This is a genomic window from Dickeya dadantii NCPPB 898, assembly GCF_000406145.1.
GTDB classification, from domain to species: domain Bacteria; phylum Pseudomonadota; class Gammaproteobacteria; order Enterobacterales; family Enterobacteriaceae; genus Dickeya; species Dickeya dadantii.
In genome coordinates this window covers 2,501,067-2,587,396 of the sequence record NZ_CM001976.1, presented here as the reverse complement: position 1 = coordinate 2,587,396, position 86,330 = coordinate 2,501,067, and the positions used below count along the sequence as shown (strand labels likewise).

The window sequence follows — 86,330 nt, the reverse complement described above, 5'->3', positions numbered from 1 at the left end:
ATTGTCCGTACCGAAGGCGAAATCCGCGCGGTGCGGGCGGCGGTAACCTGCAGCAGGCGCTGGCCGGGGCGTCGGCGCCGTATCTGGCGCAGCTGGTGAAAGGCGTGACGATGCCGGCGGACGAGAGTAAAGCCACGGCATCGGACATCGCGGCCAACGCGATGGGGCATGCGCTGATGGGCGCGGTGGTGGCGCAACTGTCCGGCAAGGATGCGGTGGCGGGCGCAGTGGGCGCAGCAGGCGGCGAACTGACGGCGCGGCTGCTGATCATGAAGGAGCTGTACTCAGGGCGGGACACCAGCGACCTGACTGAAGCGGAAAAACAGTCGGTAAGCGCGCTGGCTTCGCTGGCGGCCGGTCTGGCATCGGGGATTGCGTCGGGTAACACCACCGGTGCGGCGACAGGTGCGCAGGCCGGGCGTAATGCGGTGGAGAATAACTATCTCAGCGCCACAGAAGCTCAGACGAAGGCCGATCTGGAGCGTAAGGAGAAAGCCGGAACACTGACGGCGGACGAAGCCAAAGAGCTGGCGGATACCCGCAAGCTGGACAAAGATCGCGATCAGGCTATCCACGATATCTGTACGCAGGGCAACAAATCAGGCGGGGCCTGCTCGGCACTGGTGGCAAAGGCGCAGCAGGCGCTGAATAGTTATGGCGAGAGTGCGGCGAGCTACCGTCTGATCTACAAAGACCTGTACCCGCAGGACGCGGCTAATGCAAGCGCCATCCTGAAAGGGCTGGATGAAGGCAGCATCACACGCGATGCAGCCATTACCGCCATAGCCAAATCAACCGGAAAAGGCTGGGATGAAGTGGCGTCGCAGTATGATACGGCGATGCAGTTGCAGGCGATCGCAATTGCTTTGGTTGGTATGAAAGGGATGCAGATAGAATCAGCAGTGAATAAAGGCTCTACTGCGAAACCAGGCAATAGTTCACTCTCAAGTTTTGATGCTAACGAAATTCGCTTTTCACAAAATACAGTTTCAAATAATAAAACAGATCGAGGTACAGGTGTGAAATACACTTATGATGATCTTGTTTCCAGCATGAGAAAAGATGGCTGGAAGGGGGATCCGGTTGATGTTGTGAAAATGCCTGATGGTAATATGACAAGTATGGATAATACTCGGATCAGCGCTGCCAGAGATGCGGGGATTAGAGTTGAAGCAAATGTTAGAAGCTATGATGATAAGTTAACATCTTCAGAGATTGAACGCTTTTCGGATAGAAAACGTGATTTCATTCCCCAAACTTGGGGGGAAGCAATAACTGGAAGAATTAATAAACAGTCAGGAGGATTTGGTGATAAGAATCCCTATGGTTCTTATGATGTACCTAGAGTAACTGGAAAAGGGAAGTAAGGAATGAATAGCTATTTATATAAAAAAGATGATCTTCCTGATGGATTTAAATATCCGGATCTTTATCTGGAGATAATGTCTTTAGATGTTATTCCTGATATAGAACCGTGGTCATTCATCTGTGAATTTAAAGAGTCTTCAGTGTTTTGGATGCATGAGGTTAAGGCGAAATATCCTAATAGGAAGCTAGTGCCTTTTGCCAAAATTAATTACTCAGATGATATTGTTTGTTTTGACGGCGAGGATACATCTGGTAATCCAAAGATATACTATGTTCATGCCTTTGCCGCCGCTGGTTGGGAAAACAGAGGTTACACAGATAATTTTTCTGAATGGTTGAAAATAGCTCATCTGGAATCTGCCCGTTATAAAGCTGAACGGGCAGATGATAATGAATAGTTATTCATCAATGTATTGATGGGGAGCAGAATCAGTTAGCCAGACGGCATTGTCTGCTTGATAAAACTTAAAGCCCTGTTCATACATAGTCAGGGCTTTTATTTTTAGTGCAATCGGTTTTCCATGCCGACTTCCAACTTGAATTGCTGTCTCTTTATCGGCAGATAGATGGACATATTGTCGATCTTTTGCATGTAATCCCTGAGCGCGAATTGATATTAGGAATCGTGTTGCAGTTCCATGATATAAAAACTCGGGAGGGATTTTTTCTTCATACGTTATATTTACCTGTTGCGATGAATGCCCTTGAGCTGCCCGGATACGTAATCCATCATCTGAAATCGTAAAGCGTTTTTTATCACTATTATCCACGATACTATGAATAAGACTATTATCGAGTGTATAGCCTTCTTTAACGGCGCAAAGGATAAGATCGCTTATAATAGCCCACCCTTCTTTGTCCAAAGATAAACCTATGACTTCAGGTTCATGGCGTAATATGTAACTTAAAAACTTACTGATATCTGTGTTTTTTTTGCTCATGATAATAATCTCAACTGAATCCAGTCTCTCAGCCAACGGCCCTTCAGCATGAACTGTGGCGGCGATTTGTCCTTGCTCTGCTACCGTCAGGGACGTAACCGATAGCATAATTTTCCTTACTGTGGCTTCACACATAAACCCCATACCTTACCACCACTCCCCCAATCTTCACCTCCCTTGACGTGCGTCAAGGGGCGGCTTGTCAACAAGAATATGATTGATAATCGTTATTACTTGCTTTGATGGATTACCGCCAGTGGGTTGGCGGGATGCCGCACACTGTCAGTGAAGGATTGTCGTATGGCCCTGAGTCTTCAAACGCTGCTTGATCTCCCCCTTAACGTGAATGCCGTGGTGGCGCGAATTCGTTCGACAGGCGAATACCAGCAGCGGCTGACCGAGCTTGGCATCCGCGTCGGCGGGCAGGTGCGCGTGATTCAGCGCGACGCCAATCAGCCGTTGATGCTGGCCTCCGGCGACAGCCGGGTGGCGATCAACTGGGAGATGGGCAAGCAGGTGTGGGTGTCGCCGCAGCAATAATCAGCCTAACTATCGGTTTATAACCACAGGTTTATGACCATCATTTGATAACTACGGGTTCACGACAACGGTCGTTACTCTGACGCAACAGACGCAACAATAGGTATGAGGTCAACACAGCGATGACACTGGAAGCATTGGCGGTGGGCACACAGTGGCGTGTGCTGGGGTTTCAGAAAGGATCGGCGGATTACCGCAAGCGTCTGTTGGCGCTGGGGGTCACGCCGGGGGTGGAGTTTTCGGTGTCGCGCGTGGCGCCGTTGGGCGACCCGATTGAGCTGCGCCTGCGTGGCGCGGCGATCAGCGTGCGCAAAGGCGAAGCGCAGATTTTGATTCTGGAAAAATGTTAATCCGGGCAGGTAAGGATTTTTTATGAGTACGCAACCCGTAATTTGCGTGGTGGGCAACCCGAACTGTGGCAAAACGACGTTATTCAACGTCCTGACCGGCGGTAAGCAAACTGTCGGCAACTGGCCGGGCGTGACGGTGGAAAAGAAGGTCGGCAGCTACCGTTATCAGCAGCAACAGGTGACGCTGGTGGATCTGCCGGGGGTTTACTCGCTGAACCCCTCTTCCGAGAGTTCGGAAGATGAGCGGGTGGCGCGCGATTACATTCTGTCCGGTGAAGCCAATCTGGTGCTGAATATCGTCGATGCCTCCAACCTGGAACGTAATCTGTACCTCACTGCACAGTTGCTGGATATGCAGGTGCCGATGGTGGTGGCCGTCAACATGATGGATATCGCCACCGCCCGCAAACTGGATATTGATATCGCCGGTCTGCAGCAGCGATTGGGATGTCCGGTCATCCCGATTACCGCCAGCCAGAAAAAAGGCATCGAGATGCTGCACGAGGTGTGTCAGGCAGCACTGGCGCAGCCGGTGATTCCGCCGGTGTCGATTCCTTACGATGCGCCGCTGAGCCAGGCTGCGCAGGCGATTGCGGAACGGTTGCAGGGGCAGCCCGCCATTCGCAATCCGCATTGGCTGGCGATTCAGTTGCTGGAAGGCGATGTTACCGTGCGTAACCGGGTGACGGCTGACGCATTGGCGTTTGCCGATGCGCAGGTGACCCGGCTGGTGGCGGAATACGAAGATGAACTGGATATCTTCCTGGCGGACGCGCGTTATCAGTTTGTGGGGGCGGTGGCCCGCGAGGTGATTACCCGGCGCGGCGAAGTCTCCGCGACTCTGACCGACAAGATCGACCGCGTCGTGCTGCACCGTTTTTTTGGTATTCCGATCTTCCTGCTGGTGATGTACCTGATGTTTGTGTTCACCATCAATGTCGGCAGCGCGTTTATCGATTTCTTCGACAAGCTGTTCGGTGCGTTGCTGGTGGAGGGGTTCGGCGAACTGCTGCTGGCGTTGCACACCCCTGAATGGCTGAAAACCTTGCTGGCGGATGGCGTGGGCGGCGGCATTCAGACCGTGTCCACCTTTATTCCGGTGATCGGCTGTCTGTATCTGTTCCTGTCCTGGCTGGAAGACTCCGGTTATATGGCGCGGGCGGCGTTTGTGATGGACCGGTTTATGCGCAGCATCGGTTTGCCGGGTAAGGCGTTTGTGCCGCTGATTGTCGGCTTTGGCTGTAACGTGCCCGCCGTGATGGCGACCCGCACCATGGAGCGTCACAGCGACCGCGTGGTCACGGTGATGATGGCGCCGTTTATGTCCTGCGGCGCGCGGCTGCCGGTATACGTGCTGTTTGCCTCGGCGTTGTTTGTCGAAGGCGGACAGAATCTGGTGTTCGGGTTGTATCTGGTCGGGATCGCCGCCGCTATCGCCACCGGATTTCTGCTGAAAAACACCGCGCTGAAAGGTGATGCTTCCGCGTTTGTCATGGAGATTCCCCCTTACCATCTGCCCAGTCTGCGCAGCGTGCTGATCCGTACCTGGGAGCGTCTGAAAGGGTTCCTGCTACGCGCCGGGCGGCTGATTGTGGTGGTGGTGACGGTGTTGGGTTTCCTTAACTCGATGGGGACGGATGGTTCCTTCGGCAACCAGAATACCCAGAAATCGGTGCTGTCGGCCGTCGGGCAAGCCATCGTGCCGGTATTCAAACCGATGGGGATTCGGGAGGAGAACTGGCCGGCGGCGGTGGGAGTATTCACCGGAATCTTCGCCAAAGAGGCGGTGGTCGGTACGCTGGATTCGTTGTATGGCGCGATGGCGGCCTCGCAGAGCGGCGGCGCGAAGGAGGAAAAAACCTTCAGCCTGACCGGCGGTATTCACGACGCGCTGGCGACCATTCCGGAAAACCTGGGCAAGCTGGGCGATGCGCTGCTTAACCCGATGGGGATCAACGTCGGGGATTTGACCGATACCGACACCATCGCTAAAGACAACAAGTTTTCCGTGACCTCGCTGACCGTGATTAGTCAGATGTTTGATGGCCGGTTGGGCGCGTTCAGCTATTTGCTGATGGTGTTGTTGTACATCCCTTGCGTGGCGGCGGTGTCGGCCATCTGGCGTGAAGTGGGAACCGCCTGGACGCTGTTCTGCGCCGGGTGGACCATTCAGGTCGGGTATAGCACCGCGGTAGTGGTGTATCAGATCGGGCGTTTTGCCCAGCATCCGTTGTACTCGCTGTGCGCGTTGCTGGGGGTGGCGGCGATGCTGTGCGTCACGGTGATGCTGCTGCGCCGTAATGGCTTGCAACGTCAGCGTATGGCGGTAGGTGAAGCGAAGTAACCAGTCGGGCGGGCCAGCCGCCCGCCGGGGAGAACATGATGACGCTACTGGAATTGCGGGATTTTGTCCGCGAAAGAAAAAAGGTGTCGCTGCAGGACATTAGCACCGCTTTTAAGGCCGATCCCGGTGTGGTGGAAGGGATGCTGGCGGTGTGGGTGCAGAAGGGCAAAATCCGCTTTCACAGCGGCGAGGCCGCGCCCAAATGCGGTAGTTGCTGCGGCTGCGATAAAAGCCTGGGTCAGTATTACGAGTGGTTGTAACCTTCGCAGGCCGGCGGGCGTCAAGCCGTCGGCCCCTATTGTCTATAGAAAACCCCCAGCTAGGCTGGGGGTTCCATTCCTGCCTTGCCTTGTGGCGACTCGCTTCGCCAGTCTCTTCGTGTTGATAAATTGTTAATTAATTGCTGAGCCTGATGGGCGCGGTCGGCATGCCGGCGTGTTATCCGCCCTGCCGTACGGGCGTTCTGAGCGGTGGCGTCAGGGGGAAAACCAATAAAAACTGACCTGACGCAATATCTGACGCTGACACCCTCTACATAATGAAACACGTAATCCATCGGAGGGGGTGGTGATGGAAAAATTACTTGATCGTTTTTTAAATTATGTCGCGTTTGACACCCAGTCCAAAGCGGGTGTGCGGCAGGTGCCGAGTACCGAAGGGCAATTAAAACTGGCGCAGGCGTTGCAACAGGAATTGACCGAGCTGGGGTTTGAGCAGGTGTCCCTCAGCAAGCACGGCTGTGTGATGGCAACGTTACCGGGTAATGTGGCCTGGCCGGTGCCGGCGGTGGGGTTTATCGCGCATATGGATACCTCGCCGGATTTCAGCGGCAAGCACGTCAACCCGCAGATTGTGGAGAATTACCGCGGCGGTGATATCGCACTGGGCGTGGGCGACGAGGTGCTGTCGCCGGTGATGTTCCCGGTGTTGCATCATCTGCTGGGGCAGACGCTGATTACGACCGACGGCAAAACGCTGTTGGGCGCCGATGATAAGGCGGGGATCGCGGAGATCATCACCGCGCTGGTGCGGCTGAAAAAACGGCAGGTCCCACATGGTGATATTCGCGTCGCCTTTACGCCGGATGAGGAAGTGGGCAAGGGCGCGCAGCATTTCGATGTTGAGGCGTTCCGGGCCGAATGGGCTTACACGGTGGACGGCGGCGGCGTGGGCGAACTGGAGTATGAAAACTTCAATGCCGCCTCGGCGGTGGTGAAGATTGTCGGCAACAATGTGCATCCTGGCTGGGCCAAAGGGGTAATGGTTAATGCGCTGTCGCTGGCGACGCGTTTCCACCAACTGGTGCCGGCTAATGAAGTTCCGGAACAGACCGAAGGTTATCAGGGGTTCTATCATCTGCACAGCGCGAAAGGGACGGTGGAGCGGGCCGAACTGCACTACAGCATCCGGGATTTTGAGCGCGACGGTTTCGAACGGCGCAAGAAAACCCTGCTGGAGATTGCCGAAACGGTAGGTAAAGGGTTGCACCCGGATTGTTATATCGAGGTCACAATTACCGACAGCTACTACAACATGCGCGAGCAGGTGGAACAGTACCCGCATATCATCGCGCTGGCGCAGCAGGCGATGCGTGATTGCGACATTACGCCGCTGATGCAGCCGATTCGCGGCGGCACCGATGGTGCGCAGCTTTCCTTCCGGGGGTTGCCGTGCCCGAATCTGTTTACCGGCGGGTACAATGCTCACGGCAAGCACGAGTTTGTCACGCTGGAAGGGATGGAAAGCGCAGTGGCGGTGATCATGCGTATCGCCGAACTGACCGCGTTACGGGCCAAAACCCGGCACACCAGCAGCAAGAGTGTGTCGGTTAAAGCCTGACGGGTTGTAGGTTTTGGCAAAGTTTTGGAAAAAAAAGAGACGCCGCATGGCGTCTCTGGTGTTTTAGGTGATCGGGTGTCGCTAATCAGTCGACAAAATACCGTCAGTCAACAAAATACCAATAACCGCTGTTGACCAACGCGGTCAACTGGGCAAGGAACGAGGGATCGTCCAGCGCATCGCCAAGGCGTTTGGCATCCAATACGTCGTACTGCGCCAGCACGGCGATCGCTTGCGACTGGCGGCTGTCCAGATGCTCGCCGTTGACGAAGCAGTCCTCGCCGATACGCACCACCCGCAATCCGCCAAGACGGCGCAACGCTTCGCCCTGTTGCAGCAGGTCGTACATTTCGCCCGGCTGATAAGGCGGCTCCGGCGGCGCCAGATCCAGTTCATGACGCGACTGGGAGACAAATTCGCCGAACCACTGGCGGAACGCGTCTTTATGCTGCACCAGATCCAGCATCATGTGCTGTAGTTTATCCAGCTCCTGCGGCAGGATGTCCGCCGGGTGTGGACGCGCGGGAATGTCCGGGTCGCTGTAGCGCTGTCCGCCCAGTTCACGAGACAGCACGTAGTCGGCAAAACCGCTGACCAACTCACGGGAACTGGGCGCGCGGAAGCCTACCGAGTAGTTGAGCGAGTTTTCCAGCGAATAGCCTTCATGCGGGAAACTGGGCGGAATATAGAGAATGTCGCCGGGTTCCAGTTCCTCATCGATAATGGCGTCGAATGGGGCGACCTGCAACAGGTCAGGATGCGGGCAGTGCTGCTTCATCGGCACTTTGTCGCCCACGCGCCAGCGACGGCGGCCGGTGCCCTGAATGATAAACACGTCGTACTGATCCAGATGCGGACCGACGCCGCCGCCCGGCACCGAGAAGGAAATCATCAGGTCGTCAATGCGCCAGTCGGGCAACTGACGGAAAGGGCGCATCAGCGCGGCGGAAGGTTCATGCCAGTGGTCGACCGCCTGCACCAGCAAAGACCAGTTGCTTTCTCCCAGATGATCGTAGCTTTCGAATGGACCGTGGCTGACATCCCAGCGGCCGTCCTGATGGCTTACCAGTCGGCTGTCCACCTCGTTTTCCATGGCGAGCCCGGCTAATTCATCCGGGGTAATCGGATCGATGAAATGGCGGAAACCACCTTTGATGATTACCGGTTTTTTTTGCCAGTGGTGGGTCAGAAAATCCTGCCAGTCGAGATTAAGTTGGTAGTCCATAACGCATTTCCAGTAACAGGGAGCTGTCGGCGATTATAACGAAGTCGCCGTGATGGTGTCCCGTCCTTAATTCACGGACGAGGCGGAAGGGGTAAAAGGCCCTTAACCTTATCGACCGGCAGACGGTGGTTTTCCCTGTATTGTAGACGGTTAATGCCAGGCCTGATGGCGTCAGTTCTCATTCTGGCCAAGATGCTGGCGGCCGAAAATGGCTTCCACCTTGGCGCCGCCGAGCGCACTGGTACCGATCAGAATTTCGCCCTGATACTGCTCGATGATTTCCGCCGCGACCGACAGCCCGATGCCCTGACCGGGGCGCAAGGTGTCCGCCCGCTGCCCGCGCTGGAAAATCAGTTCCCGTTTGCTGTCGGGAATGCCGGGGCCATCGTCCTCAATCACCAGATGCAGCTTCTGGCCAGAGTAACGGGCACTGATTTCCACGAACTCCAGACAGTATTTACAGGCGTTGTCGAGAATGTTGCCCATCACCTCCATAAAATCGTTTTTCTCGCCGATGAAGGTCAGCTCCGGGGCGATGTCCATCGTCAGCACCACGCCTTTACGCTGGTACACTTTGTTCAGCGCAGAGCAGAGCGCGTCCAACTGCGCCGGAACGGAGTGCACTTCCCGCGTGATGGTCAGATGTTCCGTTCGCACGCTGGCGCGATGCAGGTAATAGCCGATTTGCTGCGAGATGCGGCTGATTTGCGTCAGCATGATCGGTTCGGCCTGCTCGATAGTCAGTTCTTTACCGGTACGCAGCGAACGCAGCGTGGTTTGCAACACGGCCAGCGGCGTTTTCAGGCTGTGGGTCAGGTCGGTGAGGGTAGTGCGGTATTTGTGATAGCGCTGGCGCTCATTGCTCAGCAACGTATTCAGGTTGCGCACCAGACTGTTCAATTCCCGCGGCGGATTTTCGTCCAGATGCTCGCGGGAGCCGTGTTCCAGCTCGCTGATCTGATGCACCAGATGTTTGATCGGCCGCAGGCTCCAGTGCGCCGCCAGCCACAGCAACGGCAATACCAGCACCAAATGGGCGATAAACACGTAGCGGAACCACTCCCAGACTACATCAGCCTGTTGTAGTTCCTGCGGCACCCGGTCTACTACCACAATCACCATCTTGGGCAGGCGCTCGGAGGCCGGGTAAACATTGACGGCGATAGAATGGGTGAACGGCGTTTTGTCTTCTGAACTGTAGGCGTGCAGTTTGTCCAGCATCTGCGGGTTGCTGCCTTGCAATACCGCGTTACTGGTGTTGGTGTCGGCGTCCAGCTCGTGATAGTCGGTTTTTTCCAGCCATTCCGGTTTGATCTGCGATTCCAGCTCTGGGACGGCGCGTTCCCGCCACAGCAGTTTGCCGTGCTTATCGTAGATAAACACCAGCGTCGGGTAATTGATGTCGATTTCAGGCGGCGTGGCGATGGTCAGTTGATTATCGTGCCATTGCGCCAGGCTGTAGAACAGGTTGCTTTCGCCGCGTAGCAGGCGAAATGAGGTTTTATCGAAACTGACGCTGTAGCCCACCACGGCGACGATACCGTAGGAGAGCGTCAGCGCCAGCACCACCGCGGCGGTCGCGATCAGAAAGCGAAATCGCAGCGAAAAAGGAGATTTTTTCAATATGTCGTCCAGAATGAAATAGGCCGTCCAGCATGATTAGATATCGAAGCGGTAACCCTGCCCGCGAACGGTGGTGATGACATCGTGGGAATTGGCGGTCTGCAATTTTTTGCGCAGTCGGCCCATCAGCACGTCGATGGTGTGGCTTTCCCGCAATTCGGCGTCCGGGTACAGTTGCAGCATCAGCGACTCCTTGCTGACTACCTTGCCATTGTTGCGGATCAAGGTTTCGATGATGGTGTATTCAAACGCCGTCAGCTTGACCGGGTCGCCATGTACCAGCAATTCCCGGCGCGACAGGTCGACCTCAAAGGGCGGCAGGCTGATGATTTGGGAAGCCAGACCGCTGTTGCGACGCATCAGCGCCTGCATGCGCGCCACCACTTCCTCGATGTGAAACGGTTTGGTGACGTAATCGTCGGCGCCGGCTTCCAGCACCGCCACTTTTTCCTGCCAGCTTTCCCGTGCGGTGAGGACCAGAATCGGTAATTTGACCTGATGCGCGCGCCAGCGGCGGATCAAACTGGTGCCGTCTTCCACCGGCAGGCCCAGGTCGACGATGGCGATATCCGGCGCGTGTTCCTGAAGGAAATAATCCGCTTCTTTCGCGTCCGCCGCCGCATCAACCTGGTGCCCCATTTCATTTAACTGGACATTCAGGTGATGGCGTAACAGAACATTATCTTCAACGACAAGAATGCGCATGACGTTTTCCTCGGTCATTTTCCTGATGGAGTCTATCCAAACTCAGTGAGCTATCGACGTAAACGTAGTGAACTATCAACGTGTTGTACAGACCTGGCGGCGTGCACCAGCACGTTTGCCTCAATCCAGGATAGCCCAGTCCGGGATAGCCCAGTCCAGTAGAGTCATAGATAGAAATACGCCATTGTCGGCGGGTTCGTCAGCATTATCCACAGTTGTGCTCAACTGAGGCTAAACAGGGAGGCAGGAAATGAGCCGGGCGGCGAGAGAATGCCGCCCGGAGTAGGGTCAGAAATAGGATCAGAGTTCGTCGACCAGTTTCACGGCGCGGCCGATGTAATTGGCCGGGGTCAGCGCTTTGAGACGGGTTTTTTCGTCTTCCGGCAGCGCCAGCCCGTCGATAAAGGCTTTCATGCCTTCGGCGTCCACGCGCTTGCCGCGGGTCAGTTCTTTGAGTTTTTCGTACGGCTTCTCAATGCCGTAACGGCGCATCACCGTCTGGATCGGCTCGGCCAGCACTTCCCAGTTGTGATCCAGTTCATCCAGCAGACGATCGCGGTTGACTTCCAGCTTGCTGATGCCTTTCAGGGACGCCTGATAAGCGATGACCGCATAGCCTACGCCCACGCCCAGGTTGCGCAGCACCGTGGAGTCGGTCAGATCGCGCTGCCAGCGGGATACCGGCAATTTGCTGGCGAGGTGGCCCATCACCGCGTTAGCCAGGCCGAGGTTGCCTTCGGAGTTTTCAAAGTCGATCGGGTTGACTTTGTGCGGCATGGTTGACGAGCCGATTTCGCCGGCGATGGTTTTCTGTTTGAAGTGGTTGAGGGCGACGTAGCCCCATACATCGCGGTCGAAGTCGATCAAAATGGTGTTGAAACGGGCGACGCAGTCGAACAGTTCGGCAATGTAGTCATGCGGTTCAATCTGCGTGGTGTAGGGGTTCCACTGGATGCCCAGCGAGGTGACGAAACTTTCGCTGAACTGGTGCCAGTCGACTGCCGGGTAAGCCACCATATGGGCGTTATAGTTCCCCACGGCGCCGTTGATTTTGCCCAGAATTTCCACCTGCTGCAGTTGACGGAACTGGCGCTCCATACGGTAGGCGACGTTGGCAAACTCTTTACCGATGGTGGACGGCGTAGCCGGCTGGCCGTGGGTGCGGGACAGCAGCGGAATGTCGCGATACTGCAGCGCCAGCTGTTTGATGGCGTCAATGATATTGCGCCAGAACGGCAACAGCACATCGCGGCGGGCGGCGTCCAGCATCAGGGCGTGGGACAGGTTATTGATATCCTCGGAGGTGCAGGCGAAATGGATAAATTCGTTCACGGCATGCAGCGCCGGGACCGCCGCCACTTTTTCCTTCAGGAAATACTCCACCGCTTTGACGTCATGGTTAGTGGTGCGTTCGATGGTTTTGATGCGCGCGGCGTCTTCTTCGCTGAATTCAGCGATGATTTTATCAAGGAAAGCGTTTGCGTCAGCATCAAATGCAGGAACTTCCCTGATTTCTGCACAGGCCGCCAGTTTTTGCAGCCAACGTACTTCAACCTGCACACGGAATTTCAGCAGACCGTATTCGCTGAAAATAGTGCGCAACATGCTGACTTTATCGCCGTAGCGTCCATCAATGGGGGAAACGGCGGTCAGTGAGGATAATTCCATCGCAAGCAACTCCTGGGATTGTTTTCAAATAAAGAACATTGGTTGTCGTCATCCTATCGCATGACGAATAGCATTTCATGGCGGATAGCATCTCATGCAGATAGCATCTTAGGTAGACAGTATCTTAGGCAGACAGTATCAGGCAGATAGTATCTTAATATCGATAGTATCTCATGGCGGCGGCCGAACCGGAATAAGCGGCCGCCGTCAATGCACGGATGCACGGGTTCCGGTCAGTCGTGGCAGCGGGCCAGGATCTCCTGCGCGTGGCGCACCAGCTTGCTGCGGGAGAACATCAATTGCAGCCGGCTGCCGCCCACCTGTTGCCAGAGTACGGCGGCGCGGATTCCGGCCAGCAGCGCTGCCCGCACCTTCGCCTGAATCTGCGGGTTCTTCAGCACTTCCTGCGCGCCTGTCACCTGAATGCGCGGGCCGAGTTTGCTGATCACGTCCACATAAATGCCGGCCAGCACATTAATGAAGGTGTCCGACAGCAAGTCGTAGTGCTCCAACTGCCGGTCCAACTGGCTGATGCGGCTACCCAGATCGTTCATCGCTTCGCGGTTATTGTGCAGGCGGCGTTCCAGCACCATCAGGCTGAAGGTATAGCGCGACAGCTCCGCGCCCAGCCCTTCGCGCGACGAATTGAGAATACCCAGCAGGGTTTCCAGCCCGATTTTTAGATTACGTTCCGTGTTGCCAAAAACATCCAGTGTGCTGGGCGGATTAATGTTCATGATGCTTTTCAGTGACGCTTTTAACGCATCCATATCACAACTGCCCTGATGAGCTAATTGCTGCACCAAATGAGCAGACTGGCAGATGCCTGCCATTGCCAGCGTAATGTCATGATAGTTTTTAGCCACAATTGCTCCTGTCAACATCATCTGGCCGGCGTGCGAGGTCGGAATACCTGTCTGTGTTTCCGGTTCGGTCCAGAGGAAAAAATAAACGCCGGCGAACATGCCCCGGCTTTTTCACCCATACAGCCGAAAAGGGCGGTGATCATGCCATAAAAATCAGCATGAACCCAGCATGAACCCAGTATGAACCCGGTAAAACCTTGTTCACGCTGAAAATCGTCAGACTCGATTGTCCGGCAATTCAAGTTTAGTGTCATGAAAACGGAAAAGGTGCCCGCACCGTGTTTTATTTGACGCAGCGCACTGATGCGATTGATTTCTCGTAGGGGATGTCAGAAACGCAAAGGGAACCGGTACGGTTCCCTTTGGCAGGTGCGGCGGCCGCTTATTGCGCCGAGCGCAGACGCTCTTCGATGATGCCGCCGCCAAGGCAGACTTCGCCCTGATAAAATACCGCGGACTGACCCGGCGTGACCGCGGCCACCGGCTCATCAAAACGGACTTCGATGCGGTCTGCGTCGAGCGGCGTCAGCAGGCAGGGAATATCGGCCTGACGATAGCGGGTTTTTACCGCGCAACGCAGCGGTTGAGTCAGCGGTTCACGATCGACCCAGTGCAGTTGCTGGGCAATCAGGCCGACAGACATCAGGCGCGGGTGTTCATGGCCCTGCGCGACATACAGCACGTTGTTGGCGACATCTTTGTCGACCACGTACCACGGGTCGTCGCCGCCTTCTTTTACGCCGCCAATGCCAAGCCCTTTGCGCTGCCCCAGCGTGTGGTACATCAGCCCCTGATGTTCGCCCATCACCTTGCCATCGTCGACGGACAGAATCGGGCCGGGCTGTGCGGGCAGGTAGCGCGCCAGAAAGTCGCGGAATTTGCGCTCGCCGATGAAGCAAATGCCGGTGGAATCTTTTTTCCGGGCGGTCGCCAGATCCAGTTGTTCCGCGATTTCGCGCACCTGCGGTTTTTCCAGCTCGCCGACCGGGAACAGGCTCTGCGCCAGTTGCTGATAGCTTAGGGTATACAGGAAGTAGCTCTGGTCCTTGTTGCCGTCCAGACCGCGCAGCAGGCGGCTTTTACCATCCACGTCCTTACGGCGCACGTAATGGCCGGTAGCGATGTAATCCGCCCCTAAATCCTCGGCGGCAAACTCCAGGAAGGCTTTGAACTTGATTTCCTTGTTGCACAAAATATCGGGATTGGGCGTGCGACCGGCGCGGTATTCCGCCAGAAAGTGCTCAAAAACGTTGTCCCAGTATTCGGCGGCGAAATTGACGGTGTGCAGTTCAATGCCCAGCTTGTCGCAGACAGCCTGCGCATCGGCCAAATCGGTGGCGGCGGAGCAATACTCCGTATCGTCATCTTCTTCCCAGTTCTTCATGAACAGGCCTTCTACCCGATACCCCTGCTGTTGCAGCAGGTAGGCGGATACCGATGAGTCAACACCGCCGGACATACCGACAATGACTTTTTTCTGGCTGTTATCTGACATGGACGTCTCGCGAACTCAATGATGTGGTGTAAAGCGTTAAAGCGAAAAACAGGCGCAACAGGTTAACACATTTATCTTGATCACACATTTCTCCTGATAACACATTCTTATCCTGATAACACCTTTACCCCGGAAACACATTTTCCGGGCGGAGATGACACGCAGTCTGAGAAACAGCGTGCCGGGCAGGCAGCATCAGGCCGGATCGGGAAACGGCCAGTTGAAGGCTTCCAGTATACTTAGCGGGTAGCGCTGGCCGCGCTGATAGCATACCAGGCTGGCGGCCACCAGCGGGGATCGCAGGCAATCAGCCTGGAGAATGACTTCCGGCTTCAGCCAGTGGCAGCAGGCGATATCGCTGTCGTGCGGGGTGGTGGGCAGCCGCTCGGGCAGGTCAAGCGTGAAACAAAAACGCAGAAAGGGCGTTTTGTCCGGCGCGATCCACTGATGCAGTTGCAGGAAGCTTTGCGGTGTGGCGCGGATGCCGGTTTCCTCAAACAGCTCTCGCTGTGCCGCCTGAATCAGCGTTTCGTCCGCTTCCAGATGACCGGCAGGCTGGTTCCACAGACGCCGGTGGTTAATTTCTTCTTCAACAACCAGAAAATGGCCTTCCGCCTGTACAACGCAGGCCACGGTCACATGCGGTTTAAACATGGTCAATCTCCCTCCATTCGCCGGGGTGCAATCCATCAAGAGTCTGGCCGGCCATACTGTAGCGAATCAAACGCAGCGTTGGGTAGCCGATATGCGCAGTCATACGTCGCACCTGACGGTTGCGACCTTCGTACAGCGTGATTTTCAGCCAGCTAACCGGGATAGTTTTACGTTCGCGGATCGGCGGCTGACGCGGCCACAACCAGGCCGGCTCCTCTACCTGCTCCACGCCGGCGGGCAGGGTCGGACCGTCACTCAGTATCAGACCGGTGCGAAACGCGTGCAAAGCCTCTTCGTCGGGAACGCCTTCTACCTGAGCGTAATAGATTTTGGGCGTTTTCTTGCCGGGCTGGGTCAGCCGCGCCTGCAGCTTGCCGTCGTTGGTCAGTATCATCAGGCCTTCGCTGTCACGGTCCAGTCGACCAGCAGAATAGATATCCCGCAACGGAACATAGTCTTTCAGCGTGGCGCGGCCGCCCTCGTCGGTAAACTGGGAAAGCACATCGAAAGGTTTATTGAACAACACGATATGCGTTTTCGTCACGGCGGTGGATTCATTTTTTACCGGCCGAGAGCTGAATCGTTTAAGTCGGTGATTTTTAACAGGGAATTTATTCATCTTATTACTGGCTGTGGATGGCAAAAACATTATACTCGAAATGGTTTGTGATTGGCTCAGGCTAAATATTCAAGTAGTATTGACACGCATCTTACAAGTCATTAACAAAATGGCGCTCGAAGGAGAGGTTAATGGAAAGTAAAGTAGTTGTACCGGCAGAAGGGCAGAAAATCACGGTTGACGCTCAGGGTAAACTGGTCGTGCCGGCTAATCCGATCATTCCGTTTATCGAAGGTGACGGTATCGGTGTCGATGTGACGCCAGCCATGATTAACGTTGTCGATGCCGCGGTGAACAAAGCTTACCAGGGCAAGCGCAAAATTTCCTGGATGGAAATTTACACCGGTGAGAAATCCACTCAGGTGTATGGTCAAGATGTTTGGCTGCCGGATGAAACGCTGGATCTGATCCGCGATTACCGTGTCGCCATTAAAGGGCCGCTGACTACGCCGGTAGGCGGTGGTATCCGTTCTCTGAACGTGGCGCTGCGTCAGCAACTGGATCTGTACGTTTGTCTGCGTCCGGTTCGCTATTACGAAGGCACGCCGAGCCCGGTTAAACAGCCCGAGCTGACCGACATGGTCATTTTCCGCGAAAACGCCGAAGACATTTATGCCGGTATCGAGTGGAAAGCCGGTACGCCGGAAGCGGACAAAGTAATCAAGTTCCTGCAAGACGAAATGGGCGTGAAGAAAATCCGTTTCCCGCAACAGTGCGGTATCGGTGTGAAGCCGTGTTCCGAAGCAGGGACCAAACGTCTGGTTCGTGCGGCAATCGAATACGCCATCACCAATGATCGCGACTCCGTGACGCTGGTGCACAAAGGCAACATCATGAAATTCACCGAAGGTGCGTTCAAAGACTGGGGTTACCAGTTAGCTCGCGAAGAGTTCGGCGGTGAGCTGATTGATGGCGGGCCGTGGGTGAAAATCAAGAACCCGAAAACCGGCAAAGACATCATCGTTAAAGATGTGATTGCCGACGCCTTCCTGCAGCAGATTCTGCTGCGTCCGGCAGAGTACGATGTCATCGCCTGTATGAACCTGAACGGCGACTATATTTCCGATGCGCTGGCGGCGCAGGTGGGCGGGATCGGCATCGCGCCGGGCGCCAATATCGGTGACGATTGTGCGCTGTTCGAAGCTACTCACGGCACGGCGCCGAAGTACGCCGGCCAGGATAAAGTGAACCCGGGTTCCGTGATCCTGTCCGCTGAAATGATGCTGCGTCACCTGCAGTGGTTTGAAGCGGCTGATCTTATCGTGAAAGGTATGGAAGGCGCGATCAAGAACAAGACCGTCACCTATGACTTTGAGCGACTGATGGAAGGCGCCACGCTGCGTAAATGTAGCGAGTTTGCGCAGGACATCATCAGCAATATGTAATCGACGATTGCATCAAACCTCACGGCGGTCCCGGCTTCCGTGAGGTTGTTCTCCAGCGATATTTGCCGTTTTTCTGATGTACTATTCCGCATTAATTGTGAGTCTTTGGGCTTGCCGCTCCGCATTTTTGTACTATCACTTTACTTTCTCTTCTCTTTTTTTAATGCATTTGCTCCAGGCGAACCGTCAGATTTTGTCCGGCATAAAGCGAGTGAGCGAATAGCAGCCTGTTTTTTCCGCTCATATCTACATCGGGACAGAATGAGATCGGCACGGATATAACGCCGGTAGATGTAATTGTTATTTCGGTTTTACGCGCCAATTTTCTTAAAGAGAAAGTCTTTTATCGGCATTTAACCGATCGGGAAAACGTATCCGCTGTTCTATCAGTTTTGAGAAGTCGTAAATAAGTACATTTTTATAGTAATAAGTTATCAACTTTGCATTGACGATTGGGAATAACGATCTATTAAGATAATTAACCACTCGTGTTTTCCTCTATTTTTATGGGAATCCAGGAATCTTAGAAAATCTTGGCGACAGGTCTTCCTCCGCGTCTGCATTTTGCTATTCTGTTGATGCTGCCCGATAATTTGCATGAAAGAGGCGAACCCTGGTGTGGGGAAGAGACTGAGCAAAGAGGGATAGTAGCCAGTTATCGTTTTAAATTTAATCGAAAGAGATCGATGGATTTTATTCATCGATGATTTTTTTTGCGTGAAAAGTTACGGTAAGCATCGTCGCGACAACAGGCTACAATTTTTTCTGAAAGAAAAAACAATGGATAATGTGAGGGGAACCCCCATGAGTCGAGCCCCAGCAAATAAAGATGAGAAAAGCCGACTTGAGGCATTGAGAGAGTACGGCATCAGTAAACCACTGTCTGATCCTGGTTTTGACAATTTGATCAATCTGGCGGCTAACGTTTTCAACGTCCCTATCGTATTGATTTCGCTGGTAGAGGAAGAACGACAACTGTTTGCCGCCAGCGTCGGCATGTCGGTGTGCGAAACGTCAAGGGACGAATCATTCTGTGCGCATGCGATTCTTAAAAAACGGATCATGGTGATCCCCGATACGCGCAAAGACCCTCGCTTCCATGATAATCCATTGGTAACCGGCGAGCCGCACATCCGTTTTTACGCTGGTATCCCATTGCGGACGCCGAGCGGTTTTCCTATCGGCGTGTTATGTATTATTGACAACAAACCCCGATCTTCTCTCAGCGCCCGCGATGCACATAATTTGCAGGATTTTGCCGCGCTGGTGATGGACAAACTAGAGATGCGGCGTTTGGATCTGGCGCGTCGTGCCAGCCAGGCCCGCTTTGAGAGCATCGCCGAATCCTCGCCGGACGCCATTCTCTGCGTCAACGACAGGGGCACTATCACTTTCTGGAACGAGTCGGCAGAAAAAATGCTGGAGTACAGCCGTGACCAGATTGTTGGCGAACACATCAGCATTATCGTGCCGGATATGTTCGTGGTGCAGTTGCATCATCTGGCGACGGACAAAACCGCGATATTCAAAGGTAGCTCGATCGAGCTGGAAACGCGCGCATTGCCCGGCACCCTGATTCCAACCGAGCTTACGGTGTCAATGTGGCATGTCAACAATCAGACGCGCTACGGCATCATTCTGCGCGATATCACCGAAAGGCAACGCTACGAAGAGCGGTTGTTCCTGCAGGCGCACCGCGATCCGCTGACCGGGCTGGCTAACCGCACATTACTGACTTCCACGCTGGAGCAGGTGCTGAAAAACGGCGAGCCGACCGCCATCATGATTATCGATCTGGATGGTTTTAAGGATATCAACGACAGTCTTGGCCATGCCAGCGGCGACGAGATTCTGTCCAGCGTCGCCAAACGATTACAGGATAATGTCTGTTCCGGCGATTTGGTGGCCCGCATGGGGGGCGATGAGTTCGCGATTCTGTTGCCGAAGCAGAATGACGAGTCGCAGGTGGCAAAACTGGCGGAAAAAATCATTTATGATATTTCGCAAGCCGTGCCGGTGGATGACAAGCAAATCAACACCAGCGCCAGCATCGGGCTGGTCATGTATCCGGCACATGGGACAACCGTGCAGGATCTGCTCACCAGCGCCGATCTGGCGTTATATCAGGCGAAGGCGGATGGGCGTAACTGCTATCGCTTCTTTACTCGCGAATTGAGAGAAGTGTTTCAGGCCCGGCATGCTTTCCAACTGGAATTCATCCGGGCGTATGAGCAGGAAGAGTTCGAGGTGTTTTATCAGCCTCAGGTCAGCCTGGTTAACAGTAAGGTAGTGGGTGCGGAAGCGTTGCTGCGCTGGCGTCATCCTTATAAAGGGCTGCTGGGGCCGGCTGCGTTTATGTCCGCGCTGGAGCGCGGCCCCTGGGCGGAGCGTATTGGCGACTGGGTCGTGCGGTCCGCTTGTCAGCAGGCATCTGACTGGTGCCGGTCCGGCGCGGGGAATTTCCGTATCAGCATCAACTTGTTCGCGGCCCAGTTCCGCTCCGGCATGCTGGCGCAGAAAATCAAGGAAGTCCTGACGCAAACGGGCCTTAAACCCGGTGCGCTGGAGTTGGAAATCACGGAGAACATCATATTGCGGCATGACGAGAATATGATGAAGCCCCTCAATGAGCTGCGTAGCAGCGGCGTCGGCATTGCGTTTGACGACTATGGCACAGGCTATGCGTCACTCAGCATGCTGAAGCATTACCCGGTCACGCGGCTTAAGATCGATCAAACCTTTGTGCGCGCTATGTGCGAGTCGGCGCCGGATGCGGCGATTGTTCGCGCGATTCTCTATCTGGGAAAAAGCTTCGGTCTGGATGTGATCGCCGAAGGCGTGGAAACGCAGGAGCAGTGTGAAAGATTGCTCAACAAGGGATGTGAGCAGGCGCAAGGCTATCTGTTTGGTCGGCCAATGCCGGCGGAGGAGTTCGAAAAATTGCTGGGTTTGGAGGATGCGCCTCTGGTCCAGTGATATCACTATGATGTGACTGGCATCTGTTAAGCCGCGAAAATGCGTATGGATACCACGATATTTTGAATCATTCGTGCGAGATGCGGCAAAGCGGATCTGGTTGCATCTCCTCTGCGCTACGGTTCTTTGCCACAGGTCAGGCTGACTGATGTTTTTCGCCATTTCAGGAAAAATATTACGCGAATTATATTTTATTACATCTAAACTTGCGTATATGCCAGGTTCTTTCATGATTTCCAACATAACTACATCAGATTCCTTGCTATTGGCTGTTTTGCAAACGGTCCGCTTGGTGTGGGCGACGCTCCGTGTTTTTCCCGGATCATTCCTCAATAAAAATGTAAAGTTATGTTAATTTGGTAACATAAAGGTTATGGGTGCTTGAAAATGGCGGCGTAACCCATACGATGTGGGTGTTGCAAACACTTTTGTTGCTTTTGCTGAAAGAGGAAATCTGAATCATATGATGCGTATCGCGCTTTTCCTGCTCACCAACCTGGCGGTGATGGTGGTATTCGGACTGGTGCTTAGTCTGACGGGCGTTCAGCACAACAGCATGGCGGGCTTGATTATCATGGCTGGCCTGTTCGGTTTCGGCGGGTCGATTATTTCGCTGCTGATGTCCAAATGGATGGCGTTGCGATCCGTTGGCGGCGAGGTGATCGAACAACCGCGTGACGAAACCGAGCGCTGGCTGCTGGACACGGTGCGCGCTCAGTCTCGGCAGGTGGGCATCGCCATGCCGCAGGTCGCCATCTACCATGCGCCCGATATTAATGCGTTCGCGACCGGCGCTCGCCGCGACAGTTCGCTGGTGGCGGTAAGCACCGGGCTGTTGCAGAACATGAGCCGTGATGAAGCCGAAGCGGTTATCGCTCACGAAATCAGCCACATTGCTAACGGCGACATGGTCACGATGACGCTGGTGCAAGGTGTTGTGAACACGTTCGTGATCTTTATTTCCCGCATCATCGCGCAAATCGTTACCGGTTTTCTTTCCGGCAATCGCGACGACAGCGAAGAGAGCAGTAATGGCAACCCGTTGGTTTACATGGCGGTTTCCATGGTGCTGGAACTGGTGTTCGGTATTCTGGCCAGCATCATTACCATGTGGTTCTCCCGTTACCGTGAGTTCCATGCCGATGCCGGTTCAGCGAAACTGGTCGGGCGTGAGAAGATGATTGCTGCATTGCAGCGGCTGAAAACCAGCTATGAGCCGCAGGAAGCGAGCAGCATGATGGCATTCTGCATCAATGGCAAATCCAAGTCCCTCAGCGAGTTGTTTATGTCGCACCCGCCGCTGGACAAACGTATCGAAGCGTTGCGTGCAGGCGAGTACCTCAAATAATCGCTGTGGTTGTCCTATTCGCAAAGGCCCTTCGGGGCCTTTGTTTTTTCTGACGTTTGGTCTGGCTGCTTATTGCCGAATCTGGATCAATATCAGGCAAAATAATCTTGCGTCAGCGCAAACAGTCAGTGAAAAATGAAAGAATGTTTTATAAAATAAAACCACGATCACGGAAAAATGAAACGTTGTTTCTACAATACCGGTATAACAAGGCGATTGGCCGGGATGACGGGTAATCTTTCACCTGGCGGCGTCTGATTTTTCACGATAAGCGCTAAGGATTTACGGATGGCCAAAGGTAAAAAGCTTTCTTTTTCGTTCCATACTTACCAGGATTCAGTCACCGGCACCGAAGTGGTGCGTCTCACTCCTCCCGATGTTATCTGCCACCGCAACTACTTCTATCAGAAGTGTTTTTCCAATGATGGCAGCAAGCTGCTTTTTGGTGGCGCCTTTGACGGGCCGTGGAACTACTATTTGCTGGATCTGAAAACTCAGCAGGCGACGCAACTGACCGAAGGTACCGGCGACAATACTTTTGGTGGTTTTCTGTCACCAGATGATGACGCGCTTTATTATGTAAAGAACGTTCGTAATTTGATGCGTGTTGACCTGAATACACTGGAAGAAACCAATATTTATCAGGTGCCGGACGACTGGGTCGGGTACGGTACCTGGGTTGCCAACTCCGACTGCACCAAAATGGTCGGTATCGAGATCAAGAAAGAGGATTGGAAACCACTGACCGACTGGAAAAAATTCCAGGAATTCTACTTTACCAATCCATGCTGCCGTTTGATTCGTATCGATCTGAAAACCGGCGAAGCCACCACCATTCTGAAGGAAAACCAATGGCTGGGTCATCCTATTTACCGTCCAGGTGACGATAATACGGTGGCCTTCTGCCATGAAGGTCCGCATGACCTGGTTGATGCGCGTATGTGGTTCATCAATGAAGATGGCTCCAATATGCGTAAGGTAAAAGAGCATGCGCCGGGCGAAAGCTGCACTCACGAATTCTGGGTGCCGAATGGTTCTGCGCTGGCCTACGTTTCCTATCTGAAAGGCAGTACTAACCGTTTCATTTGCAGCGTTGATCCGGTAACGCTGGAAAACCGTCAGTTGACTGAAATGCCGCCGTGTTCTCACCTGATGAGTAACTACGATGGTACGTTGATGGTGGGAGATGGGTGTAATGCGCCGGTGGATGTGAAAGATGACGGTGGCTACAAGATTGAAAACGATCCGTTCCTGTATGTGTTCAATATGAAGACCGGGAAACATTTCCAGGTCGCTCAACACAACACCTCTTGGGAAGTGCTGGAGGGCGATCGTCAGGTAACTCATCCACATCCGTCCTTTACGCCGGATGACAAGCACATTCTGTTTACGTCTGATGTCGATGGTAAACCGGCGTTATATCTGGCAAAAGTGCCTGATTCCGTCTGGCAATAACTGTACCTGCAACCGTGCCCGCCAGGGCACGGTTTTTTCGCTTTTACAATAAGATTATTAATTCGGCAGCGCTATTGTGATGGATGATATTTAATCAGTCTGTCACTTATAGTAATGCCCGATTGCCATATTCAAAGCGTTCCCTTTATACTAAAACACGTGTTCTATTTTTTTTAAAACAAAAAATACTGAGTAGGGTAACCACAAAAATGGCTATTGCAGATTTAGATAAACAACCCGATTCCGTGTCATCTGTCTTAAAGGTCTTTGGTATTTTGCAGGCGTTAGGCGAAGAGCGTGAGATTGGCATTACTGAACTTTCACAGCGCGTGATGATGTCTAAAAGTACTGTTTATCGTTTCCTGCAGACAATGAAATCTCTGGGATATGTTGCCCAGGAAGGTGAATCAGAGAAATACTCGCTGACGTTGAAATTGTTCGAGCTGGGCGCCAAAGCGTTGCAGAACGTTGATCTGATCCGCAGTGCGGATATTCAGATGCGCGAATTGTCGGCGTTAACGCGTGAAACCATCCACCTCGGTGCGTTAGATGAAGACAGCATTGTCTACATCCATAAAATCGATTCCATGTACAATTTGCGTATGTATTCCCGCATCGGTCGTCGGAATCCACTGCACAGCACGGCGATAGGCAAGGTGTTGCTGGCCTGGCGTGACCGCGAAGAGGTCAAAGAAATTCTGTCTCAGGTGGAATTCAAGCGCAGCACTGTGCATACCATCGGTAGTACGGAAGAGTTGTTGCCTCAGCTTGACCTGGTGCGTCAGCAGGGGTACGGCGAGGACAATGAAGAGCAGGAAGAAGGTCTGCGTTGCATCGCGGTTCCGGTATTTGATCGCTTTGGCGTGGTGATTGCCGGCCTGAGTATCTCTTTCCCGACGATTCGTTTCTCGGAAGATAATAAACACGAATATGTCGCCATGTTGCATACAGCGGCGCGCAATATCTCCGATCAAATGGGATACCACGATTATCCGTTCTGAAATCGTAAGATGTGCGACAATTTGACCAAGCCTGTCCCGGTGACAGGCTTTTTTATGGGTGAAACCCGGTCTTCCGCACCATGAATCGCGGCATGACTGTCGAATTGTCTGTCGGCACAGTGCTAGAATGCGCGCCTGAGTCAGGTTACGTAACAGGTTTTAGACATGAGTAGTTTTGCTTCAGACATGCTGGAAGTGGTTTTTGTCGCGCTGATTGTGCTACTGGTAATTCTGGTTTGGTTCTTTATCAATCGGGCCAGTGTGCGGGCTAATGAGCAGATCAAGCTTTTGCATGAAATTGTCGAGCAGCAGAAACAGCAAATCGCGCTGTTGCACGCGCTGTCGCCAGTGCCGACACAGGCGGAGGAGCCAGCTCCCGAGCAGTCGGTTGCCTTGCCGGAAATTAAGGAAAGTGAGATTGATCCGCTGTTTAAGGACATGATTCCTGAGCGCTGATTCTCCGCCTTCCGGCATGCTGCCGAGGGTATCAACGAGACCCGCAGTAATGACGGGTCTTTGCCCGTATCTCAATGATGCCAATTCGTATTTCCGCCGCCTGTTTTGACCGGATGGGTGGCATCCACGGGAGCATGGTGCTACTCTACGCCGTCGGGTTAAGGCATAGGCGCGCTATCCCGTTGAACTGTCACACTGTGACCATCGCCATGCCACAGGGCGGAACTGATTTAACAATTGTGGGTTAAATCCTTTTCCACCGACCACCTAAATCAAACGCAAATATCTTTTGCACGTGAGCTTTCGTGTGGCTCACCACTGCAGATAAGGGAATTTACATGCCTGTTATTACGCTTCCTGACGGCAGCCAGCGTCATTATGACCATGCCGTTTCTCCTCTTGATGTCGCATTGGATATCGGCCCGGGTCTGGCGAAAGCCTGTATCGCCGGTCGGGTCAATGGCGAACTGGTCGATGCAACCGATCTGATTGAATCTGATGCTCAGTTGTCCATTATTACCGCCAAGGATGAAGATGGTGTAGAAATCCTTCGTCATTCCTGCGCGCACCTGCTCGGTCATGCTATCAAGCAATTGTGGCCGGACACCAAAATGGCGATTGGCCCGGTTATCGACAACGGTTTCTATTATGACGTTGATCTGGACCGCACCCTGACTCAGGAAGATCTGGACCTGCTTGAAAAGCGGATGCATGAACTGGCGAGCAAAGACTACGACGTTATCAAGAAAAAAGTCAGCTGGCAGGAAGCGCGTGATACGTTTGCGGCGCGTGGCGAAAGCTACAAGGTGGCGATTCTGGATGAAAATATCAGCCATGATGACCGCCCTGGGCTGTATCACCACGAAGAATATATCGATATGTGCCGTGGGCCGCACGTACCGAACATGCGCTTCTGCCATCATTTTAAACTGCAGAAAACGTCGGGCGCTTACTGGCGCGGCGACAGCAAGAATAAAATGCTGCAGCGTATTTATGGTACCGCCTGGGCAGATAAGAAACAACTGAGCGCTTACCTGCAGCGTCTTGAAGAAGCCGCCAAGCGCGACCACCGTAAAATCGGCAAGCAGTTGGACCTGTATCACATGCAGGAAGAAGCACCGGGTATGGTGTTCTGGCATAACGATGGCTGGACGATTTTCCGCGAGCTGGAAGCCTTTGTGCGCATGAAGCTCAAAGAGTATCAATATCAGGAAGTAAAAGGTCCGTTCATGATGGACCGTGTGCTGTGGGAAAAAACCGGCCACTGGGAAAACTATAAAGAGGCCATGTTCACGACGTCGTCTGAAAACCGTGAATACTGCATCAAGCCGATGAACTGCCCTGGTCACGTACAGATCTTCAATCAGGGACTGAAATCTTACCGCGATCTGCCGCTGCGTATGGCGGAGTTCGGCAGTTGTCACCGTAACGAGCCATCAGGCTCCCTGCATGGCTTGATGCGTGTGCGCGGTTTTACGCAGGATGATGCCCACATCTTCTGTACCGAAGAGCAGGTGCGCGATGAAGTGAATAGCTGCATCAAGATGGTGTACGACATGTACAGCACCTTCGGTTTTGAAAAAATCGTGGTGAAACTGTCAACGCGTCCTGAAAAACGCATCGGCAGCGATGACATGTGGGATCGGGCGGAAGAGGATCTGGCGGCGGCGCTGACTGAAAACGGCATTCCGTTTGACTATCAGCCGGGTGAGGGCGCGTTTTACGGTCCGAAAATCGAGTTTACTTTGCATGACTGTCTGGATCGCGCCTGGCAGTGTGGTACGGTACAGCTTGACTTCTCGCTGCCGGGCCGCCTGAGTGCATCCTATGTCGGCGAAAACAACGAACGTCAGGTGCCGGTGATGATTCATCGGGCAATACTGGGGTCGATGGAGCGTTTTATCGGGATTCTGACCGAAGAGTTTGCCGGTTTCTTCCCAACCTGGTTGGCGCCGGTGCAGGCTGTGGTGATGAATATCACCGATACGCAGTCTGATTATGTCAGCGAATTGACAAGAAAATTGCAAGATGCTGGGATTCGCGTTAAAGCGGACTTGAGAAATGAGAAGATTGGCTTTAAAATCCGCGAGCACACTTTACGGCGTGTTCCCTATATGCTGGTTTGTGGCGACAAAGAGGTAGAGGCAGGCAAAGTAGCTGTCCGTACCCGCCGCGGCAAAGACTTGGGAAGTCTGGACGTCAGTGAAGTAATCACGAAGCTGCAGGAAGAGATTCGCAGCCGTAGTCTTCATCAGTTGGAGGAATAAGGTATTAAAGGCGGAAAACGAGTTCAACCGGCGCGTCCTAATCGCATCAACAGAGAAATTCGCGCACAAGAGGTACGTCTGACGGGCGTTGATGGCGAACAGCTTGGTATTGTCAGCCTGAATGAAGCGTTAGAGAAAGCTGAGGAAGCAGGTGTTGATTTAGTTGAAATCAGCCCGAACGCCGAGCCGCCGGTTTGCCGAATCATGGATTACGGCAAGTTCCTCTATGAGAAGAGTAAGGCCACTAAAGAACAGAAGAAGAAACAAAAAGTTATTCAGGTCAAGGAAATCAAATTCCGGCCTGGTACCGATGATGGCGACTATCAGGTCAAACTACGCAACCTGGTTCGCTTTCTGGAAGATGGTGACAAAGCTAAAATCACGCTGCGTTTCCGCGGCCGTGAAATGGCACACCAGCAGATCGGCATCGAAATGCTTAATCGCATTCGTGACGATCTGAATGAATTGTCTGTCGTTGAGTCGTTCCCTAGTAAGATCGAAGGGCGTCAGATGATTATGGTGCTGGCACCGAAGAAGAAACAGTAAGGCATTCAAGTAACACGTTCCGCGCTGCCTTCGTGTAGCGCGGTTTTTGTTCGCCTTATCTGATTCATTGTTTAACAATGCGAAGTGGAAATAACAATGCCAAAGATTAAAACTGTACGTGGCGCCGCTAAACGCTTCAAAAAAACCGCCAGCGGTGGTTTCAAGCGTAAGCATGCTAACCTGCGTCATATTCTGACCAAAAAAGCGACTAAACGTAAACGTCATCTGCGTCCGAAAGGCATGGTCTCCAAAGGAGATCTGGGCCTGGTTGCAGCATGTCTGCCTTACGCATAAGTAACCTTTTTTTAATTCAGAATAAGACTTTAGGAGAGAGCATATGGCTCGCGTAAAACGTGGTGTGGTTGCTCGCGCACGTCACAAAAAGATCCTGAAACAAGCGAAAGGTTACTACGGTGCCCGTTCGCGCGTTTATCGTGTTGCCTTCCAGGCAGTAATCAAAGCTGGTCAGTACGCTTACCGTGACCGTCGTCAGCGTAAACGTCAGTTCCGCCAGCTGTGGATTGCACGTATCAATGCAGCAGCACGCCAGAATGGCTTGTCTTACAGCAAATTCATCAATGGCCTGAAAAAAGCCTCTGTTGAAATTGATCGTAAGATTCTGGCTGACATCGCCGTATTCGACAAAGTGGCTTTCAGCGCACTGGTTGAAAAAGCGAAATCAGCTCTGGCGTAAGTCAGATGAAAGAGGGAGCTTGTCTCCCTCTTTTCGTCTTTGAGGCCGGTGAAAGCCGACAACGCTCCGCAATTGCCGACGAAAGACTTTCAGAACGAGCGAAATTGGTATATTGTCAACGAGTTAGATAACAATTAGCCATACAACAATTTATCCAAATAACAATCTATCCAGGTAACAATTAAGGTAACGCAAGTATGAACGCTGCTATTTTCCGTTTCTTTTTTTACTTTAGCGCCTGAACATCGGGGGCTTTGCGCGTAAGAACAGAAACGAAAAGTAGCGCCTAAGCCTCCTCTGTGGAGGCTTTTTTATTGGACTCGATTCCAAAATTCGTGAGTAGTGTTAACGTCCGGCGTACTGAAAATCGTATCTTTCCAATCATGATTGTCGGCCATACAGGCAGAAGAAGAGGAATGCAATGCAACATCTCGCAGAACTGGTTGCCAAAGCCAGAACAGCCATCGAACAGGCTGGAGACGTCGCCGCACTGGAAAATGTGCGTGTCGAGTTTCTGGGCAAAAAAGGTCACTTAACCCTTCAGATGACCTCGCTGCGCGAGCTGCCTGCTGAAGAACGTCCTGCCGCGGGTGCGGTTATCAACCAGGCGAAGCAGGAAGTGCAGGATGCGCTGAATGCGCGCAAACAGTCGCTGGAAGGCGCTGAGCTGAATGCGCGCCTGGCGGCGGAAACCATTGATGTGTCGCTGCCGGGGCGTACGATTGAAAACGGCGGTCTGCATCCGATCACCCGTACCATCGATCGTATCGAAACCTTCTTTGGCGAACTGGGGTTTGCGGTGGCGTCCGGCCCGGAAATCGAAGACGATTACCACAACTTCGATGCGCTGAATATTCCGGGGCATCACCCGGCGCGCGCCGATCATGACACCTTCTGGTTCGACGCCAAGCGTCTGCTGCGTACCCAGACTTCCGGGGTGCAGATCCGCACCATGCAAAAACAGCAGCCGCCGATTCGTATCATCGCGCCAGGCCGGGTTTATCGTAACGACTACGATCAGACGCATACTCCGATGTTCCATCAGATGGAAGGGCTGATCGTGGATAAAGACATCAGCTTCACCAACCTGAAGGGAACGCTGCATGATTTCCTGCTCAATTTCTTTGAGGAAGATTTACAGGTGCGTTTTCGTCCGTCCTATTTCCCGTTCACCGAACCCTCCGCCGAAGTGGATGTGATGGGCAAGAACGGCAAATGGCTTGAAGTGCTGGGATGCGGCATGGTGCACCCGAACGTGTTGCGTAACGTCGGCATCGACCCGGAAGTCTATTCCGGTTTCGCTTTCGGTATGGGGATGGAACGCCTGACCATGCTGCGCTATGGCGTGACCGACCTGCGCGCCTTCTTCGAAAACGATTTACGCTTCCTCAAACAGTTTAAATAAGGCAGGAATATCAACATGAAATTCAGTGAACTCTGGTTACGGGAATGGGTTAACCCAGCCATCAGCAGCGATGCCTTATCTGAACAAATCACCATGGCCGGTCTGGAAGTGGACGGCGTTGAGCCGGTTGCAGGCGCGTTCCACGGCGTGGTCGTTGGGGAAGTGGTGGAGTGCGCACAGCATCCGAACGCGGACAAATTGCGCGTGACGAAAGTCAACGTCGGCGGCGATCGTCTGCTGGATATCGTTTGCGGCGCGCCTAACTGCCGTCAGGGCCTCAAAGTAGCGGTGGCTACCGTGGGTGCCGTTTTGCCGGGCGATTTCAAAATCAAGGCGGCCAAGCTGCGTGGCGAACCGTCTGAAGGAATGCTGTGCTCCTTCTCCGAACTGGGGATCTCCGACGATCACAGCGGCATTATCGAATTGCCGGCTGACGCGCCGCTCGGCACCGACATCCGCGAGTACCTGAAGCTGGATGACAATACCATCGAAATCAGCGTGACCCCGAACCGTGCTGACTGCCTGGGGATTCTGGGCGTGGCGCGTGACGTCGCGGTGCTGAATGAACTGGCGCTGACTGCGCCGACGACTGAACCGGTGACCGCGACCATCGCCGATCGTTTCCCGATTCAGGTGGACGCGACCGAGGCGTGCCCGCGTTATCTGGGCCGAGTGGTCAAGGGGATCAACGTTAAGGCCGCCACGCCGCTGTGGATGCGCGAAAAACTGCGTCGCTGCGGTATTCGCTCTATCGACCCGGTGGTGGATGTCACCAACTACGTATTGCTGGAGCTGGGGCAGCCGATGCATGCGTTCGATCTTAACCGTCTGGAAGGCGGTATCGTGGTGCGTATGGCAAAAGAAGGGGAAACCCTGCGTCTGCTGGACGGCACCGACGCTACCCTGAGCGCCGACACGCTGGTGATTGCCGATCATCAAAAAGCGCTAGCTATGGGCGGCATCTTCGGCGGAGAACATTCCGGCGTGAACGGCGAAACGCAGGATGTGCTGCTGGAGTGCGCTTACTTTAATCCGCTGTCGATCACCGGGCGCGCGCGCCGTTACGGCCTGCATACTGATGCGTCGCACCGCTATGAGCGCGGCGTGGACCCGGCCTTGCAGCATCAGGCGATGGAGCGTGCAACCCGCCTGCTGCTGGATATCTGCGGCGGTGAAGCCGGCCCAGTGGTGGAGGCGGTCAGCGAGAAAGACCTGCCGGTACGCGCCACCATCGCACTGCGTCGCGACAAGCTGGATCGTTTGATCGGGCATGTGATTTCCGATGAGAAAGTCAGCGATATTCTGAATCGTCTGGGTTGCCAGGTAACCCAGACAGCCGATGGCTGGCAGGCGGTGGCGCCGAGCTGGCGTTTCGATATGGCGATTGAGGAAGATTTGGTGGAAGAAGTGGCGCGTGTTTACGGCTACAACAACATTCCGAATATTCCTACTCAGGCGCCGCTGAAGATGACGCAACATCGCGAGGCGGATCTGGCGCTTAAGCGTGTGAAAACCCTGCTGGTCGATCACGGCTTTCAGGAAGCGATTACCTACAGCTTCGTCGATCCCAAAATCCAGTCGTTGATTCACCCCGGTGAAGATGCGCTGATTCTGCCGAGTCCGATTTCGGTGGAAATGTCCGCGATGCGCCTGTCGCTGTGGAGCGGTCTGCTGGGTGCGGTGGTGTACAACCAGAACCGCCAGCAAAGCCGGCTGCGCCTGTTTGAGAGCGGCCTGCGCTTTGTTCCGGATCAGCGCGCGGATTTGGGTGTGCGTCAGGAAACCATGCTGGCTGGCGTGATTACCGGCACCCGGTACGAGGAACACTGGGATCTGGCGCGTCAGGCGGTTGACTTCTATGATTTGAAAGGCGATTTGGAAGCCGTATTGGCATTGACCGGGAAACTGTCTGTACTTGAGTTCCGGGCTGAGAGTCATCCGGCGCTGCATCCGGGACAGACCGCGGCCATTTATCTGGCTGGCGAGCGCATCGGTTATATCGGTGTGATTCACCCGGAGCTGGAGCGCAAGCTGGATCTTAACGGGCGCACCGTGGTGTTTGAAGTACTGTGGGACAAGCTTGCCGAGCGCGTGGTGCCTGAGGCGGCGGACATTTCCCGTTTCCCGGCGAATCGCCGTGATATTGCTGTGGTGGTGGCTGAAAGCGTGCCAGCGGGCGACGTTTTGGCTGAGTGCAAGAAAGTTGGCGCAAATCAGTTAGTTGGCGTAAACTTATTTGACGTGTACCGGGGCAAGGGCGTAGCGGAAGGGTATAAGAGTCTGGCTATTAGTCTGGTATTGCAGGATACCGCTCGTACACTGGCAGAAGAGGAAATTGCCGCTACCGTTGCGCAATGCGTAGCAGCACTAAAACAGCGATTCCAAGCATCCTTGAGGGATTAACCTATGGCGCTTACTAAAGCTGAAATGTCTGAATACCTGTTTGAAAAGCTTGGGCTCAGCAAACGGGATGCCAAAGAGCTCGTCGAGTTGTTTTTCGAAGAAGTTCGGCGCGCTCTGGAGAATGGTGAGCAGGTTAAGTTGTCGGGGTTTGGCAACTTTGATTTGCGAGACAAGAACCAGCGCCCGGGACGTAACCCAAAAACCGGCGAAGATATTCCGATTACGGCGCGTCGGGTCGTCACGTTCCGTCCAGGGCAGAAATTAAAGAGCAGGGTGGAAAACGCATCACCCAAAGAGTCTTGATTTGACAAAAAGGCCGCATTAGCGGCCTTTTTCTTTTACAGAATCGTCTGAAAGTGAGGCAGGCGATTCAGGTCTTTTTCCTGTGCGCGGACGTTGCGGCGCAGCAGGCGCAGGTTTACGGTCATCCAACAGGTGCCGGATCGCCAGTATCGGGTGATACAACAGCATTCGTGGCCCCGCCCAACGCATAACCACTTTGATGACTTCCCGTTTTGCCGGTTGATAGCAGTGGATGGGACACTGTTTACAGGCAGGCTTGTTTTCACCGTAATAGCATTTTTGCAGTCGGTTCAGCGCATAATCGCGTAGCTTGACGTAGTAGTCCGCGTCATCCGCCGGAGCAGGGAACGCGCGTTCATACAGCGTGAGCATCGCCTGAATCGTGCGGATTTCACGCTGGATACGTTTGCCGGAAGAAGAGGACATCGTGGCGCTCCCGTGGCTGTGTTAAATTGCATAATATATGCAATTTAACACAAAAACCGTGTTGTGGCGCAGGTTAAGCGGTTGCGCGCGTGGCCAGCCACGACAGCAGCGACCCCAGCGTCACCATGATGACGCCTTGCCAGAAAGCGAAGGTAGGCACGGTTTGCAGCCACAACGCCGCCATCAGCGTCGTGAGTATCGGCGTAAAGTAGGACGCGGTTGCCAGCAGCGCCATGTTGCCGCGTTGAATACCGACATCCCAGGCGGCATAGGCCAGCGCGGTCGAACCGCCGATGAACAACAGCTCCAGCAGGGTTTGCGCCGGGAAGGAAAAGCCGGGCGCGTCGCTGAGCAGATATTTTCCCCACAGGACAATGGAAACAGTGATGAAAAACAGCAGGATGCCACTTTTCCCGTTGCCGAAGCGACGCGAGACGTTGCAATACAATGCCCAGACCAGCGCTGCGGTCAGCGCCATGCCATAGGCCAGCGGATTGGCGCTGATATTCCGCCACATTAGCGCGGGCGACCAGTCGCCGTCGCCTTTCAGAATCCATAGGATCCCCGTTATCGACAGGGCAAGGCCCGGCCACAGCCAAAGTCGGCTTTTCTGCTGATTGATAAACAGTGAAAACAGAATCGTCAGGCAGGGCCATAGATAATTGATCATCCCCAGCTCCATCGCCTGCATCCGGTTTTGCGCCAGCCCAATGGACAGCGAGAAACAGATTTCGTAGCTGACAAACAGCGCGCCGCCGAGCAGCAGGTAGATTTTGGAGTGAGAACGAAACGTGGGACGATGCCCGAATAACAACAGGAAGAGGGCGCTGGTGCTGTAAATCATGGCGGCGCCGCCTAACGCGCCCAGCGCTTCGGTCAGGCTGCGAATCAGGCCAACAGAGGTGCTCCAGAGCATAATCGCCAGCAGGCCGGCCAGCGTGGCGCGATAAGGGGTTATGGCTATCATCAAGGAATTATCGTTATGGCATGACATAAAAAGGCGGATGCCGGACGGCATCCGCATGACGTTACTTGTGAATGAACCTGGTCTGGCGTCGTGCGGTCATCAATGCCAGAAATCATCAAAAACCGTAACGGGAGGACGACGTTTGTGCTCGGTTCTGCGGTACCAGCTTTCGATGATAGCGGCATCGACCGGCTCAAGCTGTTTACCTTCCAGATAATCGTCGATCTTTTCGTAGGTTACCCCCAGCGCGGTTTCATCCGGCAACGATGGACGATCGTCTTCAAGGTCGGCCGTTGGCGCTTTGGTGTAGAGGTGCGCCGGGCAACCCAGCAGCTTAAGCAGCGCTTTGCCTTGCCGCTTGTTGAGGCGGAAAATCGGGTTGATATCGGTACCGCCATCACCGTATTTGGTGAAAAAGCCGGTGACCGCTTCCGCCGCATGATCGGTTCCGACGACCAACCCGGCGTTCATGCCCGCAATGCTGTACTGGGCTTTCATGCGTTCGCGCGCTTTTTCGTTCCCTTTGACGAAATCAGACAGCTCAATGCCGATGGCGCGCAGCGTCGCTTCGCTGGCGTCCACCGCCGGTTTGATGTTAACGGTCATTACCCGGTCCGGCTGGATAAACTGGATGGCGTCCTGACAGTCCTGCTCATCGGCCTGCACGCCGTACGGCAAGCGTACCGCGATGAACTGATAATCGTTTTTGCCGGTTTCCTGGCGCAATTCGGTTATCGCCGTCTGGCATAATTTGCCGGTGAGCGTCGAGTCCTGCCCGCCGCTGAGCCCCAGCACCAGGCTTTTGACGAACGGATGCGCCTTCAGATAATTCTTTAAAAAATCAACGCTCACCCGAACTTCCTGCGCCGGATCGATGGTGCTTTTCGCCCCGAGCGCCTGAATGATTTCCTGCTGTAATGACATGTCGCCCCCTCCTGAACCTATTGATGTGCCAGAATAATTATTCACATCACCAAAGGGTAACGTTAATTCCGGCGGAACAAAAGAACAAGAGAAAGCCGGAGGTTTTACATCGAACCGGGGGCTTTTTCGCCAACTATCAGCCTGTTGAAAAGACGCGGCCGATTTGAAAAAGTTGCGGTTGCTATCTAGTCTTAGCAACACCGATAGCCAATGAGGTCATGCCATGAAGAAAAATCGTTTACTCATGTGTATCGCGGCAAGCGCTCTGATGCTCTCTGGATGTGTGGCTTATGATCGTGCGGAAAATTTCCTTACCAAACCGGTGGTGAAGGATGTCAAAAAAGGTATGAGCCGCCAGGAAGTGAACCGGATTGCCGGCCCCGCATCGACGGAAGCCACGATGATTCATGCCCGTGGCACCTGTAATACCTATGTGCTCGGCACCCGTGACGGCAAGATTCAGTACTACTTCGTCAGCTTTGATGAAACCGGTCATGTGCTGAACAAAGGATTCCAGAGTTGTCAGGAATATGACACCAATCCGAAACTCTGATTGGTGCGCAAAAAAATGCCGGAGGGGGAAACCGCTCCGGCATTTTTTATTCCATCATCAAAGGATTAACGTTGCGTCAATGCGGCGTCGTCACCCTGATTCAGCACCGCTTTATCGGTTTGTTTCAGCAACTGGCTGGTAATGGTGCCTGCGGTCATCGAGCCGCTGACGTTCAGCGCGGTACGCCCCATATCGATCAACGGTTCAATGGAAATCAGTAGGGCAACCAGCGTCACCGGCAGGCCCATAGCGGGCAGGACTATCAGCGCGGCGAAGGTTGCGCCGCCGCCGACGCCAGCCACGCCTGCCGAACTAAGCGTCACGATGCCAGCCAGGGTGGCAATCCACATCGGATCCCACGGGTTGATGCCGACCGTCGGTGCGACCATCACCGCCAGCATGGCCGGATAAAGCCCGGCGCAGCCGTTCTGACCGATGGTGGTGCCAAAGGAGGCGGCAAAGCTGGCGATGGATTCCGGCACGCCGATACGACGCGTCTGGGCCTCAATATTCAGCGGAATGGTGGCGGCGCTGGAGCGGCTGGTGAAAGCGAAGCTCAATACCGGCCAGACCTTGCGGTAGAAGCGAGCCGGGTTCACGCCGGTCAGTGCCAACAGCACGGCATGGATGCCAAACATCAGCCCCAGACCGAGATAGGACGCCACGACAAAGCCCCCCAGTTTGAGAATGTCCTGCAGGTTAGAGCTGGCGACCATTTTGGTCATCAGCGCCATAACGCCATAAGGCGTGAGACGCATGACCAGACGGACCAGCTTCATCACCCAGGATTGCAAGGTGTCAATGGCCGTCAGCACACGTTCGCCTTTCACCGCATCGTCTTTCAACAGGTGCAGCGCGGCGACACCGAGAAACGCAGCGAAAATCACCACGCTGATAATCGAGGTCGGGTTGGCGCCGGTCAGGTCGGCAAACGGGTTTTTGGGGATAAACGACAGCAGCAGTTGCGGCACGCTCAGGTCTGCGACTTTGCCGACATAGCTATTCTGAATCGTAGACAGACGGGCACTTTCCTGCGCACCCTGCACCAGCCCCGAGGCGGTAAGGCCAAACAGGTTAGTGACAAAGATACCGATCAGCGCGGCAATCAATGTGGTCAATAGTAACTTGCCCAGCGCCAGCAGGCTGATTTTCCCCAGCGATGAGGCGTTATGTAACCGGGCAACCGAGTTGAGAATGGAAACAAACACCAGCGGCATGACAATCATCTGCAGCAATTGCACGTAGCCGTTGCCGACGATGTTAAACCAGGCGATGGATTGTTTTACGACGGGATTGTCGTCGCCGTAGATCAGGTGCAATACCAGCCCGAACAGGACGCCGGTGATCAACCCCAGCAGGACCTTTTTGGACAGACTCCAGTTTTTATTACCGCCATACCCTAGTGCGAAGAGCAACACAGCAAAAACAACCACATTTATTATCAGCGGAAAATTCATCCCACTACTCCTTTTTTAATGTTCAAAGTGGCTACGGTCAGAGAAACGTAACCAGCGCAGTAGCATAGCAGGTCTTTTATATCGCGGTTATAGAGATAACGAACTTGGATTGAGCAGAATGGAATAACGCGGTAGTTCAGAGCGTCAGTAGCTGATGAAGCTGCTGACCGAATTGTTGCAGCCACCGCGCCGGCTCGCCGTAATGCCAGGACTCCAGCGGCTGTTGCGGTTGCCATAGCATGAACAGGATCAGGCCCACGCACAGTAGCCGTTCCAGTTGGTTTCCTTTGTCGCTGTTGAGGATGGGTAACCGAAAACGCCAGCGACAGGGCCACAGCAGGGGGACGCCGGCCGTGGTCAGCATATCGGCGACGATATGGCTCAGATACCCTACGATCATCGCGTGATAGACATCGCCCGGCAACGGCCAGTCTGCCGGCAACCGGGTGTGGATAACATAAACGCCGGCCAGAATCGCCAGCAGGCTGTGCGTAAAACCGCGATGGCCGCACAACCTGGCGATCGGCACCGAAATCCATTTCAGGCGCTGGCCCAGAATGGATTTCGGGTGGTCGATGTCGGGCAGCAGCGCTGTCAGCATGGCGGCGGGAATAATGTGCCACCAATCGCCGGCCGCCAGAACGGGCGATAACTCTGCTTTTTTGGCGAAGATTGCGCTGGCTACGGCAAACAGGAGGTGGCCTTCCGCGGTCATGAAACATCTCAAAAACTGTCATTTTATACAGTATAAGAGATTGCGATAGACGGCGGAAGGTGTGACGGTGTAACTAGTTATTTTTTATCCGGTTGATTCGCCGTATTTTTCTTTAACGGCAGCGATGTTAGCCAGTTATCCAGCAATTGTGGCCAGATAGCAGCCGGCAACCCGACCGTGCCGCGGATACCAAAACCATGTTTCCCCTGCTCAAACAGATGGATTTCTGCCGGAATCTGGTGCGCGCGCAATGCCGCCAGCATCACCAGACTGTTGTCTACCGATACGGAAGGGTCGTCAATTGCATGGACCAGAAATGTCGGTGGGGTTTGCGCGCTGACCTGTTTTTCCGCGGAATAGCGCTGGATTTGCGCGTCGCTGGGGTGAGAACCGATCAGCGCTTTACGGGAGCCGGCGTGCGCAATGTTTTCCTGCATGGAAATGACCGGGTACATCAGCACCATGAAGTCCGGGCGGGCGCTGATATGGTCGATTTCGTCCTGCGCCGGGTAAACGGTTTGCGCAAAGCGAGTGCCCAGACTGGCGGCGACATGCCCGCCGGCGGAGAAGCCCATGATGCCAATGCGTTGTGGGTCAATCTGCCACTGCGCGGCATGGGCCCGCAACGTGCGTATGGCGCGCTGAGCGTCGGCCAGCGGCGCATCCGCGCCTTCCTGGTGGCCGTCGCCCGGCATACGGTATGTCATGACGAACAGGGTGTAGCCCTGTCGGGTGAAAAAGGGTGCCAAATCGCTGCCTTCTTTGTCCAGCACCACGCGTTGATAGGAGCCGCCGGGGGTAATCAACAGCGCTGTGCCATTCGGCTTTTCCGGGGTATAAACCGTGATTTCCGGGCTGCGGATACCGGTTACGGCCCGGTCTGGCAGGGTGGGGTCTTTACTGCGTTCAACGACCTGCTGCTGTACTGACGATGTTGCCGCACCCGGCGCTTCGCCCTGCGGCCATATTGGGAAGATGGTGTCGGCGAGAGTGAATCCACTGACAGACATCATAAGCGTTCCTGCAATTACCCTTCGTAGTGACATGACAGTTTACCCGTTTGATTAATAGAATCAGTATGGCGGTGGTGGGGATAAAAAAACAGGTAAACATTTCATCGAAGAGAGCAAAATGTTTACCCAAATTGGCGAATGGCATTATTTCCCTGTGAGGGAAACAGACGCAGAAATTTAAAAGACGAATTGATGGTTTGACTAATTCCCGTTAGGTAATTAGCCGGGATGATAAATGACAATTTATTGCTGTGTTATTTATCATCCATTTTCGGCGCCGGTATTCCGGCGCCACGGGCAGCTATCAGAAGCTGTACTGCACGCCTACGCGGTAACGCGTCTGGCGCTCATCGGTGGTTTCAGAACCGGAAACGTTGCCGACTTCAACATACGGCTTCCAGTTTTTGTCCCATTTATAAGACAATTTCACGTTATGAGTAATGTCATAATCATCGTTGTCAGCCAGAATAGTTTTGCCAGACGTTCCTTTTTTGTACTCCAGCTCGTAGCCGATGGTGTAATCCTTCAGGAAGCTATAATCGATATTACCGGTCAGGGTATAACCTTTGTCCATGGTGTTATCTTTACCAATATTACCGCTATTACGTTTGAAGTAAGGGCGATAACGCAAGGCGACAGACAAATCATCGGTCACATTGGCGCGTCCACGCAGGTATGGACGATAGTTGTTATTTGAAGAGCCTGATTCTAAAGAAAAACCTGGTTCGATAGAAAAGACGCTATTGAATTTATAAACGTAGCTGGCGACAACTTCCGTTCCGTTACTGACCTGCTCATTAAATGGTTTATTTGGGGTTTTATCCGCACTGGATTGCGCCCATTTTACTTCGGAAGATAATCCGAAACCATTAGCAAAACGGTGAGAGATTAACAGACGATCTTTATGACCGGCCTGAGCGGTATCCTGCATTTCATGACGATAGTCGATAGATACAGCCAGAGCATTGACGCTAACCAGAGATGCAACAGCCAAAGTTAATAATTTAATCTTCATTGTATTTTCCCTATAGATATACAGATAAAGAAAAGAATAAAAAAATAAAATCGATGTGTTCTTATGGAACAAGTTCTATTTTATGGATTATTTAATATCGTTTTGTGATCTCGATCTTTTAGAATCACAATAAATTCAAAATGATTTCAAATTGTGACGATGATCGACAGTATGATTCATTTTGTTTCATTTTTAATAAAAAAGCCCCGGCGGAGAGCACGGGGCTTAAAACAGACAACTAATTAACGTTTATTCTTTCATGGCGCGCTTCAGAATACGATCAGCCTGACGCTGGAAGTATTTGGCGGTTTCTTCCACGGATTTCTGCTCGTAATCGATATACTGAATGGAATCACCAAACAGGGCGACAATCTGCGGGTCATCGAAATAAGGCGATGTCTTGGTTTCATGCGGCAAAGACAAGGCCAGATTCAGACCGGCTACCGACGGGTCGTTATCCTTGATGACGCCATCGGCGCGCAGCTGGGCGACGGCGGCTTTGCTCAACGGCACGCCACGCTCCAGACCCAGCGCCTGGATGCCTTCCTTGCTGTTCAACAGATAGTTAATCAGCATGGCTGCTTCTTTCGGGTGCTTAGTGGATTTGCCGATGGACAACATCTGGGCCGGTTTGAAGAACAGACCGGCTTCTTTGGCGCCCGGCAACATCGGGTAGGCGCCCAGTTCCAGCTTGGCCGGCGGCTGCAGGTTATCGGAGTACTTGTTGATGGTGGAGTTCCACATGTATATGCCGCCCCAGTCACCGGTAATCCACGGTTTCATTTCATACATGTTGCTCTTGCCGAACGACGCATAGTATTTCGCGGACGGCATGACGTGGGCATCAACCAGTTTTTTGTACATCTGGAAGAATTCCACCCATTGCGCGTCGGTATAGGAGAATTTCTTGTTCTTCTCGTCTACCGCCGGAATGTTGTATTTCTGCACCATGTAGGAATTCAGCAGCGCCAGTGAATCCTGATGCTCCAGTACCAGCGGGTAGGACTGGTCGCCCAGTTTTTCCTTGAACACTTTACCGGCGTTCAGCAGCTCATCCCAGGTTTTCGGCGCGGTCAAACCGGATTTCTTCCAGGTTTCGGTGTTGTAATAGAACACGCGCGCCGTGACGGAGATCGGAATCCCGTTCAGCTTGCCGTCTACCGTGGTGGCCTGCAGTTCTTTTGCTTCAAACTGCGACAGATCCAGCACGTCTTTCATTTTGTTCAGGTCGTAGAAACCGTCACCGGTGCGGGAGAAAATGGGCAACCAGTTCCAGTTGGTTTGCATCACATCCGGTTCGGTGTTGCCGGCGATCTGTGTCGTCAGACGGGACAAATGCCCGTCCCAACCGGTGTATTCCGCCTTCACTTTGATGTTCGGGTACTGTTTCTGGAATTCCTCAATGGCTTTCAGCGTGACCTGGTGGCGTCCGTTGCCCCCCCACCATGACATGCGCAGGTCAACCTGGTCGGCAGCGAAAGACTGATGAGCCATCAGCGCCAGAGAAGAGGCAATCAATGTGCGTAGGATTACTTTTTTCATCGGTTATACTCCTGTTAAAGAGAGATATTTTGTTCTGTTTTTGCATCAAAGATATGGCATTTATCCATATCAAATTTGAAATACACCTTACTATTCATTCTGTTATTGATAATCACCCGAGCTTCGTCGGACGGCATGCGGCTGGTCAGTTCAAAACCATCGACCTTGATGTACATAAAGAATTCGTGGCCCATGTTTTCGGCACGCACTAGTTCGCCCTGGAAGTGACCTCCGTCGAAAGGCGCTTCCGATACCGTGACGTATTCCGGGCGAACGCCGAAGCAGATGTCCTTGCCGACGTAACCACGTACTTTGTCCTGTTTGGCTTGGTTAAGGCTCATGGTGTACTGGCCTACCTGCAGCGTGATCTGGCCGTTTTCTTCCAGCAGCTTGCCCGGTTTGATGTTCATTTCCGGCGCGCCGATAAAGCCGGCGACGAACATGTTTTTCGGGAAGTGATAGAGATTATCCGGCGTATCCACCTGCATGATGTGGCCGAGCTTCATGACGCAGATACGATCGCCCATGGTCATGGCTTCGGTCTGGTCATGAGTCACGTAAACGCTGGTGGCCGGGTGACCGCTCTTTTTCAACTGTTTATGCAGATCCGAGATACGAATACGCATGGAGGCACGCAGCTTGGCGTCCAGGTTGGAAAGCGGTTCGTCGAACAGGAACACATCCGGCTTTTTCACGATGGCGCGACCTACCGCCACACGCTGGGCCTGACCGCCGGACAACTGGCGCGGCAGGCGATCCATCAACTCTTCCAGTTCCAGAATCTTGGCCGCTTCGTTAACCTGCGCTTCGATCTTGTCTTTCGGCATTTTGCTGAGTTTCAGGCCGAAGGCCAGGTTTTCGCGCACCGTCATATGCGGGTAGAGCGCATAGTTCTGGAACACCATCGCAATGCCGCGATCCTTCGGCGCCAGGTTGTTGACGATCTTCTCACCGATGCGGACTTCGCCGCCGCTGATGGTTTCCAGACCGGCCAGCATGCGCAGGGTAGTGGATTTCGCACAGCCGGACGGCCCTACGATCACCATGAATTCGCCGTCATTGATCGTCAGGTCGATACCGTGAACTGCTTTGAAACCGTTGGAGTAAACTTTTTCCAGTTTGTTGAAAATGACTTCAGCCATGATAAATCCTCAATTAACCTTTAATTCCGCTGCTGGTAACGCCCTGAACGAAGTAGCGCTGAGCCATGAAGAAGATGATGATAGACGGCAGAATGGAGATGCTCGCCATTGCCAGAATTTCGTTCCACGGTGCGCCTTCCGTAACGTCGATAGACATTTTCAGAGCCAACGCAATCGGGTATTTGTCCACGCTGTAAACGTAAATCAGCGGGCCGATAAAGTCGTTCATTGACCACATAAACTGGAACAAGGCGACCGAAATGATGGCCGGTTTCAGAATCGGCACTACCACGTACCACAGCACCTGCCAGGAGTTGCAGCCATCGATTTGCGCCGCTTCTTCCATATCGCGCGGTACGCCGCGCAGGAACTGGATCAGCATGAACACGAAGAACCCTTGTGTAGCGAACGCAACCGGCACATACAGCGGCAGGTAGCTGTTCAGCATGCCCATCTCACGGAACATGATGTACTGAGGAATCAACAGTACGGTGCTCGGCAACAGCATGGTGGCGATCAGCGTGGCGAACCAGAAGTTCTTCCACGGAATCTCAAACCGGGCAAAGCCGTAAGCCACGATGGTGGAGGAGATCACCGTCAGCGCTACCTTCGGAATCACATACTTGAAGGTATTGATCATGTAGTGACCGAAGTTGTATTCGGTGCCGGTTTTCCAGCCATTGATAAAGCCATCCCAGGTTGCGTGTGCCGGCCACAGACTGAGGGTGGTGAAGATCTCGTGGTTCGGTTTGAACGACGCCGAGAACATCCACGCCAGCGGGTAGAGCATCAGAATGCCGACAGCCAGTAGAATGGTGTAACGGAAGCCCGCATTGATCTTTTCACGACGTAGCGTGCGGCGAACTTCTGCCGCTGCAATAGCCTGTGCAGACAGTGGGGAATGAATATCAGCCATTTTTTCCTCCTTTATCGGCGGAATAGAACACCCAGTATTTAGACGATTTGAAGGAGATAGCGGCGAATACGGCTACCACCAGGAACAGCACCCATGCCAGAGCCGCGCCGTACCCCATATCGAAATACTTGAAGGCCGTATCATAGATATAGAGCGAGAACAGATAGGTGTAGTGGGTTGGGCCGCCGCCGGTAATGACGTAGGGCGCGGTGAATTCCTGGAACGCCTGCGTAGTCTGCATGATGAAGTTGAAGAAGATAACCGGCGTAATCAGCGGCACGGTCACTTTCAGAAACATCTGCCATTTCGAGGCGCCGTCGATCATTGCGGCTTCATACTGGGATTGCGGCACGTTCTGCAACGCAGCCAGGAAGATCACCATGGCGGAACCGAACTGCCAGACGCGCAGCAGGGTTACCGACATCAGCGCCAGCGACGGTTCACCCAGCCAGTTGACCGGATCGAGGCCGAAAACGCCGATAAAGCTGTTCAGCAGCCCATCGATAGCGAACAGGGCGCGCCACAGTACGGCAATAGCCACGCTACTGCCGAGAATCGACGGCACGTAGTAGGCGGTACGGAAAAAACCGATTCCGCGCAGCTTGAAATTCAGCACGAACGCGATCAGCAGTGCGAAAATCAGTTTTAGCGGGATGGTCAGGAACACATAAGCAAAGGTGACTCCCATGGATTTCCAGAAAAGATCGTCCTCCATAAACATCCGGTGGTAATTCTCCAGACCGGTGAATGTGGGCGGACTCATTAAATCATACTCAGTAAAACTGAGTACAAACGATGAAAGAAAGGGGAAAGCGGTAAAAACTATCAACCCTATTATATAGGGGGAGATATAAGCTAACCCCAGCATTCTGTTTTCATTCATAATGCCTACCTACTTTTAGTAATGGTGAATCTGTAAAAATAAAATCAGTGGATTAATTTTTCTGGGTAAATAAATTCCGTGTCGTAAATAACCCGGCTTTCTCCATTAATTCGATAATCTCCATGGATGTATCCCCCTTGTGTCAGGACCGCAGGAACTTCCGACCATTTATTTCTGCAGGCAGCGATCAGCGTCAGCAGAATGGCTGGGAAGGGATCATCAAGCCGCACATAACGATGATGTTCAGAACGTACGAATAAACCGTGATGGAAATAGCGCTTAAATAAAATTTCCGCCATTTGCCAGGCATATTCCGCCCACTGCGCCGACTGTTTGGCGTGCGCCAGTTCGGTAATCGCCAGCAGCAGGAACGGCGAAGCGGATTGGTGGATGCCTTGTTTCTCCAGTCGGGACAGCATGGTGACGATCAGTGTGTGCAGGTCGTCATCGTCGCTCAGGAGCCAGGCACGTACCAGCGGCAGCAGGTAGTCGCCTTCCAGCGGGAAGGGCTTCAGCACGGTGCCGGCTTTGCCGTAGTAACCGTCGCGTTTGAAGCAGTAGCCGGTCATGTCCTGACCGTTATTCCACATCGGGCGCAGGCTATTGCTGTTAACGTCGTACGCGTATTGATAGTAGTTTTTCAGGCCGGCGATCACCCATGTCAGGATTTCCGCATCGGGTTGATGGCGCAGAATATCGAGCATGGCCAGTGGGTTATCGATCAGCAGCGGGCGCATGTCGCGAAACAGCACGTTGGCTTCACGGGCAATGGCGCCAAACTCCGGCCCAAATTGCCGCTGGGCGCGGTCGCCAAACCAGGATTGGGTCTGGTTGTCGTCCGCCGGCACAGGCTGGCGTTGCAAAGGAGAGCTAAACTGGTAAACCGGCATACCGGTTTCCGGGTTACGCGCCAGCACATATTGACGATAGAGGTGCTTGCCCCAGGCCGCCGCGTGCGCGTCGCCGGTGTGGCGCGCGTAGACAAAGGCGGCATAGATCAGGTCGGTGCCGGCATTGACGAAGGTCAGCCCTTTGGTCAGCGGTAACTCCGGCCAGTTGGCTGGGGTGACCACATCATGGCGGGAATGCAGAAACACGTCCGGATCGCGTTGTCTGGCGTAATCACCATGGCGGCCCAGATCCAGGCAACTCCAGTCTTCGACGTGAGCATTCCAGAATCCCTGAATGAAATGGCGGGTTTTTTCCGGGTTGACCTGATGCAGAAATTCGTAATAGGGCAGATGGTGTTTTAATTCATGCACCATTGATTTGGATTCCGGGCCTTCGCTTGCCAGCGTATCGAGATTAATAAAACGATGGCCACCCCAATAAAAAAGCCCGCTATTTTCATCGACAAAGCGATTCAGAAAATATTCGCTCTGACAGAATGCCAGATGACGATATTTTTCCGTTTCTGTGATGACGCTCATGGAAATTAATAACCGCAGCCAGTTTTGCTGGCTGGCGAAGTTAGAAATCGGAGCATCATGACCATCGGGAAACTGCCAGACAACTGGAGACTGTGTTTTTATCTCAAATCCGTCAGCCAATAACGGCGTTGGGTTGACTACGCTGTGGCCGTATTGCTGAATCTTTTCAATATGGCTGTTAACCGCCGAGAGCCACTGGTCGATTTGCCATTTTCTGCTGGTGTTCAAATCAGTAAAAATACTCATGGAGTACCTTCTTTCAGAACTGAGCGAAACAGTTCCTTATAAATAGAAACATTGTTTTGATTGATTATATTGCCCAACTTCTATTTTCGTCATGCGCTCAATATCGAAAGTGTGATCAAAGTCGGAACGTTGTTTTGAAAATTTTTTATGGAAGATTTGGAAACGAAGAGGAAAGGCGGGTTGATGATAAATTATTGATAGATAAAAGAAAGGCACAATTCAGTATTGTGCCTTCGATCACAAAAAAATTTTGCGGAAAAATTAGCGAGCCAACCAGCCGCCATCAACGGCAATGGTGTAACCGTTCACATAATCGGATGCGCTGGATGCCAGGAACACGGCCGGACCCTGCAAGTCCTGCGGCAGACCCCAACGACCCGCCGGGATACGGTCCAGAATTTCCTTGCTACGGTCCTGATCGGCGCGCAGCTGCTGTGTGTTGTTGGTCGCCATGTAGCCGGGAGCGATGGCGTTGACGTTGATGTTATGTTTCGCCCATTCATTGGCCAGCAGACGGGTGATGCCCATGACCGCGCTCTTGGATGCGGTGTAAGACGGTACACGGATACCGCCCTGGAAGGACAGCATGGACGCGATATTAATAATTTTACCGCCATGACCCTGCTTGATGAACTGACGAGCAACCGTCTGCGACATGAAGAACACACTCTTGATGTTCAGGTTCATCACATCGTCCCAGTTCTTTTCGCTGAACTCGATGGCGTCTTCACGACGGATGATACCGGCGTTGTTGACCAGAATGTCCACTTTACCGAACTCGGCAACGGCTTTTTCCACCAGCGCGGCGTGACCGGAGATATCGCTCATGTCAGCGGTCAGGCTGAGGAAGCGACGGCCTACCGCGGTGACTTTTTCGATGGTTTCTTTCGGCTCAACGATGTTGACGCCGACGATGTCGCAGCCCGCTTCAGCCAGACCGACCGCCATACCCTGACCCAGGCCGGTATCGCAACCGGTGATCAGTGCCACTTTGCCCTGTAAATTGAATGTATTCAGAATCATAGCTTTAATCTCTCTGTAAACGACATGTTTTGTCGTGAGCTTGTTACTGTAGGGAAATACCGGTTTATACCCGTCATATTTCAGGTTGCCGGCTTGCTGGCTGCTGTCACTCATCCCGATGACTGACCGGGGACGCGCTCATTTGCCACTTTCCCGCAACGCGAAATTATTGGGTAAGCCGCTAGCGTAGTTCGCTAACTTTGACGTGATCCATGTCTGAGAAAACCTGATTCTCGCCAACCATACCCCAGATAAAGGTGTAGCGTTTGGTGCCTACACCTGAATGAATCGACCAGCTCGGTGAAATCACCGCCTGCTCGTTGTGCACCAGAATGTGGCGGGTTTCCTGTGGCTGTCCCATCATGTGGAACACCGCCGTTTCTTCATCCATATCGAAATAAAAATAGACTTCCATGCGGCGCTCATGGGTATGGCACGGCATGGTGTTCCAGAGACTGCCTTCCGCCAGCTTGGTTAACCCCATGGTGAGCTGGCAGGTGGGCAACACATCCGGAACGATATACTTGTTGATGGTCCGACGATTGCTGGTCGCGTCATCACCGATTGTCTGCGGGGAGGCTTCTGCAGCGGTAATCTTGCGTGTCGGAAAGGTGGTGTGCGCCGGCGCGCTGTTATAGTAGAAACGGGCAGGTTTGGCCGGGTCTACGCTGGTAAAACGGATATCCCGCGCGCCTTTGCCGATATAAATGGCTTCTTCGTGACCGATTGCATAGCGTTCGCCGTCTACACTGACTACGCCGGCGCCGCCGATATTGATTGCGCCCAGTTCGCGGCGTTCAAGAAAGTAGCTGACGCCCAGCTGTTTTCCTACATCCTCGCCGACAGTCACCGCCTGATGAACGGGCATTACCCCGCCCACGATGATTCGATCGATGTGGCTATAGGTCATGGTGCAGGCGTCTGCATCAAAAATGTGTTCGATCAGAAACTCGCGCCGCAGGCCAGCGGTATCAAGCTGACGGGCGTGGTCGCTATGGATGCTCTGACGGACTTGCATGGTTGCTCCTCGCTTTCAGATAGAAATCAGGCTGTGGACCCTGACAGGAAAGTGCCGGGCGGAACAGGTCACCTTGCGTGGCAGTGACAACGTCACCTGAACCTTTTTTGCCCGGTTCTTTCGTGTTATGGCGCGATGATAGTGTGGTTGAGATGTGAATTCAATAAAAATGAAATAATGTTTTATTTATTTCTTGAGAGGCGTCATGGTTTTGCTTATTTTATGTTTCATCTAATGCCGATGTTACTAGAATATCGGTATCTACCCTTTGTGTTACCTTGTTCACACAAGGGAGGCACGTTATATGATCTTAAGGAGAAACCATGAGAAGGTACTTTATTGACGATGAAACGCCGTGGGAAGAGCTGGGCGATGGCATTAAGCGTAAAATCATCACCTGGAGCGATGATTTGATGATGGTGTGCGTTCATTTCGCCAAGGGTGCCATCGGTACGCCGCACAAGCACGATATCCACGATCAGATCGCCTATGTGGCGGCCGGTAGCTTCGAAGTGGTGATCGAAGGCGAAAAACGCATTCTGAAAACCGGCGATGCCTATATGGCGGTGAAGAATGAAATGCACGGTGTGGTATCGCTGGAAGAAGGCAGCGTGTTGATCGACACCTTCTCGCCGAAACGTGCCGACTTCCTCTGATTCCTTCTATTAATAAGGTGCCGGCGATGCTGCCGGCACCTTGTCGAAATCCTTTCTTTCAATTCTTTCCTTTATAGTCCGCTTATCGGTCTGGCGGTGGTCGTCGCCGACAATGGGCGATCGGACTGTGTCGCCGGGAAAGAAAACGTTGACTCTGCTAAAACCTGAAGTACCCTGCTAACGGGTTTATGGGTCTACACTTTTCTTGCTCACCGTGGCACTGGGTGCGGCGTCACGCACAAGGGGAACACATGACGTATCGACAGGCTGGCCTTTTTGCCGTGATCAAACGCATTGCGGGATGGGTCATCTTTCTCCCGGCTTTGCTCTCGACCATTATCTCGCTGTCTAATCTTATTCATGCCTTTACCGAGAAGAAGCAGGGGATCAATGGCGTGATGCAGGATTTCTTGCATCTGGTGGTGGAAGTGCTGCGCTTCAATACGCCGTTTCTGAATATTTTTTGGTACAACTCACCGGTGCCTGATTTTGGTCGTCTGTCGGCATCATCCACCATTATGTTTTGGCTGATCTATCTGTTGATGTTTGTCGGGCTGGCGCTGCAGGTATCTGGTTCCCGGCTGTCCCGCCAGGTCAAACATATCCGCGAAGGGTTGGAAGATCAGCTGATTCTGGAGAAGGTCAAAGGCGATGAAGGCAAAACCCGTGAAGAGCTGGAATCCCGGGTAGAGCTACCCCGTCATACTATTCTGCTGCAGTTTTTTCCATTGTATATCCTGCCGGTCGCCGTCGCCGTGATCGGTTATTTCACGCTGAAAACCGTCGGTATCCTGGCCTGATGCGCTGCCGGGGCTACGCTGCCCCGGCATCGGCTTCGCTTCTCGTTATAACAACTGACTTTCTATCGCCTGTTGGGCGGTAACCACGTGTTTGCCGCCGAACAGGTTGGCCCGGTTAAGCAGGTAGTAGATCTGGTAAATCGGCTGGCGCTCGACAAAATCCTTTTCCAGCGACCAAACGCTCTGGTAGCCATCGTAGATTTGCGGCGGCAATTCGGTATGCAGCGGCAACATCGCTAAATCGCATTCTCGGTCGCCCCAGTAACAGGCCGCATCGAACAGGTAATAGCCGCGTTCGGTATTGAGGCAATTGTTGGACCACAGATCGCCATGCAGTAATGACGGCTGGGGTTGATGGCCTGAGAGTCGTTTTTCCACCTGCGCGATCAAGGCATCGATATCACCGAAATGAAGCCCTTTCTCTGCAGCCAGTTGCAGTTGCCAGCCAATACGTTGCTCCGCAAAAAAGCTGGACCAGCGACGTTGCCAGGTGTTGGGTTGCGGCGTAGTGGACAGATCATTGTCGAAATCAAGGCCAAACTGGGGTTGGTCGCTCCACTGGTGCAACTGCGCCAATTGTTGCCCCAGACGCCAGGCATCATGGGCGGAAGCGGGTTTGGGGGAGAGGTATTCCAGCAGCAGGAAACTGTAATCGCGGTTACTGCCGACGCCGTACACCGTTGGGACCTGCACTGTTTTGCTGCGAGCCAGCAGTTCCAACTGCTCGGCTTCCGCACGAAACTTGGTCAGCAGCTCGCGGGCATCGCATTTGACGAAGACATCATGCTGACCATAACGCAGATGCCAGGCGGAGTGCACTTCGCCGCCCGGTAATTCCCGCCGATCCATAATATCACCGGGGCCGAGATGTTCTTCCAGCAGTTGATCAATCGTCTGCCACATAGGTCACCTCCCGTTGATGTTGCCGATTATCATTACATTAGCGATTTGTGCAGTGTAAAAACGGAATCTGGCGCACAGCTGGCAGCGTTGTCGGAGCTGCCGAAACGGGGGAAGGCGGGCGGTCGTCACAGCAACCGTAATGTCTGGTGGCTTCCCTCAAAAAAGTGTGAGTCCGCCGGGTATGATGTGATTGGAAGGTGGCGGCAGGGACACAATAACGCGCTCAGCCGGGGTTGTCACGGTTGAAGTCAAAAAAACGGATGCGACAGCCGTGCGAATGACAGGCGTTGATGCTGGATTTGACCCAGACCGGTATTTGTTATTTGACACAGCGGTTCTGACGGTTGATTCAGATTAATTTTTTGTTAGTCATAAAATGTGATCGTGACGGATGAATCAACGGTGTGTATTCAGGGGGAAAGAATATAACCCAGTAACATAATTGAAGGATTGAGAAATAAGCGGGAAGGGTGCTGCGTATGCGTATAAGTGCGACATAGCCATTTTTTTAGTGGCTAAAAAACAGAAATAAAACCGGAGTAGGGTGAAGGTAAGTCATCGGCAAATCATTTTTTTGCAAAAATAATGTTATCTCTGTTCTAAGTTACGGAGGAGTATACTTACTATGTTTCATTATTATTATATGACCGGGTAGTCATTATCAGGAGCCGATAGATTACATCTCTTTGTCATGAAAGGATTTTCTTATGTCAGATAGCCAAAAAAAGAATGCATTAATCACATTTTTGACAAACAGTGGCTGGACAATCGATACATCCTGTGACCAGTGGGGTAATATCATTTTGTTATGGCATAGGGTGACTGGCAATAAGTCAATCATGACGACTTGCGTAATTGGAATACCGTGCACATAATCAAACGATTGGATGTGCCGCAGAGAATGCTTTAGCGTGTCAATATCCCGGAATATTGTAGAGTGGATATTAATGATACATTAAAGTCTCTAATTTGTGCGGCGTATCCATCGGTGGCAAAAAATGGCTTGCCAACGATTAAAGAGTATGTAATAACGCATCTGGGTAAAACGAGGTACAGTTCTGTATATGAATGGCATTTTCAGTAAAGAAGTCTTGAGTACAAACGTTAGCGTTGAATACCACTTCTCTGCCGATCCTTATTTTAGTGCCTCAAGCAGTAACGACTCTGGTTTTTCTGTATAACGCCTCTGTGCGGTTTAAACTATTAAAGGAAACTTTGAAATGGCAAAGATTAAAGGTCAGGTTAAGTGGTTCAACGAGTCTAAAGGCTTCGGTTTCATCACTCCGGCTGATGGCAGCAAAGACGTGTTCGTACACTTCTCTGCAATTCAGGGTAACGGCTTTAAAACTTTAGCCGAAGGCCAGAATGTTGAGTTTGAAATTCAGGATGGCCAGAAAGGTCCTTCTGCAGTGAACGTTGTTGCGCTGTAATTTTCAGCTCATGCCATAAAACCCGCCCTGTGCGGGTTTTTTGCTTTTCTGGTGTTATCCGCGAAATTATCAAGAGTGTTATGCAAAAATCTTCAGTCCCTTATCAATGCCCTCTGTGTCATCAACCCCTGAATGTTGAAGCTGGACGATGGTCCTGCGGACGTCATCATTTTGATCTCGCGCGGGAAGGGTACGTCAATTTGCTGCCGGTACAGTTTAAACGTTCCAGACAACCGGGGGACAGCGCCGAAATGATGCAGGCCAGGCGGGCGTTTCTTGATAATGGACACTATCAGCCATTACGGGATCGGGTATCGGAGCAACTGGCCGCCCGTCTGCGGATGCAACCGGGCGCATTGCTGGATATTGGATGCGGGGAAGGGTATTACACGGCCGCGCTGGCGGACAGACTGACGCCGCAGGGGATGGCGGTTTACGGGCTGGATGTCTCCAAGGCGGCGATACAGCGTGCGGCGAAACGTTATGCCCAGGTGATGTTCTGTGTGGCGTCCAGTCAGCGGCTGCCTTTTCAGGACCGTTCTCTGGCGGCGGTATTGAAAATCTATGCGCCCTGCAACGGTGACGAGCTGGCGCGAGTCATTCGGCCCGGCGGTGGGGTGATGACGGTTTCTCCAGGGCCGAATCATCTGCTGTCTCTTAAAGCGCGGGTGTACCAGGAGGTCCGACCGCACCCCGACGTAGACGAAGTATTTCCGGGGTTTGTGCTGGAAACGGTGGAACGGTTGCAGTATCGCATGACCATGACCGGAGCCGATGCCGCCAGTTTGCTACAGATGACGCCGTTCGCCTGGCGAGCCACGCCGGAGGTGAGTGAAGGGCTGATGGCGGAAGCGCAGTTCGAGTGTGAAACCGATTTTTTGATTCGTTTTCATCGCCGCGATGGGTGAACAAGAGGCGGGCAGCGATACTGCCCGCTGTGCGTATCAGGCGAGGTCGAGCAGGTGTTCGTAGAGAATGTTGCAGCCAATGCCGATCAGCACGATACCGCCGAGGATCTCGGCGCGTTTGCCAAGGAGCGGACCAACATAGCGCCCAATCATCATGCCGAGAGTCACCATAATCATGGTGGCGCAGCCGATAACCATCGCGGTGTGGAAGATGTTTACCTGCAGGAAAGCCAGGCCGACGCCAATCGCCATCGCATCCAGGCTGGTGGCGACAGCCGTACAGATCAGAACGAACAGGCTGTGTTTGGAGATTTTTTCGCAGTTGCAGCTGTCTTCGCCTTTCAGCCCTTCCATAATCATGCGGCCGCCTAAAATCAGCAGCAGGCTAAAGGCTACCCAGTGGTCCCAGGCGATAATAAAACGGCTGGCATAAAACCCCAGCGCCCAGCCGATTAATGGCGTCAACGCCTCAATCAGGCCGAAGATCAAACCGGTTCGGATGGCTTCGCGGAAGCGGGGATTATGCAGGGCGGCACCTTTACCAATAGACGCAGCAAACGCGTCCATAGACATGCCAAAAGCAAGAATAAGCGTAGCGGATAAATTCATGTGTAATAGCCTCGGCTGGGCGGTTCTCCATATCCACGCAACCCACCCCCAACCAGACGACGGCTCGCGTGTCTATGGTCTCGCCTGCCAACCTGGCCGCCCGTACCACGTTCAGTGAAGAACGAGTATGTTGATACGAGCATTCCTGAATTTGAGGCTTCAGGAATCGGCTACTCCCCAAGGACGGCGCAACGATATCATATTATTCCCGCATTAAACAACAATAAATAATATATGGCCCATCAATGCAATTGATAATTATTTTCATCTTTGGTGGGTTAGACACAATTGTCGGAAATTACATCAATAACCATGTGGTTAAAATAACATCACCTTTTTTGCGGAAATAAACACCGTTATTTTTTTATAAAGCAAGGTCTATTTAATTTATTGATTTTCAATCATAAAATTATATATTTTTTCCAGATCGTCCAATTCTTGGACCGCAATAAGTAACCGTCTTTTTTCAAGATCTATCACCAGAATACCGTCTTCCGATAAATTCATATTTTTAATACGGTGATAAGGAATATACGTATTGGCATAAAAGAACCCGTGATCTTTGAAGAGTAATTTCGGGCTGCGAATCATGGTCAGATATATCGCCATCAGTATTAGCGAGAAAAGCAGCAGCGTGGTAAGGGATGAGCCATGGGTGGTGACGTTCTTGTAAACGAGTATCACCACCAGCACGATAAAGATCAACGCGTCCAGGCGGTGCCTCCGCCGTAATCGCACCTTGAGTCGGGTCTGGCCTTGCCGCCGGTCCATGATGAATTCATCGTAAATGGCATACAGCAGGGACAGGGCAATGGATACCATCAGAACGACGTCGGTGAAGGTCATGAGCAACTCCGGTGGAGGCGTAAATACAGGATGTGAAACAACGGCTAAGGCGATGAAAATAGCGTACATCGTCCGGGATGAGAAATGGCCGGGTTGCCCCGGCCGGTAGATTCAGAGCCCCAGCAGGCCGATCCAGTAACCGATGATGCCGATAACGAAAAAGCCGACGATTAGCCAGAGCGCGTTAACCTTGCGCCGCAGCAGCCACATACAGCCAAATGTCAGCAGTAACGGCACCAGACCGGGCATCAACTGATCAAGGATCGATTGCACCGTGGTGATGGACGTCTTCCCATCCGACCCGGTTACGCGCGATACCACCAGCGGGATGTTGACGTGGGTCCACTTGTTGACCAGCGCGCCCATGACGAACAACCCCAGAATCGATGCCCCTTCGGTCATTTTTTGCAGGAGGCCGCCGCCCATGTCGCTTACGATATCCGCACCTTTGCGGTAGCCATAGGCGACGCCGTAATAACGCACCAGCAGGCGCACCAGATTAAACAGTATGAAAAACAGGAGCGGCCCGAGCAGGCTGCCGCTCATGGCGATACCGGCGCCGAGCGCGGCGAAGACCGGACGCGCGGTTCCCCAGAATATCGGGTCGCCAACGCCGGCCAGCGGCCCCATCAGCCCGACTTTCAGGCCGTTGATCGCCCCGTCATCAATCGGTGCGCCGTTGGCGCGCTGTTCTTCCATCGCCATGGTCACGCCCAATACCGGCGCGGCGACGAAAGGCTGGGTATTGAAAAATTCCAGATGACGTTTGATGGCCTGCTTACGCTCTTCCGAATTCTCCGGGTAAAGGCGACGGATCACCGGTACCATGGAAAAGCAAAACCCCAGTGCCTGCATGCGTTCGAAATTCCACGACCCCTGGAACAGGTTAGAACGCAGAAATACGGCGCGAATATCGCTGGGAGTCAGTTTCTTTGTCGTATCCACCATTTCTTGCTCTCCTGTTAATCCAGTTCGTTATCAAGATCGTTGTTTGACGATGCGGCCGCCACACCCTGAGCTTTGTTGTATTTGGGGCTGAGCTGGATATACAGCACCGCCATGACGACGCCGATAACGCCCAGCGCCACCAGATTGAAGTTGGTGAAGGCGGCGGTAACGAACCCCAGATAGAAGAACGGCATCAGATAGCCGGCCCGCATCATGTTGATGACCATGGCATAACCGACGACCACGATCATGCCGCCGGCGATGTTCAGACCGGTAGTGACCACATCGGGGATGGAAGAGAGCAGGCCGTGCACCGCTTCAGTCCCGACCGAGATAGCGACGATCACCGCCGGAATGGCGATGCGCATAGCCTGCAATAGCAGAGCGGAAACGTGAATCCAACTGATGGCGGAAAGATTGCCGCGCTCGGCCGCGCTGTCGGCGGCATGCTGGAAGGCGACGGTGATGGTGCGCACAATAATGGTCAGTACCTGGCCTGCGGCCGCCAGCGGAATCGCCAGCGCAATCCCTGCGCCGACGCTTTGCCCGCCGGCGATGACCAGAATGGTGGAAATAATGGAGGCCAGCGCCGCATCAGGCGCAACGGCGGCCCCGATGTTCATCCAGCCCAACGCGATCATTTCCAGCGTACCGCCGATAATGATCCCGGTTTTCATGTCGCCCAGCACCAGCCCGATCAGGGTACAAGCCACCAGCGGCCGGTGAAACTGGAATTCGTCGAGAATAGAACCCATACCTGAAATACAGGCCACGATAAATATCAGCACGATTTGAAGCGTGGTGATCTCCATGGTACTTCTCCTGTGAGAATAGTGGTCCGAAAAATAACGTCGTTACACAGTCCGTTGTTCCGGACGTGTTAACGCGCCACCTTGGTGATCAAATCCATCATATTAATTTTGGTATCTGTCGACACTTTGCGGACTTCCAGTTCAATACCGCGCTCATGGAGCTTGTTGAACGCCGCGATATCCTTATCGTCAATCGAAACGGCGTTATTGACCTGGGTTTTGCCCTGACGATAGGCCATGCCGCCGATGTTGACCGAGGTAATCTTGACGTCATCCTCCACCAGCCGCAGCACGTCGGTCGGGTTGGTGAACAGCAACATGACGCGGTCGGAGGCGTATTTGGCGTTGTTGTAAACCCTGACCGCCTTGGCGACGTCGACCACGTGGGCCGAGACACCGGGCGGGGCCACCTGCGTCAGCAGGGTTTTTCGCACGTTGTCCGCCGCCACTTCGTCACTGACTACAATAATCCGGTTGACGTTGGTTTCCTTGGTCCAGCGGGTGGCGACCTGCCCGTGGATCAGACGGTCGTCGATACGCGCCAGCCCGATCTTCATGTGTCCGCCGGCTCCCGGCGCGGCTGCCGGTTTGGCGCTGACGGGCGCGGGACGGGGCGCTTTCTCGGGGTCGGGCGCCTTCAGCGCTTTGACGCCAGCGCGACCGGCCTCCACCGCGATCGCCACCAGTTCACCAAATTCAGGGTTGTCATCGCGGGCCATAAACGTCTCGACCAGCATTGGAATATTGACCCCGGCGACCACTTCATGATTTTTCTTGTCATTCACCAAACGACTGGCGGCGTTAAACGGGCTACCTCCCCAGGTGTCCACCAGAAAAAACACACCTTCCGAGGTGTCCAGTTCGGCCAGCTTCGCCTGATATTTTTCCATCAGGATCTCGGCGTTTTCGCCGGGAACAAAATCAATCCAGCCAACGTTACTCTGTTCACCAAGAATCATTTCAGCTGTATTTAGCAGCGGACCGGCAGTGGCGCCGTGAGTGCATAGCATGATGGCAATACTCACTTGCTCCCTCCTTTCATGAATCACTGTTTTGTTGAGAGTGAAATCTGTCTGATAATCTGGATAAATTAGTCACGTTTATCCGTGAGCGATATTCAGTATGGCTGTAATACCGTTTCTTGCCCGATAGATGGCACAAAAAGCGTTTACGACACTCATCATGCCGGGTTATGAATCGATTCAGGCCAGCCTGATATCGCAGGATTTATTTTAGGGGTCGAAGAAATAAATTATGTGATATCGGTCGATAATCGGCGGCGAAATACATTCAAGAAGACCAGTGATGCCAATGAATGCGACCCGCTTCGCGGAGTGAGGCAAAATCGTTGTGGAAAATGGCATTAACTCTGTTAAAGTTATTCTCCCTTTAATTACAGAGGAGTAACGGGTAAACGCCCTTCCCATGGACTGTCACCGACGATTCATTTCTTTTGCCCCGGCGCTGACCGGTGGTGTTTTTCACTCAGTGGGCCATTCAGGCCGAATTCAGCCCTGTACTGATATTTCCCTTTTGCTTCCGCCGCACAATGCCGCTGCATTGATGTCGTTCGCTCGTTCATTTTCCGGAGTCTGACATGGAATTTTTGCTGGATCCCTCAATCTGGGCAGGCTTATTGACGTTGGTGGTACTCGAAATTGTATTGGGTATCGACAACCTGGTGTTCATCGCCATTCTGGCGGATAAGCTGCCGGCTAAACAGCGTGACAAAGCGCGTATCATCGGTCTGTCGCTGGCGCTATTGATGCGGCTTGGCCTGCTATCGCTGATTTCCTGGATGGTGACGCTGACGCGACCGCTGTTTTCCGTCGGGGAGTTCAGTTTTTCCGGCCGTGACCTGATTTTGCTGGCCGGGGGGCTGTTCCTGCTGTTCAAAGCCACTATGGAGTTGCATGAACGGCTGGAAAACCGCCCGCACGACCCGAACGCCAACCGCGCGCAGGCCAGTTTTTGGGCGGTGGTCGTGCAGATTGTTATTCTGGACGCGGTATTCTCCCTCGACGCGGTCATTACCGCGGTGGGGATGGTGAACCATTTAGGCGTGATGATGACCGCCGTGGTGATCGCCATGGCCGTGATGCTGCTGGCGTCCAAACCGCTGACCCGCTTTGTGAACGCCCACCCGACGGTGGTGGTGCTCTGTCTCAGCTTCCTGCTGATGATCGGTTTGAGTCTGGTGGCGGAAGGGTTTGGTTTCCATATTCCGAAAGGTTACCTGTATGCCGCAATCGGCTTCTCGATCGTGATCGAGATGTTTAATCAGATCGCCCGGCACAACTTCATTAAGCATCAATCGCACCGGCCGATGCGAGAGCGTACCGCCGAAGCGATTCTGCGCCTGATGGGGTCGCGGAAAGCCAACCTCGACGATCAGGAAGAGCAGCCGCAGCAGCAACCGGAAGAAACCTTCGCTGAAGAAGAACGTTATATGATCAGCGGCGTGCTGACGCTGGCCTCCCGTTCCCTGCGCAGCGTGATGACGCCGCGTACCGATATCTCCTGGGTGGACTGCGAACGATCGGTGGAAGACATTCGCCTGCAACTGCTGGACACGCCGCACAGCCTGTTCCCGGTGTGCCGCGGCTCGCTGGATGAGCTGGTCGGCGTGGTGCGGGCCAAAGACCTGCTGGTGGCGCTGGATGAACATACCGATGTGGAACAGTTCGCCGCCGCCAACCCGCCGATCGTGGTGCCGGAAACGCTGGATGTTATCAACCTGTTGCCGGTGCTGCGTCGTGCGAAAGGCAGCCTGGTGATAATCACCAACGAGTTTGGCGTGGTACAGGGGCTGGTGACGCCGCTGGATATTCTGGAAGCGATCGCCGGCGAATTCCCGGATGAAGACGAAACGCTGGATATCATTGAAGACGGCGACGGCTGGCTGGTGCGAGGCGGTACCGATCTGCATTCGCTGCAGCAGGTGCTCAACGTGCAGGATTTGGTCGATCCGAAAGAAGACTATACCTCGCTGGCCGGCCTGCTGCTGGCGCACAGCGACGAGTTCCCCAAAGTGGGGGATTCGCTGGAGCTATATCGGTTACGTTTCCTGATCGTGGAAGCGACGGACTATCGTATCGAGCTGGTCCGCATTGTCCGTGTTCCTGAGGCGGAGACGGCAAGCGAGGCGTAATGCTATGCCGCTCCCGAGGCCAGCCCTGACCGGCGGGCCTCCAGGGCGGGGTGCGTGGTCAGTCGAACCATGCCGAAGCGAGCCTGAGGCTCGCTTTTTTTATTCTCTCGGCTTGCTGGCGGAGGGGATGTTATCACCTTTTGCTCCCTACCACGGTAAACCCTACTCGCCGGTTCATCATTTATTACAATTCATGCCCGCGCTTTCGCGCCATTAATTATCTTTCGCGTTCAAGAGCCTCCGCCGACTGTCGATATCATTTGGGTACGAAATAATTTCGTCACATGACAGATCATGCCGCAAGGTTATCTGTGTCTATTTCATCGGACCGTTATAATTGAGAACAACTTATGAATGTATGGACTGTTAAAAAAAAGCTGGCGATGATGATCGCCGCTATCATCATCTCCTTTATGGTCCTGGTCGTATTTCTGCTCTCCCGCCAGACCGCCATCACTTCAGAATTACAACGTCTGTATGAAAAGGACTATCAGGCCGCGTCGATTATCGGCCAGATTGACGGCCTGCTTACGCGTGTAGACATCAACATTTTGCGTATGATCGCCATTGGCGACCCGGCATCGATTGCCGGATGGAAAAGTCAGAATACCGAGAACTTCACGAAGGTGGAGGGGCTGTTAAGTAAACTGAAAACCATTATTGACCCCACAATGGCGCAGTCTTTTGACGGGCTGTCGTCGTCTTACACGTTAATGCGCAAAGGCATGGAACATCAGGTGCAGGCCGTTGAGTCTGGCGATATAAAAAACGCCAGCGAAATTAATAAAAATGAAGTTAAGGGGCCGGCTGACAAGACATTTGGCGAGTTGTCCGCGTTAAAAAAAGCTCAGGATGATCTGGCGAACAAGAAGGTGGTTGCGCAGCAAAGCAGCGATGTCACGGCGCGTATTATTTCATTGCTTGCCGCCGCCATCGTTGCGCTGGGGTCGGTGGTGCTGGGCGCGGTGATTCTGCGCAGCCTGCTGCGGCAACTGGGCGGTGAGCCGGTGATAGCGGCACAGGTGGTCAGCCAGATGGCGCAAGGCGATCTTTCCAGCCCGATTCCGGTGAAGGATCATGACCACGTGAGCCTGCTCGCTCAACTGCAAGAGATGCAGTCGTCTCTGTCAGGGATTGTCACCAGCGTGCGCAGCAATGCGGAAAGCCTGGCGACCGCAAGTATCCAGATATCTCAGGGTAATCAGGACCTGAGTCAGCGCACTGAAGAACAGGCCAGCGCGCTGCAACAAACTTCCGCCACTATGGAGCAGTTAGGCTCTACCGTCAGCAATAACGCTGAAAACGCGCGTCAGGCTAATCAGCTGGCGTTAGGCGCGTCGACGTTGGCGGCGGAAGGCGGGAACATGGTTGAACGCGTGATCGAAACCATGAAAGGCATCAACGACAGTTCGAAAAAGATTTCGGACATCATCAACGTGATCGATAGCATCGCTTTCCAGACCAATATTCTGGCGCTGAATGCGGCGGTGGAAGCGGCACGGGCGGGCGAGCAAGGGCGTGGTTTTGCGGTCGTCGCTTCCGAAGTGCGCAGTCTCGCGCAGCGAAGCGCGAACGCCGCCAAAGAGATCAGCACGTTGATTACCAACAGTGTCGGTCAGGTTGAACAAGGTAGCCAACTGGTGGATGAAACCGGCGCGACCATGACGCAGATTGTGGCGGCGATCAATCAGGTCACCGATATTGTGTCGGAAATCAGCGCCTCCAGCCTGGAACAAAGTTCGGGCGTGAAACAGGTGGGACAGGCCATCACGCAGATTGACACGGTCACACAGCAGAACGCCGCACTGGTGGAAGAGAGCGCGGCGGCGGCGGAGAACCTGAAAGAACAGGCTCAGCAGCTGGTTCAGGCGGTAGCGGTATTCCAGGTGACGTCCAACGCAGCCCAACCCCGGTTGTTTCTGGGGCGGTAACGGCGGTCGCCAGCGTTTTTTTTAATCAGTAGCATCCACGCCGGCGAAATGTAGCCGCCGGCGCGGTATCGGTCAGTCGCACTGCGCCTTAGTCGCACTGCACCTTGATAGCCAGACCGCCGCGGGAGGTTTCGCGGTATTTGGCGTTCATGTCTTTGCCGGTTTCGTACATGGTTTCAATCACCTTGTCGAGTGACACACGGGCTTCAGTGGTGCGGCGTACCGCCATGCGGGTGGCGTTGATGGCTTTGACCGCCGCGATGGCGTTGCGCTCGATGCAAGGCACCTGTACCTGACCGGCCACCGGATCGCAGGTCAGCCCCAGATTGTGTTCCATGCCGATCTCGGCGGCCACGCACACCTGTTCCGGGCTGGCGCCCAGCAGTTCGGCCAGGCCAGCCGCCGCCATCGAACAGGCCACGCCCACTTCGCCCTGGCAACCGACTTCCGCTCCGGAAATAGAGGCGTTCATCTTATACAGCGTCCCGATCGCGCCAGCCGCCATAAAATAGCGCAGATAAATGCCGGGGCCGACCGGTTCGATAAAATGATCGTAGTAGGCCAGCACCGCCGGCACAATGCCGCAGGCGCCGTTGGTGGGGGCGGTAACCACGCGCCCGCCGGCGGCGTTTTCCTCATTGACCGCCAGTGCGAACATGTTGACCCAATCCACCACGTTCATCGGGTCGTTGGACAGCTTGTCAGAGGACACCAGCATGCGGCGCAGGGCGGCGGCACGGCGCGGCACCCGCAGCGGGCCGGGCAGCACGCCCTCGGTATTCATGCCGCGATCCATACAGGCGCGCATGGTCTGCCAGACCGCGGCGAAATAGTCCTCGATCTCCTGACGGCTATGCAGCGCCAGCTCATTGCGCATCATCATGCCGGAGATAGACAGACCGCTTTGCTTGCAGTGTTCCAGAATTTCCCGCGCAGAGCGGTAAGGATGCGGCACAGTGAAGGTGGATTCCTGAGACTGACCAAAGTGCGCTTCATCAACGATAAACCCGCCGCCGATCGAATAATAGGTTTGGCGAAACAGCGGAAGGTCGGCGGCAAAGGCGGTCAGCGTCATGCCGTTTTCGTGCAGCGGCAGGTTTTCGCCGCGGAAAATCATACCGCCTTCGCGGGGAAAGGCGACTTCATGCGTGCCTGCCAGCGATAAGCGCTCAGTTTGTTCCACATCCCGGATAAACGCCGGGATGGCGTCGATATCCACGGTATCCGGCTGATTGCCCGCCAGCCCCAGGATAATCGCAATATCGGTATGGTGGCCTTTGCCGGTCAGGGCGAGGGAGCCGTAAACCTCCACCGTCACCCGTTCGGTGCGGGACAACAAATCCCTTTGCTGCAGTTCATCGACAAATTGTTTACCGGCTTTCATCGGTCCAACCGTGTGAGAGCTGGAGGGGCCAATACCGATTTTGAACATGTCGAATACGCTTATCACGCTGAAACTCCTTTAAGGCACTGCCTGTCACCATAGGGGAGCGAGTGGTCATTGCTCGCCATCGCGCCCATTATCCGGCGTTATGGTTGAAGACCTGACTCGCTCCAGAATAAAACTCGATAGATCGCGCTATTGTAGTGAAGAGTATGCTGCCACATTCGGCTTTTCACATGAAATAAAGTTATGTTATGCCGAAAAATAACTTATGACAGATTCGACGTCTGGCCGGGCGATTACGCCGGTTCCGACGTCGCTACTTGTAACGCCAGATGACGGATGATGGCCGCGGTTAGCCCCCAGACAAACTGCTGCCGATACCAGGAAAGATAGACGCGGTGGCGCTGCTGGCGGCGCTCGATATCCAGCGAATGGTAACGCTGTAGGGCAAAAGCGTCCCGCAGCGGCATTTCAAACAGTTCCGCGACTTCGTCGGCGTTGGGATGAAAAGGCGTGTTCTCCGGCAGCAGGCCGACCACGGGAGTGACCTGATAGCCGCTGACGCTGTCGAACGCCGGCAGCGTTCCCAGTATCTGAACCGATGCCGGGGGAATCGCCACTTCCTCCTGCGCTTCGCGTAGCGCGGTGGCGATAAGCGACCGATCGTCCGGATCCGCCGCGCCACCGGGAAAGGCCACCTGTCCGGCGTGTTTACGCAAACGGGGCGAGCGACGGGTCAGCAGCAGGCAAGGGTCGGGACGACGGATGATCGGCACCAGCACCGCCGCTTGCCGATGGTACTGCGTGACCGGCAGACCGGGGGCGGTCTGCAACTGAAAGCGGGTAATAAACGCGTCCAAATCATAAGGACGGTATCCGTCAGTGCGGTCTAAGAGAGGCAACAGCGTGGCGTCGGTCATGTCGGTCAGCCCTGTTTAATCCGTGGTCGATACGGTTAATAACGGCAGAATGCGGCCAATCTTGTCGAATGTTTCCTGATATTCTGCCTGTTCTTCGCTGTCGGCCACAATTCCGCCGCCGGCCCAGCAGGAAAGCGTGCCATCGGCGGCGATCAGCGTACGGATGGTGATGTTGGTGTCCATGGTGCCGCAGACGCTGATATAGCCGATGCTGCCGCAATAGGCGTTGCGGCGATGCGGTTCCAGTTCTTCAATGATCTCCATGGCCCGCACTTTGGGCGCGCCGGTAATCGAGCCGCCGGGAAAGCAGGCGCGCAGCAAGTCGGTAGCCTGCTGCTGCGCGGGTAATCGCGCTTCGATGGTGCTGACCAGATGGTGTACCGCCGGAAAAGGCTCCACCACAAACAATTCCGGCACCCGCACGCTGCCCGGCACCGCCACCCGGCCGATGTCGTTACGCAGCAGGTCGACAATCATCAGGTTCTCGGCGCGGTCTTTCTCGGAGGCCGCCAGTCGCTGCGCCTGACGGGCATCGGCATCGGCATCCGGCAGCCGCGGCAGCGTGCCTTTGATCGGTCGAGTCTGAATGTGGTGATCGTGCAGCCACAGGAAACGCTCCGGCGAAATGCTGAGCACCGCGCTGTGCGGCAACCGCAGAAAAGCGGAAAACGGCGCCCGGTTGCTGGCCGACAGCGTCAGGAACGCCTGCCATTCATCACCCTGATAACCGGCCTGAAAACGCTGAGCCAAATTGACCTGATAGCAGTCGCCGGCGCGCAGATAATCCTGAATACGGCGGAATTTTTCGCCGTACTGTTCGCGGCTCATGTTGGCCTGCCAGGCGCTGGTCAGGCAAAATGCGCCCGGTTCGGCGGGGGTAAGACGTTCCAGCCAGGCCAGTCTGGCATTAATGTCACCGTGGGCGATGAGGGTCAGGCGCCGTTGGTGATGGTCGGCAATCAGCGCCCAGTCGTAAATACCCACCGCCATGTCCGGCAGGTCGATATCCCGTTCGGCGATGGCCGGTAACTGTTCCACCCGTCGCCCCAAATCGTAGCCGAACAGACCGAGAGCGCCGCCCTGAAACGGGTAATCCGGGTGCGGCGCCACATCCAACGCCAGCGCGTCGAGCTGTTGTTGCAGCAAATGAAACGGATCTTCTGTGGAGGTTCGTACTGTATCGCCGTGTTGGATCGTGGTCAGTTCGCCGACGGTCTGCAGGGTCAGGCGCGGCTCCGCCACCAGAATGTCAAACCGGTTATGCGGATGGTCGGCAAACCCGGAATGGAGCAACATCGCCCAGGGTTGGCGCGATAGAGAACTAAAAAGACGTAACAGCACATCCGGCTGATACGGGAGCGCGTGATAGACTATCGGTGTCGGCATAGCGGTATTGGTATGGTTTCTCGGCGTTGGTCATGCCGGCAGCCGTACGCTGAACCGGCAGCATGCGTCGCAGCGATGCAAGCGTACCACAAACCGTGGCGGATCGCGGGCGTAGTCGGCATAAAAAGGTTTTCAGGAGAAGAATGATGTTTGCAGGTATCCCGGCGCTGACTCATGAGCAGCAGCAACAGGCGGTGGAAAGAATACAACAACTGATGGCGGAAGGCATGAGCAGCGGAGAAGCCATCGCGCAGGTGGCGGACGAATTGCGCCAGAACCATCAGGGCGCGCGGGTGGTGGCGCGTTTTGAGGACGACGAGGCTTCTTCACAGGAATAGCAGGAATAATGGCTTTCGGGCGACGTGCACCGCCGCCCGCGCAGGATCAGCCGACTGCGGCGATCGCTTTGATTTCCACTTTGAATTTCGGGTTCATCAGCTTGGCTTCCACGGTGCAACGCACCGGCGCGCTGCCCGCCACTACCCAGGCATCCCAGGCGGCGTTCATTGCGGCGAAATCTGCGGCGTCGGCCAGAAAAATGGTCACATCCAGCAGGCGGCTTTTATCGGTGCCAGCCTGTTGCAGGATGGCGTCCAGCGACGCCAGCGCGTTTTCGGTCTGGGCGAGGGCGTCGCCGTCCAGGTTTTCCGGCACGCTGGTGTAGTACAGCGTGTTGTTGTAGATCACGGCGTCGGACCAGCGTGCGTCGGGATTAATGCGGGTAATCGACATAAAGTCAGGCTCCTCGTTTCAGTCTGCGCGCCTGCCGGGACAGGCGCTAAAACCGCAGAGACTAACACAGTTCTCCTCAACAGATGATCCCCGATCGGGAAGGCAGGCTCGACCCGAAGTGGTGTCGTGCGCGCAGGCTTGGCATAATCAGCCACCTTTATCCGGCCGAATCAGGGTGACGGCATTGTCAGACAAGAGAGGCAGCGTGGCAGCAGACAGCTCAATCGACGATTTTGCAACCGATGGCGTACTGGCGCAGGCGATTCGGGGGTTTCAGCCGCGTGAACCGCAGCGCCAGATGGCGGCCGCCGTGCTGGAGGCGATCGACGCCAAAAAGCCGTTGGTGGTGGAAGCGGGCACCGGTACCGGCAAAACCTACGCGTATCTGGCGCCCGCGCTGCGTTCCGGCAAAAAAGTGATTGTTTCCACCGGCTCGCGCGCATTGCAGGATCAGCTGTACAGCCGCGATTTGCCGACTGTCGCCAACGCGCTGAATTTTCAGGGTAAGCTGGCGCTGCTGAAAGGGCGTTCCAATTATCTGTGTATCGAGCGACTGGAGCAGCAATCGCTGGCGGGCGGCGATCTTGGCCGCGACGTGCTGCGTGAGCTGGTGCGGCTGCGCGGCTGGTCTTCCGAAACCGAAGACGGCGACATTAGCCAGTGCGGCGATGTGGCCGAAGACAGCCCGGTATGGCCGCTGGTAACCAGCACCAACGACAACTGCCTCGGCAGCGACTGCCCGCACTACAAAGAGTGCTTTGTGGTGAAGGCGCGCCGACGAGCGATGGATGCCGATGTGGTGGTGGTGAATCACCATCTTTATCTGGCGGATATGGTGGTCAAGGAGAGCGGATTTGCCGAATTGATCCCCGACAGCGATGTGGTGATATTTGACGAAGCCCACCAGATCCCGGACATCGCCAGCCAGTACTTTGGCCAGCAGCTCTCCAGCCGCCAATTGCTGGATCTCGCCAAAGATATCGTGATTGCCTACCGCACCGAAGTGCGGGACGCCAGCCAGCTACAGAAAAGCGCGGATCGTCTGAGCCAGAGTACCCAGGATTTCCGGCTGGCGCTGGGCGACCCGGGATTTCGCGGTAATTTACGTGACATTGTCACGGATAATATGCTGCAACGGTCGCTGACGCTGCTGGATGACGCGCTGGAACTGTGCTGCGATGTCGCCAAGCTGTCGCTGGGCCGTTCCGCGCTGCTGGATGCGGCGTTTGAGCGCGCGACCCTCTACCGGGCACGACTGAAGCGGCTGCGGGACGTGCAGCAGCCCGGCTACAGCTACTGGTATGAATGTAACTCGCGTCATTTCGTGCTGGCGCTGACGCCGCTGTCCGTCGCGGACCGTTTCCGGGACGTGATGAAAGAGAAACCGGCCTGCTGGGTATTCACCTCGGCTACGCTGTCGGTCAACGATCAGCTCACACATTTTATTGACCGGCTGGGGTTGGATCAGGCCCGGACGTTGCTGCTGCCGAGTCCGTTTGATTACGCGCGTCAGGCGTTACTGTGCGTGCCGCGCTATCTGCCGGAAACCAACCGCCCCGGTGCGGCGAAACAATTAGCGCGCATGCTGCGCCCGCTGATCGAGGCCAATCAGGGGCGTTGTTTCATGCTGTGCACCTCGCACCAGATGATGCGCGACCTGGCCGCCGAGTTTCGGGCGTCGCTGACGTTGCCGGTGCTGGTTCAGGGCGAGACCAGCAAGCCGCAATTGCTGGCGCAGTTTCTGGCGGCAGGCAACGCGTTGCTGGTGGCGACCGGCAGTTTCTGGGAAGGGGTGGATGTGCGGGGCGATGCGCTGTCGTGCGTGATTATCGACAAACTGCCTTTTACCTCCCCGGACGATCCGTTGCTCAAGGCGCGCATGGAGGACTGCCGGGTGCGCGGCGGCGACCCGTTCGATGAGGTGCAACTGCCCGATGCGGTGATCACCCTGAAACAGGGCGTTGGTCGTTTGATACGTGACGTGGAAGACCGTGGCGTGCTGGTGATTTGCGACAACCGGCTGGTGACACGGCCCTATGGCGAGGTGTTTCTCACCAGCCTGCCGCCGGCGCCACGAACACGGGATTTGCGGCAGGCTATCGATTTTCTGACGCGCAAACCGTGACGCTCACCGGCGCCGGCTGCTATGATGCGCGCCGTTGAAATATTCTCTCCCTGCCTGAGGTTGGCATGTCTACGCGAATTTTAGCGCTTGATACCGCAACGGAAGCCTGTTCCGTTGCACTCTGGAATGACGGTGAAATCCATTCCCTGTTTGAGGTTTGCCCCCGCGAGCATACCCAGCGGGTGCTGCCGATGGTCCGGCAACTGCTGGTCGATCACGGCATGACGCTCGGCCAACTGGATGCGCTGGCATTCGGGCGCGGGCCGGGCAGTTTTACCGGCGTGCGCATTGGCATCGGCATCGCGCAAGGGCTGGCGCTGGGCGCGGATTTACCGATGCTTGGCGTCTCGACGCTGGCGACGCTGGCGCAAGGCGCGCACCGCCTGACCGGCGCCAGCCGGGTGCTGACCGCCATCGATGCCCGTATGGGCGAAGTCTACTGGGCGGGCTACGAGCGCGACGAGCAGGGCAATTGGCACGGCGAAGCGAGTGAAGCCGTGCTGGCGCCGGTGCAGGTGCAGTCGCTGGCGGCATCGCTGAACGGCGACTGGGCTACGGCGGGAACCGGCTGGCAAACCTATCCGGACTTGATCGGCCATCCCGGTATTATCCTGAATCACACCGAGATGTTGTTGCCGCAGGCGCAGGACATGTTGCCGCTGGCATGGCGGTTGTGGACGTCGGGCGGCGCGGTGAGCGTGGAGCAGGCCGAACCCCGTTATCTGCGCAATGAAGTGGCGTGGAAGAAATTACCCGGCCGCGTATAACAGCAACTTATCGCATCGGCTACAGTCTAAGTCATGTGTCCGTCATGAATTGGCAAGCGGGGTATAGGTGATGACAATCCACTCTTTCGGGAATAGAACGTCGAGCGGAAATAAAGCGTCGAGCGGAAATAGAACCTCGATGCAGCTGCGCCGGACCGGGCTGTGCGGACTGTTGTTGCTGAGCCTGGCGGGGCTGTCAGGCTGCGTCACGCTACCGCCTGAAATCCGCGGGACCTCCGCCACGCCGCAGATGGACCTGATTCGGGTGATGAACGCGCCGAATCTGTACGTTGGGCAGGAATCGCGCTTTGGCGGCCGGATTGCGGATATTCGCAACGAGGCCAATCGTACCCGGCTGGAGATTGCCAGTCTGCCGCTGGATGACGCCGGCCGGCCGCGACTGGGCGAACCCTCGGAAGGCCGACTGGTCGCCTACGTCAATGGTTTTCTGGAGCCGGTGGATTTCAAGAATCAGTTGATCACCGTGGTAGGGCCAATTACCGGTACCGAGCAGGGTAAAATCGGTGAACGGCCATATCAGTACGTGGTGGTGAGCGTGCAGGGTTATAAACGCTGGCGAGTGGTGCAACAGGTGGTGTTGCCGCCGCGGGCTTACGATCCCTGGTGGGATCGTCGTTACCGCCATGTCTGGGGACCCGGTTGGGGCCCGGGCTGGAACGACGGCTATGCGCCGGCTCAGGTGGAGTCTGTCGTCACGGAGTAGCGATCGTCGACAATCAGGTGATAACCTGACAACAAACAGAGGCGGCCAGGGTCGCCTCATTTTTTTGGGCAGTGATAACATTTCGGCAGTGATAACAAGTTGAAATAAGTGATCATCTTCTCAACCTGAACATTGTGAATTTCACAGTTGTTAATATGAGTTAAAATGTTGTTACAGATCACTCGGGTTGGGATTGACTATGCCACTTAAAAAATATCTCGGGAGTGACGTTTTGGAAAAAATCTGGTTAGCGCGTTATCCGGCGGATGTCCCTGCGGAAATTGACCCGGATCGCTACACTTCGCTAATCGAGTTGTTTGAACACGCGGTGTCGCGTTATGCCGACCAGCCCGCCTTTATCAACATGGGCGAGGTGATGACCTTCCGTCGGCTGGAGGAACGCAGCCGTGCGTTCGCCGCTTACCTACAGCATCAGTTGAAACTGAAAAAGGGCGAACGCGTCGCGTTGATGATGCCCAACCTGTTGCAGTATCCGATCGCGCTGTTCGGCGTGCTGCGTGCCGGGCTGGTGGTGGTTAATGTCAATCCGCTGTATACGCCGCGCGAGCTGGAGCACCAGTTGAAAGACTGCGGTGCCTCGGCCATCGTTATCGTCTCCAATTTTGCCCATACGCTGGAAAAGGTGGTGTACAACACCCCGGTGAAGCATGTGATCCTGACCCGCATGGGTGACCAACTGGCGCCGGCCAAAGGTACGCTGGTCAACTTTGTGGTCAAGTACATCAAGCGTCTGGTGCCGAAGTATCACCTGCCGGACGCCATTTCGTTCCGTCAGGTGCTACAGCAGGGCAAACGGATGCCGTATGTGAAGCCGGAGGTGAACAATCAGGATCTGGCGTTCCTGCAATATACCGGCGGTACCACCGGTATTGCCAAGGGCGCCATGCTGACCCACCGGAATATGCAGGCCAATCTGATGCAGGCCAGAGCCGCTTATGGCCCGGTACTGCAGGAGGGGCGGGAACTGGTGGTGACGGCGCTGCCGCTCTATCACATTTTTGCGCTGACGGTGAATTGCCTGCTGTTTGTCGAAATCGGCGGAAAAAACCTGCTGATCACCAACCCGCGTGATATCCCCGGCATGATCAAAGAGCTGGCGTACTATCCGTTTACCGCCATTACCGGGGTGAATACGCTATTCAACGCCTTGCTGAACCACGACGCGTTTAGTCGGCTGGATTTCTCCACGCTGCGGCTGTCGGTGGGCGGCGGCGCCTCGGTGCAACAGGTGGTGGCCGAGCGCTGGGAGAAACTGACCGGCATCCATCTGCTGGAAGGCTATGGATTGACGGAAAGCGCGCCGCTGGTGGCGGGAAATCCCTATGACCTGCAGCATTACAGCGGCAGCATCGGCTTGCCGGTGCCGTCTACCGATGTGCGTATTATCAATGATGACGGTCAGGATGTGGCGCCCGGCGAGCCGGGTGAATTGTGGGTGCGCGGCCCGCAGGTGATGTCCGGTTACTGGCAGCAGCCCGCCGCGACGCATGACGTACTGAAAGAGGGCTGGCTGGCAACCGGTGACATTGTCACGGCGGACGAGCAGGGATTTCTGAAAATCGTCGACCGCAAAAAAGACATGATTCTGGTGTCCGGCTTCAATGTTTATCCCAATGAAATCGAGGAGGTGGTGACGCGCCATCCGAAGGTATCCGAAGCCGCGGCGATTGGCGTGCCCAGCGAAGCGTCGGGCGAGGCGGTCAAAGTCTTCGTGGTGTGCCGCGATCCCTCGCTGACGGCGGAGGAACTGATCAGCCACTGCCGTCGTAACCTCACCGGATATAAAGTGCCGCGACTATTCGAATTCCGCAGCGAGTTACCGAAATCCAACGTGGGGAAAATTCTCCGGCGTGAGCTGCGTAATGAGCAGTCAGCCGCCTGATGGTTGCCTGTGGTAGTCATGACGGGTATGGTGGAAGCCTGCCTGCTGAACACCACAGGACAACATCGCCTTTCGCGTCAAGCCATTACCTGCCCTGACGGAGCGGTCTGACCCGTGTGATGTTGATTGTCCGCCATAATATGTTTCATGCCCCGGACGCGGTTGGTCGCACTGGGGCGCAACCAAGAGAATACCGTTTTGAATTATCAGTTGATTACTACCGATGAAGGATTATCAGCGGTGTGCGCGCAGGCGTGCGCGGTGTCCGAGGTAGCGCTGGACACCGAATTTGTCCGTACCCGTACCTATTACCCGCAACTGGGGCTGATTCAGTTGTATGACGGCGACAATCTGTCGCTGATCGACCCACTGGCGATCCGTGACTGGGCGCCGTTTCGCGCGTTGTTGCAGAACCCGCAGGTTACCAAGTTTTTGCATGCCGGCAGCGAAGACCTGGAGGTGTTTCTGAATGCGTTCGGCGGCCTGCCGTCGCCGTTCATCGATACCCAGATTCTGGCGGCGTTTCTGGGTAAGCCGTTGTCCTATGGTTTTGCCGCGCTGGTGGCGGATTATCGTCAGGTCGCGCTGGATAAAAGCGAATCCCGCACCGACTGGCTGGCGCGTCCGCTCAGCGAAAAACAGTGCCAGTACGCCGCGGCGGACGTGTTTTATCTGCTGCCGGTAGCCAGAACGCTGGTGGAAGAAACCCGTGCGGCAGGCTGGCTGGAAGCGGCGCTGGATGAGTGCCTGTTGCTGTGCCAGCGCCGTCAGGAGGTGCTGGCGCCGGAATCGGCGTATCGGGAGATCGGCAATGCCTGGCAACTGCGCGGCCGTCATTTGGCCTGTTTGCAGAAACTGGCGGCGTGGCGCCTTCGTAAGGCGCGGGAGCGCGACAGCGCGGTCAATTTCATTGTCCGGGAAGAGAACCTGTGGCAAGTGGCCCGTTGTCTGCCCGGTTCGCTCGGGGAGCTGGATTCGCTGGGGCTGAGTGGGCCGGAAATTCGTTATCACGGCAAAACTTTGCTGGCGCTGGTGGCGGAAACCGCGTCGTTGAGCGAAGCGGATTATCCGCCGCCGGTAGTCAATCTGATCGACTATCCCGGTTATAAGAAAGCGTTTCGCGACATCAAGGCGCTGGTGCAGCAATGTGCGGAGCAAAGCGGATTGTCGGCCGAATTGCTGGCATCCCGGCGGCAGATTAACCGATTGCTGAACTGGCACTGGAAACTGACGTTGTCGGAAAATGAACCGGAAATGGTAACCGGCTGGCGCGGCCGCTTGTTTGGACAAGGTCTGAAAGACATTCTGGCGTATTACTGATATCGACATGCCGCCCTTACAGACAAGGGCGGCGGCCGAAACCGTTTTCTGCCGGCGCAGGGGAAACGGTGGTTATTTGTCGGTGGGCGGTGTGGCCTCGTCTGCTTCCGGTAAGGTGACGTTCAGTTCCAGCACGGAAATATCGTCGCCTTTCTGCTCTAACTGCACCGTCACCATTTCCGGGTCAATCTGCACGTATTTACAGATGACTTCCAGAATGTCGCGCTTCAGTTGCGGCAAGTAATGCGGTTCACTGTCCCCACGGCGTCGCTCCGCGACAATAATCTGCAGCCGTTCCTTGGCGATATTGGCTGTCGTTTTTTTGCGGGACAAAAAGAAATCGAGTAACGCCATGATTTACCCCCCAAAGAGTCGTTTCAGGAAGCTTTTCTTCTCTTCCTCGATAAAACGGTAAGGCCGTTCTTCTCCCAACAGACGATCCACGGTGTCCTCATAGGCTTTGCCCGCATCGGCTTCTTTGTCCAGAATTACCGGTTCGCCCTGGTTGGACGCACGCAGTACCGACTGATCTTCCGGGATGACGCCGACCAGCGGGATGCGCAGAATTTCCAGCACGTCCTCCATGCTCAGCATGTCGCCGCGGCTGACGCGGCCCGGGTTGTAACGGGTGAGCAGCAAATGCTCTTTGATCGGCTCCTGACCCTGTTCGGCACGGCGTGACTTGGAGGACAGAATCCCCAGGATACGGTCGGAGTCGCGTACCGACGACACTTCCGGGTTGGTGGTGATGATGGCTTCATCCGCGAAGTAAAGCGCCATCAGCGCACCGGTTTCAATACCGGCGGGGGAGTCGCAGATAATGAAATCGAACGCCATGTCGGCCAGATCCTTGAGCACCTTGTCCACGCCCTCGCGGGTCAGGGCTTCTTTATCGCGGGTTTGCGATGCCGGCAGGATATACAGATTTTCGGTACGCTTATCTTTTATCAGCGCCTGATTCAGGGTGGCGTCGTTCTGGATGACATTCACAAAGTCATACACGACCCGGCGCTCACATCCCATGATCAGGTCGAGGTTACGCAGACCGATGTCAAAGTCGATGACAACCGTCTTCTTACCTTTTTGGGCTAAACCGGTAGCAATGGCCGCGCTTGAAGTGGTCTTGCCAACGCCCCCTTTACCTGAAGTAACAACAATGATGCGTGCCATAAATAATTCCTTTCAAGGGCCTAGTCTAGAGGTTGTATGGTCAGAACATGGTCGGGCGGACTGAGTTTCAGGCGCGCCGCCTTCCCGAAATAGTTTTCCGGTATCTGATCGCTGAGCCAGTAACGCCCGGCGATCGACACCAACTCGGCGGCCAGATGAGTGCAGAAGATCTGACTGTCGACATCGCCAGAAACCCCCGCCAGCGCGCGGCCGCGCATCATGCCGTAAATATGGATATTGCCGTCGGCAATGACTTCGGCACCGGCGCTAACATGGCTGGTAACGATAAGGTCACAGTCGCGGGCGTAAATTTGCTGTCCGGAACGGACGGGTGTATTGATCACCCGGGTTTTAACCGGCGTGGCGACCGGCACCGGAGGTTGAGTCGTCCTGCGTTCCTTGTCTTCGCGTAATTTACCTTCACGCAATTTACCTTCACGTAACAGCGGGAGCCCCGCTTTGGCGATAGATAATCTGAGTTGCTCATCATCGCACCCGCTTACCCCCACGACCCGCAAACCGGCGGCGGTAATCGCCTGCTGGAGCTTAATCCAGTCAGCGTCAACGGGCAGCGCCGAGACATTGACAACGACCGGCGCGTTTTTAAGAAACGCCGGCGCCTGTTCGATCTTTTCCTGCAGGGCCTGGTGAATAATATCGGGCTGCGCATCATGCAGATGAACAACGGATAAGGTAAAGTTGCTGCCTTTCAACTCTATTGGCGTTTGTGACATCTGTCCTGACTCAGTTTCAGCATCTTTAAATCCCCAGAGTAGCATTTAAGGCATGATATTCCAGAGCGCTTCAAGCATGTTATAGTCACATGAAAATACAGGCAAGACACCATTCCCCTAGTTCAGAGTAAAAAACATGTATTGTGTGATCTACAGAAGTTCCAAACGCGATCAAACATATCTCTATGTCGAAAAAAAAGACGATTTTTCCCGCGTACCTGACGAACTGATGAAAAGTTTCGGTCTGCCGCATTTGGTGATGTTATTACCGCTTGATGGCAGGAAGAAACTGGCGTCCGCAGATATTGATAAGGTAAAACAGATGCTTATCGAGCAGGGTTTTTATCTGCAACTACCGCCGCCGCCGGAAAATCTATTGGATGAACTGCAGGCAAGTGTAAAAAAATAATACCCGAATTATTTTTCAGATAATGTTCGATGCCGCGACGGGAATTGGCCGCTGTTTTTTAATACAGGGGTGTCAGAAATAAACCGGGCAATGGTTTAATCCTGTTGATGCTATTTTACCGATACTGATTTATATACAGGTATATTCGTCGCAACGATTAAATAAACGAATTTTCATCCATCCCGCGTAATTCCTTTCTTCGGCTGGCGTATTGATGACGGTCGCAAAAGACGGAACGGGGGTTATGATAAATTCCGGATACTGTTGTTCATCAATCGCGCTTACTTTTTTGATGGCGATGCCGGTATGATGGGCAAGCCGAGTCTGTCATGACGGGCAGGCGCTATCCGCTAACAGAAAGGTCAGGAGAGGGTACATGTATCAACACAGAGACTGGCAGGGCGCATTACTGGATTTTCCGGTGAATAAAGTGGTATGCGTCGGCAGCAACTATTCCGAGCATATTCGTGAAATGGGCAGCGCCAAATCGGCGGAACCGGTTCTGTTCATCAAGCCTGAAACCGCGTTGTGCGATTTGCGCCAGCCGGTGGCGATTCCTAAAGAACTGGGTTCGGTACACCATGAGGTTGAACTGGCGGTGTTGATCGGCACGCCGCTCAAGCAGGCTAATGAAGAGCGGGTCGCCAGAGCGATTGCCGGTTACGGTGTGGCGTTGGATCTGACGCTGCGCGATTTACAGGCCGGGTTCAAGAAAGCCGGGCAACCGTGGGAAAAAGCCAAAGGGTTCGATGGTTCCTGTCCGGTATCCGGGTTTATCCCGGTGGCTGAGTTTAGCGATCCGCAGCAGGCGGAGCTGGGCATCAGCATCAATGGCGAAGTACGTCAGCAGGGCAATACTCGTGACATGATCACGCCGATCCTGCCGCTGATCGCCTACATGAGCCGCTTTTTTACCCTGCGCGCCGGCGACATCATCCTGACCGGTACACCGCAAGGGGTGGGGCCGCTGCAGTCGGGCGATGCGTTAACCATTACGCTCAACGAGCGCACGCTGACAACCCACGTTATCTGAGTATTCTGTTACCGCTCGCGGCGTTGCCGCGGGTGGTATCCCGCCTCATCCCCCTTTACAATACACAGCCAGACGCCCTGTTTATCATCATCGGAATTGCAGTTATGACTCAAAAACCCTTTTGGGAAACCCAAACCCTGGAGCAAATGTCGGACGACGAGTGGGAAGCGCTTTGTGACGGCTGCGGGCGTTGCTGTTTGCACAAATTGATCGATGAAGACACGGACGAACTCTATTTCACCAATGTGGCCTGTAATCAGTTGAATATCAAAAGCTGCCAGTGCCGTAACTATGCGCGCCGGTTTGAGTATGAGCCGGATTGCATCAAGCTGACGCGGGAAAACCTGTTATCGTTCGACTGGTTGCCCGAAACCTGCGCTTACCGGTTGATACACGAAGGGAAAGGGCTACAACCGTGGCACCCCTTGCTGGCTGGCTCCAAAGCCGCGATGCATCAACAGCGGATCTCGGTGCGCAACATCGCCGTGCGTGAAAGTGAGGTGATGGACTGGCAGGACCACATTCTAAACAAACCTGAATGGGCCAGGTAATTTATTGATATAAAATAATTTTATACCAGTGTGATTGTCCAATCCCCTTAACAACGGCGGGCGCTGGCGGGTTTTTCAATAGTCTTTCAATGAAAAAACAGCCTTTCAATGAAAAAACCGCTCGGATTATTGAAGTCCTAATTCGCTCAGTTTTGCTGTTTTCAGCAGATTGTTTTAATACAGATTTTTTAATGCAGATTGTTTTGATGCAGATTGTTTTGATAACGATTAAACCGGGCCGGCAATGGCCTGACCCGGTTCAGTGCGCTTTTACCGACCGAACAGGTCGCGGCGCTTGGGGCGGAAAGGTTGGGCAATCAGTACCAGCACGGCGACCAGCAGATAGGCGCCGAAAATCACGATCATCCACTGCGGCATTTCCATGCTCAGGAAACTCCACTGGCGTTCGGCGCAGTCGCCGGTTGCGGTGAAAATCGCCGGTAGCCATTTGTCCAGCGGCAACCAGGACGGGAAGCTGACAAAAAAATCGCAGGTGACGAACGGCGACGGGTGTAACTGGATATTGGTGTGTTTGATGGCCAGCGACAGTCCTTCCCAGGCACTGTAAATCCATAACCCGATTGCCGGATAGCGTAGCAGCGTACCGGGGGCGACGGCGCCCACCAGACCGGCGGCCATCACGCCATAGAGCGCGGTTCGCTGATAAATGCACAGTACGCAGGGTTTAAGCATCATGACGTACTGGAAATAGAGAGCAATCAGTTCAAATGCCAGTGCCGTGAACGCCATCAACAGCCAGGCGCCCCGACCACGGGAGCAACGGTTCAAAAATCGCAACATAAAAAATATTCCATGCTAAAAACGATAGTATGGGCAGTGATAACCGTGCTCGCTGCCCTCATTGAATCTCTGATCCGGATGAACTGACGTTTCTTGCGGCGGCGTCAGTGACGCCTGTACCGCCCGGAATCTGCATCAGTGCCTGAGGAGATTCTGCTGTGCCAACAAATACTCTGCTGTTTTTAACGCTTTCTATGAGGGATCGCCAGTTTCATGGCGAAATCCGCCCCCTACTATACACGATTTATGCTGGTGCATGACGGTATTGATCAATGAAGTGGCTGCATCATCGTCTGAGAGCACAACATAATGATAAATAGCGGAAAAGCGAAACACAGTATGGAGGAAAGATCGGCGCGGCGACAGGGAATCAGAAAAAGTGAAAATAAAACTCCACGCTGTTCAAAAAACGGAATAGCCGATGCGGGATGGATATCCGGCTGTCGGCGCTAAACACGCGCGGCAATCGCTGTCTGATAAACGCGACTGCCGTTATCATGGAAACCGGCGATGACAAAACTTTAATATTATCGGCAACGTCATGCCATACTTGATCTAGACTGGTCGTGCCAGTGAAAATAGCCACCGGCGTCAGCGAATCCGCCGGGTTACGACAGGTTACCTCTCAGGGGATGCCTGAAGCGAAAATAACCCAGGCGACCAGCCGGCGGCAAATGCGTTGACCAGAAAGAACAGCAGGTGATTGATAATTAGAAATAATAGAATGGCTGGCTTGTATCCATTTGGAATGTTGCCAGGAACGTTTTTCAGAAGGATGTGGTTGAAGTGGCGGATCCCGCACCGTTGGCTTTCTTCTTTGACGTTAATTTAATTTAACAATCGATGTGTGGTTAAAGAAAATTACCGTAAAGCGGGGCATATTCACGTTTGTCTGGAAGGAATTGTCTTTAATCACAGTTTTTATATCGAATTAAGATTTTCAGGTCCTGCTATGCTATGTGATGTAGGGTTCGTTTGGTATGATGATGTTGACTTTCACTAGTAAACATCGCTACGGAATATAAACTTATGGTTATAAAGGCGCAAAGTCCGGCGGGATTCGCGGAAGAGTACATTATTGAAAGTATATGGAATAATCGTTTTCCTCCTGGATCCATTCTGCCGGCAGAACGGGAATTATCTGAATTGATCGGGGTCACGCGCACGACGTTGCGTGAGGTGCTACAGCGCCTGTCCCGTGATGGATGGCTAACGATTCAGCACGGTAAACCAACCAAAATCAATAACTTTTGGGAAACGTCCGGGCTGAATATCCTCGAAACGCTGGCCCGGCTCGATCACGACAGCGTTCCTCAATTGATTGACAATTTACTGGCGGTGCGCACCAATATCGCCGGGATTTTTATTCGCACCGCGATTCGTCTGCATCCGGCTAAATCGGTAGAAATACTTAAGCTGACTGAATCGGTTAAAGACACGTCGGATGCCTACGCTGAACTGGATTACAACGTGTTCCGCGGATTGGCGTTCGCCTCCGGTAACCCGATTTACGGCTTGATTATCAACGGGCTGAAAGGGCTGTATATTCGCGTTGGGCGCTACTACTTCTCCAATCAGGAAGCTCGCAAAACCGCGCTGGCGTTCTATCGCCGTCTGGAGTCGCTGAGCCGTGACGGGCTGTATGAGCAGGTTCCCGACGTAATTCGCCAATACGGCAAAGAGAGCGGTGCGCTGTGGCACAGCATGCAGAACGCCATCCCGCGTGATCTGGCCGAAGGCCGCGGTTAGTTGATAACAATGTGATTGATGAAAAAACGGGTAGCGATTTCAGCTACCCGTTTTTCTTTCCGTCGATCTATTAAGCGTCATAGCGCGGCATTACGCGGCGGGCAACGATCAATCAGTTCGACGCCGCCATCTTCATTCATCTGCTCCAGTGTGACGTCAAATCCCCATAAACGGTACACGTGTTTCATCACCTCATGGCTGCTTTTGTCCAGCGGCGCCCGATTCTGCGGCACATAGCGCAAGGTCAGCGAGCGATTGCCGCGTAAATCGACATTCCAGACCTGAATATTGGGCTCGATGTTGCTCAGGTTGTACTGGGAGGACAATTCCTGACGGATCTTCCGGTAACCTTTTTCATCGTGGATGGCGGCGATCTCCAGATAATTATTGTGGTCGTCATCCAGTACGGTAAACAAACGGAAATCCCGCATCACTTTGGGCGACAGGAACTGACTGATGAAGCTCTCGTCCTTAAAGTTCTGCATTGCGAAGTGCAGGGTATCCAGCCAGTCTTTGCCCGCGATGTCCGGGAACCAGTAGCGGTCTTCTTCCGTCGGCTCCTGACAGATACGCTTGATGTCCTGAAACATGGCGAAGCCGAGCGCATAGGGGTTGATGCCGCTATAGTAAGGGCTGTTGTACGGCGGCTGGTAAACCACGTTGGTGTGACTGTGGAGGAACTCCAGCATAAAGCGGTCGGACAGTTTGCCCTCGTCATAGAGATGATTGAGGATGCTGTAATGCCAGAACGTGGCCCAGCCTTCATTCATCACCTGCGTCTGTTTTTGCGGATAAAAATACTGGCTGATTTTACGCACGATACGCAGGATTTCACGCTGCCAGGGTTCCAGCAGCGGGGCATTTTTCTCCATGAAATAGAGCAGGTTTTCCTGCGGCTCATTCGGGAAACGGCGGGCTTTTTCCGGCGATGTCTCCTGCTCGCGGCGGGGAAGCGTACGCCAGAGTTCGTTTACCTGACTCTGCAGATAGGCTTCGCGACTTTTTTGACGCAGTTTTTCCTCTTCCAACGATATTTTCTGCGGTCGTTTATAGCGGTCCACGCCGTAATTCATCAATGCGTGGCAAGAGTCGAGCAGCTTTTCCACCTCGTCAACGCCGTGGCGCTCTTCGCATTGGGCGATGTACTGACGGGCGAACAGCAGATAATCGACGATTGAACTGGCGTCGGTCCAACTGCGAAACAGGTAGTTGCCTTTGAAGAACGAGTTGTGGCCGTAGCAGGCATGAGCCATCACCAGCGCCTGCATCGGCATCGTGTTCTCTTCCATCAGGTAGGCGATGCAGGGGTTGGAGTTGATGACGATTTCGTATGCCAGCCCTTGCTGACCGTGCTTGTAACGCTGCTCGGTTTCGATGAATTTCTTGCCGAACGACCAGTGGGCATAGTTGATGGGCATCCCGATGCTGGAATAGGCGTCCATCATCTGTTCAGAGGTGATCACCTCGATTTGGTGGGGATAAGTATCCAGACGGTAGAGTTTGGCTACCCGGTCAATTTCATCCAGATAGACCTGCAGCAAATCGAATGTCCAGTCAGGTCCGTCACTCAGACGTTGTGGGCTCGTTACCCGCTCATCAGTCGATATAACCATCAGCGCACCCCTCACTATAACTGCCGCCACCTCATTGCGTCGGCATACTTAATCGTAGCTTATTTTGGGAAAAGTGATGTGAAATCGGTAGCTTGGATGAAGCCTTCGTGTGAAAAACCGGATGCCATGCAGCCAGCGCTACGCCGGATTGGCTGCACGTCGCCACTCGTTATCCTACGTTGCCGTGTTCACTCTCTCATAATAAATAAAAGCTATATCTGCAACAGATGACAATTGGCGGCCAAATGCTAAAGTAGCCTTTTATTTTGGTGTTTACGGCATTATGCAGCATATTCCGCGGGATTAGCGGAGGATGTGGGGAGAACAGCAATAATGAAGGTGGTTGTTTTAGGGAGTGGTGTTATCGGCGTCAGTACCGCCTGGTATCTGGCCCAATCAGGACATGACGTCACCGTCATTGACCGACAGGCCGAACCCGCGCTGGAAACCAGCGCCGCCAACGCCGGTCAGATTTCCCCGGGTTATTCCGCGCCCTGGGCCGCGCCGGGCATTCCGCTCAAGGCGATCAAATGGCTGTTTCAGCGGCATGCGCCACTGGCGATTCGTCCGGACTTTACCGCCACGCAACTACGCTGGATGTGGCAGATGCTGCTGAATTGCGACAGCGCGCATTACCGCGTCAATAAAGCCCGCATGGTCAGGCTGGCTGAATACAGCCGCGACTGTCTGCAGGCGCTGCGTGCCGACACCGGTATTGCCTATGAAGGGCGTCAGGGCGGGACGTTACAACTGTTCCGTACCCCGCAGCAATATGAAAACGCTTACCGTGATATCGCGGTGCTGAAAGAGGCCGGCGTACCTTATGAACTGCTGGAAGCCGACCAACTGGCTACCGTCGAACCGGCGCTGGCCGGCGTGCGCCATAAACTGAGCGGCGGGTTGCGCTTGCCGCACGACGAAACCGGCGATTGCCAGCTGTTTACCCGGCAACTGGCGACGATGGCGGCGGAGGCGGGCGTAACATTCCGTTTCGACAGCGTGGTGCAGCATATTGACGCAGACGGTCAGCGGGTCAACGCGGTGTATTGCAACGGCGAAAAGATCACGGCGGACGCGTATGTCATGGCGTGCGGCTCTTATTCCCGCGGCCTGCTGGAAAAATGGTTCGACATTCCGGTTTATCCGCTGAAGGGCTATTCGCTGACGATTCCACTGTCCAGCGAGGAGGGCGCGCCGGTTTCCACCGTACTGGATGAAACCTATAAGATCGCCATTACCCGGTTTGATCAGCGCATCCGCGTCGGCGGCATGGCCGAAATCGCCGGGTTTGATCTTTCCCTGAATCAAAAACGCCGCGACACGCTGGAAATGGTGGTGCGAGATCTGTACCCGGACTGCGGGCCGGTGGAACAGGCGACGTTCTGGACCGGACTACGGCCGATGACGCCGGACGGCACGCCGCTGGTCGGGCGCTCGCCATTACAAAATCTGTATCTGAACACCGGGCACGGCACATTAGGCTGGACCATGGGATGCGGTTCCGGTCAGTTGCTGGCCGATATTATTTCCGGCCACACGCCGGCAATTGAATACGACGATCTCTCCTTCTCCCGCTACGCCTGAGTCTGTGATCCCGATATTAGCTAACCGTCCTATTGGGGCGGTTAGGCTTATCGGTAAACCCTGTTAAAAAACCGTAAATCATAATCGGTGGAAAAAACACACCGCCGTTATCCGATTGTCATTCCTACTTCCATCTGGTTTTTACTCGCTGACTTTTTCATGAATAAATAGGTTGCCAGGTTATTTCCGAAGACAGGGGAAAGACGTTTCTTAAACAAAAATAACAAATAATATCATTCAGTTGAATAATTTCTTATCCACGTATTAATTGAAATTGTTTTGTAAATTTTTGTATTGTTTTTGAAAAGATGACGAATTAATATGACGCCAATTATTACTGCATGGATGTGGTCTGCGTGACAGGATGTTCTGGCGGTTCCCGCTGTCATTCTTCCTTGCCTCTCCCTTCCAGCTTTTTCCTCGCCGTCGACCCCGACGGAATACACAGCAGCCGATATCGCGGTAGCGGTTAGGCACAAAAATAAAAAACGGTGCAGATCTGTTCAGCCGCGTTCGTTCCTTACGGCCCGAACGGGTTACGTGTTTGTACCGTTAATTTACTGATTTGCCTTGTGCATTATTATTCAGGAGTTCAGGGATGAAAGCGGTGAAGGTGAAGACGTCGCAGCGGGTGATGGCGTGGGGGCTGGTGTGGCTGACGGGGCTGCAGCCGCTGCTGCCGGCATGGGCGGCGGGGGTGACGGTGGCGTCGGGGAACACGGCGCTGGAGGCGGCGGGCAACGGGGTGCCGGTGGTGAACATCGCCACGCCGGACGCCGCGGGGCTGTCGCACAACCGCTACCATGACTTCAACGTCGACAACCGCGGCCTTATCCTCAACAACGGCACCGCCCAGCTGACGCCGAGCCAGCTGGGCGGGCTGCTGCAGAACAACCCCAACCTGAACGGGCGCGCCGCCTCGGCCATCCTCAACGAGGTGGTGTCGCCGAACCGCAGGCCGGCTGGCGGGCTACCTGGAAGTGGCGGGCCCGGCGGCGAACGTGGTGGTGGCGAACCCCTACGGCATCACCTGCAGCGGCTGCGGCTTTCTCAACACCCCGCGCATCACCCTGACCACCGGCACCCCGCGGTTTGACGCGGCGGGGCGGCTTGACGGGCTGGACGTGCGCGGCGGGGACATCCTGATAGACGGGGCGGGGCTGGACGCCGAAGGCCAGAGCGGGACTACGTTTGCGCTGATAGCGCGCACGGCGTCGCTGCAGGCGGGGCTGAGCGCGCGGGACGCGCGGGTGGTGCTGGGGGCGAACCGGGTGGACGCGGCCGGGCGGGTGACGGCGCAGGCGGGCGAGGGGCCGGCGCCGGCGCTGGCGCTGGGACACCGGGGGCGCTGGGGGGCATGTACGCCAACCGCATCAGTCTGGTGTCGACGGAGCAGGGGGTGGGGGTGAATACCGCCGGGCTGAGTGCGCGGCAGGGGGACATTCAGCTGTCGGCGAACGGACGGCTGCAGGTGGGGAGCGCGATAGCGCAGGGCGAGCTGACGGCGCAGGGCGGGACGCTGGCGCTGCAGGGCAGCCAGCAGGCGCAGGGCAACATGACATTGCGGGGCGCGCAGGGCGTCACGCTGACGGGGAGCCGGACGCGGGCGGGCCAGGGGCTGACGCTGGCGAGCGACGGGCGCATCACGGCGGACGGCGGGCAGCTGAGCGCCGGGGTGCGCGACGACGGGGCGGTGCAGCCGGGGTACGGTCTGACGTTGAGCGGGTCGGCGCTGGTGCTGGGTCAGGCGGCGCTGACGGGGGACCGGGTGAGCCTGACGGCGTCGGGGGCGGTGAGCCAGTCGGCGGGCGGGGCGTGGCAGGCGGGGCGCGCGCTGACGCTGAGCGGGGGGCGCTGACGCTGGACGGGGAGCGGGGGCGCAGACGGTGACGGTCAGCGGCGGCACGCTGGGCGGTGCGGGGCGCTGGCAGGCGACGGGGGACCTGACGCTGGACGGGTTTGGCGCGGCGCAGTGGGACGGCGCGCTGCAGGCGGGCGGGGCGCTGACGGTGGGGGCGGCCAGCCTGCGCAACGGCGGGCAGATACAGAGTGACGGGTCGCTGACGGTGAGGCTGTCCCCGGCGGGCGGGCTGACCAACAGCGGCACGCTGGCGGCGAACGGCGACACGGCGCTGACGCTGGGCGGGCTGGATAACCGGGGCACGGTGTCGGCACTGGGCCGGCTGACGGTGCAGGGCGCGACGCGGGACAACGCCGGGCAGCTGGCGGGGGGCGGCGCGCTGACGCTGAACGGCGACTACGCGGGGGCGGGTCGGGTCTACAGCGACGGGGCGCTGACGCTGACCGGCAACGGCGTGGTGGGCGCCGGCGGCCGCTGGCAGGGGAAGACGGTGACGGTCACCGGCGGCACGCTGGACAACGGCGGTGAACTGCTGGGGGTGGACGGGCTGACGCTGGACCTGAGCGGGGCGCTGGGCAACACGGGGACGCTGGCGGGGCAGACCGCCACGGTACGGGCGGCGTCGCTGGACAACCGGGGCACGGTGAGCGGGCGGCAGGTATCGGTACAGACGCCGCAACTGAGCAACGGCGGCACGCTGTCGGCGGACGAGACGCTGTCGGTGCAGGCGCGGACGGGGCTGGACAACGGCGGGTCGCTGCTGTCCGGTGGCGAGCTGAGGGTACAGGCGGGGCAGACGGCCAACCGGGGGGTGATGGCGGGGGGCGCGCTGAGCGTGACGGCGGACGGGCTGGCGAACAGCGGCACGCTGCAGGGGCGGCAGGCGGTGGGGCTGACGGTGGGGCGCGACTTCAGCCAGACGGCGGACGGGATGCTGAGCAGCGGCGGCACGGTGACGGTGACGGCCGGCGGGGTGGCGACGGCGGGCGCGCTGACGGCGCAGGGTCTGGCACTGAGCACCGGGCGGTGGCGCCATCAGGGGGCGGTCACGCTGGGCGGCGACGGGCGGCTGGTGCTGGACGAACTGGACAACGGCGGGACGCTGCGGGCGGCGGGGGCGTGGGATATTCAGGCGGCGACGCTGTCGAACGGCGGCACGCTGCAGGGCGGGCGGCTGGCGCTGCGCGGCGATACGCTGAGCAATGACGGGCAGCTGGGCGGGCTGACGCAGCTGGACCTGACGCTGAGCGGGGCGGCGGTCAACCGGGGCACGCTGGCGGGCGAGCGGGTGAGCCTGACGGCGGACAGCCTGGATAACGGCGGCACGCTGCTGGGGATGGACGCGCTGACGCTGGCGATAGCCGGCACGGCGCGCAATCAGGCGTCGGGCCGGTGGCTGAGTCAGGGCGAAAGCCGCCTGACGGCCGGCACGCTGGACAACCAGGGGCAGTGGCAGGGCGACAGCCTGAGCGCCACGGCGGACCGTATCCGCAACGCCGGGCAGCTGCTGGGGCTGTCGGCGCTGACGCTGACGGCCGACGGCACCCTGACCAACACCGCCACCGGAACACTGCTGACGCAGGGGGTGGCGGTGCTGCGCGCGGCGACGGTGGACAACGACGGCGAGTGGCAGGCGGGCCGCCTGCGGCTGACGGCCGACGGCCTGCGCAACGGCGGGCGGATACAGAGCGACGGCGCGCTGACGGTGGCGCTGTCCCCGGCGGGCGTACTGACCAACACCGGCACGCTGGCGGCGAACGGCGACACCACGCTGACGCCGGGCGGGCTGGATAACCGGGGGGCGGTGTCGGTACGGGGCGACCTGACGGTCACCGGAACGGACCTGGACAACGCCGGGCAGCTGGCGGCGCAGGGCGCGCTGACGCTGACCGGCCGTTACGCCGGCGCGGGCAGCCTGTACAGCGACGCGGCGCTGACGCTGCGCGGCACGACGCTCGCCAACGACGGCGGGCGGCTGGCAGGGTCAGACGGTCGATATCGGCGGCGGGCCGCTGACCAATGACGGCAATATCACTGGTCTGGATGCGCTGACGGTGACGACGACCGGCGCGCTGACCAACCGCGGGCGGCTGGAAGGGCAGACGCTGAGCCTGACGGCGGACAGTCTGGACAACGGCGGTACCCTGCTGGGGGTGGACGCGCTGACGCTGGCGATAGCGGGGACGGCGCGCAATCAGGCCACGGGGCAGTGGCTGAGTCAGGGCGCGGGCCGCCTGACGGCCGCTGCGCTGGACAACCGGGGGCAGTGGCAGGGCGACGAGCCTTGATGCCACGGCGGACCGTCTGGACAACGGCGGCACCCTGCTGGGCCTCTCTGCAATGACGCTGACGGTAAACGGCGCGCTGACCAACACCGGCAGACTGCTGACGCAGGGCGCGGCGGTGCTGACGGCGACGACGGCGGACAACGACGGCGAATGGCAGACGGGCAGCCTGTGGCTGACCGCCGACAGTCTGCGCAACGGCGGGCAGATACACAGTGACGGCGAGGTGCGTATCACGCTGCCGACGGCGGACGGCGACCCGCTGCGCACCACGCTGCGGGCGGCACGGCAACTGGCGCAGGATGTACAGGCAATCGGTACGGGGCGGCTGAGCAACACCGGGGTGCTGACCGCCGGGGGCGACGGCCGGATAACCGGTCGCGGGCTGGATAATGCGGGCACGCTGTCGGCCGGCGGGGCGCTGACGCTGACGGCCGGCGACCTCACCAACGCCGGGCGGCTGGAGAGCCGCACGCTGAGCCTGACCGGCGACAGTCTGGACAACGGCGGCACGCTGCTGGCGGAGCAGGGCGGCG

The 86,330-nt window shown here is 55.1% G+C and carries 82 protein-coding genes, 2 pseudogenes, 1 riboswitch and 1 other annotated feature; of the genes and pseudogenes, 45 read left to right on the top strand and 39 right to left on the bottom strand.

The annotated features are described in order from the left end of the window. Both DDA898_RS23690 and DDA898_RS11820 read left to right on the top strand, forming a co-directional pair. A partial coding sequence (locus DDA898_RS23690) for a VENN motif pre-toxin domain-containing protein (protein ID WP_236616657.1) occupies positions 1 to 1,367 on the top strand: 1,367 nt, incomplete at its 5' end. A 3-nt stretch (positions 1,368 to 1,370) separates the two neighbouring features. Further along, entirely contained in the window at positions 1,371 to 1,766 is a 396-nt protein-coding gene (locus tag DDA898_RS11820) for an SMI1/KNR4 family protein (protein ID WP_038901320.1), read from the top strand. Here the strand turns inward: DDA898_RS11820 and DDA898_RS11815 are convergent, their stop codons facing one another. Then, a complete protein-coding gene (locus tag DDA898_RS11815; RefSeq protein ID WP_038912550.1) occupies positions 1,767 to 2,309 on the bottom strand; it encodes an RNA 2'-phosphotransferase in 543 nt (180 codons plus the stop codon). Between the two features lie 300 nt (positions 2,310 to 2,609). Between DDA898_RS11815 and DDA898_RS11810 the strand changes: the two genes are divergently transcribed. The 5 genes from DDA898_RS11810 to pepT all read left to right on the top strand — a co-directional run bounded on the left by DDA898_RS11810 (position 2,610) and on the right by pepT (position 7,382). Beyond that, on the top strand, positions 2,610 to 2,849 hold the full coding sequence (locus DDA898_RS11810; RefSeq protein WP_013318104.1) for a FeoA family protein: 240 nt from the start codon (positions 2,610 to 2,612) through the stop codon (positions 2,847 to 2,849). Between the two features lie 122 nt (positions 2,850 to 2,971). After that, positions 2,972 to 3,199: a FeoA family protein gene (locus DDA898_RS11805; protein ID WP_012769649.1), complete on the top strand. Its 228-nt coding sequence runs from the start codon at positions 2,972 to 2,974 to the stop codon at positions 3,197 to 3,199. A gap of 22 nt (positions 3,200 to 3,221) precedes the next feature. Further along, positions 3,222 to 5,543 (top strand): Fe(2+) transporter permease subunit FeoB, encoded by a 2,322-nt coding sequence (feoB, locus tag DDA898_RS11800; RefSeq protein WP_038911263.1) that lies wholly within the window; start codon positions 3,222 to 3,224, stop codon positions 5,541 to 5,543. A gap of 35 nt (positions 5,544 to 5,578) precedes the next feature. Beyond that, positions 5,579 to 5,803 carry a FeoC-like transcriptional regulator gene (locus DDA898_RS11795; RefSeq protein ID WP_013318102.1) on the top strand — a complete coding sequence of 75 codons (225 nt, stop codon included), beginning with the start codon at positions 5,579 to 5,581 and terminating at the stop codon, positions 5,801 to 5,803. A 310-nt stretch (positions 5,804 to 6,113) separates the two neighbouring features. Beyond that, positions 6,114 to 7,382 (top strand): peptidase T, encoded by a 1,269-nt coding sequence (pepT, locus tag DDA898_RS11790; protein WP_013318100.1) that lies wholly within the window; start codon positions 6,114 to 6,116, stop codon positions 7,380 to 7,382. Between the two features lie 103 nt (positions 7,383 to 7,485). On the opposite strand, the gene DDA898_RS11785 is transcribed toward pepT, so the two are convergent. The 8 genes from DDA898_RS11785 to rluE all read right to left on the bottom strand — a co-directional run bounded on the left by DDA898_RS11785 (position 7,486) and on the right by rluE (position 16,237). Beyond that, entirely contained in the window at positions 7,486 to 8,607 is a 1,122-nt protein-coding gene (locus DDA898_RS11785) for a ribosomal protein uL16 3-hydroxylase (protein WP_038901317.1), read from the bottom strand. Positions 8,608 to 8,778: 171 nt separating this feature from the next. After that, a complete protein-coding gene (gene phoQ, locus DDA898_RS11780) occupies positions 8,779 to 10,230 on the bottom strand; it encodes a two-component system sensor histidine kinase PhoQ (RefSeq protein WP_013318098.1) in 1,452 nt (483 codons plus the stop codon). A 36-nt stretch (positions 10,231 to 10,266) separates the two neighbouring features. Continuing rightward, entirely contained in the window at positions 10,267 to 10,935 is a 669-nt protein-coding gene (gene phoP, locus DDA898_RS11775; RefSeq protein ID WP_013318097.1) for a two-component system response regulator PhoP, read from the bottom strand. A gap of 300 nt (positions 10,936 to 11,235) precedes the next feature. Further along, a complete protein-coding gene (gene purB / locus DDA898_RS11770) occupies positions 11,236 to 12,603 on the bottom strand; it encodes an adenylosuccinate lyase (RefSeq protein ID WP_038911262.1) in 1,368 nt (455 codons plus the stop codon). 233 nt (positions 12,604 to 12,836) lie between these two features. After that, on the bottom strand, positions 12,837 to 13,469 hold the full coding sequence (gene hflD, locus DDA898_RS11765) for a high frequency lysogenization protein HflD (protein ID WP_038902680.1): 633 nt from the start codon (positions 13,467 to 13,469) through the stop codon (positions 12,837 to 12,839). Between the two features lie 382 nt (positions 13,470 to 13,851). Then, positions 13,852 to 14,964 (bottom strand): tRNA 2-thiouridine(34) synthase MnmA, encoded by a 1,113-nt coding sequence (mnmA, locus tag DDA898_RS11760; RefSeq protein WP_038911261.1) that lies wholly within the window; start codon positions 14,962 to 14,964, stop codon positions 13,852 to 13,854. A 195-nt stretch (positions 14,965 to 15,159) separates the two neighbouring features. Further along, positions 15,160 to 15,618 carry an NUDIX domain-containing protein gene (locus DDA898_RS11755; RefSeq protein ID WP_038911260.1) on the bottom strand — a complete coding sequence of 153 codons (459 nt, stop codon included), beginning with the start codon at positions 15,616 to 15,618 and terminating at the stop codon, positions 15,160 to 15,162. After that, complete coding sequence (rluE, locus tag DDA898_RS11750; protein ID WP_038901312.1) at positions 15,611 to 16,237, bottom strand: 23S rRNA pseudouridine(2457) synthase RluE; 627 nt, start codon at positions 16,235 to 16,237, stop codon at positions 15,611 to 15,613. The genes DDA898_RS11755 and rluE overlap by 8 nt, the downstream gene beginning before the upstream one ends. Before the next feature lie 131 nt (positions 16,238 to 16,368). Here rluE and icd point away from each other — a divergent pair, with 131 nt between their 5' ends. The 14 genes from icd (at position 16,369) to ihfA (ending at position 32,476) form a co-directional block, all read left to right on the top strand. Beyond that, entirely contained in the window at positions 16,369 to 17,622 is a 1,254-nt protein-coding gene (gene icd / locus DDA898_RS11745) for an NADP-dependent isocitrate dehydrogenase (protein WP_013318091.1), read from the top strand. 804 nt (positions 17,623 to 18,426) lie between these two features. Continuing rightward, complete coding sequence (locus DDA898_RS11740; protein WP_038911259.1) at positions 18,427 to 20,598, top strand: sensor domain-containing phosphodiesterase; 2,172 nt, start codon at positions 18,427 to 18,429, stop codon at positions 20,596 to 20,598. Positions 20,599 to 21,061: 463 nt separating this feature from the next. Next, complete coding sequence (htpX, locus tag DDA898_RS11735; RefSeq protein WP_013318089.1) at positions 21,062 to 21,946, top strand: protease HtpX; 885 nt, start codon at positions 21,062 to 21,064, stop codon at positions 21,944 to 21,946. Positions 21,947 to 22,234: 288 nt separating this feature from the next. Then, positions 22,235 to 23,401, top strand: a complete 1,167-nt coding sequence (gene ogl / locus DDA898_RS11730) for an oligogalacturonate lyase (RefSeq protein ID WP_013318086.1) — start codon at positions 22,235 to 22,237, stop codon at positions 23,399 to 23,401. 209 nt (positions 23,402 to 23,610) lie between these two features. Next, positions 23,611 to 24,402, top strand: coding sequence for a DNA-binding transcriptional regulator KdgR (kdgR, locus tag DDA898_RS11725; RefSeq protein WP_013318085.1), 792 nt, complete (start codon positions 23,611 to 23,613; stop codon positions 24,400 to 24,402). Positions 24,403 to 24,588: 186 nt separating this feature from the next. Then, entirely contained in the window at positions 24,589 to 24,858 is a 270-nt protein-coding gene (locus DDA898_RS11720; RefSeq protein WP_438830425.1) for a YebO family protein, read from the top strand. 338 nt (positions 24,859 to 25,196) lie between these two features. Then, positions 25,197 to 27,125 (top strand): threonine--tRNA ligase, encoded by a 1,929-nt coding sequence (gene thrS / locus DDA898_RS11715; RefSeq protein WP_013318083.1) that lies wholly within the window; start codon positions 25,197 to 25,199, stop codon positions 27,123 to 27,125. A gap of 3 nt (positions 27,126 to 27,128) precedes the next feature. Then, on the top strand, positions 27,129 to 27,671 hold the full coding sequence (infC, locus tag DDA898_RS22345; protein ID WP_013318082.1) for a translation initiation factor IF-3: 543 nt from the start codon (positions 27,129 to 27,131) through the stop codon (positions 27,669 to 27,671). Between the two features lie 96 nt (positions 27,672 to 27,767). After that, positions 27,768 to 27,965: a 50S ribosomal protein L35 gene (gene rpmI / locus DDA898_RS11705; protein WP_013318081.1), complete on the top strand. Its 198-nt coding sequence runs from the start codon at positions 27,768 to 27,770 to the stop codon at positions 27,963 to 27,965. A gap of 43 nt (positions 27,966 to 28,008) precedes the next feature. Then, entirely contained in the window at positions 28,009 to 28,365 is a 357-nt protein-coding gene (gene rplT, locus DDA898_RS11700; RefSeq protein ID WP_012769671.1) for a 50S ribosomal protein L20, read from the top strand. Between the two features lie 192 nt (positions 28,366 to 28,557). Next, positions 28,558 to 28,681: a sequence feature (Phe leader region), on the top strand. Continuing rightward, a complete protein-coding gene (gene pheM, locus DDA898_RS23210) occupies positions 28,563 to 28,607 on the top strand; it encodes a pheST operon leader peptide PheM (protein WP_106120997.1) in 45 nt (14 codons plus the stop codon). (Overlaps the previous feature by 45 nt.) A gap of 105 nt (positions 28,682 to 28,786) precedes the next feature. Beyond that, positions 28,787 to 29,770 carry a phenylalanine--tRNA ligase subunit alpha gene (pheS, locus tag DDA898_RS11695; protein ID WP_038911257.1) on the top strand — a complete coding sequence of 328 codons (984 nt, stop codon included), beginning with the start codon at positions 28,787 to 28,789 and terminating at the stop codon, positions 29,768 to 29,770. 15 nt (positions 29,771 to 29,785) lie between these two features. Then, complete coding sequence (gene pheT, locus DDA898_RS11690; RefSeq protein WP_038911256.1) at positions 29,786 to 32,173, top strand: phenylalanine--tRNA ligase subunit beta; 2,388 nt, start codon at positions 29,786 to 29,788, stop codon at positions 32,171 to 32,173. Between the two features lie 3 nt (positions 32,174 to 32,176). After that, positions 32,177 to 32,476, top strand: a complete 300-nt coding sequence (gene ihfA / locus DDA898_RS11685) for an integration host factor subunit alpha (protein WP_012769674.1) — start codon at positions 32,177 to 32,179, stop codon at positions 32,474 to 32,476. A gap of 18 nt (positions 32,477 to 32,494) precedes the next feature. Here ihfA and DDA898_RS11680 read toward each other — a convergent pair whose 3' ends face one another. The 3 genes from DDA898_RS11680 to nadE all read right to left on the bottom strand — a co-directional run bounded on the left by DDA898_RS11680 (position 32,495) and on the right by nadE (position 34,793). After that, entirely contained in the window at positions 32,495 to 32,902 is a 408-nt protein-coding gene (locus DDA898_RS11680; RefSeq protein WP_038911255.1) for a nitrous oxide-stimulated promoter family protein, read from the bottom strand. 73 nt (positions 32,903 to 32,975) lie between these two features. Further along, a complete protein-coding gene (gene yddG, locus DDA898_RS11675; RefSeq protein WP_081639290.1) occupies positions 32,976 to 33,869 on the bottom strand; it encodes an aromatic amino acid DMT transporter YddG in 894 nt (297 codons plus the stop codon). A 99-nt stretch (positions 33,870 to 33,968) separates the two neighbouring features. Beyond that, positions 33,969 to 34,793 (bottom strand): NAD(+) synthase, encoded by an 825-nt coding sequence (gene nadE / locus DDA898_RS11670; protein WP_038911254.1) that lies wholly within the window; start codon positions 34,791 to 34,793, stop codon positions 33,969 to 33,971. Between the two features lie 223 nt (positions 34,794 to 35,016). Here nadE and osmE point away from each other — a divergent pair, with 223 nt between their 5' ends. Further along, a complete protein-coding gene (gene osmE, locus DDA898_RS11665) occupies positions 35,017 to 35,346 on the top strand; it encodes an osmotically-inducible lipoprotein OsmE (RefSeq protein ID WP_038658322.1) in 330 nt (109 codons plus the stop codon). A gap of 65 nt (positions 35,347 to 35,411) precedes the next feature. Here the strand turns inward: osmE and DDA898_RS11660 are convergent, their stop codons facing one another. From DDA898_RS11660 to kduI, 11 genes are all read right to left on the bottom strand, one after another. After that, complete coding sequence (locus DDA898_RS11660) at positions 35,412 to 36,803, bottom strand: L-cystine transporter (protein WP_038911252.1); 1,392 nt, start codon at positions 36,801 to 36,803, stop codon at positions 35,412 to 35,414. 136 nt (positions 36,804 to 36,939) lie between these two features. Continuing rightward, a complete protein-coding gene (locus DDA898_RS11655; protein WP_033111874.1) occupies positions 36,940 to 37,518 on the bottom strand; it encodes a metal-dependent hydrolase in 579 nt (192 codons plus the stop codon). Between the two features lie 77 nt (positions 37,519 to 37,595). Continuing rightward, on the bottom strand, positions 37,596 to 38,564 hold the full coding sequence (gene paeX, locus DDA898_RS11650; protein ID WP_013318072.1) for a pectin acetylesterase PaeX: 969 nt from the start codon (positions 38,562 to 38,564) through the stop codon (positions 37,596 to 37,598). A gap of 271 nt (positions 38,565 to 38,835) precedes the next feature. After that, entirely contained in the window at positions 38,836 to 39,546 is a 711-nt protein-coding gene (gene kdgM, locus DDA898_RS11645; protein ID WP_038911251.1) for an oligogalacturonate-specific porin KdgM, read from the bottom strand. A gap of 249 nt (positions 39,547 to 39,795) precedes the next feature. Further along, positions 39,796 to 41,088 (bottom strand): ABC transporter substrate-binding protein, encoded by a 1,293-nt coding sequence (locus DDA898_RS11640; protein WP_038901301.1) that lies wholly within the window; start codon positions 41,086 to 41,088, stop codon positions 39,796 to 39,798. A gap of 14 nt (positions 41,089 to 41,102) precedes the next feature. Then, positions 41,103 to 42,230: an ABC transporter ATP-binding protein gene (locus DDA898_RS11635; protein ID WP_038911250.1), complete on the bottom strand. Its 1,128-nt coding sequence runs from the start codon at positions 42,228 to 42,230 to the stop codon at positions 41,103 to 41,105. 13 nt (positions 42,231 to 42,243) lie between these two features. Next, entirely contained in the window at positions 42,244 to 43,146 is a 903-nt protein-coding gene (locus DDA898_RS11630) for a carbohydrate ABC transporter permease (protein ID WP_013318068.1), read from the bottom strand. Further along, complete coding sequence (locus DDA898_RS11625; protein ID WP_012769686.1) at positions 43,139 to 44,029, bottom strand: carbohydrate ABC transporter permease; 891 nt, start codon at positions 44,027 to 44,029, stop codon at positions 43,139 to 43,141. Before DDA898_RS11625 ends, DDA898_RS11630 begins: the two co-directional genes overlap by 8 nt. A gap of 44 nt (positions 44,030 to 44,073) precedes the next feature. Then, a complete protein-coding gene (gene pelW / locus DDA898_RS11620; RefSeq protein WP_038911249.1) occupies positions 44,074 to 45,705 on the bottom strand; it encodes a pectate disaccharide-lyase PelW in 1,632 nt (543 codons plus the stop codon). Between the two features lie 261 nt (positions 45,706 to 45,966). After that, on the bottom strand, positions 45,967 to 46,728 hold the full coding sequence (gene kduD, locus DDA898_RS11615) for a 2-dehydro-3-deoxy-D-gluconate 5-dehydrogenase KduD (RefSeq protein ID WP_013318066.1): 762 nt from the start codon (positions 46,726 to 46,728) through the stop codon (positions 45,967 to 45,969). 181 nt (positions 46,729 to 46,909) lie between these two features. Beyond that, positions 46,910 to 47,746 (bottom strand): 5-dehydro-4-deoxy-D-glucuronate isomerase, encoded by an 837-nt coding sequence (kduI, locus tag DDA898_RS11610; RefSeq protein ID WP_038911248.1) that lies wholly within the window; start codon positions 47,744 to 47,746, stop codon positions 46,910 to 46,912. Positions 47,747 to 48,069: 323 nt separating this feature from the next. Here kduI and DDA898_RS11605 point away from each other — a divergent pair, with 323 nt between their 5' ends. After that, entirely contained in the window at positions 48,070 to 48,402 is a 333-nt protein-coding gene (locus tag DDA898_RS11605) for a cupin domain-containing protein (RefSeq protein WP_013318064.1), read from the top strand. A 251-nt stretch (positions 48,403 to 48,653) separates the two neighbouring features. Continuing rightward, positions 48,654 to 49,202: a YniB family protein gene (locus tag DDA898_RS11600; protein ID WP_013318063.1), complete on the top strand. Its 549-nt coding sequence runs from the start codon at positions 48,654 to 48,656 to the stop codon at positions 49,200 to 49,202. A gap of 45 nt (positions 49,203 to 49,247) precedes the next feature. Here the strand turns inward: DDA898_RS11600 and DDA898_RS11595 are convergent, their stop codons facing one another. Then, positions 49,248 to 50,105, bottom strand: coding sequence for a fructosamine kinase family protein (locus DDA898_RS11595; RefSeq protein ID WP_038911247.1), 858 nt, complete (start codon positions 50,103 to 50,105; stop codon positions 49,248 to 49,250). A 1,064-nt stretch (positions 50,106 to 51,169) separates the two neighbouring features. Here DDA898_RS11595 and DDA898_RS22340 point away from each other — a divergent pair. The 3 genes from DDA898_RS22340 (at position 51,170) to rlmA (ending at position 52,443) form a co-directional block, all read left to right on the top strand. Continuing rightward, the gene (locus tag DDA898_RS22340) at positions 51,170 to 51,286 is read left to right on the top strand and encodes a DUF2627 domain-containing protein (RefSeq protein WP_071526204.1); all 117 of its coding nucleotides are present in this window, start codon (positions 51,170 to 51,172) and stop codon (positions 51,284 to 51,286) included. 39 nt (positions 51,287 to 51,325) lie between these two features. Then, positions 51,326 to 51,535: a transcription antiterminator/RNA stability regulator CspE gene (gene cspE, locus DDA898_RS11590; protein ID WP_012769694.1), complete on the top strand. Its 210-nt coding sequence runs from the start codon at positions 51,326 to 51,328 to the stop codon at positions 51,533 to 51,535. An 80-nt stretch (positions 51,536 to 51,615) separates the two neighbouring features. Further along, a complete protein-coding gene (gene rlmA / locus DDA898_RS11585; protein ID WP_038911246.1) occupies positions 51,616 to 52,443 on the top strand; it encodes a 23S rRNA (guanine(745)-N(1))-methyltransferase in 828 nt (275 codons plus the stop codon). Between the two features lie 36 nt (positions 52,444 to 52,479). Here rlmA and mntP read toward each other — a convergent pair whose 3' ends face one another. The 5 genes from mntP to manX all read right to left on the bottom strand — a co-directional run bounded on the left by mntP (position 52,480) and on the right by manX (position 56,683). After that, positions 52,480 to 53,052 (bottom strand): manganese efflux pump MntP, encoded by a 573-nt coding sequence (gene mntP, locus DDA898_RS11580; protein ID WP_038901292.1) that lies wholly within the window; start codon positions 53,050 to 53,052, stop codon positions 52,480 to 52,482. A 7-nt stretch (positions 53,053 to 53,059) separates the two neighbouring features. Then, positions 53,060 to 53,243, bottom strand: a riboswitch (yybP-ykoY riboswitch). Positions 53,244 to 53,439: 196 nt separating this feature from the next. After that, on the bottom strand, positions 53,440 to 53,898 hold the full coding sequence (locus tag DDA898_RS11575) for a DUF986 family protein (protein WP_038911245.1): 459 nt from the start codon (positions 53,896 to 53,898) through the stop codon (positions 53,440 to 53,442). Between the two features lie 111 nt (positions 53,899 to 54,009). Then, positions 54,010 to 54,846: a PTS mannose transporter subunit IID gene (locus DDA898_RS11570; protein ID WP_013318058.1), complete on the bottom strand. Its 837-nt coding sequence runs from the start codon at positions 54,844 to 54,846 to the stop codon at positions 54,010 to 54,012. Between the two features lie 14 nt (positions 54,847 to 54,860). Continuing rightward, positions 54,861 to 55,658 carry a PTS mannose/fructose/sorbose transporter subunit IIC gene (locus tag DDA898_RS11565; protein WP_013318057.1) on the bottom strand — a complete coding sequence of 266 codons (798 nt, stop codon included), beginning with the start codon at positions 55,656 to 55,658 and terminating at the stop codon, positions 54,861 to 54,863. A 68-nt stretch (positions 55,659 to 55,726) separates the two neighbouring features. Continuing rightward, positions 55,727 to 56,683 carry a PTS mannose transporter subunit IIAB gene (manX, locus tag DDA898_RS11560; protein ID WP_038901290.1) on the bottom strand — a complete coding sequence of 319 codons (957 nt, stop codon included), beginning with the start codon at positions 56,681 to 56,683 and terminating at the stop codon, positions 55,727 to 55,729. 572 nt (positions 56,684 to 57,255) lie between these two features. Here manX and DDA898_RS11555 point away from each other — a divergent pair. Together DDA898_RS11555 and DDA898_RS11550 are read left to right on the top strand one after the other, a co-directional pair. Then, entirely contained in the window at positions 57,256 to 58,809 is a 1,554-nt protein-coding gene (locus tag DDA898_RS11555) for a TerC family protein (RefSeq protein ID WP_038911244.1), read from the top strand. Between the two features lie 350 nt (positions 58,810 to 59,159). Further along, positions 59,160 to 60,740, top strand: coding sequence for a methyl-accepting chemotaxis protein (locus DDA898_RS11550; protein WP_038901288.1), 1,581 nt, complete (start codon positions 59,160 to 59,162; stop codon positions 60,738 to 60,740). Between the two features lie 88 nt (positions 60,741 to 60,828). Here the strand turns inward: DDA898_RS11550 and DDA898_RS11545 are convergent, their stop codons facing one another. The 3 genes from DDA898_RS11545 to pabB form a co-directional block, all read right to left on the bottom strand. Continuing rightward, entirely contained in the window at positions 60,829 to 62,190 is a 1,362-nt protein-coding gene (locus DDA898_RS11545) for an L-serine ammonia-lyase (RefSeq protein ID WP_038901287.1), read from the bottom strand. A gap of 233 nt (positions 62,191 to 62,423) precedes the next feature. Next, complete coding sequence (locus DDA898_RS11540; protein WP_050570257.1) at positions 62,424 to 63,047, bottom strand: CoA pyrophosphatase; 624 nt, start codon at positions 63,045 to 63,047, stop codon at positions 62,424 to 62,426. 15 nt (positions 63,048 to 63,062) lie between these two features. After that, entirely contained in the window at positions 63,063 to 64,433 is a 1,371-nt protein-coding gene (gene pabB, locus DDA898_RS11535) for an aminodeoxychorismate synthase component 1 (protein WP_038911242.1), read from the bottom strand. 146 nt (positions 64,434 to 64,579) lie between these two features. Between pabB and DDA898_RS11530 the strand changes: the two genes are divergently transcribed. Beyond that, complete coding sequence (locus DDA898_RS11530; protein ID WP_013318049.1) at positions 64,580 to 64,771, top strand: YoaH family protein; 192 nt, start codon at positions 64,580 to 64,582, stop codon at positions 64,769 to 64,771. Between the two features lie 46 nt (positions 64,772 to 64,817). Here the strand turns inward: DDA898_RS11530 and DDA898_RS11525 are convergent, their stop codons facing one another. Continuing rightward, a complete protein-coding gene (locus DDA898_RS11525; protein ID WP_038911241.1) occupies positions 64,818 to 65,165 on the bottom strand; it encodes a RidA family protein in 348 nt (115 codons plus the stop codon). 205 nt (positions 65,166 to 65,370) lie between these two features. Here DDA898_RS11525 and yoaA point away from each other — a divergent pair, with 205 nt between their 5' ends. The 5 genes from yoaA to rnd all read left to right on the top strand — a co-directional run bounded on the left by yoaA (position 65,371) and on the right by rnd (position 72,004). Then, complete coding sequence (gene yoaA / locus DDA898_RS11520) at positions 65,371 to 67,290, top strand: DNA repair helicase YoaA (RefSeq protein ID WP_033111871.1); 1,920 nt, start codon at positions 65,371 to 65,373, stop codon at positions 67,288 to 67,290. Between the two features lie 65 nt (positions 67,291 to 67,355). Further along, positions 67,356 to 68,057, top strand: a complete 702-nt coding sequence (tsaB, locus tag DDA898_RS11515) for a tRNA (adenosine(37)-N6)-threonylcarbamoyltransferase complex dimerization subunit type 1 TsaB (RefSeq protein ID WP_038911240.1) — start codon at positions 67,356 to 67,358, stop codon at positions 68,055 to 68,057. A gap of 139 nt (positions 68,058 to 68,196) precedes the next feature. After that, positions 68,197 to 68,781: a Slp family lipoprotein gene (locus DDA898_RS11510; RefSeq protein WP_038911239.1), complete on the top strand. Its 585-nt coding sequence runs from the start codon at positions 68,197 to 68,199 to the stop codon at positions 68,779 to 68,781. A gap of 232 nt (positions 68,782 to 69,013) precedes the next feature. Further along, positions 69,014 to 70,684: a long-chain-fatty-acid--CoA ligase FadD gene (gene fadD / locus DDA898_RS11505; RefSeq protein ID WP_038911238.1), complete on the top strand. Its 1,671-nt coding sequence runs from the start codon at positions 69,014 to 69,016 to the stop codon at positions 70,682 to 70,684. A 198-nt stretch (positions 70,685 to 70,882) separates the two neighbouring features. Next, positions 70,883 to 72,004, top strand: a complete 1,122-nt coding sequence (rnd, locus tag DDA898_RS11500; RefSeq protein ID WP_038912546.1) for a ribonuclease D — start codon at positions 70,883 to 70,885, stop codon at positions 72,002 to 72,004. Between the two features lie 72 nt (positions 72,005 to 72,076). Here rnd and minE read toward each other — a convergent pair whose 3' ends face one another. The 3 genes from minE to minC are packed head-to-tail and all read right to left on the bottom strand — an operon-like array spanning position 72,077 to position 73,908. Continuing rightward, positions 72,077 to 72,358 carry a cell division topological specificity factor MinE gene (gene minE, locus DDA898_RS11495; RefSeq protein ID WP_013318043.1) on the bottom strand — a complete coding sequence of 94 codons (282 nt, stop codon included), beginning with the start codon at positions 72,356 to 72,358 and terminating at the stop codon, positions 72,077 to 72,079. A gap of 3 nt (positions 72,359 to 72,361) precedes the next feature. Continuing rightward, a complete protein-coding gene (minD, locus tag DDA898_RS11490; RefSeq protein ID WP_038901280.1) occupies positions 72,362 to 73,174 on the bottom strand; it encodes a septum site-determining protein MinD in 813 nt (270 codons plus the stop codon). A gap of 20 nt (positions 73,175 to 73,194) precedes the next feature. Then, entirely contained in the window at positions 73,195 to 73,908 is a 714-nt protein-coding gene (gene minC, locus DDA898_RS11485; RefSeq protein WP_038911237.1) for a septum site-determining protein MinC, read from the bottom strand. Positions 73,909 to 74,044: 136 nt separating this feature from the next. On the opposite strand from minC, the gene DDA898_RS11480 reads away from it, so the two are divergent. The 3 genes from DDA898_RS11480 (at position 74,045) to ycgN (ending at position 75,901) form a co-directional block, all read left to right on the top strand. Then, complete coding sequence (locus DDA898_RS11480; RefSeq protein WP_013318040.1) at positions 74,045 to 74,317, top strand: YcgL domain-containing protein; 273 nt, start codon at positions 74,045 to 74,047, stop codon at positions 74,315 to 74,317. Positions 74,318 to 74,693: 376 nt separating this feature from the next. Continuing rightward, positions 74,694 to 75,350 (top strand): fumarylacetoacetate hydrolase family protein, encoded by a 657-nt coding sequence (locus DDA898_RS11475; protein ID WP_013318039.1) that lies wholly within the window; start codon positions 74,694 to 74,696, stop codon positions 75,348 to 75,350. Between the two features lie 104 nt (positions 75,351 to 75,454). Then, entirely contained in the window at positions 75,455 to 75,901 is a 447-nt protein-coding gene (gene ycgN, locus DDA898_RS11470) for a cysteine cluster protein YcgN (protein WP_033111869.1), read from the top strand. A gap of 270 nt (positions 75,902 to 76,171) precedes the next feature. Here the strand turns inward: ycgN and dsbB are convergent, their stop codons facing one another. Together dsbB and DDA898_RS23685 are read right to left on the bottom strand one after the other, a co-directional pair. Further along, the gene (gene dsbB / locus DDA898_RS11465) at positions 76,172 to 76,702 is read right to left on the bottom strand and encodes a disulfide bond formation protein DsbB (RefSeq protein WP_013318037.1); all 531 of its coding nucleotides are present in this window, start codon (positions 76,700 to 76,702) and stop codon (positions 76,172 to 76,174) included. Positions 76,703 to 77,320: 618 nt separating this feature from the next. Then, positions 77,321 to 77,473, bottom strand: a complete 153-nt coding sequence (locus DDA898_RS23685; protein ID WP_216664506.1) for a hypothetical protein — start codon at positions 77,471 to 77,473, stop codon at positions 77,321 to 77,323. Between the two features lie 258 nt (positions 77,474 to 77,731). Here DDA898_RS23685 and fadR point away from each other — a divergent pair, with 258 nt between their 5' ends. After that, the gene (gene fadR / locus DDA898_RS11460) at positions 77,732 to 78,451 is read left to right on the top strand and encodes a fatty acid metabolism transcriptional regulator FadR (protein ID WP_013318035.1); all 720 of its coding nucleotides are present in this window, start codon (positions 77,732 to 77,734) and stop codon (positions 78,449 to 78,451) included. 77 nt (positions 78,452 to 78,528) lie between these two features. On the opposite strand, the gene DDA898_RS11455 is transcribed toward fadR, so the two are convergent. Continuing rightward, on the bottom strand, positions 78,529 to 80,064 hold the full coding sequence (locus tag DDA898_RS11455) for a SpoVR family protein (protein ID WP_013318034.1): 1,536 nt from the start codon (positions 80,062 to 80,064) through the stop codon (positions 78,529 to 78,531). 333 nt (positions 80,065 to 80,397) lie between these two features. Between DDA898_RS11455 and DDA898_RS11450 the strand changes: the two genes are divergently transcribed. The 6 genes and pseudogenes from DDA898_RS11450 to DDA898_RS23515 form a co-directional block, all read left to right on the top strand. Beyond that, positions 80,398 to 81,648 (top strand): D-amino acid dehydrogenase, encoded by a 1,251-nt coding sequence (locus DDA898_RS11450; protein ID WP_038911236.1) that lies wholly within the window; start codon positions 80,398 to 80,400, stop codon positions 81,646 to 81,648. A gap of 598 nt (positions 81,649 to 82,246) precedes the next feature. Beyond that, positions 82,247 to 82,744 (top strand): two-partner secretion domain-containing protein, encoded by a 498-nt coding sequence (locus DDA898_RS23815; RefSeq protein ID WP_050570256.1) that lies wholly within the window; start codon positions 82,247 to 82,249, stop codon positions 82,742 to 82,744. Next, entirely contained in the window at positions 82,629 to 83,057 is a 429-nt protein-coding gene (locus tag DDA898_RS23810; RefSeq protein WP_071604535.1) for a two-partner secretion domain-containing protein, read from the top strand. Before DDA898_RS23815 ends, DDA898_RS23810 begins: the two co-directional genes overlap by 116 nt. 62 nt (positions 83,058 to 83,119) lie before the next feature. After that, complete coding sequence (locus DDA898_RS23805) at positions 83,120 to 83,506, top strand: hypothetical protein (RefSeq protein WP_269077950.1); 387 nt, start codon at positions 83,120 to 83,122, stop codon at positions 83,504 to 83,506. Positions 83,507 to 83,534: 28 nt separating this feature from the next. Continuing rightward, positions 83,535 to 84,263 (top strand): annotated as a pseudogene (locus tag DDA898_RS23985) (hypothetical protein); the annotation flags it as partial. 60 nt (positions 84,264 to 84,323) lie between these two features. Then, positions 84,324 to 86,330 (top strand): annotated as a pseudogene (locus tag DDA898_RS23515) (beta strand repeat-containing protein); the annotation flags it as partial.

Excerpts from the sequence above, each read along its gene's own strand:
- DDA898_RS11820 (WP_038901320.1), top strand. The coding sequence starts at position 1,371 with ATGAATAGCTATTTATATAAAAAAGATGATCTTCCTGATGGATTTAAA.
- DDA898_RS11815 (WP_038912550.1), bottom strand. The coding sequence starts at position 2,309 with ATGAGCAAAAAAAACACAGATATCAGTAAGTTTTTAAGTTACATATTA.
- DDA898_RS11810 (WP_013318104.1), top strand. The coding sequence starts at position 2,610 with ATGGCCCTGAGTCTTCAAACGCTGCTTGATCTCCCCCTTAACGTGAAT.
- DDA898_RS11805 (WP_012769649.1), top strand. The coding sequence starts at position 2,972 with ATGACACTGGAAGCATTGGCGGTGGGCACACAGTGGCGTGTGCTGGGG.
- feoB (WP_038911263.1), top strand. The coding sequence starts at position 3,222 with ATGAGTACGCAACCCGTAATTTGCGTGGTGGGCAACCCGAACTGTGGC.
- DDA898_RS11795 (WP_013318102.1), top strand. The coding sequence starts at position 5,579 with ATGATGACGCTACTGGAATTGCGGGATTTTGTCCGCGAAAGAAAAAAG.
- pepT (WP_013318100.1), top strand. The coding sequence starts at position 6,114 with ATGGAAAAATTACTTGATCGTTTTTTAAATTATGTCGCGTTTGACACC.
- DDA898_RS11785 (WP_038901317.1), bottom strand. The coding sequence starts at position 8,607 with ATGGACTACCAACTTAATCTCGACTGGCAGGATTTTCTGACCCACCAC.
- phoP (WP_013318097.1), bottom strand. The coding sequence starts at position 10,935 with ATGCGCATTCTTGTCGTTGAAGATAATGTTCTGTTACGCCATCACCTG.
- purB (WP_038911262.1), bottom strand. The coding sequence starts at position 12,603 with ATGGAATTATCCTCACTGACCGCCGTTTCCCCCATTGATGGACGCTAC.
- mnmA (WP_038911261.1), bottom strand. The coding sequence starts at position 14,964 with ATGTCAGATAACAGCCAGAAAAAAGTCATTGTCGGTATGTCCGGCGGT.
- DDA898_RS11755 (WP_038911260.1), bottom strand. The coding sequence starts at position 15,618 with ATGTTTAAACCGCATGTGACCGTGGCCTGCGTTGTACAGGCGGAAGGC.
- rluE (WP_038901312.1), bottom strand. The coding sequence starts at position 16,237 with ATGAATAAATTCCCTGTTAAAAATCACCGACTTAAACGATTCAGCTCT.
- icd (WP_013318091.1), top strand. The coding sequence starts at position 16,369 with ATGGAAAGTAAAGTAGTTGTACCGGCAGAAGGGCAGAAAATCACGGTT.
- DDA898_RS11740 (WP_038911259.1), top strand. The coding sequence starts at position 18,427 with ATGAGTCGAGCCCCAGCAAATAAAGATGAGAAAAGCCGACTTGAGGCA.
- htpX (WP_013318089.1), top strand. The coding sequence starts at position 21,062 with ATGATGCGTATCGCGCTTTTCCTGCTCACCAACCTGGCGGTGATGGTG.
- ogl (WP_013318086.1), top strand. The coding sequence starts at position 22,235 with ATGGCCAAAGGTAAAAAGCTTTCTTTTTCGTTCCATACTTACCAGGAT.
- kdgR (WP_013318085.1), top strand. The coding sequence starts at position 23,611 with ATGGCTATTGCAGATTTAGATAAACAACCCGATTCCGTGTCATCTGTC.
- DDA898_RS11720 (WP_438830425.1), top strand. The coding sequence starts at position 24,589 with ATGCTGGAAGTGGTTTTTGTCGCGCTGATTGTGCTACTGGTAATTCTG.
- thrS (WP_013318083.1), top strand. The coding sequence starts at position 25,197 with ATGCCTGTTATTACGCTTCCTGACGGCAGCCAGCGTCATTATGACCAT.
- rpmI (WP_013318081.1), top strand. The coding sequence starts at position 27,768 with ATGCCAAAGATTAAAACTGTACGTGGCGCCGCTAAACGCTTCAAAAAA.
- rplT (WP_012769671.1), top strand. The coding sequence starts at position 28,009 with ATGGCTCGCGTAAAACGTGGTGTGGTTGCTCGCGCACGTCACAAAAAG.
- pheS (WP_038911257.1), top strand. The coding sequence starts at position 28,787 with ATGCAACATCTCGCAGAACTGGTTGCCAAAGCCAGAACAGCCATCGAA.
- pheT (WP_038911256.1), top strand. The coding sequence starts at position 29,786 with ATGAAATTCAGTGAACTCTGGTTACGGGAATGGGTTAACCCAGCCATC.
- ihfA (WP_012769674.1), top strand. The coding sequence starts at position 32,177 with ATGGCGCTTACTAAAGCTGAAATGTCTGAATACCTGTTTGAAAAGCTT.
- DDA898_RS11680 (WP_038911255.1), bottom strand. The coding sequence starts at position 32,902 with ATGTCCTCTTCTTCCGGCAAACGTATCCAGCGTGAAATCCGCACGATT.
- yddG (WP_081639290.1), bottom strand. The coding sequence starts at position 33,869 with ATGATAGCCATAACCCCTTATCGCGCCACGCTGGCCGGCCTGCTGGCG.
- nadE (WP_038911254.1), bottom strand. The coding sequence starts at position 34,793 with ATGTCATTACAGCAGGAAATCATTCAGGCGCTCGGGGCGAAAAGCACC.
- osmE (WP_038658322.1), top strand. The coding sequence starts at position 35,017 with ATGAAGAAAAATCGTTTACTCATGTGTATCGCGGCAAGCGCTCTGATG.
- DDA898_RS11660 (WP_038911252.1), bottom strand. The coding sequence starts at position 36,803 with ATGAATTTTCCGCTGATAATAAATGTGGTTGTTTTTGCTGTGTTGCTC.
- DDA898_RS11655 (WP_033111874.1), bottom strand. The coding sequence starts at position 37,518 with ATGACCGCGGAAGGCCACCTCCTGTTTGCCGTAGCCAGCGCAATCTTC.
- paeX (WP_013318072.1), bottom strand. The coding sequence starts at position 38,564 with ATGTCACTACGAAGGGTAATTGCAGGAACGCTTATGATGTCTGTCAGT.
- kdgM (WP_038911251.1), bottom strand. The coding sequence starts at position 39,546 with ATGAAGATTAAATTATTAACTTTGGCTGTTGCATCTCTGGTTAGCGTC.
- DDA898_RS11640 (WP_038901301.1), bottom strand. The coding sequence starts at position 41,088 with ATGAAAAAAGTAATCCTACGCACATTGATTGCCTCTTCTCTGGCGCTG.
- DDA898_RS11635 (WP_038911250.1), bottom strand. The coding sequence starts at position 42,230 with ATGGCTGAAGTCATTTTCAACAAACTGGAAAAAGTTTACTCCAACGGT.
- DDA898_RS11630 (WP_013318068.1), bottom strand. The coding sequence starts at position 43,146 with ATGGCTGATATTCATTCCCCACTGTCTGCACAGGCTATTGCAGCGGCA.
- DDA898_RS11625 (WP_012769686.1), bottom strand. The coding sequence starts at position 44,029 with ATGAATGAAAACAGAATGCTGGGGTTAGCTTATATCTCCCCCTATATA.
- pelW (WP_038911249.1), bottom strand. The coding sequence starts at position 45,705 with ATGAGTATTTTTACTGATTTGAACACCAGCAGAAAATGGCAAATCGAC.
- kduD (WP_013318066.1), bottom strand. The coding sequence starts at position 46,728 with ATGATTCTGAATACATTCAATTTACAGGGCAAAGTGGCACTGATCACC.
- kduI (WP_038911248.1), bottom strand. The coding sequence starts at position 47,746 with ATGCAAGTCCGTCAGAGCATCCATAGCGACCACGCCCGTCAGCTTGAT.
- DDA898_RS11605 (WP_013318064.1), top strand. The coding sequence starts at position 48,070 with ATGAGAAGGTACTTTATTGACGATGAAACGCCGTGGGAAGAGCTGGGC.
- DDA898_RS11600 (WP_013318063.1), top strand. The coding sequence starts at position 48,654 with ATGACGTATCGACAGGCTGGCCTTTTTGCCGTGATCAAACGCATTGCG.
- DDA898_RS11595 (WP_038911247.1), bottom strand. The coding sequence starts at position 50,105 with ATGTGGCAGACGATTGATCAACTGCTGGAAGAACATCTCGGCCCCGGT.
- DDA898_RS22340 (WP_071526204.1), top strand. The coding sequence starts at position 51,170 with ATGAATGGCATTTTCAGTAAAGAAGTCTTGAGTACAAACGTTAGCGTT.
- cspE (WP_012769694.1), top strand. The coding sequence starts at position 51,326 with ATGGCAAAGATTAAAGGTCAGGTTAAGTGGTTCAACGAGTCTAAAGGC.
- rlmA (WP_038911246.1), top strand. The coding sequence starts at position 51,616 with ATGCAAAAATCTTCAGTCCCTTATCAATGCCCTCTGTGTCATCAACCC.
- mntP (WP_038901292.1), bottom strand. The coding sequence starts at position 53,052 with ATGAATTTATCCGCTACGCTTATTCTTGCTTTTGGCATGTCTATGGAC.
- DDA898_RS11575 (WP_038911245.1), bottom strand. The coding sequence starts at position 53,898 with ATGACCTTCACCGACGTCGTTCTGATGGTATCCATTGCCCTGTCCCTG.
- DDA898_RS11570 (WP_013318058.1), bottom strand. The coding sequence starts at position 54,846 with ATGGTGGATACGACAAAGAAACTGACTCCCAGCGATATTCGCGCCGTA.
- DDA898_RS11565 (WP_013318057.1), bottom strand. The coding sequence starts at position 55,658 with ATGGAGATCACCACGCTTCAAATCGTGCTGATATTTATCGTGGCCTGT.
- DDA898_RS11555 (WP_038911244.1), top strand. The coding sequence starts at position 57,256 with ATGGAATTTTTGCTGGATCCCTCAATCTGGGCAGGCTTATTGACGTTG.
- DDA898_RS11550 (WP_038901288.1), top strand. The coding sequence starts at position 59,160 with ATGAATGTATGGACTGTTAAAAAAAAGCTGGCGATGATGATCGCCGCT.
- DDA898_RS11540 (WP_050570257.1), bottom strand. The coding sequence starts at position 63,047 with ATGACCGACGCCACGCTGTTGCCTCTCTTAGACCGCACTGACGGATAC.
- pabB (WP_038911242.1), bottom strand. The coding sequence starts at position 64,433 with ATGCCGACACCGATAGTCTATCACGCGCTCCCGTATCAGCCGGATGTG.
- DDA898_RS11530 (WP_013318049.1), top strand. The coding sequence starts at position 64,580 with ATGTTTGCAGGTATCCCGGCGCTGACTCATGAGCAGCAGCAACAGGCG.
- DDA898_RS11525 (WP_038911241.1), bottom strand. The coding sequence starts at position 65,165 with ATGTCGATTACCCGCATTAATCCCGACGCACGCTGGTCCGACGCCGTG.
- tsaB (WP_038911240.1), top strand. The coding sequence starts at position 67,356 with ATGTCTACGCGAATTTTAGCGCTTGATACCGCAACGGAAGCCTGTTCC.
- DDA898_RS11510 (WP_038911239.1), top strand. The coding sequence starts at position 68,197 with ATGCAGCTGCGCCGGACCGGGCTGTGCGGACTGTTGTTGCTGAGCCTG.
- minE (WP_013318043.1), bottom strand. The coding sequence starts at position 72,358 with ATGGCGTTACTCGATTTCTTTTTGTCCCGCAAAAAAACGACAGCCAAT.
- minD (WP_038901280.1), bottom strand. The coding sequence starts at position 73,174 with ATGGCACGCATCATTGTTGTTACTTCAGGTAAAGGGGGCGTTGGCAAG.
- minC (WP_038911237.1), bottom strand. The coding sequence starts at position 73,908 with ATGTCACAAACGCCAATAGAGTTGAAAGGCAGCAACTTTACCTTATCC.
- DDA898_RS11480 (WP_013318040.1), top strand. The coding sequence starts at position 74,045 with ATGTATTGTGTGATCTACAGAAGTTCCAAACGCGATCAAACATATCTC.
- DDA898_RS11475 (WP_013318039.1), top strand. The coding sequence starts at position 74,694 with ATGTATCAACACAGAGACTGGCAGGGCGCATTACTGGATTTTCCGGTG.
- ycgN (WP_033111869.1), top strand. The coding sequence starts at position 75,455 with ATGACTCAAAAACCCTTTTGGGAAACCCAAACCCTGGAGCAAATGTCG.
- dsbB (WP_013318037.1), bottom strand. The coding sequence starts at position 76,702 with ATGTTGCGATTTTTGAACCGTTGCTCCCGTGGTCGGGGCGCCTGGCTG.
- fadR (WP_013318035.1), top strand. The coding sequence starts at position 77,732 with ATGGTTATAAAGGCGCAAAGTCCGGCGGGATTCGCGGAAGAGTACATT.
- DDA898_RS11455 (WP_013318034.1), bottom strand. The coding sequence starts at position 80,064 with ATGGTTATATCGACTGATGAGCGGGTAACGAGCCCACAACGTCTGAGT.
- DDA898_RS11450 (WP_038911236.1), top strand. The coding sequence starts at position 80,398 with ATGAAGGTGGTTGTTTTAGGGAGTGGTGTTATCGGCGTCAGTACCGCC.
- DDA898_RS23815 (WP_050570256.1), top strand. The coding sequence starts at position 82,247 with ATGAAAGCGGTGAAGGTGAAGACGTCGCAGCGGGTGATGGCGTGGGGG.